Below are 88809 nucleotides of genomic sequence, written 5' to 3' on the forward strand. Positions count from 1 at the left end.
GTTGCTGGGATAACTCCTATCATAACTGCCAAAGATAACTTACCAAATCCTTGATATACTGGAATATTATCTCCAAACTTTCTGGCTTTCTTCTCTAAATAAAGTAGATTCCCAAAGCCTATGGCTAAAGTTGTTATTATCATTAAAAATAAAACTACTAATCTAGTAAAAGTATCAACATCATTTAGATAGTGTAAAAAGAAAAAGCCATCATAAACAATAGAAGCCCAATGTTTATCTAAAACTTTTTTCTCTTCTACTAAGCTTCCATCAACTCCATCTAGTAGAATATATGGTCTATTTGAAACACCATTTAAAAATGGCATATATGGATTGTAACCAGTAAGTTTTACTCTTACAGTTTCATCGCCATAATTTGTAATTTTTATAGATTGAAAAGATAAACTTGGATTTATCTCTTGAGCATTTTTTACAAGTTCATTTAAACTTAACATAGAAGCTTTTATTCCACTTACATTTATCTCTTCATCTTTTGGATTTATAGCTTCACCTCTTATTTTCCAAGTTTCACTTGTTTCACCTTTTGTAGCAATATATGTCATCAAACTAGAACCTTGATTTCCTATATTTAGTAAGGCTCCAGTTAAAACAATAGGGAAAAAAACAATCAAAGTCCAAATTAGAATTTTTCTATGCCAATTTGAAAACTTACTTGCTACACTTTTTGCACCATTTTGGTACTTTATAATCAATATTTGGATTAATCCACCAATCATTAAAAACAATCCAGCAACCGCCATAATCCCAAAACTATACCAACCTAAATCACCAAGAGGTCTTCCATAGTGCATAGAGTTTAAAAACCAAGCTAGTTCAGATAACTCATCTTCTCTTTGAATTTCTTCATTTGTATTTGGATTGAAAGTTTTTGTATCCATAAAATTTGTAGATACACTCAATGTAGGAATTTCAAAAGCTCCAGGAAGCCTTACAAAAATAGGATTTACTTTTGGATAGTTTTCATCATCTATAACCTTATTTACCATCTTGTCAAAATCAATATCTTTAATATCTGCTATTTTTATATGAGTTGATGGTTTCTCCCAATTTTCTATATATGGAAGTAATATCGCAAATACTCCAAAAAAAAGTGCAATATACATCAAAAATGAAAAACTCATCCCTATTGCAATATGTACTCTTTGGAGTCTTTGTTTGAAGAGTTTTTCATCTTCTTTTTTATCTAATTGTTTTACAGTCATTTTTATTCTTTATTTCCTTTCATCAACTCAAAGTTATTTTAATAATTGTTACATTCATATTAATATAAATTAACAAAAAAATGTTTCTCTATAGTATAAGACGAAAAAAGGGGTCAAAAGTGGACAAAAAATCTTAATTTTTTTCAAAATTCTTTTTTCAATGTTACTATTGGTTACAAAATGATGATATTTTTATAAATCAAGTTAAAAAAAGCATCTAATCATTTCATAAAAAATGTCTTTAAATCTTTTATAAAAATATTATTTTTCATACATTAATTTAATAAAATAAATTAAAAAAAGCTATCCTAACTTTTGTATTCTTTCTCTTATACTTTTAGTTATAAAGAGAGAAAAAGACTCTCTTTATTTTTAAAACTCCATTTTCATAGAAAATGCAATATTTGTAGGCTCGTATAGATAACCTGATCTTGCCCAAACTGTTTTATCAAAAATATTTGTACCATTTACTATAAATGTTGTAGGATATTTATCAATTTTTGTTTTATATCTAAGTCCTGCATCAAACATAGCATAACTTGGCATTTGTTTTGTATTTTCAATATTTCTTTGTCTTCTATCCATCCAATACGAACCACCAGTTAGTGTTAATCCGTCTATAAATGGAATATCATACTCTGCATATATTTTAAACTGTTTTCTTGCAACTTCATCAAGATATTTCCCATTTAAACTGTGATCATCAGCTTTTTTCATTTTTGCATCCATAAATGTTCCACCTGTCATAAGTGTAAAATTATCTGTAACTTTTCCTTGAAGCATTAGTTCTACTCCTTGATAAATATTTAGTCCATCTTGTACAATTTTCCCATCCCAAGTTCCATCTTCAGTTCTTTCCGTATCTTGTTCTATTTTATACAATGCTGTACTTAAAAATAAATCTGGTGCAATAGAGTATTTAACTCCAACTTCATACTGTTTTGATTTTAGTGGGTCTAAAACTTCATTTGGATTTACTCTATTCTCAGAAGATACAATAGTTGGACTACTCAAAGCTTCCATATATGTAGCATAAGTTGTTAATTCTTCAAAAGGTTTATATATAAGAGATAGTGTTGGAGTAGCAACTGATTTTTTAGCATAAGATTGTCTATCTCCATCTACTTTATAACTTTCTGCTTCAACTGTTGTATAGTTTACTCCTACTAAAGCACTCCAATTTTCATTAAAAGTAATATCATCTCCTATCATAATATTACTATTTTTAGATTCACCAGATTTATAATGTCTCCCGAATTTTGGTTCTTTATAAGAATTTGGTATTGGAAGATTCATAATATCATTTATAGAAGATAACCCATCTTTCCAACTATTAATATTTTTTTCATGGATTTTATTTTCTATAATATTCCCAGATACCCCAAAAGTTAGTTTATGATTGATACTTCCTGTATCAAACTTACTATCCAAATAAGCATAAACACCGTGATTTTGACTCTCACTTGGAGCAAGTTTAACAGTTCTAACAGCCCAACCATCAGAATATAAATCAACATATGAATTATAAGCACTTTTTAATTTTTGTTCACTATACTGATATTTTGTTCTAAGAGTGAAAATATCATTAATATTCCATTCTAAGTTTGTGCCTATTCTATTACTTTCATTTTTATTTTTCATCCATTTTGGACTATTTGTTTCATTATTTTTTACAGGAATCCCTGAAGTATAAAATCTAGCATTAACATTTGAAATTTCATTTGTATTATGAGATGCATCAACTTGAATTAATAAATTATCAGTTACATTCCAATCCAATGCTCCACTAATTAAACTTTTTGTCATATCTTGGTCTTTTTTTGAAGTTTCACCATCTTGATATGAAGCATTTAATCTATATGCAAACTTACCTTTTTCATCTATTTTATTTCCTGCATCAAGATGTCCAAACCATTGTTGGTTTCCATAATTTCCTAAAGTTAGATTTGTAACTCTTTCATAAGTAGGTCTTTTTAAAACATAATTTATCTTTCCACCTGGATTTCCAATACCATACATAAAACCAGAAGTTCCATTTAAAATTTCAACTCTTTCAACTTCAGATAAATTTGTACTTCCACTTCCATTTATACCATCTAATAAAGTATCAAGAGTAGTAATTCCCCTTATTATGGCTTCTATCTCATGAGTATATACTCCTGGTGCTCCAGCATTTTGAATTGTAGGATTTTTTATAAATAGTTGTGAACTATTAGTTGATACTGTATTTTCTATAAATTCACTTGGTATTGAAGTTATTTGATAGGGTGTATCCTGAAGTGATTTTTCTCCCCAAGGTCCAACTTGTTTGAGTTCTTTTACTATATAGCCATTTTCGCTGATTCCATTTTTATAATTTGTTCCAGAAACAGAAATTTCATCTAAAACAGTAGTATTACCAAAGTTTTGATATTTTGGTTTTTCTATTATGTAAATTATGCTATCTTCTTCGATAGCTTTGAGATTATGTTCTTCTAGTACGCTATTTAGATTACTTAATACCGTACCCCCCCCCGAAACTCACTTTTTGCGAATCTATACTTTTATCTTTCAGGTTATTAGCTTTTGAAATATATGTTACATTATATTTCTTTACTATATTCTCTACTGCTTCTTGCAAACTTATCTCTTTTGCATTTGCAAAAGAACTTCCTAACATCAACGATGTTACAACTGACATGAAAACTTTGTTTTTCATCTTAAATCCTTTGTATTAATTTTGAGAATTTGTTTCTCTATATAGTAAGACGATTTAAATGAAAAAAATGGACAAATTTTACAAAAGAATTTTCAAATTTGTAAGTCAGAGTTACTTTTTGTAACAAAAATGAGTAAAATTTAATCTTATAAATAATTAGAATTGCTATATAAATTAAATTTTTACTCTCCTACTTTATAAAATATTTAATATGTATTTGAGTTGGAATTAGGTAAAATCCTTACCCTATATAAATTACGGAGTGAAATATGTTTGGTATGGGTATCACAGAAATTTTACTTATTGCAATAGTTGCTGTAATTGCACTTGGACCAGATAAACTTCCAGATGCAATGGTTAAAATAGCAAAACTTTTTAATTCAGTAAAAAAAGGTCTAAATGATGCAAAAACAACTTTAGATAATGAATTGAATATTAGTGAATTAAAAAATGAAGCAAATAAATTTAAAGCACAAATAGAAGATACAAAAAACTCTTTGATGTCTGAAACAAAGCTAGATTTAGGCTTAGATGAAATTTTAAAAGATGATTTAGAAAGTTCAAAATCTACAAATGAAAAAGATTTTATTGAGAGAAAAAGAGAAATTGATGTTTCTAAACAAGAGAAAAAGAACTCTGTAAGTGAGGAAAAATAATAATGTTTGATGATTTAAAACCACATATTGCTGATTTAAGAAAAAGATTGGTTTTCTCAAGTATTTGTGTTGTGGCTATGTTTTTTGTATGCTTTGCATTTTATGAGCCTATTTTAGATTTTATGACACTTCCTGTAAAAGAAGCTTTACCAGATGGCACAAATATGATTGCAGTATCTATTGAAGAGACATTTTTTACAGCTATGAAAGTTGCATTTTTTGCTGGATTTATAGCTTCACTTCCAGTTATATTTTGGCAAATGTGGTTATTTTTAGCTCCTGGACTTTATGACCATGAAAAAAAGCTTGTAATTCCTTTTGTATTTTTTGCTACATTGATGTTTTTAACAGGAGCTGGATTTGCTTACTATGTTGTTGTTCCTTTAGGATTTCAATTTTTAATTGCTTTTGGTTCAACTGTTGTAACAGTAATGCCTAGTATTGGAACTTATGTAGGTTTTTTCACAAAAATCATGATTGGTTTTGGAGTGGCATTTGAATTGCCTGTTGTTACATTTTTTCTTGCAAAAATTGGAGTTGTTGATGACAAAATGCTAAAAGATTTTTTCAGATATGCAATAGTTCTTATTTTTATAGTTGCAGCTATTTTAACTCCACCAGATGTTATAAGTCAGCTTTTAATGGCTGCACCATTGATACTATTGTATGGTGTTTCGATATATATTGCAAAAGTATTCAATCCTGCACAAAAAGATGATGAAGAGGAAGAAGAATAAATTGAAAGATGTTTTAAAAACTTCAAGTTATGATTTTACTCTTCCACAAAATCAAATTGCAACCCATCCAGTAACTCCAGCTGATAGTGCAAAACTTTTAGTTTTTAATAGAGAGAAAAATGAAATTCTTCACTCTACTTTCAAAAATATTTTAGAGTTTTTACCACAAGATTTATCAATATTTTTAAATGATACAAAAGTTATAAAAGCTAGAATTTTTGGCAAAAAAGACACAGGTGCTAATGTAGAACTTCTTTTAAATAAACCTCTTTTTATGGATAGATATTTAGTAATGATTAGAGGAAAAGTAAAAGTTGGAACAAAAATCTATTTTGATGAAAATCTAAGTGCTGAAGTTTTAGAACTCAATGTTGATGGAAGTAGAATAGTGAAATTTTTTCAAGAAGATAAGAAACTAGATTTTATATCTTTGGTTGATATTTTAAATAAAATAGGACATATTCCTCTTCCTCCATATATGCAAAGAGATGATGAAAAAGAAGATGAAACAAACTATCAAACTTTATTTGCAAAAAATTATGGAGCAGTTGCAGCTCCAACTGCATCGCTTCACTTTACGGAAGAACTTTTACAAGATTTGGAAGAAAAATATGGATTAAACTATCTTACACTTCATGTAGGAGCAGGAACTTTTAAGCCTGTTGATGTGGAAGATATACTATCTCACCCAATGCACAGTGAATATTTCGAAATAGGAATTGATGCTAAAAAAAACTTAGATAAAGCAAATAAAGTTTTAGCAGTTGGAACGACGGTAACAAGAACCATAGAATACTATGCAAGAACAAATAAAATTCAAGGTGAATGTGATTTGTTTTTAAATCCAGCAAATAAACCTATAAAAGTTGATTATCTGCTTACAAATTTTCACTTACCAAAATCAACTTTGATTATGTTGGTTGCTTCGTTTATTGGACTTGAAAAGACTTTGGAACTTTATGAAATTGCTATAAAAGAAAATTATAGATTTTACTCTTATGGTGATGGAATGTTAATTATTTAAAGGATATTTATATTATGGCTTATTATGTATTATTTGACACAGAAACAACAGGAGCTTCACAAGAAGATAGAATCATTCAATTTGGTGCGATGATTGTTGATCAAAAAGGTCAAATTGAAACTTTTGATGAATTATGTTCAAGTGATATTGAAATAAAACTTGAAGCTATGGAAGTTCATAATATAACACCTGATTTACTAGAAAATAAACCAAAAGCAGTTGAAACAAACTTTTATAAAAGATTAATTGAGTTAAATACAAATGAAAACTATCTAATAGCTCACAATATAAATTTTGACTTAGAAATGGTAAAAAAAGAAGGCTTTGAAAACAGCTATAAATTAATAGATACTTTAAGATGTGCGAAACATCTATTTGATGATTTACCTTATCATCGACTTCAATATTTAAGATATGCTTTAGAACTATATAAAATGGAAATTAATGAAGCTTCAAAATATAATATAACTATAAAAGCACACGATGCAATCGGTGATGTACTTGTGATGAAGCTGTTTTTATCAAAACTCGTAGCAAAATGTAGAGAAATCTATCCAAATGAAAATCCTATGGAAAAACTTACAGAACTTACACAAACTCCAGTATTTATAAATACTTTTAAATTTGGAAAATATAAAGGGCAAAATATCCAAGAAGTTGCAAAAATAGATGCAAACTATCTAAACTGGATGAGAACTTCTATGAGTGATTTAGATGAAGATATGAAGTTTACTTTGGATAAGGTTTTACAATAAAATCACAAGAAATTCTTAAAAATATTTTTACTAATATAAATATAGTTAAAGTAGAAAATCAAAATGTTGATTACGAAGGAATGATTTTTGAAGATAATAAAACTGTAAGATATCATTCAAGATTAGCAAAGAAAACCCCAAAAAAAGGTGGTTATTTCGTAGCTTTTTATGAAAGAGAAAATAACAAAAATAAACCTTTTAATGAACTAATTTCGATGGATTTTTTAATTATTTTAGTAGATGATGAATCTAAAAAAGGTATTTTTATAATTCCAAAAACTGAATGTATAAAAAGAGGTATTATAAGTAGTAGCACTTCAAAAGGTAAAATGGCGATGAGATTTTATTCTAATTGGTGTAAAAATTTAAATTCTACTGCACTAAAAACACAAAAATGGCAATCTTTATATTTTAAAAATTTATAATAAATACATATAAATATTAAATCCTATCATTAAAATATTTAAAAGAAAAAAAGCCTTTTTACTCCAAATCGATAAAAATGAAACTAAAAGATATAAAATATAAAAATAAAGTGGAGTAAAAACTTCATAAACATTGATTTTATACTCTATAAATATTTTTAGATACTTATCAAAGTAACTCGATACTTCAAAAATATGAGCTACAATTTGTGCTGGATAGAAGATATTAAAAAATATTGTAATTGGTATTGAGTAAAACTGTTCATAAGAAGTTTGAGGAAAATAGTAGTGAACTATTGGGTTAAATATCAAAAACATCCAAACATTAAAAAAGAGAAATAAAAACCATTTATTATAATCTTTAAAATATTGTATAAACAAATAGATATAAAAAACTGCAAAAATAGAGAACCAAAAACCAATAGAAAAAATATATTGTGGAAAAAATGCAATTACAATCAAAAAAGTATAAAACAAAGTCATATATGAAAGAATTTTTATATTACTTCTAAGAAGATAAATTCCCAAACAATACATAACAAAAGCTCTTAATAAAGAAGGTACAATATCTGTTAAAATAAGATAATAAAACAATATTGCCAATGTTATCATCAAAATATCGAATTTTCTGTTACGGTATGGGAAATATCTGTCTTGAAAGAATTTATAAGGAAAATATAAAAGCCAATAAATCACAAAAGATAAAACAACCAAGTGAAACCCTGAAAGAGCAACAACGTGTGTTATAGCATAATTTACAAATACATCTCTTAACTCTTTTGATACATTTACAGCTAAAAAAAGAGCATTATATAACTCTATTATCCTTTCATCTTCATGATTTGCTTCAATATTTTTTATTATTTTATCTTTAAAAGTTATATATCTATCTTGTTTATCAAAATACAAAATAGAAGTATAAAATCCCTTTAAATAGTCTATGAAATCTATTTTTCTACTATCAATAAGTACATTTAAGATATCAAATTTTTTTAAATCTTCATCTTTATTTATATTTGCAAAAAACTCAAAATCTGGAGTTTTTAATTTTAAAATATCATAATTATCTTTTCTATAAATATTGCTAATCTCTGCTTTTGTTTCAAAGACATTTTCATATTTAAATTCTAAATATTTACTATATTGATAAGCCAAATTTGACAATAAAACAAAGATTAATATTGAAATAAATATTAGCTGTCTATTGTTTATATTTAGGCTTATCATAAAGCTACTCTAAAAATTTAATTTTATCTATTTTTGTATCTTTTATAAACTCTTCATAAATATTTTTTATCTGTTCATATTCACTTTTAGATAAGTTTAAAATACTATTTTCAAGTTTTAAAACGATATCTTTATAATCTAGTTTTAGTAAACTTTTTGCAATATAATTTTCAATTAAAACCATTCCTAATCTTTTTATAGATTTTGTTTCAGTTAAAATTCCTAAAGCTTCATTTGTTACTTCTAAAACTTGTTTACAAAGTATTTCATCATAAGATTTTGATATTTTATATAAAATATTTAAAGCAAAATTATGTAAAACAATAGGCATTTCATCTCTATCACCCACAGATTCTTTTAAAACTACTCCTAATTTTCCTAAACTTATAGCTTTATTTATAGTTTCATCATCTTTTTTTATTTCTAAAAGATACTTAAATCTATATGAAATTGCCATATTTACAAAGCTTGCTCCATATTCAAATGCACCTAGAGCTGGGATTGCTAAACATTTTTGATAAAAGATTATTGCTTCATCATAATTTTCTTCCCACTCACAAAGATTTGCTTTTAAGTTATAAAAATGCCATAACCACAAAGGATTATTATCTTCATTGTGAGAGAAAAGTAGTTCTTCTAGCTTTTTTAAAGAATTTATTGCTTCATCTTTTAAACTTTTATCTCTTTGAGATATTATTATAAAAGCTGCTTTCCTTTGATAATATCGTACCTCAATATCTGATGGTTTTTCAAACTTTCCTAAATTTAGTTCTTTTGGCAAAGTTGCATATGCAAGTTCAAATTGCCCTAATCTTTCATATAAAGAAGATATATTTAAAATGTATTTATTTGGGTTTATTTCATATAAATATTGATTTATTAGTATTGCTTGTTCGAAATATCCACTTCTTTCAAATAAAAATGCTAAGTCATTTAGAGCCAAAATTGAAATCTTTCTATAATAAGATTTTATTGAATTTTCAAAACTATTTATATCATGAGGATCAAACATAAATCCAGCAATATCAAACCAATAGTCATTTATTAACTCATATTGTTGTTTTTCTTTTATTGAACTTATAAATTTTTCCAAAATTTTAACAACTCTTTTTTCATCTAAAACTAAATCTTTTACATAATAATATAAAATCAAAAGAGAAATAGGATTTTCAAATTTCAAAACACAATCTTCAAGATGATTTCTCAAGTATTGAGACAACTCGTTTTTTTGAGTATTTAAACCTTTTAGTTTTATATTTTGTGTAAAGAATATTTGTAGAGATTTTTCTTGAGCTAAAAAATTAAAATCTTCAAAACTTCTATTTATAAAACTTTGAAAACCAAAACTTAACTTATTTTGTTCATCTGATTTTATAAAATTTTTTCCACAATACTCAAAAAGTTCTAAAGAAATGAAAACTTTTTTTTCTTTACTTTTTGCCATAAATGTTGAACAAAGTTGCATCAAAGAGTAGAAATTTTGCTCTTTTTGTGATAATAAAACTTCTAAATTTGAACTATTTTGTACTTTTGAATTTTTTACAATTTTTATATTTTCAACACCTAGGCTATTTAAATTTCTTTCTATACTTTCTATTTTATCATTTCTAGTATAGAAATAAATATTTGTAAATTTAGTTAAAACTATTTTTATAAAAATGCTCCAAAGCCAATGTCTTTCATCTTCTAAATCAAAATTATATAGATGAATTTCCATATTTTTATCAAAGTTAGAATATGCAAGTTTCAATCTTTTTGCTTTTCTAATATCTTTATTAAACCAAGAAGTAATAAGATTTTTCAAATCACTTCCTTGAGCATCTAAAATCTTTGGCATAAAAAGTAAAGACAAAAATAAAAATCCAACAAAAAAGAAAGATATATAATCTTTCAAATCAAAACTTGTTGGCAATTCAAGCACAACTTTTTTTAGAATATCTTCATAAATAGATATAGTCAAAAGTGCAACTAATATTACTAAAACAGAACAAATAGAGATAATCAAAGGAATAAATCTTTTATTTAAAAAATATAAAAAAGTTCTATTTTTACCTAAAGCTAAATTTATATCTTCTTCAAATTTATCTAAAGTATCACCTTCACAATATGTTATATGAAAAGTATTATTATCTTTAAAAAGTGAACTATTTTGCTTTTTATCTCTTTTTTTATTTGATAATTTTGAAGTATAAATACAACAATTAATTTGATTCATTGTGATTTTTTGCCTCTCTTGCAGCTTGATTTTGAATTGGGTCATTAAAACTATAATTTCCACTTTTCAAAGGAAATGGAAAATCTTTTAAAATATCATCAAAATCACTTTGAAACTCTTTTGAAAAATTCTTTATTCCTTCTTGTACAATTTCTATATATTTTGATGGAATAAAAGTATTAATATCCCCTACTTTTGCTATTTTCTCTTTATTTGTTGTCATAAAGGCAAATACATCATCTTCAAGTTGTAAATTCAAAATATCTTCTTTTTTTATTCTAATACAACTATAATTTTTTTCTCTTTTCTTTAAAACTTCAAACTCTTCATTGCTTACTTTTATCATAACTCCAAATATAGTAGAGTTTTCATCTTTTTGTATATTTAGAAATACTCCATTTACTTCTATATTCTCAAAATTTATAGATTCAAGTGCATTCCAAGCTCTTTTATAACCTTTTATTCTTATAGGTATTAAATCATCTTTTTTTAATTCTCTATTTTTAAATGAATTTTGAGCACTTTTTATATTTATTAAGGAACCAAAGCCAAATATATACATAAAAACTCCTATTTATAAGATAATAAATTCTATCCTTTTTTGCTTTAATATAGGACAAAATGCCAATTTAACAACTTTTAACTAAATTTTTTGTATATTAAATCTTTATTATAGATTTTATAAGGCTTTTTTTAAATGGAAAAATTTGACTATACGAAAATATCTGATGATTGTGTTAAATGTGGAAAATGTAAACCAGTTTGTACAATTTTTAATATAAATCAAGATGAAGCAACAAGCCCAAGAGGTTTTATAGATTTACTTGGAGCTTACAAAAGAGATGAATTAGAACTAGATGAAAATGCAAAAAATATATTTGAATCATGTTTTTTGTGTACAAACTGTGTGGAAGTATGCCCAAATGACTTACCAACAGATATGATAATAGAACAAGTAAGAAGTGATATTGCAAAAAAATATGGGATAGCTTGGTATAAAAGACTTTTTTTCTTTCTTTTAAGACATAGAAAAATTATGGATTTGATGTCAAAATTAGGATATATGTTTCAAACATGTGCTATTAAAATTGATGAAGCAAAAAAGAGTGCTGTTCCCCGATTTTCACTTCCAATAGTTAAAAAAAATCGTGCTTTACCTTATGCAGATAACGTAAGCTTTTTAAATAAATATCCAGAAAACATATCTTCAAAAGAGCAAAAAAAAGGTAAAGTTGCTATATTTATAGGCTGTATGAGTAACTATACATATACAAATACTGGTGATAGTTTAGTAAAAATATTAAAAAAATTAGAGCTTGACATTTTTATACCTAAAAAACAACTTTGCTGTGGAGCACCTGCATATTTTACGGGAGCATTTGATACTGTTGATTACCTAACCAAAAAAAATATTGAATATTTTGAAAGTTGGATAGATGATGTTGATGCTGTTATTATCCCTGAAGCTACATGTAGTGCAATGATAAATAAAGATTGGGAACATTATTTACATGACCAACCTGAGTGGCAAGAAAGAGCTATTAAACTATCTAAAAAAATATTTTTAGCTACAAAATGGCTAGAAAATAACACTGAATTAAAAGGGTTACTTGCAAAAAGTGGTAAAAAGTTTGACCAAATGGTAACATACCATGATCCATGTCATGCTAAAAAAATGCAAGGAGTTTGGAAAGAACCAAGAGAACTTTTAAAACAGAACTATGTTCTAAAAGAAATGAGTGATTCAAACAGATGCTGTGGTTTTGGTGGAGTTACTATGCAAACTGAAAAATATGAGTTTTCAAAAGCTGCTGGAGCTCCAAAAGCTGCTATGATTAGAGATACAAAAGCACAAATTGTAAGTGCAGAATGTAGTGCCTGTAGAATGCAAATTACAAACTCTTTGTATTTAGCAGATGTTGATGTGGTATTTAAAAACCCAATAGAATTAATAGCTGAAGCTTTGGAGGATTAAAATATGGAATTTTGGCAAAATATATACTCTCACTTTAATCCTGTAGCTTTTAATATTGGAGAAATTGCTGTTCATTGGTATGGGATTATGTATGCTCTGGCACTTTTAAGTGCTATATTTATAGCAAAGTGGTTTATAAAATATGATAATATCAATATTTCTGATGATATTTTTGATTCATATATCTGGTGGGCTGAAATTGGTGTAATTTTAGGAGCAAGAATTGGTTATGTATTATTTTATGATACTCAAACAATGTATTATCTTTCACATCCTTGGCAAATATTTAATCCTTATGTTAATGGTACTTATGTTGGAATATCTGGTATGAGTTATCATGGAGCATTCTTAGGATTTATTATAGCTTCATATGTATTCTCTATTAGAAAAAAAGTATCTTTTTGGTTTATAACTGATATTGCAGTTCTTGGGATTAGTGCTGCGTATATATTTGGAAGAATTGGAAACTTTTTCAATCAAGAATTAGTAGGTCGTGTTACTGATGTTTCTTGGGGAATTTATGTTGATGGAGTATTAAGACACCCTTCACAAATTTATGAAGCAATTTTAGAAGGTTTAGTAGTATTTGCCATACTAGTTTATCTTAGAAAAAGAAAGACTTTTGATGGACAATTAGCTTTAATGTATGGAATTTTATATGCAATTGCTAGAATTATTGCAGAGTTTTATAGACAGCCAGATTCTCAACTTGGATTTTTAGCTGGTAATTGGCTAACAATGGGAATTTTACAATCGTTAGTAATTTTAATAATTTGCTTAAGTTTATATTATTTAAGAAGAAAAAAACAAGTATTTTAAAACTACTTGTTAAATTTAAAAGGTTTATTTTTTTTTAAAATCTTATAAAGTTTTGCATTTGCAATATCTTGAAGAAATTTTGGTTCAATTTCGTGAAGAGCAATAAGATCAATAAAACCATTATCCATATACCAACCTTTACCAGTATCGACAATTCTTTCAGATTCAAATAGTTCTATTAACTCATCTTTTGAAACAATAATTTCTTCCAATTTACACACCTATTAAAAAATTAATTCTTTACAATATCTATAGTATAACCTCTACCAGAGTGGTTCTTTATAATCTCATAATACGTCTTTTGTCTAATTTTATTTACAATATTTCTCATAGTGTAAATACTCATTTCTTTACCTTTCCATACAACTTCTTTTATCATATAGTAATCAGTAACTTCGTCTTTTCTATCTATTAAAAGTTTTAAGAACGATTTTTCTAATCTTGTGAAATCAATAATAGCTCCACCTTTTTTGAAAAATTGATCTCTATATTCATCAAAATAGATTCCATTACTTAACTCTATTTTATCAGACCTTTTTGTCTGATTAACACACATAAGTATTGCCATTCTTAGATTTATTAAATCGAATGGTTTAAGTAAAAAAGTATATGCTTGAATATTAATTGCACTGAAAACTTTACTTTCAATATCATCTGAAGATATTACTATTTTTGGAACAAAAGAAGCCACACTTTGAATTTTTAAAGAAATATCTTCAAAAACACTCTCTTTAATGTCTAAATCAACTACAATAATATCTGCATTAGAGATGCTTTTTGTATTTATATCATCACTACTTGATATAATTTTAATATCTTTAAATTCAGTGCCAAAGTTCGTTTTAATTTGCTCTTTAGTACTTATATCATCACTAATAACAAATACTTTTATATTACTTACTTTTCTAATGTTTTTTATACTCTTTTCCATGTTCTCTCTTTATATAAATAATTTAATATGTAGAATAATAACAAAAAAATGACTATTTTGTCAAAGTATTTTATTATTTTTCTTTGTTACAATTAATTTCTCTGATACAATCTAAAGACTTAAAAACTTTAGTAGTATTAGCTTCTATACTATTTGAAAGTTCTAAAATCTTGTCATTTGAACTATTTTCAGAGTATAAATCAATAGTTTTTTGAACAAAACTATGTACATTATCATGAGCTATTTTCAAATCTTCCCACTCTTGTGTTTTTGCAAACTCATGATTTTCATGAGCATTTAACCATTTACCAAGATTACACTCTTTTGAATTTGTTACAGTAAAACTATGCCCCATTTTACACTGTGCAAAATTTTTATTTTTAAAATTTATATGGTCTGATTTTAATCTATTTATCTCAACAATCATACCAGTATCACAAATTCTTTTAATTGCTGATTTATCAAAACTTGTTTGATTTATAGCTTCATTTAATTCATCTGCAAGTTCCAAAGTTTTTGATGCCATTTCATTGATTGTTGAAGCTAAAGATGCATTTTTTTGGGTAGCTTGATCTAAACTATTTACAGTTGAACTTATTTGACTCATAGCTAATTGTTGTTCTTTTGAAGCATTTGAAACATCTTCAATTAGTTTTATTGTAATATCAATATTTTCATTTAATTCATTAAACCCTTCTATCATATTAGAAGTAATCTCTTTCCCTTCATTTGCTTTTTTTGTTGCATGTTCTACTAAATCTTTTATTTCCTTAGCAGCCTCTGCACTTCTACTTGCAAGATTTCTAACTTCTGCTGCAACAACAGCAAATCCTTTTCCAGCTTCACCTGCTGTTGCAGCTTCTACAGCAGCATTTAATGATAATATATTAGTTTGAAAAGCAATATTATCAATAACAGAAATAGCCTCATTAATAAGATTTACTTGATTATTTATTTCATCCATAGAAGTTGACGTTTTATACGCTAAATCTTTACCTATTTTTGTAGATTTTATAACATTTTGAGCATATTTTGACATATTTATAGCATTTTCTGTACTTCTAGTAATCGTTGCACTAATTTCTTCAATTGCAGCCGCTGTTTCTTCAAGACTTGCAGCTTGAATATTTGATGAGTTACTTAAATTTGATGAAGCTTGTGCCAACTCTTTCGAACTAGAAGTTAATTCTACACTTGATTTATCAATTAAACACATAATTTCATTAATTGTTGATTGAGTTACTAAAATTCCATTTAATAAAGATGCTATTAATCCTGTAATATTATCTATTTTAGGAGCTTCATAATCAAACTTTGCATTTGATAATGCAACTAAAGCTTCACTTACAATCAAAAGATTATTACCCATTCTATCTATCATACTGTTAATTTCTATAATCAAAGAATTCACACTATTTGAATTAGCTTTGAGTTTTATTTTATCGTTAAATAAACCAGCATTAACTTTTTCTATAATATCTTTCGCTTCTTGTATTACTAAGTTATCCTTTTGTAAACCAATTTCAATAGAATCTAAATATTTATTAAAACTTGTAACAACATCTCCTATTTCATCGTTTGATAAAACTTTTATTCTTTTATTTTGCCCACCAGAATTAACTTCTACTTCATCTATAGATTTTTTTAAATTGTAAATCGGCTTTATAATTCCATTTCGCATATTTAATAAAGATATAAACATAGTTATTAAAAGAGATGCAACTAGAATAAATAAAGCTACAAATATTATTTTTGAAGCTTGTTCTATTTCATTTGTAACATCTGATATTGGCTCTGCAATCAAAGAAATACCGATATTTTTACCAGAGAAATCTTTAACTTCTGAATATGTATAAAAATATTTTTCAGTTATAAGATATTTATCTTGTAAAAGTTTATTAAAATTTATTTTTTTAGTATCTGCTAAAAAATCTTCGTTTATAAATTTTTGTGATATTACATATCTGTCAAGTTTATTTTCATCTTTTATTTTAGATGTTGCCAAACTTGCATCCATCAAAAGTAGAAATGATTTATTCTCTTCATGAAAAGATTTTGCAACTGAATTTAGCCCTTGCATAAACTCCATAGAACCAACATGATTGTTTTGTTCATCAAAAATAGGTACAACTGAACGAATACTCAATCCATCATTTCCTATTTCAAATCCATTTATTGCTTTCTTTTGACTATTTACTTTTACAACACTTGCTCTAAAAGAGCTTAAATCATCACCAAAATCTGCTGGTTTCCATGATCGCAAGAAAGATTTATTATCTTTTGTATGAAGGTGAATCTGAATATTTTGAAATGGTGTTGATTCTTTCATTTTAGAAGATAGTTGAGCTAAAGTTTTTATAGCTTGCTCTCGATTATTCGTAGCTAAAGACTCTTTTATTGATGAATCATTTGCTATTGAAATTGCATTAGAAATACCAACATCTAATTTTGCTTCAATTTTTAAATCACTTAAAGAGTTTAAAGAAGTAGTAACTTTTTTGTAAACTTCTGAAGTCAAATCATTTTTGTATTTATTTAAAATTAAATATCCAAATACTAAAACCAATATAGTAACAGCTATATTGATAATAGTAAATTTCCAACTAATAGTTAAATTTTTCATTATGCCCCTTTTATCTAAATTGAAGCATTTTAGTTTATAATTATTTAAATATTAATAAAAATTATATTTTATTATCCCATGGGATATAAAATATCTCTTTGAATAGCCTCTATTTTACACAATAGTTCACTATCAATTTTAAAATCAAAAGCTTTTAAACTATCATCTAATTGTTCTATTTTTCTAGCTCCAATTATAGTTGAAGCTATAAAATCAAAGTGTTTAGAGTATGAAATTGCTAAAGTAACTGGACTAACTTCATAATCTTTTGCTAATTGTAAATATTTTTGTGTTGCTTCCAAAGTTTTGCTATTTACAAATCTATTTGCCATAGCCTGAACTCTTTTATTTTTTTCTTTTAAATATATAGAAAATCTTATATCAGGAGCTATAAAATCACTATTATATTTTCCACTTAAAACTCCACCAGCCATAGGAGAATATGGTAAAAGAGAGATATTTTCTCTTTTACAAACATTTGCTAATTCATCAAAAAATCTTGGATTTAATAGTGAGAAATTATTTTGAATAGATTCAAATCTAGCATATTCTTTGAATTTACTAGTTTCATTTGCTTTTGTAAGTCCGTAAGCACTATCATTTGAAGTTCCAAGATATCGAACTTTTCCCTCTTTTACTAAATCATCAAAAGCTTTTAAACTCTCTTCTATTGGAACAATAATATCAGGCCAATGCATTTGATATAAATCTATATAATCAGTTTGAAGTCTTTTTAAACTACCTTCAACAGCTCTTTTTATATGAAAACTATCAATGGCAGTAAATCCATGTCGTACTGGCGGTACAAACCAACCAGAAGCTGCTCCAGCTATTTTTGTAGCTAATATAACGCTATCTCTAGGCTTTGTTTGAAGCCATTCTCCAACAATAAGTTCTGTATTCCCAATAGTCTCTTTTGTAGGAGTTACTGGATAAAGTTCTGCTGTATCAAAAAAATTTATACCTTTATCATAAGCCTTATCCAAAATCTTAAATGCTTCATCTTTTGAGGTACTACTTCCAAAAGTCATAGTTCCTAAACAAATTGAACTAACTCTTAAACCACTTTTACCAATATATCGATATTCCATAATCTTACTCCATAATACAAATTTCTTTTTTTAATATATGCTCTATAGTTTTAAAAGTAACTAAAAGCACTATAATAGTTGTCATTGCACTTAATATATAAGCCAAAATTTCATAAAAAGAATTTCTTGTTAAATCATACATTAAAATAGTGCTTAAACTCACGGCTGCCATAGGAAAAGTAAATGCCCACCATGATATAAAAAACTTAATTTTTAAAAAATTCTTATACATAAAAAATAGCAAAATAACAAAAAATATAGCTAAACTAAATAGCATTTGCGAAAAAAAGTCTAAAGTTTGATTTAATTTTATATATGAAATAAAACCAATTGCTGGTGGTGCTATTAATATAAACATTGTTGGCATAAATTTTGCTGCAAAAGACTTATGAAAGATAACTCTATTTAAAATAATAGAAAACAGAATAATCCAAAAAAATATCCCTATTGAAAAATAAAAAATCAATATTTGACTATCTACAAAACCAATTCCAGATATAGGAACTATCAAATTTCCGACAATTGGAATAAACCAAGCTGGATTTGAGTGAACTATTTCAAAATCACTATTTATCCAAAACCTAATTGTATAAAAAGTAAAAAATATATGTAAAATGGCACCTACATAAAAAAACATTTCTGAAGCTTCCATGTAATAATCTCTATAAGTTGCTGATAATATAAGCATTGATATTGAACTTGCTGCAAAAAAGTTTATTCTTACTGGATGATTTAACTCTTTTATAACCTCTTCTTTATATTTTATAATTTTTAAAAGATATGTAAATACTAAAGTAAAAAATAAAATAGTTGTTATGCTTATTAAAGTTGTAGCAAAGATTTTTGGAAAATTAAAAGTTGCATATAATCTTTCAAAAACCAGTGTCAAACCACCAAGTCCCATAACTGTTGCAAACATCATAATTGGGAAAAACTGCAATCTATTTGAAGGAATTGCTTTTATACTCTCTTGTTGCATTTTAAATCCTATTTTTGTAAAATTATTTATATTAAATTTTGGAGTTAATTTGGCAAAAAGTAAAAAATTAGTAGATTTAAAATATGAAAATTTTACATTTACGCAAAAAAATGAGATTATAAAACTACTAAACTTTAATCAAAACTCTATGAATGTAGAAGTTGCTATTTTTAAAAATGATAAGTTTGTTAAAAATAGCAAAATGGCTTTTGCTCATTTACCCAAAAATCTAAAAATAAAATTAAATCCTAAGGCATAAGCTTAACATAAGTTAATATTATGCTATCTTAATTAGTTCTTTTTATATTCAACTTCTAGTTGTTCATATAAATGTACAAAACTTACATCTTCCATTTTTTCTAGTAAACTTACCATTACTACATTATCTTCATTACCATTCCAAACTTTTATATAAGTTCCTTCTTTATAGCCATTATCTTGTCTAAATTGATTTAAGCAATTTTTACCAATATATAATTTTTGAAGCCAAGTAAAAGACAATCCAGCTACTTTACAAGTTCTAAAAAACTGTTCTATAAATCTTTCTATTCCACTAAAAGATGGCATATTTTTTGTATCAATTGCTAAAGAAACATATGATAATTTTTCAGCTTCTTTCACAACAGCTTTTATATCTATTTCACTTGATGCTTCATATATACAATGAGTATTTACTAAAGATACTGCTTTTGGAACATTTGTTTCTTGTAAAATATAGCTCATTAAAAAATGCCAAATATCAACCAATTCAACATGAATATTGTTCATATCTGGACTTGAATTTATATTTTTCCAATGTTTCCATGGAGTTGAATCTATGAGTTCAGCAACCTCCATATGAATACATCTAAGCCAATTTATCTCTTTTCCAAATTTATTTATTCCTAACTCCCAATGATTCCCATTTGTTGAGTCATTTAACTGTTTTTGTAATAAAAACATCTCTTCAAGTTTTGATGGAAAAGATGAAGCTTCTTCTAGTAATGTTGCAAGAGGTAAGCACTCTTCAACAATATTTTCTAAAGATATACTAGCAGGTAAAACATCTTTATCACCTTTTAAAGTATGAATAAGTAATGATACCAAATATGGAACTTCATCATTTTCTATCCAAACTAAAACTTCATCTGAGCTTATTTTGGCATAAGTTATAAACTCATCTACAGAGTTAAAACCTACACTTTTTATTGCTTCTTTAAAATCTTTATATAACAAACTAACTCCTATTTTCAAATTTTTTTTCTATAAAAAGTTTACAATCTTCACCACTACTATTTTTAACAACAATAGAAGGAAGAGTTCTTGATTTAAATCCATAAGATTTACATCCATGAGGTTTATTTACTTCCCAAGTTACAAAATAGTGCATACATTTTTGGCATACAACTCTTTTTTGCATTTTAAACCTCTACTCTACTTTGAATGGCTTTTGATAAAGATAATAAATCAACATTTTCAAGACTTACTCCTGTTGGAACACCTTGGGCAATTTTTGTAAAAGTTATATCAAAATCTTTTAGTTTATCTTCAATAAACAATATAAAAGCATCATTTGCAATAGATGGAGTTATAGCAAAAAGTATATTTTTAACTTCATTATTTTTTATAAAATCTTGAAGCTTAATAATCTCATCAATAACTAACTCATCTATTACAAAATATCGTCCATCAAACTCTTTTGATTCTTCAATAATAAATATATCTTTTGCACTTTGAACAATACAAAGCTTTGTTTTATCTCTACTTTCATCTAAACAATATTCGCAAATCTCATTTTCACTCATAGAACCACATCTTTTACATTTTTTTATGCTTTTTAATGCATTTTCTATACTATGAGCTATTTTTATACCGCAATAGTTATCATTCATTACAATATGATAAGCAAGTCTTAAAGCTGATTTTTTACCAATAGTTGGTAGAGATTCAAAAGCTTCAACTAATTCATAAAATTTTTCTAATCCTCTATTCATTTTGGGATTATATCGAAATAAAAATTAATCAGCTTAATAAGAAATTATTTAGTTTTTAGTTAAAATGCACGCTTTATAAAATTTTATTATATTTTTGGAGATTTAAAATTGCTTGAAATTGATTATTACGAATTATTGGAAGTAAATAAAACTTCGGACAAATCTACTATTAAAAAAGCTTACAGAAAGTTAGCTATGCAGTATCATCCAGATAAAAATCCTGATGACAAAGAGGCTGAAGAAAAATTCAAAGCTATAAATGAAGCTTATCAAGTTCTAAGTGATGATGATAAAAGAGCTTTATATGATAGATATGGAAAGTCTGGACTTGAAGGACATTCAAATAGAGGTGGATTTAGTGGTTTCGATGATTTAGGTTCAATGTTTGAAGAGATGTTTGGATTTGGAACAAATTCAAGAAGAAAAGAGAGAAAAACATATAACTACAATCTTGATACAACTGTAGATGTAACTTTAGAGTTCAATGAAGCTGTTTTTGGGTGCAAAAAAGAGATAAATTACAAATACAAAACTGCTTGTAAACCTTGTAGTGGAACTGGTGCAAAAGATGGAAAACTTTCTACTTGTAAAACTTGTGGTGGAGTAGGACAAGTACATTCAAGACAAGGCTTTATGACTTTTGCACAAACATGTCCAAACTGTTCTGGAAGTGGGCAAGCAAAAGTAGATTCTTGTAGTTCTTGTAAAGGTTCTGGTTATGAAGAATTAAAAGATAACTTCAAAGTTGATATTCCAGAAGGTGTAAATGATGGAATGAGAATAAGAGTTTCAAATAAAGGGAATATTGCACCAAACGGACAAAGAGGAGATTTATACCTTCAAGTAAATGTAAAAGAAGATTCTCTTTTTGTAAGACATGATGATGATATTTATTTTGAAGCACCTATTTTCTTTACACAAGTTGCATTAGGAACAAAAATAAAAATACCAAGTTTAAGAGGTGAATTAGAACTTAATATTCCAAAAGGAGTACAAGATAAACAACAATTTACTTTTAGAAATGAAGGTGTAAAATCTGTTCAGGGATATGGTAAAGGTAACTTAATTGTTCAAATTAAGATAGAATATCCACAAAGTCTAAACAGTGAACAAAAAGAACTTTTAGAAAAACTTCAAGAAAGTTTTGGATTAGAAAGTACTCCTCATGAAGCAAAATTCGAAGGAGTATTTGACAAAGTTAAGAAATGGTTTTCTTAAAAATATAAATTGTAAAAAAGGGGAAATATAAAATGAAATTAGATTATGTAGGTTTTAGACCTATTATAAGCCAACATGGAATTGCATTTAAACAAGGAAAAGATGATAAATTTATCTATTTACCTTATGTATATGAAATCATAAATGCTTTAAAAAACAACTATGAATCACATAAGAATCACTCATATAATATAAAAATAAGTAAAGAAAATATTAGTAAACTACACAATAAAATGATAGATTTTTTTCCATCTTTGGACAAAGAAATTGAAAATAAAATAGATGCTTATAAAAAACATTTGGATTTAGAGCTTGAAGATATCGAAAAAAGAACTCACTTAAGTGACATAGAAAAAGATATTTATAAAACAAATCTAAGTTTAATGAAAGACTATAGAATTAAAAGAGCAAAAAATAAAATTTTTTATTACTACAGTGTACGAACTATTGCTGAAATTATAAAAGAAAATAGAATAAAAGAGATTAATATTCCTTTTAATGAAAAATTTTGGCATGTTTTTAAAACTTTACAAGGTGTTTTAGCATCAGAAAAAATTAATAGTAATATAAAAGTAGAATATATTGATTCTACTCTTAAACTAAAATTTTTAACTTCAATTTACTAAAATTACTTAAAATATCAAGATTATTAATACTATAAATCTTGATATTTTATACAATAATTTAAAAACAATCTTCTTGTTTTGATAATTTTTTTAGTTCACTGCAAGAAAAACCAGCTTCTTTTCTAGCACTAAAATTTAAGTCCATTTTTCTTTTTGAACTACCAGGAAAAACTTTTTCTATTAAATCTAAATATGTACTTTCTGGCTCTAAATTAAGTCTATTACACTCATATTTAAACCAAATATCACCTTTTCTTACATGATCAACTTCTTCTTTTAATATAACTTCCAAAGCTTTAATAAATTTTGTATTAAATTCATCTTTATTAGAATTTAATTTTTGCATAATTTTTGGATTTTGATCAAGACCATTTGCCTCCAAATATCTTGGAACACAGGCCATACGACTTAAAAAATCATTTGTTTGTTCCATAGCTTCAAAAAGATTTTTATGTACAGGAAAATCACCATATTTACCACCTAATTGATGCATCAAATCTTCAAGCATTAAAAAATGTCTTATTTCATCATTAGCAACTTCAAGCCAATCTTGATAATATTTTAAAGGCATATTTTTAAATCTCAAAGCAGCATCCAACGCCAAATCAACTGCACTATACTCAATATGCAAAATAGTATGCACTAGATATTTTTTTCCTTCAATAGTTCTAAAATTCTTTATTTCGGGTAAAGATATAGGTTTTACAATATTTAAGAATGTTGAATAAGAAGGTGATTGTATAATTGGTGGTATATAGTCATCATTAAAATATACACTATTAGTCAAAAATTTTTCATAAAAATATATAAATTTTTCAATCTTATCTTTTGGTAAATCAGTCAGTAAAATATCTTCTAGAACTTCATAATAATCCATATAAATTAACCTTTTTTTAGATATAATTGAGTAATTTTAGCTAATTAAGGTTTAAGATGCATATTAAAGTTCATCCTATGGGTGATTATCAAACAAATTGCTATATAGTAACTATAAATGATAAAGATATTATTATTGACCCAGGAGTAAATGCAACTGCTTGGATAAAACAAAATAGTACGAATCCTATTGCTTTATTGAATACACATGGACATTTTGATCATGTTTGGTCAAATCAAGAAGTAAAAGAACTCTTTAATATAAAATTATATACTCCAGTAGATGATGAATTTATGCTTACTTTAAATCCTTATAATCTTGGTATGCCACCATCTAGTGCAGACGTTTTAGTAAAACCAGATGAGGAAATTGAAATTGAAGGAATAAAAATAAAATTTCACCATTTTTCAGGTCATACTCCTGGTTGTAGTGTGATACAAATAGATGATACCTTATTTAGTGGAGATTTTATTTTTAAAGGAACAATAGGAAGATTTGATTTCCCAAATTCAAATGCACAAGATATGAAAAAAAGTTTAAAAAAGATTTTAAAATGGGATAAAAACTTTCATATCTATCCAGGGCATGGAGATAAAACAACACTTTATGATGAAGTTGATAATCTAAAACAATGGGAAAGACATATAAGATGAGTAATTTTTTTGAAAATTTAACAAAATTATCTCATAAATTAACTTTAACTGAACAAAATGAAATTTTTTTGGAAATTTTTGAATTCTTAAAAATAAATTTTCAAATCTCATATCTAAAAATATTTCTCAAAAAGAATGATATATCTAGCCTCATTTTTGATAATTCAATAGAAGATGAAGAATCCTTTTTTTATACATATAAACTAAAAGTATCAAAAAACCTTGAATTAACTTTTGGACTAATTTTTAATGATAAAAGCATACTTAATAACGTAAAACAAAATAATACAAATATTAATATATCTCTTGAAATTTTATCTATTAATATTTATGCTAAATATTTGGAAAATACTATATCAGATATTTTAATTATTGATACATTAACAGGGTGCTACAATAGAACTTATCTAAATCATTACATAAGATCAATATTTAGCCTAGCATTAAGAGAAAGAAAAAAAATAGCATTTTTAAAAGTTGGAATAGACCATTTCAAAGCTGTTTTAGATGAATTTAACTATGAAATTGGTGATAAAGTAATAAAAAGATTATCAAAGGTATTAAAAGAAGGTGTAAGAGATTCTGATTTAGTTGTAAGAGTATCTAATGATGCTTTTTTAGTACTTTTACAAAATATAAATGAAGAAGAAAATGCCTTACTTGTTGCAAATAAATTAATAGATTCTTTTAAAAAAGAAAAAATAGTTGTAGATAGCTATACTCAGCAGGTTTTAATGAAAACTATTTGTATTGGAATTGCGCTTTATCCAAAAGATGGTGAAGATTTAGATACAATTATAAAGAAAGCAGATATTGCAATAAGAGAAGCAAAAAATAGTGGTAGAAGTAAAGCGTTTATATTTAGTGAAGAAGAAACATCAAAAATAGAGCTTTTTTAGGTAGATTTATGAAAAATAGTATTTTATATTTGGTAAAGCAGTCAGCAAAAGATCAAAAAGCTTTTGAAGCAATAGAAAGTATTTTTAAATTATATGAACAATTGCAATATTCTTCAAACATAAATCAATTAGCTATTGATATTTTTGATTGGTTAGAACGAGAATTTAATGTAAAAAATATAGTATTTTCTTTATTTGATATAAATAACAATGATAAAACAAATATTTTATCAAGAGGAAAAGAGTTTTTTTTAGATGATGATTTATCACATTTTTTTATAGTAAATACACATACGAATATGAATGCTACAATATCTTTTTGTGCATCTTCAATTGAGCATTCCAATTTTTTAGAAGAAAATTACAATACTATTGATTCTGCATTTTTTATTATATCTACTATAGTTCAAAACTCTATTTTAAAGAAAAATTTTATAGAATCAGCTTCTTTAGACTCAGTTACTAATGTTTTAACTAGACATTATATTATTGATAATTTATCATCTTATTTAAAATTATCAAATAATAAACAAGATAAAATTTATTTATTAATGATAGGAATTGATAGATTTAAATCTGTTATTGATGAATTTGATTATGAAGTATCTGATAAAGTATTAGTTCAACTTGCAAGAGTTATACACTCAAATATAAATGAGTTTGATTTAGTTGGAAGATTAGAATCTGATACTTTTTTAGTTTCAATTTTAAGTAATGAAGATGAGCATCAAGCTTGTGAAATAGCAAAAAAGATAATCTCTGATTTCTCTGAAATTGAAGTTATTGTAGATGAAAAAAGTGGACAAACTTTGAAAAAAAGTGTAAGTATAGGTTTTGAAAGATTTGAACTTGATTCAAATAAATCAATAAACGATGCAATAAAAAATGCAGATATTGCTTTATATGAAGCAAAAAACAAAGGTAGAGGACAATTTTTTAAATACTCTCAAATCTCTACAATTGAGAGTATTGAACTTTTTTGACTATAAAATTTTTCTAGCTTTTACATATACTCTTTTAGGTGCAGGATAACCTTCAACTGTTTTACTATCATCATTTGGGTCTAAAAAATCTTCTAAGCTTTCATCAAAAGACCAAATTGTTTTTCTTTGTTCTTGAGAAGTTGTAATTGTTGTAGCTAGTATTTCTATATTTCCAAATCCAGCTCGTTCTAGCCAATTTTTAAGTGCAGGAATTGTAGGAATAAAATAAATATTTGGTATTTTAGAATATCTTTTATTTGGTGTTAAACAAAGTTCTTCTTTTCCATCTATCATAAAAGTATCAATTATTATTTCACCTTTACTATTCAAGCCTCGTGCTAATGATTTTAAAGTTCCAACAGGATCAGCTCTATGATATAAAACTCCAAGCATAAAAATAAAATCAAATTTATGATTATAATATTCCAAATGCTCAACTCCAAGCATCTCATAAACAATAGGTGATTTTACAAAATGATTTATAAATTCAAATTGATGTAAAGTAAGTGGACTTGGATCAAATCCAACTAATCTTTTGGGACCATCTTCTAGCATTCTAAACATATAATATCCGTTGTTACAGCCAATATCTGCAACAATCTTATCTTTTAAATTAAAATATGGACGTATTAGATTATATTTTATATTACTTTGCCATTCACTATCAATTTCTAAATCAAAGATTTTAAAAGGGCCTTTTCTCCAAGGAATAAGTTTTTGAGCGGTTTTTAAAATAATTTCATACTCTTCTTGGCTTAAATCTGTTCTATTTCCTATGCTAAACCAATCACCATAATCTATTTTTAGATTTAATTTTTCTATTTTACACGATTCTTGTAATTGTAGAAACCAAGGTTCAACATTCTTCCAATTTCTACAATCGTCTTTTTTCTTTTTAAGTTTTTCTAAATTCATAAGTGCAATTATAAGTAGTTTAGCTTAAATTTATTCAAAAATTTCAACTCTATCTCTTCCACTTTCTTTTGCTACATATAGTGCTTTATCTGCATTTGAAATTATCTCGTTATAAGTTAAAATTCCTTGCTTATATGAAGAACAACCTATACTCATAGTTACAATATTTGGATAAGTTCTAAATGAATACTCTTTTATAACTTTATTAAGTTTTAATGCAAGTTCTTTAGCACCACTTAAAGGTGTTTCTGGACAAATAATTAAAAACTCTTCTCCACCCCATCTTCCAAGTATATCAACATTTCTTATATTGTTTTTTAAAATTTCTGCACTCTCTTTTAAGACATCATCACCTACTTGATGCCCAAAATTATCATTTATATTTTTAAAAAAATCTATATCCATAATAATTACAGAAAATATAGTGTTATATCTTAAAAATCTATCCATATTTTCTTGTAAAACTTTGTCTAGCTTAACTCGATTATACAATCCAGTCAATTTATCTGTAATTGATAGTTTGAAAAGTTCTTCATTTTTCAAAGATAATTCTCTTGTTCTATCCTCAACTTTTTGTTCCAATGAGTCTTGATACTCATAAATAGATTTTGCCATACATAAAAAAGAGTTTGACAAAATAGAAACCTCTACAATAGAACTATCTACTTTAGAAATAGAATCATATTTTCTATTTTTAATTTTTATACTCTCTTTTACCAATTGGATGATTGGTTTAACAATCATTTTTGAAAAATATAATATCACTGGTATAATCAATAATCCAATTATTACCAAAGTCATCATAAGTTTTAGAGTTTGAATATGATATGGTTGAATAATCTTTTTATAATCAGCAAATAAAATAATATATTCATCTTGACTACTATTTTTTATAGGTGCAATTTGTACAATATAACTTTTATTTTTTATCTCAACTATTTTTATCTCTTTAAAATATAAAATATTTTCATAAGATTTAAAAAATTCTTCAAGTAAACTATCATCTTTTGTGATAGAAGATATAGATTGTTTATCACTATTTCTAAATAAAAACAAATCCATACTATCTTGATCAATATTATCTATAAATATATTTTTAAAGTCTTCCATTAAAAAATCAATAGAAACAACATTTTTAGTATCATCTAATTCTCTTGAGTATGTCATACCATAAGTGTCTATATGTGAGTACTTGTAAGGAGGTGTTTTTATAGACTTTCCTCTATTTTCTAAGGCTAGTTTATACCAAGGTCGTTTTGTAGGATTATAACTATTATCTAATTCAACCTTTTTTGATGTTTCATTTAAATTTTCATCATATAAAAGAAGTTCTCTTTTTGCTATATTTTCACCATCAATTTTTATAAGCAACCATTTATCTGTTTCTTTTGCATTATAAAGTTTTCTTAAATTTTCATCTATATCAAGACTTATGATTTCATAAAAGCTTCCATCTTCATATCCAGTATATACTGCATAAAAGTTTTTTTGTAATTTTAAAATCTCTATATAAGCTTTAAAGTTTTCATCTTGTTCATTTTTATATTTTTTATTTATAAGACTTAACATTTCAATTGTGCTGAAATTTATATGCTCTACACTTTTTATTGAAGATTCAACATTATAAGATAGGCTATTAAGCTTTGTATTTATACTTTTTTTTGCTAGTTGATTATCTATATAGAGTAGTTGTATTCCAAAAATAACTATTATTAAAAATATTACAAATCCAAAAAGAGATAGAACTGTTGTTTTTAGAGATTTTTCCCTATTAAAAAAATTCATATAGTTATCCTTGACTAATTAACTTAAAAGCAGTTAATATAGCTAAACTAACAGAATTATTTAATTAAATATGCTAAAGATTTATTTAAATTTATAAAAATCTTAAAATTCGTTTCTTATATAAACAGTTTTGTAAATGATATCCTATCATGTACATCTAATTTATTGTAAATATTTTTAATATGTTTTTTAACTGTATTAATAGAGATACTTAATTCATCTCCTATTTCTTGGTTTTTATACCCTACTTTTAAAAATTCAGCTACTTTTTTTTCAGATATTGTAAGCTTATTTAATACATTATCATCAATTTTTGAATATTTAATTTGTGCAATATCTCTTATCAAACTTTGAGTTATGTTTGGTAAAACCCAAATATAATTATTTTCTACAGATTCTATAGCAGATTTAAAAAATGATGAACTCATCAAAGAATTTCCATATCCATCTATACCTAAATCAAAATACCTTTTAGCATTTAATATATTTGGTTCTCTTTCTAAAATAATAATTTTATTATTGTTAGATTTTAATTTTTTAATTTTTTGTATTTTATTACTGATTTTTATGCAACTACTTAAAACTACAATTGAATTTTCTATATATAAAAGTTCTTCTTCACTATTTAAAATAGAAAATTCATAATCTTCTAAGAGTTTTTCCCATCTTGTAATAAGTGCAATATCACTACTAAAAAGTTTGATTTTCATACTATTTCCAACTATATCCTATATTTATAACTTAAAATATTATCTAAAAAATAATTAAAAAAGACATAAAAAGGGTTAATCCCTTTTTATAAAATTATTTGTTCTTGAATACTCTGTTCTACTTTTACTTTAACATCAGAATTCCCACTATTTGAGTAAATGTCAAATGTTTTACTATCTATAGTTTCAGTTCCATTTTTTGACCAAGTTTTATTAGCTTCATCTTTAAAACTAACAATATCAGATCCATCACCTTTTATAGTTAATTCACCTTTATCATTTGTCATTTTTAATATATCATCTAATTTTAAATTTTCAAGTTTATTTTCACCAGTGATACTTAAATCAATAGTATTAATACCTTTTAATGAATCTGTACTAAGATTAGAAAAATCAAGATTTACTTTTTCTTCCAAAGATAAAATTCCACCAACATCTTTTAAGTCAGCTTTAAAAGTTTTTTCGGCTGTCATATCAGATAAAATATCAGTTTCAAAAGACTTTCCATCTTTATCTATCTCTTGAGTCCAAGCTTTTACACTTACACTATCAACAGTTTTATCATTCATAAACTCAATTTTATTTATCTCATCATATTTGATACCTGATATAGTCCATTTACTAGAACTATCATCCCAAACAGCAGATGATGTTAAAACATCATTTCCAATCTTGAACATAGCTCCAGCACTAAGTCCACTTAGCTCCAAACTCATAGTTTCACTACCATCTACATCTTTCATATTTGCATTTAGTTTCAAATCAACCCACTCAAATGCTTTTCCAAATGTAAGTGTTGGATCAATAGTTACACCATCTGCGACTGGTATTATTTTTCCAGTTATATCTACTACTATTTTTTCTGTTGTAGTTAAATTTTGCTCTTTTAAAGTAAATTGTGCTTTAAAATCAAAATCTCCAGCCCAATTTTCTGGTGCATTTATATAAATTTCTGGCATTGCTCCACTATTTCCTACTACTGGAATTAACCATTTATTTCTATGAGTTGATGTATCTCCACTAACATTTGGAGTTAGATCAAAAGTTCCATTACCAGATTTTCCAATATTTGTAGCCATTACCAAAGTTCCGCTATCATTTTTATACCAAACTGTAAATCCATTTGGTACTTCATCTAATATAATACTCCCAAATTTTTCAGATTGATCTACAAAAGCTTCTGATTTTATTTCAAGTTTTACTGGATTACCTAAATTTATTCCATCTATCTTTTTATCTTCAATACCAGTTGCAATTACAGTTGTAGAATTTAACACCATATCTATTACTGGATTTACATTTATAGTTGTTTCACCTTTTGAGTTTAAAGTTATAGAACTTCCCTCTTTATTTTGTACACTTACTTCAAATTTTACATTTCCATCTCTATTTGTTGCAGGAATATATTCAAGTCCATTAATTAGCAATTTACCTTCACTATCTAATTCAAAGTTTCCATTATCTTTAGTAATAGTATATGTAGTTGTAACTTTATCTCCAACTATCGATGGAGTTCCTTTTACAACTCCTGTTCCTGTTAACTCTCCACCAACGGTTCCACTTGTTTGTGATTTATCGTTCCAATTTTCTGTTACAGTTATAGTTATAGTATTACCTAGTATTGTTTTTGTAGCATCACTTGGATTGGATAGATTTATACTAACATTAGTCTTTCCATCTTCATCTATATCACTAGCAGTTATAGAAATTGTCATCTTATCTGTAACAGGAATAATATCTCTATTTTCTATCTTAGACTCAGGACTCTGATATGAAGTTCCATCTTTTGTAGTTGAGATAGTTCCTGTAATGCTAAAACTCTCTTTCAAATCACCCACTTGTTGAGAGTTTTTATCTTTTGGCAAAATAATTTGAACTTTATTTAATTCAGTTTGAATATCACCAGAAGTTCCATTTGGTCCACCAGAAACTACATAATAAGTTTTTTCACCTTCTACATAACTATAAACACTTCTACCATCTAAACCTTTTACTTCTGAACCAGCTGGAATATCTGTAAATGTTACTGCCCAAGAATAATCTTGTGTAATATTAGTGTTTGTAGCATCTGTAACAGTAAATAAATCACCAACTTTTAAATTTTCCATATCTTCACTAATAGCAGTTTCTTTTGGAGTTAAAGTAAAGTCTGGTAAAACATCAGTTCCATTTCCATCTTTATAGGCTCTTGAGTCATTTAAAGTAATATTTACAAAAGCATTTTCTTCACTAGCTGTTCCATCTTTTGTAAATGTTTTGATAGTTACAGTTCTATTATTAAAATCAGCACCATTGTGAACTATAAATTTAATATCTGAAAATGCACCATTATCATCAATTTTTGTAGAATCATCTCCACTTGGAGTTATAATCCAAACTCCAGAACCATTTTTATAACCTTCAAATTTAGCACCAACAACTTCAACACCTTTTGGAACACCAGTTATTTCAATTCTCTGAACTATTTCGCTGTTATCTTTATCATCACTTGTTGTGTTTACGTTTACTGTAAATTCTGCACCATTGTCAGAAACTGTGATTGTTTTATTTTCATTACTTACACTAACTTTATCAGAAGTTGTAGTAGTCGTACTATTTACACCTATAGTTGGCTTATCTGTAACTGGATTAATAGTTAAAGTATGTATGTTTTCATTTGTTACTTCTTTTGTGATTTCATCTAAAGTATTATTTGTTTTATCTTTTATCACATACTTATAAATACCTATATTTACATCTCCACTAAAGTGTTCACTTACTTTTACATATACTTTGCCTAAATTTTCTTTTGCGATAGTGTTGTTTGAACTATCTATTTTAGTATAAGTTGTACCATCTACAATATAAAGCTCATAACCGCTAGTTGGAACTGTAAAAGTAACACTATCTATATATTCATCGTTATCACCATCATTGTCTATAACTCCTAAATCTAGTTTATAGAAGCTTTTACCAGTATGAGAGTCTATTCCAGCTATATAGTTGTCTCCAATATCTTCTGTTGCTGTTGATTGAGTTTGTAATTTTCCATCTACTTCTTGTTTTACAAAAATATTTATTTTATCAGTATGCCAAGTTTTACTATCATTTTCTCCTGCTTTTTCAGTAGTTACATAAGTCAAATCAAAACTCGTATTTCCACTAAAATTATGAGGGAATTTAATATTTACTTTATCATTTTGTATATCACTAACTTTTACAACATATTCGCCATCATCTATTTTGTATGGATTACCATTTTCATCCAATACAACTCCTGAACCATCTGCAAACTTGATTCTTACTGTTAATTCTTCACTATTATCAGAAGAAGCAAGTTTTGTTGAATCTGTATAAATAGATTTTAAATTAAGTGGAGTATCTTCTGTTGCATTTGTTGTAAGTGTATATTCGTTTGTTTTACCACCTACTAATGTACCAGCTATATCTGTTCCAATTGGTGCATCTGCAACATTTTTTACAATAACATCTATATCTTTTGTACCACTCCATTCACTTGTTTTTGTTTCTGTGCTATTATCATTATAAGTTACTGTATCAACAAACTGTACAGATACTTTTAGTTTATAATCACTATCATCATTAAATGGTGGAATAAATACTAATGATTTAGCATTATCAAATTCATTTATTATTATTGTACCAGCTGGAGATTGAGTAACAACTGCACCATCATAATATATAACTGCTCCTGTAGGAATATTTTCTATTTTTACATTTGCTTTTTCACTTCCATCTGTATCAGTTGAAGAAACTTTAATATTTAAAGGTATTCCATTTTGTGGTTGGTCTATACTACTATTTGGAGTAGCACTATTTCCATTGCTTCTTCCTGCATCTTCATATCCTATAGCTTGTGCTACTTGGAAAGTATTTAAATCAGCAGTTGTTTCCGTTGCAACTGGTTCTACATCTAAGTTTAGATAAACTATTTGAGTTTTTACAGCCCCTGCTATATCTGTACTATCTACACCTTTATCATATACACTAAGTGTAATTGTAGCTTTTACTCCTCCACCAAAATGCTCTGGGAATTTCATAGTAAATTCTGGGTCTAATAGTTTATTTTGGGCATCTTTAAATGTAAGTGTAGCTTTTCCATCTTTGTCTGTAACTGCTTCTGTATCTCCTATTTTTACAATAGTTCCCTCTGGAATTCCACTTATAGTATATGTTCGTTTTTCACTTCCATCTAAATCAGGAGTAGCTCCAATACCACCACTTGTATTTGAAAGAATAGATTTTAGGTTTATCTCTCCTGAACCCTCTTTTATTTTATCTGTAAATGTGAAAGTATCATTTTCTCTAGTTGTTTGTGAAATTGTTCCACCAGTTGCTGTATCAAAGATTAAATTAATATCATCTGTTACTGGATTTATTTTTACAATCATATCTGCTGTTGTTTCTTTTTCTACTTGATTTCCATAAGTTGTTTTATCTAATGGTATTCCACTATCATCAACTTCATAAGATGTTACTTTTATAGTGATTTTTATATCTGTATCATTATCTTCTGCATGTTGGATTTTTAAACTTTCATACTCTGATTTTGTAAGATATAAAACATTACCGCCTTTAGCAGGTAAAGTTCCACTATGATGATAAGTTGTATCTATATTTTCTTGTCCAGATGTTTTTACTATCACAACTTTTATCTCTTGATTTGCAGTTGTGATATTTGCAACTTCACTACTACCATTAAATATTTTTGCACCAGTTAATTTATCCCCATTTGTAAATGTAAGAGTAATTTCTCCATTTCTTTCAGGATTATCTCCTTTTCCACTATCTAAATCCGTTTGATCTTTTGATAAAGCTGGAACTTTTAATCCTAAATCTACTTTATGAGAACCCTCATTATTATTTTCATTGTCCTCTTTTGTAGTTACTAAAAATGTATTACCACTCATAGTTCCTTTTGTTGTATCAAATGTAATTGTTGGAGCATCAGCTACTGGTTTAACTTTGATTTCTACTTTTGCACCGGCTGTATCTCCATCAAAATCGCTAACTTTATAACTAAAGCTTGGGTTTTTCGTATAATCATAGTTACTATAATCAATCGATGGAGTAAATAATACTGTTCCATCTCCTTCAGTTGTAAGTTCTCCTACTTTTTTATTTAAATTATTTGGGTCAAAAATATCTACATTAGTTACTATATCTCCACTAGTAGTTTTTCCTAATTTATAATATACTAGTTCACCACCATTTATTGTTCCATTTGCTATTTCAATATAACCACCAGCAAATGACTCAGGAGAAATCACTATTTTTACACTTTCATCTTCATTTACTTCTTCTGTCCAACCAGATGTTTTTGGCAAAGAATCATTTACAGTTACTTTAAACTTCACAACATCACTTGTTGAACCTTGGTCTGTGATCTTAAATCCAAATTCAAAAGTTATATTATCATCATTTATAGAATCTGTTGAAGCTCCTGCAACTGGATGGTCAATATTTTTGTATTGAGTGTATGTGTAGTTATCTTTTGTTATTTTATTAGGATTAGCTCCTGTTTGTAATGAACTATCTTTGTTTAAAGTTATCTCAAATACTTTATTTGCTTGTGCTACTTCATTATTTCCTACATATGAACCAACATATCCGATAATTTTATTTCCAATAGTTTGATAATGTATAACTTGTCCACCTGATTGAAGAGATGTACCTCTACTATCTTCATAATTAAATGCTACTCCACTATCTTTATCACCTTTATAAACTGTTGGATTACCATCAAATATTAAAGAGTAATTATTATCTGTATTTGGTTTAATAATATTTAGATATTGTCCTTGATAAGTGTTTGTACCATCACTTGCATTTCCATCTTCGTTACTAATTTTTGAATTATGATTTGTAACATCAAATCTATCTTCATCAACTATTGCATTTTCAGGGTCAATATATGCACCATCTTTATATATAGTTACACCATCTTTTATAGTTCCTGTTGTTGATTTATAGTTACCATCTTTATCACCCATAACAACATTTTCAAAAGCTCCTGATTGAGTAACACTTGAGATAGTTACATTATAAACTTCATCTCCTTCATAAGTAAAATCATCTTTTGTTATATTTGTGAAGTTTTCAGAACTTTTTCCACCAGTTATTGTTACACTTTTTACTATTGTAGATAAATCATCTTCCGTAAAATCTCCACTCTTTGCACTATAAGTTAAATTTACAGTTACAGTTTGTCCAGCTGGTACTGTTACAAGATCTCCATTTTTATCAACTAAAGTTATAGTATGAACTAAATTCCCACCCTCAACAGTTGAAGGTGTTTTTGTAATTTTTACATAAACAGTATCTTCTTTTCCATAGCTTCCAGTTGTTGGATTATCTTCTCCAATACTTGTATCAGGTTGTTCTACTGTTGCTGGATTATCTGTAATAGTTGAAGTTACAGTATCTTGTGTAGTATCAATAGATGGTGATTCATAATTTGTGTTTATAGGATCTGTGATTTTAACTGTAAATGTTTCATCATTATCTCTTACATAGTCATCATTTGTTTTTACTTTAAATACTTCTCCAATATTTACAGATTGATTTACCAAAGATTTATAATCCTCACTTCCATTTAATGGAGGAGTTTGAGATGTTCCACCTATTGCTGTACCATTTGCAGTATTTACTGTAACTTTTCCACTTTGAACCAATACTTTATCTTCACTATCAACAGCAACTGCTATATATGATAATTCTCCACTTTCAGGAGTTGTATTTGTGTTTTTATAGATTAATTTTCCATCTGTATCTGTAATATCTGCTAATGTTTGCCCTTTTTCTAAAGCAACCAGTACGATTTTTACAGGGTCTATATCTGTTTCTGTTCCTGAGTTTGTATTATCTTTTATTTCTGTAACGATATCTTTTTTATTTCCATCTTTATCACCAATATTTGAAGCAGTATATCCGTGAGTATTTTCTATTTCTGTAATTGTTAGTTTATATTTTTCACCATCATCTTTATATACATCATCATTTGTTTGAACTGTAAATGGCTCTGACTTTGATTTTCCTGCTTTAATAGTAATTTCAAACTCATCATCATTGTTGTATTGAGTATCCTCATTTTGCGTTGGATTTGTATTATTATGATTAAATTTAACTTTTACTTTTGTATCTGCTTCTACTTCTACCTCATTTCCATATTTATCTATAAATTTTACTGTATATGAAGCTGTGTCACCCTCATTTACAATTATGTCTCCTTCGATAATTGCATATATAGTATCTACTTTATCATATATAGTTGTTGTAACTGGATTTGGGTCTATTTTAACACTTTCATAATCACCTTTATATGAATTTGAATCTATTGTAACTGTATAGTGTTCTTCTCCTTCTGGCATATCATCTTTAAAAATATCTGTACCAAAAGTAACTCCAAGTGAAATATTTGATTTAGAAGTATTATTAAAATCTTTATTTCCAGTTGTATCTGTATTATCACCAGTTTGACTTCCTGTTGCTGTTCCATTATGAAATTCAATATCTACTGTTCCAGTTTGAGTTTGTAATCTTGTATTATCATTAAAAACCGTTTCACCATCCTTAAATGCATATGCTATATATTTAGCCTCTGTTCCTTCTGCAAATCTATTTGCTAATACATAATTTCCATTTGTATCTTTTATAACATTTCCATCTTTATCAGCTGCAAAAAGTTTTATAAGAACAATATCTTTATCTGATTCTTGATTGTGATTTGTTGGATCATTTGGATTATGTGGAGTTCCATTATTTGGATTACTATTATCGTAAATAGTTGTTATTACTGGATTTGGGTCTATTTTTACATTTTCATATATTGGAGTACTTGGATGTGTGTATGAACTATCAATTATAGATACTTTATATTTTTCACCATTATCAGATATATAATCATCCAAAGTTTTTACTTCAAACACTTGCCCCAATGTTACAGTTTTTTGTGTTGATTCATAATCTAGTTTTGCATCATCTTTTGTGCCAGTTGTAAGTGCTGTATCATCAGCAGTTTTTATAGTCACTGTTCCTGATTGAAGTGAAGGAGATAAAACAGTTTGTGTTGTAAACTCTGTTGTATTTGGTTCAAATGCTAAAACCATATATTTTGCATTTGAACCTTCATTTACACTATTTACAAATGTATATTTATTTCCATCCATTATTGGGCTTCCAGTTTCATCGACTGCAACTATTTTTAATATTACTTGTTCTTGATTTTTCTCTATTTTTCCATCATTTGGTTTATTTGGATCTGGATAACTTGGAGTTGGATTGTTTGGATTTTCTGGATTATAATTTGTAGGTTTACTATCATCTAAAATAGTTGTTGTAATATCTTTTTGATTTCCATTTTTATCACCTATTACTATATTCTCAAACTCATTTGTTGTTTCCACTTGTGTTATTTCTAGCTTAAAATTTTCTCCATTATCAGCTAAATAATCATCTTTTGTTTCTACATCAAAAATTTCTGATTTTGAAGTTCCAGCTTTGATGATAATATCTTTTTTTATATATTCACCATCTTTATATTCTGTATCATCATTTGATGTTGAAATATTTTTATATACAACTGTTACTTTTGTATCTTTTGTTACAAATACAGGATTTCCATCTCTATCTATGATTTGAACTGTATAATTAGCTTTATCTCCCTCATTTACAGTTTTGTCTCCAGTGATTACTACAAATACTGTATCTTCTTCTCCATAAGTTCCAGTTTCACTATCAGATTTATTTGGATCTAGTGGATTATTATTTGCTGGTGGATTATCTAAAATCGTTCCTACACCTTCTGGTTTTGAAACTACTACATTTCCTATTGGATTTGAAATAGTGATTTTCATATTTTCACCATTGTCAGATAAATAATCATCTACTACTGGAACTTTTATTTGTACACTTGTACTTCCAGAAGGGATTGTTATATTTCCTTCAACATCACGATAATCTTTTCCATTTTCTGCTGTATTTTGTGAAGTTTTATAGTTAAATGATATATTTTCTCTTGTTGGTTGATCTATAGTCACTGTGAATATCAAGAAACCTTCACTTTCATAAACTGTTACATCATCTACGCCTAAAGTTACTAAAGGAAGTGGTTCTTCAGGAATTACAGGTACAACTGGAGTTGGAATTGGTGTTACTATTGGTGGAGTAACATTTTCTATTGGAGTTGAAGTTGGTCTATCTATTGGAATTGTAACGATTGGAGTTGTGTTACCTAAAGGTTTTGAGTTTAATTTATCATAATCATCACCTTTTTCTACCTCTTTATAAGTTTGAGTTTTTACCCATGATTTTTTTCTCAAATCACTTATAACATCTACAATATCTCCATTTCTAGAAGCAAAAGTACCTATACTTCCTTCAGTAACTTCTTCCTCTTCTTCCCCTGCTGTTGTTTCTTCTTCTGTAATATCTATAACATCATCAAAATCAGCATCTCTTAAATCACTCCATACATTAGCAATCTCATTGTGAGCGTCTAAAACTTGCTCCATTGATTCTCTTGTAAAAAATAGCTCCTCATTTCCAAATGCTGTTTCAATCAAAGAACTATCTATAAGTTGTTTTTGTCCTTGCATTAAAACAATTACATCATTTCCATCTAAAAGAATCTCTATTTTAGAAGAGTTTGAATTCAAAATATCACCATATACCGTGTCATTTTCAAAAACTACATCTCCCACTTTCAACTCTTTTATATTTCCATTGTGATCTTTTACTAAAAACTTTCCATTTTCTATTGATTGTACTTTTCCAGCTTGAGTTGCCATAAATATCCTTTTAATATTTAGATTTTTAAAGATATTATCTTATTTTATTTTCTAAAAATAGTACCCCTTCGGGTACTATTTAGTGTTTTTAAATTTCTAAACCTTTTATAATTAATATTTTATTAGATAATATTTCATTAACTAAGAGTTAAACTATTAGTTATAGAATCTCGTAAAAATCTAATAAAGGATACTTTTTGAATTTAAAAAATATTATGTTTTCTTTTAAAACCACCCTACTTTTATTCGCTATTTTGGGTATTGGTGCTGGAGTTGCAACATTTATAGAAAATGACTATGGTACTTCATCAGCTAGAGTTTTAGTATATAATAGTATTTGGTATGAAGTTATTATGGTTTTAACTACAGTAAACTTGTTAGGAATAATCTATAAATTTAAAATGTGGAAAAATCTTCCAAGATTTTTATTTCACTTCTCTTTTGTAGTTATTTTACTAGGTGCGATTATTACTAGATATATAGGCTATGAAGGTGTTATGCAAATACCTGAAGGTGCTACAACAAATCAAATGATCTCATTGGAACCATATCTTCAAGTAACAGTAAAAGAAGGTGAAAAAGTAGTAGCTTATGAAGAGTATCAAAAAGAGTTTACTTCACTTCTTCCTGAAATAAATAACTTTTCTCATACAATATCTTTTGAGAACAATAATTTAGTTTTAGATTATAAAAATTTTCAATTTGAAAAAAAAGAACAAGCTAGTATGGGATTATTGAGCCTTGAAGTTAGTTTAAATGATAAAAAAGAGTTAATAAGAGTTCCAGGGCAAAGAGGACAAATGGGAATGCCAAGAGAACTAACATTTGATAAATATAGTGTTACTTTAGAATATGGCTCAAAATTTATTGAACTACCTTTTGCTATAAGATTAAATGAGTTCCAATTAGACAGATATCCTGGAAGTATGGCTCCATCATCTTATGCTAGTGAAGTTACAGTTATAAAAGATGATAAAACTTATGATTATAGAATTTTTATGAATAGAACACTAAGTGAAGGTAATTTCTTATTCTTTCAAAGTTCATATTTCCCTGATGAAACAGGAACTGTTCTATCTGTAAACAATGACCCAGGTAAATGGCCAACATATTTTGGATATTTTCTACTTACATTGGGTCTTGCTTTAAACTTCTTTGATAAAAAATCAAGATTTAGAAAACTTATAAAATATGTTGGAGATAAAAATCTAGCTAGTTTTGTATTAGCACTCTGTATTAGCGTAGCGATCCCGCTACATGCCGTTGAGCCAAAAATTGAAAAAAGTACAGAAGAAACAATATCTATCACTGTTGATTATCTAAATAAACTAAAAGATGAATCTGCTATAACAGCTGACAAATTTGGACATTTAATAGTTCAAAGTAGTGGTGGAAGAATGAAACCATTGGCTACTTTAAATAGAGAAATAATTCAAAAATTAAGCGGAAGAGCAACTTTTTTAGGAATGGATGCAAACCAAATAATTCTAGGAATGTTATCGCGTCCAGATGTATGGAAAGATGTAAAAATCATAAAAATACAAACTCCAAAGCTAAAAAAATTTTTAGGTATTGATGAAAGTGAGAAATATATATCTTTTTCAGAAGCATTTAATGAAAAAGGTGAATATATATTAACACAAGAATCAGAAAAAGCATTTCAAACAAAGCCAATAGAAAGAGGAACTTATGAAAAGGATATCATAAAAGTTGAAGAAAAATTAAATATCATATATTCAGTTTTTAATGGTGCTTTATTAAACATATTTCCTAGAGTTTATGATGAACATAGCCCAGATGATAATTTCAAATGGTATTCTCCAATAGAAGCTATGCAAGAGTTTACAGGACAAAATCAAGCAGCAATAAACTCTGTTATTCGTGGATTAATGAACTCTTTAGTTGAAGAAGATTGGGAAAGTTCAAATAACTATATTGATATGATATCTTTATATCAAGATAAAGTTGGAGATGATATAAAACCATCAAAATCAAAAGTTAATGCAGAAATAATTTTTAACAAAATAGATATATTCTTTAATTTAACTTTTGCTTATATGATTTTAGGTTTTATTATGGTTGTATTAGCTTTTGTTATTATTTTTAAACCAGAATTTAAAGTACAAAAAACAACAAAAATAATATTTATAATACTATCTATTTTATTTGCAATTCAAACATTTGGTATGGGATACAGATGGTATTTATCAGGACATGCTCCATGGAGTGATATTTACGAAACATTAGTTTATATATCTTGGTCAGCTATTTTTGCTGGAGTAATCTTCTTTAGAAAATCATTACTAGCTTTAGGAGCAGCTGTTATAATTGCAGGAATTTTTATGTTTACTGCTCACTTAACGGATGTTGATCCACAAATTACAACTTTAGTTCCAGTTTTAAAATCTTACTGGCTAACTATTCACGTATCTATTTTAACTGCTTCTTATGGATTCTTTGGATTGAGTGCAATATTGGGGTTTCTAACTTTAATTATGTTTATTTTTAGAAAAAACAAACCTCACTTAGATGATATTATCAAACATATTAGTGCAATCAATGAAATCTCTTTAATTATTGGTTTAGCTTGTATAACAATAGGAAATTTCCTTGGTGGAGTTTGGGCAAATGAATCTTGGGGAAGATACTGGGGATGGGATCCAAAAGAGACTTGGGCTTATGTTTCAATCATAGTTTATGCATTTGTTATTCACTTAAGATTTGTAAAATCTCTAAATACTCCTTATGTTTTGGCTTCTGCATCACTTTTAGCATTTAGTTCAATTATGATGACATATTTAGGAGTAAATTTCTATCTTTCAGGAATGCACTCTTATGCAACAGGAGATCCTGTACCTATTCCAACTTGGGCTTATGTGACAGTTATAACAGCATTTTTAGCTATAATTTTAGCTTATAAGAATAGAAGCTTAAAAAGTATAGAATAAAAGTTAATAAATCAAAAATAAAAAGGGCTTAATTGCCCTTTTTTATTTTATACCATATAAAAAAGGAAAAATATGTCAAAAATAATAGATATATTTAAAGAAATTACTAGTATTCCTAGATGTTCAGGAACTCATCAGCCATTTATAAAATATATTCAAAAGTTAGCAAAAGAGTTTGATTATATTTGCTTAGTTGATGAAGAAAAAAATATTTTATGCAAAAAACTAAACTCAAAAGCTAAAATAGTTTTTCAATCTCACTATGATATTGTTTGTTTAAAAGAAAATTGTGTTCCACAAATAGTTGAAGAAAATGATATTTTGAAAGCAGCAGACTCCACTTTAGGAGCAGATAATGGAATTGGTTGTTCTTATATGATATCTTTAATGTCTGAAAACTTTGATGGAGAGTTTTTATTTACAAGTGATGAAGAGATAGGGCTAATAGGTGCAAATAGTTTAAATTTACCTATAAATGCACAATATATGCTAAATCTTGATAGTGAAGAAGAAGCTGAAATTTGCATAGGTTGTGCTGGTGGAGTTGATATTATTGCTAAGAATTCAAATAAAAAAATTGTTCCAAATAGCGAAAATCTTAAACTTTATGAAATAAGTATTTTCAATCTTCAAGGTGGTCATAGTGGAGTTGATATAGATAAAAATATACCAAATGCTATAAAACTTCTTGTACAAAGTATAAAAGGGTGTGAAGGAAAACTTCTTGATATAAATGGTGGGGAGAGAATAAACTCTATTCCTGCAAATGCAAAAGCAATTATTGCTTCAAAAAATATTCCACAAAAAACACATCAAAATATGAATATTATAGAAATAGATACAAAAAGTGAACATCTTAATATCTATGATGATAGAGTAATTGATTTTATTTATAACTTTTCAAATGGAGTTAGAGAGTTTAATAATGAACTAAATGTAGTTCAAGACTCTATAAATTTAGCTATTATAAATACTTCAATAGATGAGATTACTATTGAAATAAGTGCTAGATCAATGTCAAATGAAAACTTAGATAATCTAAAAAATAGAACAAAAGAAGAACTTGAAAATCTTGCATTTAGTGTAGAAACTTTTGGAAAATATCCAGCTTGGAAGCCAGATATAAATGACTTTACAAAAAAAGTTTTAGATATTTATCAAACATTTAATAAAAACTCTTCTTTAAGAGCAATCCATGCTGGTTTAGAGTGTGCTATTTTCAAAGATAAGCTACCAAATCTTAAAATTGCATCTATTGGTCCAACTATAAAATTTCCTCACTCAAAAAAAGAGTTTGTATATAAAAAATCTATTGAAAATGTTTATGAAGTAGTTAAAAAAATCTCTGCTAGTGTATAGTTTGAGAACTAGGAATAAATCCTAGTTCTTAAGTATATTTAATTTAGAAGCTTTCCCATTCGTTATCATCAGGTGATATCTCTTTTTGTATATCTTTTTTATTTTTATCAGTTCTTGTTTTTTTGGGAACTTGGCTATTATTCAAAACCATAGTTTTTGTTTCAAACTCTTTTGCTTTAGCACTATCTTTCCCTATAAAATCTTTTGAATTTGCCTCATTTACTATCTCTTTTGCTATATTATCTGTAACCATAGAGATATCATGTGTTTGTGAAGCAATCATAGCATTTTGTTGTGTTTGACGGTCAAGTTGATTAACTGCATCATTTATTTGTTCTATTCCAACTAACTGCTCTTTACTTGACATCTCTATATCTGATATTAAAGTTGTTGTTTGAGTTATTGAATCATTTAATCCTTTATAACCTTCAATCATAGTCGTTGCTATATTTTTACCTTCATTTGCTTTTAATGTTGCAAGTTCAACTATATCTTTTATCTCTTTAGCTGCTTCTGCGCTTCTACTTGCAAGGTTTCTTACTTCTTGAGCTACAACTGCAAACCCTTTTCCTGCTTCACCTGCCGTTGCTGCTTCCACTGCTGCATTTAAAGATAATATATTTGTTTGGAATGCTATATTATCTATTACACTTATTGCATCATTTACAAGATTTACTTGTGTATTTATTTCATCCATTGCTATTGTTGTTTTATTTGCCAATTCTTCACCAATTTTTGAAGAATTTGTTACTTCATTTGAAAGATTTGACATCTTTGCAATATTTTGTGTTGTATTTCTTATATTTGAAGTTATCTCTTCAAGTGCTGCTGCTGTTTCTTCCAAAGATGCTGCTGCTTCATTTGAACTTATATTTAAGTTATTTACATTAGATAGAAGAATTTTTGAACTCTCTTCAAGTGTAAGTCCATTCACTTTATTTTCTAAAAGAAGATGATTTATAGTTTCCGCTAACTCATTTATCTCTTTTGCTACTTCTCCAACTGGATTTTCAATTCTAGCTCTAAAATCCATTTTTTCATATTTTTTTAAAACTTCATCAATTACCACTAAGTCATTATTTACTTTTTTAGATATAAGTTCTAACATCTCGTTTAGAATATTTTTCAGTTCTTCTAAACTCTCATTTCCAGTAGTTTTTTCTATTCTATTTCTTAAATTTCCTTTGTTTATTTCGTTAATAACTTCTTTAACATTTTTAATTAAATCATCATCTTCTTTCAATAATCTACTTGTTTTGATAATATTTTCATTAACGACTTTTGCCATAACACCTATTTCATCTTCGGCTATTATATCTATTGATTGAACATCTTTATTTTCTTTATTTAAATATTTAAAGAACCCTAAAAGACCATTTTCAAATTTTTCTAATGGAGAAATAATATTTTTTGTAATAAGAAATGATATAAGTGCTATTAAAACAATAGAAACAATAGCAGCAATAATTACAATTCCAAAAATAATTGAAGCAATTTTTTGATTTGAATGTTCTTGCATAATTGCTACATTTTTATCAATATTATCAGTATAAATACCTGTTCCAATCATCCATTGCCACTCTTGTAAACCATCTGCGTATCCAATTTTATCATATAATTTTGGATCATCTTTAGTTTTTGTGAAATCAAATATAACTGTTCCTCCACCCTTTTTAGCAACTTCTATTAAATCTTTTATATAATAAATACCTTTTTGACTTTTATTATCTATTAGATTTTTACCAACTAAAGCAGGATTTATTGGATGCATTATATTTGTACCATCATAGTTATATACAAAGAAATAACCATCTTCTCCAAATCTAATTTTAGAAATATCTTCTAAAGCTTTTTTCTTTAACGCTTGTTCTTCATTGTCTATATAAACACCTGTTCCAACAACCCAACCATACGGAGCAAACAGTCTAACATTAGACAATTTTGCACGTGGTTGTTTTCCAGGGATTACTTGATCATAAGGTACAAATCCTTCCCCTTTTTCAAAAGCAGTTCTAATAAATTCTAAAATATGTTTTCCATTATTTTTAGTTCCTTCTCTTTCAGGTGTTAAAGGAAGCTTTAAAATAGTAGAATTTTTATCATATACAAAAAAATAATCATTTTCTTCACCATATCGTACAGAACCAATAGCATCTAAAATCAATTTTTTTAGTTCAGCTTCAGAAAGATGATTTTTTTGCTTCTCATATATTTCTGTAATCATTGCAAATAGAAAATCAGTTTGAGATTTTAAATAAGCCCCTTTTCTCTCTTTTACATTTTCTATTTTTGCTTTTTCATAAGCATCTTTTGCAATATTTAATGCAAATGCAGTATAGTTTTTCATCTCATCTATACCTGAATTTAATGCTCTATTTTTATATTCTTCAATATTTTGAGCAGTTAAATTATTAACTTCATAGATAGATTTTGTAGCTATTATAGTAGACACTAATATAATTGTAATAATTACAATTGCTAAAAGCTTAAATCTTATAGATAAGTTTTTCATATATACTCCTAATGTATTAATGTTTGGGTAATAATAATTTTACTAAAAGATTTATTAAGTCTTGGTTTAAGTTAGAATAAAAGGTAGATTATAAGCCGTGTTCTGTATTTGACAATAATTTATCTAGGTATTAAATTACTTTAGTACTCTTGCGAAGACGAAAAAAATGTGAAGCTTATACCATGTCTTCTTGCTACAAGTTGGGTTTACATAGCCAAAAAGATTACTCAATTTGCTGGTAGGCTCTTACTCTACCGTTTCACCATCACCAAAACTGGCTGTTTACTTTCTGTTGCACTATCCCTTAGATTACTCTAGCCATCCGTTAGATGGAACCTTGCTTCACTGTAGCACGGACTTTCCTCTTGAAACCAAGCTATCGTCTAATCTACCTTTACTGAAATTGTATCTATTTTCTTATTAAATCATAATTGCTAGGGATTGAGAATATAAAAATAGAGTCTGATATGTCTTCATCTTGGATAATATTTGAAAAATTTATTTCTACACTATTTTCTAAATTATCTTCATAACTAATTTTTTCTATTTTATTATTTTTTGTAAAAATCAGATATTGAACGCTATCTATTTTCGAAGAATATTTATTGTTATCTATTTTTTTAGCATCTTTCAAAAGTTGTATAATATTTATCTCATTTTCAAGTTTTGTAAAAATGGCTTGTTCAAGTTCAGGTTCATCGACTATTGCTGAATTATTATCTATATATACATTTTTTTCAACTGGTGTTTTATATTTCCACAAAATCTTTCCACTACTTTTTATAAAAACTTGTCCTTTATAGAGTATCACATCACTTGAATTTGATGTTATAGTTTGAGTGAATTGTGCTTGAAAAGTTTTTAGATTTTTAATATCACTTGCTGCAAAAGCAAAAATTGATAGCACAACCGTAGCAAATATATATTTATAAAACATTTTTTAACCTTTTTTTTTATATAATCTTTCTCATTATAACGAAAAGGAACTAATTTTATGTTAAATGTTTTTTCAAAAGTTTTTGGTACAAAAAATGATAGAGTTGTAAAAAAATATAGAAAACGAGCAAGTGAGATAACTGCATTAGAAAAAAATTATGAAAATTTAAGTGATGAAGAACTTAAAAATGAATTTAATAAATTAAAACAAATTATACAAAATGAAGAAAAATCATTAGATGATGTTTTAAAAGAAGCTTTTGCAATAACTAGAGAGGCTAGTAAAAGAGTTTTAGGTATGCGACCTTATGATGTTCAATTAATCGGTGCTATGGTTTTAAATGAGGGAAGAATAGCAGAAATGAAAACAGGAGAAGGAAAAACTCTAGTTGGAAGTATAGCTGTATGTTTAAATGCTTTAAGTGGAAAAGGTGTACATGTTGTAACAGTAAATGACTATTTGGCAAGTCGTGATGCAAATGAATTAAAACCACTTTATGAATTTTTAGGTTTTAGTGTTGGTGCTTTAACAGATGGTATAAAAGATGATGTAGAGAGAAGAAATCAATACAATTGCGATATTACTTATGCTACAAATAGCTCTTTAGGATTTGATTTTTTAAGAGACAATATGGTTTACGATATAAAAGATAAAGTTCAAAGAGGTCATAACTTTGTAATAGTTGATGAAGTAGATTCTATTTTAATTGATGAAGCTAGAACTCCTTTAATCATTTCTGGACCAACAAATCATAAAAATTCAAACTATGTAAAAGCAAATGAAATAGCATTAAAACTACAAAAAGGTGAACTGATAGAACCAAAAAGTGCTGCAGAAAAACCTACAACTACTGGAGATTTTGTAGTTGATGAAAAAAATAGAACTGTAAGTTTAACTGAACAAGGACATATAAAAGCTGAAGAACTTTTTGGAGTTGATAACCTATACTCTATTGAAAATGCTATGCTTTCACACTCTCTTGATCAAGCTTTAAAGGCAAATTATATTTTCCAAAAAGATGTTGATTATGTTGTAAAAGAAGAACAAATCATAATTGTTGATGAATTCACTGGAAGATTAAGCGAAGGAAGAAGATTTAGTGAAGGTTTACATCAAGCACTTGAAGCAAAGGAAAAAGTTGCTATTCAAGATGAAAGTCAAACTTTAGCTGATACAACTTACCAAAACTACTTTAGAATGTATAAAAAACTCGCTGGTATGACAGGAACTGCTCAAACAGAAGCAACAGAATTTGCACAAATTTATAAGCTTGATGTTGTATCTATCCCTACAAATGTTCCAATCAAAAGAGTTGATAAAAGTGATTTAATATATAAAAGTGAAAGAGAGAAATTTGAAGCAGTTTGCACAAAAATAAAAGATTATCATGAAAAAGGACAACCAGTACTTGTGGGGACTGCAAGTATTGAAAAAAGTGAAAAACTTCATAAGATCTTAGTTGATAAAAAAATACCTCACACTGTATTAAATGCAAAACAGCACGAAAAAGAAGGTAAAATTATCGCTGATGCTGGTCAAAAAGGAGCAGTTACTATTGCTACAAATATGGCTGGAAGAGGAGTTGATATTAAACTAACTCCTGAAATTTTAGCTTTAGGTGGATTAGCTATCATTGGTACAGAAAGACATGAAAGTAGAAGAATAGACAATCAGCTAAGAGGAAGAAGTGGAAGACAAGGAGATGTTGGAGAATCACAATTTTATCTAAGTTTAGAAGATAATCTTTTAAGAATTTTTGGAAGCGATAGAATAAAAAATATTATGGAAAGACTTGGTATTCAAGAAGGTGAATTTATAGAGTCAAAAATGGTAACAAGAGCTGTTGAAAATGCACAAAAGAAAGTTGAGTCTATGCACTTTGAAAGTAGAAAACACTTACTTGAATATGATGATGTTGCAAATGAACAAAGAAAAGTGATCTATAACTTTAGAAATGATTTATTGAGTGAAAATTTTGATATTACTTCAAAAATAGATGAAAATAGAGTTGAATATGTACTAAACTTATTATCGGATGCAAACATTACTCACTCAACTTCTCCTGAAGATTTTGACTATGAATTTATAATCGCAAAATTAAAAGAAGATTTACACTTTATAATTGAATCTGACGATATAAAAAGTGAGAATTATCAAGATTTAGAAGAAAAACTTATATCTATTTTAAAAGATACTTATGAAAATAAGATGAATGCTGTTGATTCAAAACAAAAAAATGAGATAGAAAAAGTTTTATATCTTCAAATTTTAGATAATGCTTATAGAGAACACTTATATGCTATGGATACTTTAAAAACTGGTATTGGATTAAGAGGTTACAATCAAAAAGATCCGCTTGTTGAATACAAAAAAGAGTCTTATAATATGTTTATTGAATTAATCTCAAATATAAAATTAGAGATTATAAAAATTTTATTTGCTGTACAACTTCAAAGTAAAGATGATAGACAAAAAGAGCAAGAAGCTTTACAAAGAATGAAAGAATCTATGGAAAAAGCAAATGAACATATAACTACAAACTTAGCCCAAGAAGCTGTAAAAAGTAGCGAAAAAAAAATAGCTAGAAATGAACCTTGTCCTTGTGGAAGCGGATTGAAATATAAACAATGTTGTGGAAAGAGTGGACCTAAAAAAGGTTTAGTTGCAGGAAACTAATTTGAATAAGCAATTAGTTAATTTTATAGTTAAAAAATACCTAAGATTTGATAAAAAAAATCCATTTATTTCAATAAGTGCTATTTTGGCATTTATTGGAGTTGCTATTGGAGTTATGGTACTTATCCTGTCTATGGCGATTATGAATGGAACTGCAAAAGAGTTTGAAAGAAAACTTTTTACTATGAATTATCCTCTTACAATTTATGCTAAAACATCAAATAGTGTAAATGAAAACCTTTTAGTTGAATTACAAAATGAATTTAAAGATTTAAAATTTTCTGCATTTATATCTACTCAAGCTATTATTCAAAATGGAAGTAATATGAGTGGAGGTATGATTTTTGGAGTAAATGCACAAAATGAATCAGAAATAAATCCTATTTTCAAAGAAGCCTTAAATGACTTTGAACTAAATAAATTTGATTTGATAACTGGTATAGGAATAAGTGATAAACTTCTTTTATCAAGTGATAGCAAAGTAACTTTGTATTTTACAGAGCTAAATCCAGCTGGTTTTTCTTTGATGCCAAAAATGAAAAGATTTAACTATCTTACATCTTTTTCTTCTGGACTTAGTGCTTATGATAAAGCTTATATGTACACTTCAATAGAAGCTCTACAAACTCTACTACAAAAAGATGAAAATATTTATGATGGTATACATATTCATTCAAACAATGCTTTTGAAGATATAGAAAAATTAAGAGTCTTTTTAAAAGATAAAAATGTTGGTGTTGTTGGTTGGTGGCAACAAAATGGAAACTTCTTTGCTGCTATGAAGATGGAAAAAACAGCTCTATTTATAGTTTTAATGCTTATTATATTAGTTGCTTCTTTAAATATAATCTCATCTTTACTTATGACAGTTATGAGTAGAAGAAAAGAAATAGCCCTACTTTTATCTATGGGAGCAACAACAAAAGAGATAAAATCAATATTTTTAAGAGTTGGTACGATCATTGGATTTAGTGGAATTATTACTGGGATTATTCTAGGATTTATTGGTTATTGGTTTTTAGATACTTTTGATATTGTATCTTTACCAGCTGATGTTTATGGAAGTGCAAAATTACCACTTGATTTAGCTATGAGTGATTTTATATCTATTGTTATTGGAGCAGTTGTTATAGTTCTTTTATCATCTTTTTATCCAGCAAGTCGTGCTACAAAAATAGATGTTATTGATGTATTAAGAAATGAATAAAATTTAAAATCATTAGATATTCCAAAACTTTTTTAGTTTTGGAATAAAGTAACTTAATTGTTTTTAATATTGAAATTATTTATAAAATTTGTTGGAGTATTAAATATTCTTTTAAATATATTTACTGGGGCATTGAATCCATCTTGTAATAGATTTGTATTAATAACTGGATTATTTAAATCTCCACTTATATTTATTTGTGTTTCAACTCTATTGTCTTCACCCAATAAAATATAGTTTACAAGTGGAATATACTCAACAATAGAACTATAACTTTTTAAAAATATGAGTTTTAATTTAGAATTAATCTGATTCGTATCAAGATTTACAATTCCACTACCTTCAAAATCTATTCCATTTCCAGCAGTGTGCAAACTTTTTATATCCAAGATATTACTCTTATTGTTGTACTCAAAATCTAAGACACCTTCTTTTATTTGATAAGCTCCTAGTTGATTTATTCCAAAAACAGATGGAATGGCTAAAAATGGATTTAGTAAAGCTGGAGAGCTTTCTAAAAAAAACATAATATTACTTAAAATTGATAAATTTTTTATATTACTTTGTCGTATTAACATCTTTCCTTTTAAACTATCAAGAGTTCCATTTGCGTAAAAATCTAGTTTTCCTCCACTCATAATATCTTGATTAAATAGTGCATTTATAAAATTTTCTTTTGCTTTTGCAATATATATATTTATATAATCACTATTTTGTGTAAAACTCATCTTACTATCTTCATATTCCAAATATGCAAATTTTCTATTTTTATCCAAATCTATTTCGTAAAAATCGGATAAAACTCTATTTTTATGGTTTAAAACTATTTTAGAATTTACTCCTATTATATTTATAGTCTCTAATTTACTATATTTATCACTATTTTTTGTATCATAATATATATCATATCCATCTAGTTTTATACTATAATTTTCATCTTGAATTGTCAAAAATAAATTTTTATCGTCTGAATGTAAATTTAAAACTCCATTTTCATATTTTCCAATAATTTTTATATTTTCTATATTTTTATCATCTTTTTTTATAGGTAAATCTAACTCTTTTATCATAGCTTCAAAAGATATTAAATCTTTTTTTACATCAATTTTTGCATCTTTGATTTTATAGATATCACTATCTACATTTAAATTTGTATTTTTTAAATATATATGTAAGTTTTGAGAAATATCCATATTTTGCTTATTATTCGTATCATAAAATATATCATACTCATCTAAATATATAGATATTTCATCTTTTATTTCAAGTTGTATAGAGTTGTCTTTTGAAGCTATAAAAACAGTATCATCTTTAATATTTCCTATAATATCCAACATCGTTACATCTTTTGTATTTTTCTTTATTGGTAAATCAAAACCTTTCAAAGAGCCTTCAAAATCTATTTCTTTATCATCAATGATTTTTAAACTCAAGTTTCCATTTTTTATAGAATTTGACTTTAAAGTATCTGAATAATTATAAATTTTAGAGATATCGTCAATTTTTATAGTAAGTAAGTCATCATAATTAACTGTCGTTTTTAAATCATCCAAATATATAAGTACATTTTTATTAAAATCCATAAAAATTTGTGTTGATTTATCTTTTATATTTAAAATTTCTTCATCTTTATTGCTTTTTATTAATAGTTTATTTATTTTTATATTGCCATTGGCTTTTAAACTATCTAAATCAAGATTTATATTTCCATTTACATCTATCATATTTTCATATAGAAAACTAGCATCATTTATATAAAGTTGATTATTATCTAAAATTACATTTGCACTATTTGTCTTAAAATGAAAATCATCTATAAAAATATCTGATCTAAGAACTTCAAAGTTACCTTTTGTCGTCATTGGTAAATGTTCCACATAAGGAATATCTAAAAGGAGTTTTGCATTTGTTTGCCCGTTTTTTTGTAAGATAGGTAAAGAGATATCATAAGCTTTTAAAATATCTAAAATATCTTTATCTAAAGCAGTTTTTGCTTCAATATTTACTAAAACTTTTCCATTATCTTCATTTGTTAAATTTTCTATTTTAACAAAACTATTTTCTAAGTTTTTGTTTTTATATTTTGCTTCAATCAAATCAAAACTCAAAGTATCATTTTTATAATTTACTTTTACATTATTTGTCATAATTTCTTCTAAAGTTGGCTCAAATTTTATCTTTGCATTTTTTATATGGGCATCACCTTTTAAAGTTTTAGATATTAACTCTTGTTTTTCTAAATCAAACTCTCCATATAACCAATCTACTTTAAAATCCCCTACTACATTATCATATATCCACTCATTTGCAACTTCATCTAAATCTAAAAAAGGTTTTAAAAAATGTAGATTTTCAAAATATTCACTTCTTGTAAAAAATGAAAGTTTTTTTCTTGTAATATCAATATTTGTTTTTGTAGCAATATTTTTATAAAAAACATCTCCAAAGTATTTTAATTCTTCATCAAAATAATTAACTATGGCTTTACCTTTAAATAAAACTTCATAATCTTTTAAATACAACGATGAAATATCAAAATTTACAGTTTTTGAGGAAATATCAATTTTAGAATTTAAGGTTATAAATTTATTGTCTATTTTAAACTCTTCATCATCAAACAATATTTTAAAACTATTTCCATTTATATTTAAGTTTTTTATATCTATTTTTTCAAAATATTTTAAGAAAGTTGGTAAAAGTTCAATATTATTTTTTATATCTTCAAAAGAAGAACTCACTTCACTTTTTTTTGATTTGTACTCTATATCTTCAACATTAACAATCAGTTTTTTATCCAATTTTATATAGAATTGCGAAACTTTAAAATTAAAAATATGAAAAGAGTTTATTTTGATACCAGAAAATAGAATAGAAAACATTAAAAATATTAAAAGAAAAAATGATACAAATATTAAGATTTTGATGTTTTTTAACACTATATATTTTTTCCTTATAGCTTTTATTATGGTACTTTATTATCTAACTTTGCCAGTTGTATCTACAAAAATCTTGTATATACCAAAAGGTAGCACTAGCAATATTATAACACACTTAAATAAAAATGGTTACGAAATGAATATAATTGATGAAATTATTTTAAAAACTGGTGGATTTATACAAAGTGGTTGGATTGATATTGAACAAAATAGATTAACAAAAATGGATTTTCTAATAAAATTACTAACTTCTAAAGCTGCTTTAAAAACTGTTACTTTAATTCCTGGAGAAACTTCTTATTTTTTCTTAAAAAAAATAGCAAATGAGTTTAATTTAGATGAAGAAAAATTAACAAAAATATACAATGAACATTCATATAAACTAGATGGAAATATACTTGCTGATACTTATTCTTTACCAGTTGGAATGAATGAAGAGTATATAATTTTCTACTTATTCTCACAAACAAACAGAAAATATGAAGAGTTCTCAAAAAAAATATTTGGAATTTATGATAAAGATAAATGGTTTAACTATATAACTTTAGCTTCAGTTATTCAAAAAGAAGCAGCAACAAGAAATGAAATGCCAATAGTTGCAAGTGTTATCCACAATCGTCTTAAAAGAGGAATGCCACTTCAAATGGACGGAACATTAAACTATGGGAAATATTCAAATAGTGTTGTAACGGCTGATAGAATAAGAAATGACAATAGTTCATACAATACCTATAAAAATAAAGGTTTACCTAAAAATCCAGTTTGTGCAGTAAGCCTTGATTCTATAAAAGCTGCTATTTTTCCTGTAAAAAGTAGCTACTTGTACTTTGTAAGAGATAATAAAACAGGTCTTCATAAATTTGCAAATAGTTATGAAGAACATCAAACAAATATTCAGGCAAATGTTGGTGTTGAAAAAACATATACAAAAGTTAATGATACTCCTAATGATATAGATAATGAAGCAATAGATATTATGAAAAATGATATAACAAATCAAAAAGCCCCATCAATAAAAGATTTATTCAACAGTGTAAATTAGATGTGAATATTTGAAACAATCAAATATTCACACTAAGAAATATAAGCAAATTCAATATTATTAAATATAAATATAGTTAAAATCACGACATATCAAATTTACAATTTAGGATAAAACATGGCACAAATCATTTACACAAAAGTTGATGAAGCACCAGCTTTAGCAACTTACTCTTTTTTACCAATTATTAAAGCTTTCACAAAAAGCTCTGGTATTGAAATGGTACAAAAAGATATTTCACTTGCAGGAAGAATTATCGCAACTTTCCCTGAAAAATTAAAACCTGAACAAAAAATTGGTGATGCATTAGCAGAACTTGGTGATATGACTCAAGATCCAAATGCAAATATTATAAAGTTACCAAATGTTTCAGCTTCAATTCCTCAATTAAAAGCTGCTATTGCTGAATTACAATCAAAAGGTTATAATATTCCAAATTATGACTCTAGTGAAGAAGTAAATGCAAAATATTCAAAAATTTTAGGAAGTGCTGTTAATCCAGTATTAAGAGAAGGAAATTCAGATAGAAGAGCTCCTGGTGCTGTTAAAAATTATGCTAAAAATAACCCTCATAAAATGGGTGAGTGGAAAAAAGATTCAAAAACTGATGTTGCTCATATGAATGCAAACGATTTTTTTGGAACAGAAGTTTCTACAACTTTAAATAAAGAAGATAACTTTAAAATTGCATTTATTGATAAATCTGGAAATGAAACAGTTTTAAAAGCATCTTTACCTTTAGAAAATGGTGAAGTTGTTGATGCTACTAAAATGTCTGCAAAAGCTTTACAAGAGTTCTATCAAAAAGGAATTGATGAAGCTAAAAAAAGAGATGTATTACTGTCTTTACACTTAAAAGCTACAATGATGAAAGTTTCTGATCCAATTATGTTTGGATTTGCTGTAAAAGTTTATTTCAAAGATTTAATTGCTAAACATGGTGAAACTTTTGATAAAATCGGTGTAAATTTCAACAATGGTTTAGGTGATTTATACTCAAAATTAGACAAAGTTGATGATGCAAAAAGAGCTGAAATTTTAGCTGATATTGATGCTGTTTATTCTGTTCAACCAAGACTTGCAATGGTAAACTCTGCAAAAGGTATCACAAATTTACATGTGCCTTCTGATGTAATTATAGATGCTTCTATGCCTGCTATGATTAGAGGTGGTGGAAAAATGTGGAATAAAGAAGATAAAGAAGAAGATACTTTAGCAATGATTCCAGATAGATGCTATGCTACAACTTATCAAGTTGTTATTGAAGATTGCAAAAAACATGGTGCATTAGATCCAAAAACTATGGGTTCAGTACCAAATGTTGGACTTATGGCTAAAAAAGCTGAAGAGTACGGAAGTCATGATAAAACTTTCCAAGCTAAAGCTGATGGGAAAATCGTAGTTACAAATGAAGAAGGTGTTACTGTATTTAGTTTTGATGTAGATAATGGTGATATTTTCAGAATGTGCCAAACTAAAGATGAACCAATTAAAGATTGGGTAAAACTTGCAGTTAATAGAGCAAAATTATCAAATACTCCTGCAGTATTTTGGCTAGATAAAGCTAGAGGTCATGATGCACAAATGATAGCTAAAGTTGAAAAATATTTAAAAGATTATGATTTAAGTGGTCTTGAAATATCTATTAAAGCTCCAGATGATGCTATTCAATACTCTTTAGATAGAATGAGAAAAGGTCTTGATACTATTTCTGTAACTGGAAATGTATTTAGAGATTATAATACTGACCTATTCCCTATTTTAGAGCTTGGAACATCTGCTAAAATGTTATCTATTGTTCCTTTAATGCAAGGTGGAGGATTATTTGAAACTGGTGCTGGTGGTTCTGCTCCTAAACACGTACAACAACTTCAAGAAGAAAACTACTTAAGATGGGATAGTTTAGGTGAATTTATGGCACTTGCTGCTTCTTTTGATCACTTAGCTAATACTCAAAATAATAAAAAAGCTGCTGTTTTAGCTAAAACTTTAGATGAGGCAACAGGAACTTTCCTTTTAAATGACAAATCTCCAGCGAGAAAAATTGGAAGTATCGATAATAGAGGAAGCCATTTCTATTTAGCAATGTATTGGGCAAATGAGTTAGCTTCACAAAATGATGATGCTGAACTTAAAGCTGAATTTACTCCAATTGCAAAAGCTATGAATGACAATGAAGCACAAATTTTAAAAGAGCTTACTGAAGTTCAAGGAAAAGCTGTTGATACTGGTGGATACTATCTATTTGATGATGAAAAAACATCAAATGTTATGAGACCATCTACTACATTAAACAAAATTATTGGTTAATAATTAAAAAGAGAAGCTAAATCTTCTCTTTTTAAATTTTCAAAACTCTCTTTTAACACTATAAATAAACTTAAAATATTATTTTATATCTCATATACTGCCTCTAAAATAGGATTTAAGGAAAATTATATAATAATGCTAGCCACTTCAAAAAGCATATAAGGAAATCATGAAAAAATTATTTATACTTTCATTTATACTACTTATAACTTTTTTTATATCTGCTTGTAATGAAAACAATATAAATAAAAAAAAAGAGTTAGTTTATGCAAGCACAAAAGATATTAGAATTATAAATCCTCATTTATATAGTGGTGAAATGTCTGCACAAAATATGGTATTTGAATCTTTAGTTATAAACACAACTGGAGATATAAAACCATGGTTAGCTTCAAGTTGGGAAATATTAGATGAAGGGAAAACTTATATTTTTCATTTAAGAGATGATGTAAAATTTAGTGATGGAACAAAATTTAATGCATATATTGTAAAACAAAATATCGATGCAATATTAGAAAATCGTTCAAGACATGCTTGGTTAGAACTTGTAAATCAAATATCAAAAAGTGAAGTTGTAGATGAATTTACATATAAATTATCACTAAAAAATCCATATTATCCAACATTAATAGAACTAGCTTTAACAAGACCATTTAGATTTATTGCTCCACAATATTTTATCAATAGTGGAACAAAAGATGGCGTTACAAAATATATAGGAACAGGTCCTTTTATATTAAGTGAACATAAAAAAAATGAATTTGCAATATTTAAGAAAAATGAAAATTACTGGGGAGAAAAAGCAAAATTAGATAGTGTAAAATGGAAAGTATTACCTGATCATCAAACAATTCTTTTAGCACTTCAAAAAGGCGAAATAGATTTAATTTTTGGAGCAGATGGAGATATGATAAATATTGATGCTTTTAATATTTTACAAAAACAAAATAAATTTAACACCATTTTAAGTAATCCAACTGCTTCACGAGCAATACTTTTAAATACAAAACAAGAGATATTAAATGACAATAAAATAAGACTTGCTTTACAATATGCAATAAATAAAGAAGATATTATTTCTGGTATTTTAAATAACTCTGAAACTATTGCACATACACTTTTTTCACCAACAGTTGAGTATTGTGATATACCTTTAGAATTAAAAACTTTTGATTTAGAAAAATCAAAAAAACTTTTAGATGAAAGTGGTTGGATTTTAGATAAAAAAAGTGCTTTAAGAAAAAAAGATGATAAAACTCTTACTTTAAAACTATATTTTAATATCAATAATGCTCAAGAAAAAATTATCAGTGAATATATTCAGAGTAATTTAAAAAATATTGGAATTGATTTAAAAATCATAGGAGAAGAGAAACAAGCATTTTTAGATAGACAAAAAAGTGGAGATTTTGATTTACAATACTCTCTTTCTTGGGGAGTACCCTCTGATCCACAATCATATATTTCATCTTTTAGACTACCAGCACATGGAGATTACCAAGCACAATTAGGATTAGATAAAAAATCTTGGCTAGATGAAAATATACAAAAAGTCTTAATAGAATCAAATATCGAAAAAAGAAAGTCTATCTATGAAGATATTTTCCAATATCTTCATAATAAAAATGTATATATTCCTTTAAGTTATTCAAGAACTAAAGCTGTATTTTCTAAAAATTTGAAAGGTGTAGGATTTAATATATCTCAATATGAAATTCCATTTGAAAAGATGTTTTTTGAATAAGGTAAATTGGTGAAATTCTATCTTTTAAAAAGACTTATTATCTTTATTCCTTTAATTTTTATAATATCTTTTGTCACTTTTTCATTGATGAATTTAAGTTCTAGTGATCCAGCTGAAGTAACACTTAGAATAAATAATGTATCAATAACGCAAGAGGCAATAGAAGAAGTTAGAATAGAATTAGGATTAGATAAACCTTTTTTACAAAGATATATAATATGGCTAGAAAATGCTGTTAAAGGAGATTTTGGAATAAGTTATAGTCTAAAATCTCCTGTTATAGATGAAATACTATATGCTCTACCTACAACTTTAACTTTAGCTTTTTTTACTCTACTGCTTATTTTGTTAGTAGGATTTGGCTTAGGAATAATTTGTGGTTTAAATGAAGGGAAATTATTAGATAAAATATTAAGATTTTTTCTGTTTTTTTCAACTGCAATGCCTAATTTTTGGTTAGGATTACTTCTTATATACTTATTTTCATTATACTTTAATCTACTCCCAACTAGTGGATTTGATAATTACAAAAGTATGATTTTACCTTCTATTACACTATCTTTTGCATATATTTCTACTTACGCTAGATTACTTAGAAATAGGATAATTCAGACAAAAGAAGAACCTTTTGTAATATTTGCAAAAGCTAGAGGTTTAAAAAATAGCACTATAAATTACCATATAATAAAAAATGCAATCATTCCTTGTATTATAGCCTTAGGAATGTCTATTCCAAAGCTTATAGCAGGAACAGTTGTAATAGAAAATATATTTGGATTACCTGGACTTGGAAGTCTTTGTTTACATGCTATTTTTGGCAGAGATTTACCAATAATTCAAGCTTATATTCTTTTTATGTCTTGTTTATTTATATTTTTCAACCTATTTGCAGATATTATAGCTAGATATATTGACCCTAGACTAAAAAAGGTCATTTGATGATAAAAAAACTTTTAAAAGATAAACTAGCTATCGTATCTTTAAGTATTATTTTTTTAGTAATCATTTTGGGAATTTTTGCTCCATTTGTTGCAATAAATGACCCTTTAGAACCAAATTTAACAAATAAATTTGCATCTTATAGCCTAGAATATCCTTTAGGAACAGACCACTTAGGAAGATGTGTATTTTCAAGGCTTATTTATGGTATTCATCCAACAATATTTCTAGCTTTTTTGACAATGTTTATAACAATCTTCTTGGGAGTTATATTTGGGCTAATTGCTGGTTATTTTGAAAAAATTGAAAATTTTATATTAAGAGTATGTGATATTATGTTATCTTTTCCAAATGAACTTTTAATAATAGCTATTGTTGGAATTTTGGGAGTTGGCATAGAAAATATAATAATAGCCACAATAATAGCTAAATTTGCTTGGTACACAAGAATGACTTACAGTTTTGTACTAGAATACAAAAATAAAAATTATGTTTTATTTTCAAAAACAATAGGTATTCCTTCAAATAAAATTTTAAGAAAACACCTTCTACCTTCAATATCTAGTGATATAGTTGTATTAGCTACAATTGATACTGGTTGGGTTATTTTGAGTATTTCTGCATTATCTTTTTTGGGATTAGGAATACAAGCCCCTACTCCTGAATGGGGAATGATGTTAAATGAAGCAAAAAATATGCTAAGCATAGAACCATCTTTAATGTTTCCTGCAGGGCTTTCTATCTTAATTGTAGTTGCATCTTTTAATTTTTTAGGAGATAGTTTAAGAGATGCTTTTGATACAAAACATAATAAAAGGTTTGATAAATGAATACTATTTTAGAAATTTCAAATCTTTGTATTTATAATAAAAAAGAGGAAAAAAATCTTTTAGAAAATATTAATTTAAAAATAACTCAAGGTGAAATGTTGGGGATAATTGGAGAAAGTGGAAGTGGAAAATCTATACTTTGTAAATCAATTTTAGACTTAAATCCAAACTATTTCAAAATTACTGGAAATATTTTTTTTGATGAACTAGATATTTTAAAAGCTTCACCAAAACAGATTCAACAAATATGTGGTAAAAAAATATCTATGATAATGCAAGATTCAGTGAATGCTTTTAATCCAATAGAAAAAATAAAAACTCAATTCATTGAGAGTTTGATTGATAAAAAAGATTTAAAAAATGCAAAAAATGATAGCTGTTTTTGGCTTGAGAAAGTTGGTTTAACTGATATAGAAAAAGTTTTAAACTCTTACCCTTTCGAGCTTAGTGGTGGAATGTTACAAAGAGTTATGATTGCTCTTGCTTTTGCTCAAGATTCAAAAATAATAATAGCAGATGAACCAACTTCATCTCTTGATATGATAAATCAAAAAGAAATTTTAAATATTTTTAAAAATCTTCAAGAAAAAGAGAAAAAAACAGTTATTTTTGTATCTCATGATTTAGGAATTATTTCACATTTAGCTAACAATATAGCTGTTATGAAAAAAGGTAAAATAGTTGAATACAACGATACAAAATCTATTTTATTAAATCCACAAAATGAATACTCAAAATATTTAATAGAAGCTCATAAAAAATTGTTCAATAGGTTCAATGAATGTTTAAAATAATCAATATATCAAAAACTTACAAAGATAAAAAAGTCTTAGACAATATAAATTTTGATATAAAAAAAGGTTCTTGTCTAGGGATAATTGGTGAAAGTGGAAGTGGCAAAAGTACACTAGCAAAAATTATTTTAGGAATAGAAAAAGCTAATTCTGGAGAGATTTTAAAAAACAATAAACCAACTGCATCTATTGTTTTTCAAGATTATAATAGTTCAGTAAATCCAAAATTTACAGTTTATGAAATACTTAATGAACCATTTTGGAATAGTTATAAAAAACTTGATATGAAAAATGCTATTTTACTTTTAAAAAGTGTTGAACTTGAAATCAATATTTTAAAAAAATATCCTCATGAACTTAGTGGTGGACAGTTACAAAGAGTTTGTATAGCAAGAGCCATAGCAAATAAACCAAATTTTTTAGTTTTAGATGAAATTTTAAGTTCACTTGATATTTTAAATCAAATAGAAATTATAAACTTACTAAAAAAAATAAAAGAACGAAATAATATAACTTATCTTTTTATAACACACAATTTAGAGTCTATTTTTAGTTTATGTGATAGATTTTTAGTCATAAAAGATGGAAAGATTTTAGATGATATTTTAGTAAATAATTTTTTACAAAAAGATGTAAGCCCCTATACAAAGCAACTTTTTAATGCTATTATTCCAATCAAATTTTAAAAAGGTATAAAATATTTGTGATTATTCAAAGAGTAAAAGAAAATACACAAAAAATTACAGAAGAATTTTTGTGGAAACAATACAAACTCCATTATGGTGATAAAATAGACCCAAAAAGATATGAAGAGTTAAAAGAAAAACTATTCAAAGAGTGTGAAAATCCACAAAATGCAATGTTTATAGCCTTGAATAAAGATAAAATAATAGCTTGTATATCTATTTTTAAATATGATTTTAGAATAAAAAACTTACAATACAAAGAAGATGAAAATATAGCAGAAGTTAGTCGTTGTTATGTAGAAGAAAAATACAGACGACAAGGAATAGGAACCAAACTATTTAAAGAAGCTATAAATTTTGCAAAAAAGCAAAAATATGAAATACTATATTTGCATACTCACTATTTTTTATCAGGTGGTTTTGATTTCTGGAAAAGAATGCAATTTAAAATAATTTTAGATGAAAAAGATAGTTGGCAAACAGTTCATATGGAAAAATATATAAATTAGATAAAGGTATTATTTTGAATAAAAAAATTGGAATTGTGGGTGTTGGAAATGTTGGTTCAAGTTTGGCTTATAGTATTGCTACAAATTCTCTTTGTGATGAAGTTTTATTAAAAGATATTAGAGATGATTTCATACAAGCTTTATCTTTGGATATTACACAAGCAAGTATAAATACAAATAGTAAAACAAAAGTAAAAGCTTGTATCAAAAATGAAGATTTCAACTCTTGTGATATAGTAGTAATTACTGCTGGAATAGCAAGAAAACCAAATATGAGTAGAGAAGATTTACTTTTTACAAATGCAAAAATTATGAACTCTATTTTAGATGATATCTTACCTATAAATCCAAATGCAATTTTTATAATAGTATCAAACCCATTGGATGCTATGGTTTATAGTGCTTTACAAAAATCAAAGCTTTCAAGAAACAGAGTTTTTGGGATGGCAGGAGCATTGGATAGTGCAAGATTTAAATATTATATTTCTCAAAAACTAAATTTTGATTATACAAAAATAGATGCTATTGTGATTGGTTCTCACTCAAATAGTATGCTTCCATTGATAAAAAGAGTAAAAGTTGATGATAAAAATCTAGTAGATATTTTAAATCAAAAAGAATTAGATGAAATTTTAGAAAATACAAAAAATGGTGGAGCAAAAATAGTAGAACTTTTAAAAACTGGTTCAGCATATTTTGCTCCAGCATTTAATACATATTTGATGTGTAAAGCTATATTAAATGATGAAAAAGAGATTTTCTCTTGTAGTGTAAAACTTGAAGGAGAATATGGATACAAAGATATTTCTATTGGTGTTCCAGTTATTTTAGGAAAGAATGGAATAGATAAAATATTAGAATTAACTTTGGACAATGAAGAAAAAGATTTATTTGAAAAATCTATCCAAACAGTAAAATCAAGTATAAATATTTTAAATAAATAAAGTTGATTAAAGTCAATTAAATTTAATCAATAATATATTAGAATGGTATCACTTCAATAAAAAGGGATATTTATGAAAAAAATCGTTTTAGCAACAACTGTTTTAACAGCATGTATTAGCTTTGCAAGTCCTTATGCAAAGTGTGTAGTTTGTCATGGAGCAAATGGAGAAAAAGTAGCTTTAGGAAAATCTAAAATTATAAAAGATATGTCTAAAGAGGATTTCATAGCATCATTAAAAGGTTATCAAAGTGGAACTTATGGTGGAGCACAAAAAGCTTTAATGCTTCCTCAAGTAAAAGGAATGGATGAAGCAACTATGAAAGAGATTGCTGATTTAATCATAAAATAAAAAATAGGTTTGAATTTCAAACCTATTTTAAATATAGCTTATTAAAAATCCATTTTCAAAGATATTGCAACACTTCTTGGATCACCCAAATAATCACCACTAGCCCAATAATCTTTTCCAGTTAAATTTGAAACATTTAATAAAAATGTTGTTGGATATTTATCTAATTTCGTTTTATATCTAAGTCCTGCATCATAAAGTGTATATGATGGCATTTTATCGTTATTAAATCTATCCCCATATTTTTCACCAGTATAATATGCTCCACCAGTTACAGTTAATCCTTCAATCATAGGAATATCATATTCTGCATAAAGTTTTGCCATTTTTGATGCTGCATTTGTTGGTTTTTTATTTTCTAATGCTTTATCATTTGATTTTACAACTTCTATATCCATCAAAGTTCCACCACCTAAAATAGTTAAATTATCTGTAACTTTTCCAGTAATTGTAAGTTCAATTCCTTGATGTACTTGTTCTCCATCTTGTACAAATTTTGGCATAGGAGTTGCATTATCTGAATATTGATTTGCTTTTTCTATTCTAAATAAAGCACTTGTTAATAATAATGATTCATCTAATAAACTATATTTTGCTCCAATTTCATACTGTTTACTTACAAGTGGGTCTAATACTTCTCCTGCATTTGAATAAATATTTCCTACAATAATACCTTGTTCTAAACTCTCTATATAAGTAACATAAGTAGTTAAATCTTCAAAAGGTTTATACATCAAAGATAAAGTTGGTGTTAATTCTGATTTATCGTATTTTGAACTTTTCACTCCACTACTATATGCTGTTTGAAGAGCTGTTGTATAATTAAATCCAACTAAAGCACTCCAATTATCATTAAATACTATATCATCACCTACTAAAACATTTTTATATTGTGTTTTTGAAGCAGGTAAAACTTGACCATTTGGCACTGTATTTTTTGGGATAGTTGTACTTTTTATCTGATCTAAAGGTCTAACAAAAATTTCAGTAACACTTCCTCTTGTAGTTGAGTATTTGTGATAATTTTCAGAATAACCAACAGTTAGAAGATGATTTATTCCAAAAGTTTCAAATTTACTATCTAAATAAACATTTCCAGCATAACTTTCAAATTTATCAGGTAAAGCTGAATATCTATAATTAAAAACATCATATAAACCATCTGTTCTTGTAAAAATTCTTTGAAAAGTAGGTGTTTTTCTATCAGAATCTTCATAAAGAAATGAACTCCTTACTGTAAAAATATCATTGATATCCCATTTTAAACTTGTCATAACTCTATCATTTTCTTCTTCTATTCTATTCCAATTTTCAGTATATCCTTTACTTACATCAAGTATAGGACGAACAGTATTTGTTCTTATATTAAAAGCTGGTTTTTGATTAGTTTTTATTAGTTTTCTATGAGCATAGTTTAAATCCATAGTAAAATTATCTGTTGGTTTAAAATCAAAAGAGATACTTGCAAACTTTTGCTCTTTTCCAACATCTGCTACACTATCACCATCTTGATATAAAGCATTTATCCTATATCCAAATACTTTTTTATCATCTATTTGTCCACTTAAATCTATATGTCCATAGTATTGCTCACCACCATAGTTTCCTAAAGTTATACTTCTTTTATCTTCTAAAGTTGGCTTTTTCATCACATAGTTTACTGCTCCACCAACTCTTCCCCCACCATATAAAAATCCAGTTGCTCCACTAATAGTTTCAACTCTTTCTAAATCTTCCATAGTTGTAAAACTATACCAAGATGCCAATGGCACACCATTTATAATAGCATTACTTGAGCCACCTGAATTACTAGAACTAAATCCTCTAATAGTCGTATAATAATTTCCACCAAGTGAATCTCCACTATCTTGAGTCAAAGGGTTCATTTTAAATATTTGTGCCATATCATTGGCTTGAGTGTTTTCTATAAGTTCTTGAGGTATTACATTCATAGAATAAGGAGTGTCTTGTAAACTTCTTTTTCCCCATAGTCCAACACCAGTTATATTTTCAGTTAAATATCCATCTTGTGCCATTCCCGTTTTATTTTCACTTTCATTAATAGAAATTGTTTCTAATATTGTTTTTTTATCTTTATTGTTATCAATTGTTGTTTCATTTGAAAAAAGCAGTGTACTTACAAATAAAGAAGCAAATATTTTCTTTTTAGCCATTTTTATTCCTTTTTTATCTTATTTTGCGACTAGGTTGCATAAATTATTTCGGATTTTAATATGTTAATTCTTATTTGCAACTTAGTTGCATTGTATATTTAGTAGGTATTTATTATTCATAATAATAAAAAGTTATAATATTTTAAAGTTATAAAATAAATAGTTTTAATAATATAAAGAGAGCAAACTCTCTTTATATTTTAAAACTTCAAAGTTACATTAAAAGCAACACTTTTAGGACTTTCTGATAACATATTACTAGCTGCCCAATAATCTTCACCAGTTATGTTTGTTGCATAAATTCTAAATGTTGTATCGTATCCATCTAGTTTTGTTTCATATCTAGCACCAAAATCAACTGTTGTATAAGCATCTAATTTTTCAGTATTTTCATCATCAACCCATTGAGTTCCAGTATAGTAAACTCCACCATTCAAAAAGATTTTTGGCTCTATTGGAAGTCTATACTCTGCATATATTTTTGCTTGAACTTTTGCAATATTTGTCGATTCTTTCCCTTCAAGTGCTTTATTTGTAGTTTTTTCTACTTTTGGACTTAGATAAGTAACACCACCCATCAAAGTTAAACTATCAGTTGGTTTTCCAGTGACTAAAACTTCAACTCCTTGATTTATTTGTTCACCATCTTCAGAAGTTTTTGTCATACCATTTGCAAGATTTTCAGTCATTCTATTCGCTTTTTCAATTCTAAAAAGTGCAGTACTTAGTAATAAATCAGGATTTATAGAGTATTTTGCTCCAATTTCATATTGTTTACTAACTCTTGGGTCAAAAACTTTTCCATTATTTACATCATTTGGATTCTTAACAACTGTACCATTTTCAAGTGATTCCATATAAGTAGCATAAGTTGTTAAATCTTTTATTGGTTTATATATAAGTGATAAAGTTGGAGTAAATTTAGACTCATCATAGCTTCCACCCCATTTTGTCCATTGATTTACAGTGGCATAATTAAATCCAACCAATGCACTCCAATTTTCATTAAAAGTAATATTATCTCCTAGAACAATATTCTTATTATTATATTTTTGACTTAAATCATTATCTGTGCTTAGTGAATTAGTTATATTCCAAGTCATTAAATCATTAATATTTGTATAAGTATTGATATCCCAAGTACCAACTACATCACCACCTTTAACCTTTGCTTTTCCTAAAGAACCACCAAAAGTTAAATTATGATGAATAGAACCTGTATCAAACTCTCCATCTAAATAAGTATAAGCACCATGATTTATAATTTTGTCTTTTCCCATATCCCAAAAATTTCTTGAGAAAGTTCCAGTATTAGAATCATATCTATTGATAAACCAATGTGCTACTCTATCGGCTTCTTTGTAGATATATGCAGATCTTAGTCTTAAATTATCACTAAAATTATAATTTGCTTTTAGTTCAATTTTATCTGAATCTACATTATTGTAACTCCAATCTGGAGAATAAGATTTACTTGTATCAAAAGCTTTTGGCATTTTTCCTGTAATAACCCATAAAGGAGTTACTCCATTCATATGAGATTCTCTATGTGAAGCATAAAGTTGTAGTTGTAAATCATCAGTTGGTTTATAATCAAATGATATACCTACTAATTTTTCTTCATTTGAATTATTATCTTTTGCTGTATCACTATCTGTATATGAAGCATTTACTCTAACTGAAAGTTTGTCTGTGATATTTTGAGAAGTATCTATACTTGTATAATAGTTTTCACCACCATTATTTCCAATAGATACATTTGTAAAAGGCTTTATAGTAGGGTATTTTAAAGCATAGTTTATAGTTCCACCTACATTTCCTACACCATATAAAAATCCATTCAATCCACTTATGATTTCAACTCTTTCTACTTCTTTTAATCCAACTCCAAAATTTGATGAAGGTATTGGAATACCGTCTATTAAAGCCGAACCAATGGCAAATCCTCTAATACTATTTCCTAATTCACCATTATATGAAGCATTTCCATTACTTTGTAAAACTGAAGTTTGTTTTGCAACTTGTCCCATATTATTTGTGATTGTATTTTCTATAAAGTCTTGTGGAATTATTGACATTGAATATGGAGTATCTTGAAGACTTAAATTCACCCAAACTCCTAAAGTTTTTACATCTTCTACCAGATATCCTGAATCAGCAGAACCATTTTTATAATTTGTTCCAGAAACAGAAATTTCATCTAAAACAGTAGTATTACCAAAGTTTTGATATTTTGGTTTTTCTATTATATATATTACACCATCTTCTTGAATAGCTTTGAGATTATGTTCTTCTAGTACACTATTTAGATTACTTAATACCGTACCCCCCCCCCGAAACCTAACTTTTGCGAATCTACTATTTTATTCTTCAAATCTTTTGATTTTGAAATATATGTTACATTATATTTCTTTACTATATTCTCTACTGCTTCTTGCAAACTTATCTCTTTTGCATTTGCAAAAGAACTTCCTAACATCAACGATGTTACAACTGACATGAAAACTTTGTTTTTCATCTTAAATCCTTTGTATTAATTTTGAGAATTTGTTTCTCTATATAGTAAGACGATTTAAATGAAAAAAATGGACAATTTTTACAAAAGAATTTTGAAATTTGTTAGTTCGAGTTACTTTTAGTAACAAAAATAGATGAAATTAGTTATTTTTATTTTATACTTTTTTTTAGATTTTCTAATATTTTGATTAATTCATTTTTATCATTTAATAACTCTTTTATCAAAATATCTTTTTCATCTTGAAAATCATCAATATTTTTTTGTTCTAAAATCTTTCCTAAATGAAATCTAAAGATGGATTTGTCTTTTATATATTCTATATTTAAACATTCAACTATGATTTTTGGTTTATCTTCACCTAAACCATTTACCAAAATCAAATTTTCACTCTTTTTGATATCAAAGAAAATAGAATCATCAATAATCTTTGGAATTAAAATTTCTTTTTTCCAATAATTTGTAGCTTCTTTTTCCAAAATAGTTATTTTTTTTAATAATATATCTTCAAATAACTCTTTTTTTATTGAAAATTTATACACAAATATTAACCTTTAATAAGAAATAGTTTAGAGATTCCAAAATTCAATTATAAAATGTTACAATCAAATAAAAAAGGAGAATTATGACTAATTATTTCAAAAATATTATCCTAATTTTAGCAACATCTTTGTTATTTATTGCTTGTAGTACAAAAGACAAAATACAACAACCAACTATCATAGAAGCAAAACAAGATGAAATATTACAACTATCAAATCTTGTAAATGACTTGCATTTTAATCAAGAAGAAAATACAAATGAGTTTTTTACAAAGTTCTTTAAACCTTGGAAACAAACAAAACTATCATATCCTAAAAATGAAGCTATGTGGGGTTTGTCTTATAGAAATAAACAAGTATATTTAGAAAATCATCGCCTTGCAACAAAAGAGTGGTTTGACAAACAAATAGATAATACAAATTTTGAACAATACAATTTAGAAGTAAAAAAAGCTATATCTTTAAAAAATACAAATGTAAGAGTAATACCTACAAACTCTCCAATGTTTTACAACCCTCTTCTTCCAGGTGAAGGTTTTCCATTTGATTACAATCAAAACTCTCTTTTAAAAATAAATACTCCTATAATAGTTTCTCATTTATCAAAAGATAGAGCTTGGGCTTACATAGAATCTCACTTTGTAGGTGGATGGGTAGAGATAAATAGTATTGCTTTTGTAGATGAAAACTTTATTCAAGAGTTTGAAAAATCAAACTTCTTTATAAGTATAAAAGAAAAATTTCCTATTTATGAAAATAGTTTTAGAGAATATATCAAAGTAGGCACAATATTCCCTAAAAAAGAGAATTCATTTATCATTGCAAAAGCTGATGAAAAACAAAATGCAGTAATATCTTATATAAATTTAAATCCAAATGAAGTAGAACAAATGCCTTTAAAATACACTTCAGAAAATAGAACTAGAATTTTAAAAGAGTTTTTAAATGAACCTTATGGTTGGGGTGGATTACTAAATAATAGAGATTGCTCTAGTTTTACTCAAGATTACTTTAGTGTGTTTGGAAAATATCTTAATAGAAACTCTAAAGCTCAAACAATAAATGGAAAATATCTTGATATGTCAAACCTTACTTTAGAAGAAAAAAAAGAGTTTATAAAACAAAATGGTGTTCCTTTTTCAACTTTGGTTTATCTCAAAGGACATATTATGTTGTATATTGGAATAAAAGACAATGAACCTTTAGTTGTGCATAATATTTGGAGTGTAAGAATGAAAGACAATAACAATAAAGAATTTAGACACATTATAGGAAAAGCAACTATTACAACACTAGAACCAGCAAAAGAGATAGAAGGATTTACAGAAGATAGCAATATCCTAAAAAGAGTGTTGGGTATAACTATTCTTTAATTAGAGCTTATTTTTGCTCTAATTGTATCAAAGGATTGAAAAGTAAAGAATCTATAACTTGATTTTTAAATTTCATATCCTCTAACTGTTTTGAAAGAAAAGTATTCTCTTCATTTAATGAAATATAGTGAGAGTATAGTCTGTTTATATCCTTACTTGTATAATAGATATTATTACTTACATAAATCTTTGGAATATACATAAAAAGCCCTACAAATAGTATTATTAAAACAAATGTTAATGAATTTTTTGCATTTAAACTAAACAAATCTAAAAATCCTTAATTTTGAACTTCTACTTCTTGGATTTTGTTTTATCTCAAAATCTGTTGCAATTATAGGTTTTTTTGTAATAATCTTTCCTAAAGCATGATTATTTCCGCACTCACATCTAAATACATTTGGTGGACAAATACAGCTTTGACTCCATTTTTTAAAGTAATTTTTCACAATTCTATCTTCAAGTGAGTGAAAAGATATTATAGCAACTATACAATCTTTAAATTTTGCTTCTTCAAGTGATTTAAAAAGTCTTTCTAAAACTCCTAATTCATCATTTACTTCTATTCTTATTGCTTGGAAAATCAAAGTTGCTGGATGTATCTTTCCTTTTGAAAGCTTTTTATAAAAAAATTCAGCTAACTCTTTTGAACTATAAAATGGACGATTTTCAACTATCAAAGAAGCAACTTTTTTATACTCTCTAACTTCTCCATACTCTTTTAATATTTTTTCTAATTCTATTTGAGAATAAGTATTTACCACTGTTGCAGCATCTAAACTTTTAGTTTGGTCCATTCTCATATCTAAAGTTTGACTATTAAAACCAAACCCTCTTTCTTCTTTATCGAGTTGCAAAGATGAAACTCCAATATCAGCTAAAATACCTTTTATAGGATAATCTTTGAATTTTTCAATAACATTTTCAAAATTTCCTTTATTAAAAACAACCCTATTTTCAAACTCTTTTAATCTATTTTGGGAAAAAGATAAAGCCTCATCATCTTGATCATTGCAAATTAGTCTAATATCTTTATTTTGTTTTAATAAACCACTACTATGCCCAGCAAATCCTGTTGTACAATCAATAATATAACCAGATTTTATATCTTTAAAACTATTCAAAACTTCATCATATAAAACTGGAATATGAGGGATTTGCATAAACTATCCTTTTATTTAAAGTCGTTATAATAGCGAAAATTTATTTAAGGCTTAAAATGATAAACCAAGATACAGTAAAACTACTTTCCGAACTGTCTTTATCTATGTTTACAAAAAACTTTTTTGGAATTTATCAAGGTGCAATTTCAGCAAAACTTGATCACGAACATTTTATGATAAATACAAGAGATGCGGTATTTGATAGGCTTGACGAACAATCATTTTCTACATTAAATATGAATAACCAAGATTATAGATGGAATATTGCAAGTGTAGATGCTCATATTCACTCTTCAATATATACAAATATTCACGAAGCAAAATATGTAGCTTTTGGAATGCCAATATATACAACTGCATATACATTGGTACATGAAAAAATAGTATTTGAAGATTATTTAGGAAAAACAAAATTTGGTGAAATTCCAATATATGATGCTGGTGATTTTTCTACTTGGGGGAAAAGAAGTGCCTTAGAGATAACAAAACATATAAAAAATACAGAACATAATCTTCTAATTATTAAAGGTGTTGGAACATATATTTACGATAGAGATATTCATCAACTTGTGAAGAAAATAGCAATTTTGGAGAATTCTTGTAGGCTTTTAAGTATAAAATCAACTTTTAAATAAGAAAATTATAAAATTTTTTGTTTTAGTTGTATATTTTTTAGCTAAATTAAAGTTTAATTAGATTAAAGTTTTCTCAATTTATTTTATATGAGGAGTTATCCATGAACAAGGCTGAATTTATTGATGCAGTTGCTGCAAAAGCAGGTTTATCTAAAAAAGATGCAAAAGGTGCAGTTGATGCTGTATTAGAAACTATTACTGAAGCTTTAGTTAAAAAAGATTCTGTAAGTTTTATAGGATTTGGTACATTTGCTACAGCTGAAAGAGCTGCTAGAGTTGCAAAAGTTCCAGGAACAGATAAAACTGTAAATGTACCTGCTACAACTGTTGCTAAATTCAAAGTTGGAAAAGCTTTAAAAGAAGCTGTTGCTAAATAATCTTAGTTTGATTTAATTAAAAGAGTTTATCTTAAGATAAACTCTTTTTTTGTGCCGCTGTGGTGAAATTGGTAGACACAAGGGATTCAAAATCTGATGTCTAAACACTTTAGAAGTTCGTTATTATTGGACTTTAAAAAAGTTAAGTACATATTTTAGGTACATAACTTAATTTTTATATTTTGTTAAAAAACAAATGGCTCTGTGGCGGAATTGGTAGACGCGTACGATTCAAAATCGTATTCCACTGGAGTGTCGGTTCGATTCCGACCAGGGCTACCACTTTTATAAAACTTTTCTTAAATTATATTTATCTCTTTTTCCAAGTTTTCTAAAATATAAATTATCTCGTTAAATGTAAGTTTTTTATCAAAAATCATATTTTGCATAGCCTTATAATCTTTTTCCAAAGTATCAAGTCTAAATTTTGGAGGTAAAAGTTTAAACGTTCCTTTTTTTGCTTCTTCATATTTCGCCCAATTTCTTGGATAAAATTTTTGTTTAAACTCAACAACATTTGTTAACAAATCTAAATCATTTAATGCTTCATCTTTAACTTTATTTTGAGCCATCATTGCTAAATCATAATAGTGTCTTGAATATCTTATAGGTATTGTAGAATCAACTGGTCTATTAGCTTCATGATGTAATATAGTTGCTTTTTCCCAAAATGTTCTTTTAGCAACTATTGTATTTATATTACAAGTTGGCTTTTCAAAAACTTGTGGAAATTTAATCGCAGCAAAAGATGATATTTCAAAACTATCACTTGGTAACCAAGAAGCTAAAGGTCCAATTTCAAGCAAGATTTCAGGTCTTAAATAAGTATCATCAAAAGCATTTGGGTAATTAACATTTATTGAAAATTCATCTTCAGATATATTACAACTACATAATGGAGATAAATTTTGTGAAATTATTGGTAACAATATATCTTTTATGTAAATTTTTGCATTTTCATTTATTTGTTCATTAAACCTAGTTTGTTTATTCTTTGATGCTTGTTCATCTAATGGATTTTCTTTTGATACTAATCTCCAATCTAAAATTAAATCTATATCTTCTGAAAATCTTCCTATCAGATTAAATACTTTTGAAAGGCTTGTTCCACCTTTGAACATTAATATTTTATTTAATCTATCATCACTAAATATTTTATCTAAAGTCCAAACAACCCAAAAATCTTTTTCAACAATAGCATTTGTTGTCTTCATCAAAGTTGCTGTTTCACTAAAAAGTTCAGCTCTTTTTTGTTTAGTTAAATTTGCTATATTATTCATTTTTTATTATCTTTACATATTTGTTTTATTGCTTCATATATCCAAACCGTTGAAGTTTTTGTATCATTTAAAATTTTATCATACATTTTAAAATCAATTTGATTTCTTATTTTTTCTATTATTTCATTTGTAATATGCTCTTTGCCTAAAGTTTTTAAAGCTTGAACAATCAAAGAACTTTCTTTATATTTAAAACCTATATCTTTTAAAGGAGCTTTTTTAAACTCTATTTCCATATTATTAAACAATTTATAACTTCTATTTGTACCATTACTAAGATATATATATTTTGCTTGAATTTGAGTAGATAAATCTAATATATTTAAAGCAGTATCTCCTGAAACTTCTATTTTCCAATTAAATTTTCTAGCATATGCACGAGCTACTTCATCTATATCAGGATTTAACTCTTTTTTTAAAAACTCACTATATTTGGGATAATCATATATTCCTCTTGCTACTCTTCTAATTTTTTTATCTTTTGTTAAATCTGATAAAATATTGTCTATTTGTTGTCTATCAAATCTTTTTATTAAATCAACAGATGAAAAAGCCCACCCCTTTCCATGTCCAGATATAAAATAAAATACCATATTATAGAGTTTCATTAAATCAAACCTTTTAAATATTTTCTAGAAAAAAGTATATCTTTTTCTAGATTTTAATTAGCTTTTAATTTTTCTAAGATCTTCACCATCGCCAAAGTATCAAGTTTACAATACTCTAAAAGTGAGTTTCTAAGTTTTTGTTTTTCTTTATTATCAAGTAAACTAAGTTTTGCAAATGCATTCATAGCTTGGCTTCCATTTTGAACACCATCGAGTTCTTTATATGCTTTTTCAAACTCTGGAACAAGTGCTGGTAAAACATACTTGATAGAATAACTTCCATTCATAGATGGAGTTACATACCATTTCTTTTGAAATGGAATCATTAAATCTTGCATATTTTCATTTATAGCTAATAGATGTTCACTAAACTCTTTAAATAGTGTTGCAAGTCTTGTTATTACACCTTTTTCAAAACTCATGTTATAAGCTAATACAGTTGCATCACTTGGAATATCTTTACAAAGTTTAAGTGCAAGTTCATATCTACTATCTACACTATCTTGTGCTAAATACTCTTTATGTTCAAGTCTTCCATCTTCATACTCAATATGAAGTGAGTATTGAAATGGTATTTGCTCAAATGGTTTTAAACCTTTATATTGAGGAATGGCTTGTTGATAGGTTTCAAAGTCTAAATGATATATCGGGTAAGTTAGATTTTGTAAAAATGATTTGATATTTTCTATATCTATATAGGTAATTTTTGATTTATAGTTTTCAACAGCTTGTGCTTGAATAGAAGTCATATCAAAGTCATGTGGAACATCATCTATATTTATAATACCTCTATTGTAAAGTTCTATTTGTTTTTTACTTCCAAGATTGAAAATATTAAATATAGAGTAATCAGGAATTTGTCTTTGAATTTTCCAACAATACTCTTTTGCATCACATTCATAAGGGGTATGACAATGTTTACCTATATCAATATTTGGTTCATTTTCTCTATCTTCTAAATATCTTTCAAATTCTTTTAAAATATTTGGAATATTTGATTGCATAGATATAACTTCATTTGTAACATCAACTATCTTAAAAAGTTGATTTACATCAAGTTCATCACCTCTTATGTATTCATTATTTATATGAATTACATTTGTACTTTTTATTTTGAAACCTAAGTTTTTAAGCACATAATACTGAATAGATACATCATGCAAATATATATCTTTTACTTCTGTTGAGCTTTTAACTTCATAAATAGATACTTCATCATTTTGAATAGTCAAAATATCCACCATAACCAAAATACCAGAGAAGTTAAATGTAGCTTCATAGATATTTTCTAATCCATCATCAAGACACTGTTTTGTTGTAGTTATCATTTCATCATAATTTTTAGAATATGGCACTTCTTTTCCATTAGGAAAAAGCTTACATGCAAAATCTCCTACTACATTTCCAGTATCAAATATAGCTTGGGCAGACTCATCAGGTGGTGTTAATACACTTGGCTTATACTTTTTAATCCAAAGTGCTTTGGAGCATTGGATACCTTTTGTGTAGAGGGATTTAGATAGGGTCATATTAAACTCCAAAAAACTCTTTTTGAACATTAATAACTTTTACAGATTTTTCATAAAAATTTTCAATTTTATATTTCATATAAATTGCATTCATGTCATTGTGAGTAGAGAATATCAATTGATAATCCTTTGCAAATTCATTTTTTATCAATTCTATAAAAGAATGAATATTTAATGCATCCATTTCTTGAATAGGATCGTCAATCGCAAGTATTTTTAAATTAGGAGAAATATTATATGTTTTATTTATTGCTAAACAAAATGCTAAAGAAACAACTGCTAATTGTCCCGAACTTAGATGATGCATTACATCATGGTCGGAATCCGTTGGTGTTAAAAATCTTATTGCAGATGTTTTAACATTTGTATCAATAAAAATCCCCATCCCTTGCTGATAATTTTGCAAAATTTTTGCAGTATAGATAAAAAATGGTATTTTTATCTTTTCTGTCATATCAACTTTATACGCTTTTATTTCATTAGAATATATATCTTTCAAATCTTTTAATTTATTAACAATTTTGTCAATTTTTTCTTTTCTTATTTCAAATAGTTTTGCAATTTCATTTTGTTTTATTTGAAGCTGAGTGTTAATATAAGATTTTTTATCAATGAAATCTTGTTTTTTATATTTTTCAAAAATATCTTTTGATAATTCAAAATATTTTTCAAAATAATTATTTATGTCTTCTGACTTTATTTCATCATACTTATATTCTAAAAGCTTATTATCTAAAAATTCAAATAAATCTTTCTGTTTTCTTTGCAATAAATCTTTTGTGATATTTTTATCATCAGACTTAATAATAAACTTTTTAAATTCATCATCTAACTTTAATTCATTTAATAAGTCAATTTGTGTTTGAAAAGATTTTATTTTTATTTTTTGTAATATTTCAAATATCTCATATGAAATGTTTGTTTGATTTTTAATTTCTTTTTTAAGAGAAGACAATGTTTTTTCTAACTCTTCAATAGACTTAATATTCTTCCATATATAATTATTTAAAGATGAAAAAATTGATAGATCAAATGAGACTTCATTATCCTTTAATTTATCAAGTAAACTTAAAAAATTTTCATCTACTTTTTGATTTTTCTTCTGATATTCTTCAATAAATTTATTTATTGGATTGATAAAATCATCATTGATTTTTTTGTCCATTTCTAATAACTCAGATGATTGCACATCTAATAATTCTTTTAATATGTTTTCTCTGTCTTTAAAGTTGTCATCTAAATCTTTAGCTGTCTTCCAGTCATAACCACAATAAGGACAATGGTTGTCTTTCTTTGGAGATTTTTCAAACTCTTTATTTAATGCATTTCTAGCTTTTATTATTTCGATTAATATTTTTTCTACTGTATCTACTCCAGAAATTAGACTTTCTCTATTTTTAATAGTCTGCTCATAAAAAGTAATTTGAGTTTTATCCCAAATAGCTACTATAGTTTTTAAACTTTCTAGTTTTTTATCATATTCTTTAATTTTGGCATAATTTTCAAATTTAATTAAGTTTTCATTTTTAGTTTTCATATCTAAATATTTTGGTAAAAATTGTTGAAGAATATAACAATAAAGTAAATTACTATTACTAAATATATCATATATATTTTTAGTCTTATCAAATTCCTCTTTTTCTAAAAAAGTATTTAATATCAGGTATTGTGTAAATGTTTCTTCTTTTAATTGATTGTTTATTTTTTCAGAAACTTTTCTTTTTTTATATTCTGTTGGAGAGAAATTTTCTATAAATTCAATTAAACTATCAATATCTTTTATATATTGCTCTTTTTTTTGTAATGCTTCTTCTTCACTAATATCTAAAAATAGTTTTTCTGAATCAAAATCTATTTCTTTATTTTCAAATAGATTCTTATAAGATATAGATAAATCATTCTTATTCTTTAATTGACTTATTTTAAGTTCTAATTCTCCTTGAATATTTTCAAATTTTTTATAATGATTCTTTATGTTTTCTAATTTTTCTTCTTGTTCATTTGTTTGAAATAAAAAACCTAGATTATCTTTTCTATCTTTTTCTTTTTGTTTCAAAAAATATGTAGTTTCTTCTTGTTGTAGGTAGTTAAATAACATATAAACATCATCTATTTTATATTCTTCACCCTTTTTACTTTTTTCAAACTTTAACTCAAAAAAATCTGTTATTTCATTTTGCTCCAATTGTGTATACTGAGATTCAACAAAATTTTCATCTTCAAAGTTTTCTATATTAATTTGTTTAAATTTCTCTAAACTATCAAAATCTGTAGGTTTATTTTTCTTTCCATCAACTGATGGTCGACTAGATTCATCAGCATTTAAATATCTAGTTATTATTAAATTTTTTTCACCATTTTGTAACCATAGTTTTATCAAAACCTCTTTAGATACATCATTTTGATAATAAGGTTTAACATAATCTTTTCTATCACTAGTTACATCTTTTTTAATATAGGTTCTGTGTATTTTCCCTGTTAAACATAATTCTATAACATCGTAAATCGTAGTTTTTCCGAATCCATTTGGACCTGTTAAAAAAGTAGTATGTTCACTAAAATCTACTATTTGCTTATTTTTAATACCTTTAAAGTTTTTAATATAAATCTTATTTATTTTCATTTTAATATCCCTTGATAAACCTTAAACAAATCATCATCTTTTGTATCTTGTGATAGAAAAAGCTTTTCTTCTTCATCATTCATTAAATCAAGATCATCAAATAATTGATTAACTTCTTTTAAACTATCATCTAATTTATTATCTAAAATACTTTGAATAGATTTAAAATTATTATATTTAGGTACGTATTTCAGAAAAGGTAATTTCACAAATAATTGTAATGCTAGAAAATATAGTTTATTTTGAAATTTTTCTACTCGGAAATTATCAATATTTCCATTAGTAACTACTTCATTAATAAAATTTCTAATATTTTCATTTGGTAGTTTTTCAATCATATCTTCTTTATAAGCTATTACATACTTTCTAAAAAAATATTCATCTTCTTCAATAGCTAAAATCTGATTCTCAATTAAGTCATATTCTGTTTCTAAGTTATCAAGTTTAACGAATATTATTAAAGATGAGTTTTTTTCTGCATTACTATATTCTATTTTTAATTTATCAAAATAGTCTATTAAACTTTTAGTTTTATCACATGAAAAAAAAGATTTAAAATCTTCTTGTGAATAATCTTTTACAAAAAGATATTCTCTTTCTTCTTTGGTAAAACATATTTCATTGCCAATATTTTTATCAATTTGTACATATTTATTTTCATTAAATAACAATTTTATTTTTTCAATCATTTAAAACCTTTTCTAAATTTTGTTCTTTCAAATCACTAATTTTAATTAATTTTATATCTTTAGGATGTAAAAAGAAATCCTTTTCAGTTACATACCTATCCATGGCTTCTTCTAAATCTTTCCAATTATTATCATTTTGATATTGAGTAAAGTTTTTTAATGTAGAAATTGTATCAAATAAGCTTTCTGATTTATGAAGATTAATAATGTAGTTGTTTTTAAATAAGCTTTCTGTTATATTATGATTATTAATAATATCTTTTGATAAACTTACTCTCGTACTGTTAATTGTTGTTAAAACAAAAATTAAATCTTCACTATTTTTAAAAGAAATTTTTCTTTTATCAAAATATTTATAATTAAATAAACAATGAAAAAATACTTCTTTTAATCCATCTTCATTGATGTTCATATTTATATTAAAATCATTTTTATCTATATGAATATTTTCCAAAAATTTTATAAACTTATCGTCATCCATAATATAAATTTCATGGATTAAGTTATCCATTTCTTTTTCATATTCATAAACTTCTATTTCTTCTTCATCTAATTCTATTTTATATTTTAAATATACATTATAAAAACTACTTCTTAATCTAAATATATCTGATTGTATAAATTCGTTATCTGAAGTAATATAATCATAAATCTTTTTAAAATTTAATTCTGGATAATTTCCACTACCTAATATATGCTTTTGTCTAATTTCTTCATCTAAAAGAAATTGAAGTCCATCATACATTCCAGAAAAGTAAGAATTATCTTCTTTTTTAACATGATTAATTTTTTCTAATATAATTTTAATTTCATTTTTACAAAATTCTTTTATTTTACTTTCTGTTCCACCAAGAGAACAAAATTTTTTATTATCAGGATATTCAAAAAGTTTTACATTATTTGGATTAGAAACATAGGTACAACCACTATATGTTCTTGTGAATTCATCTTCACTAAGATTAAGACCTAATATTTCAGTAATCACATGTAAATATCGGGACTCATCATCTACTTCAATATTTAAGGGATTACATAGATTATCAAAACTGCGTATTTGAAAGCCTTTAACTGTTAACTTTTTCTTTCCTTCAACAAGTTCATAATTTTGAATAGAGAGTACATCTTTTATATCATTGGGATACTTTGCATCTTTATATGCTTTCACTTGATGTCTAGAATCAACAGTACCATTATTTTGAATATCAAAATCTTCTGCATTTTCATAAATCACCTTCCATCCATCAAGACTTTTATCATCTGCAAATAATTGATTAATTTTTTGCAATGCTACGAAGATACCTAAACTACCTTGATGGGAATAACCACTCCAACTAGATGTTGCATTTCTATTATCTGACAATAAACATTCTCCTAATCTAAATTTAACAAACTCGTCCCATCTCCTTTAGGCATAACCCTAATCTGCAATGGGATTCGCTCTTTTAGTGCTTCCACATGGGAAATCACACCTACCATCTTTCCTGAACTTTGTAACTGATTTAGAGCATTTAGTGCTAATTCTAAACTATCACTATCAAGTGTTCCAAATCCTTCATCTAAAAAAAGTGAATCTATACTTATCTTTTGACTAGCAAGTACTGAAAGTCCAAGTGAAAGTGAAAGACTTACTATAAAACTTTCACCACCAGAAAGTGTACTTACAGGTCTTACTACATCACCTTGGAAACCATCTATTATCTCTATTTCTAATAGCTTACTTGAATCACTACTTCTTTGAAGTTCATATCTAGGACTTAGTATTTGTAAATGTTTATTTGCTAGATAGATGAGCTGATCTAGTGTGATACCTTGGGCAAATTTGGCAAATTTATCGCCATTTGCTGAACCTACCATTTCGTTTAGTTTTATCCATACTTTAAAGGCTTCTTTTTTCTTTTCTAACTCTTTTATCTTATCTTCATGTTTTTTCATATTTGAAGCATTTATTTCAAGCTCTTTTTCTAGGCTTCCTATAGACTTCTGGAGTTCATCAGTAGCTGTTTGTAACTCTTTTAACTCATCATTTAGAGTTTGAAGTTCTTTGTCTGTTAGGTTTAGTCCTTTTTGCTCGGATAGTTTTTTTGCTGTGTCTATTTTTAGAGTTTGGGTTTGAGTATATTTTTCTTCTAGTGTTTTACACTTCATAAATAACTCTTCTCTTAACTCTTTTGGTAAAAGTGCTTTTTCAAACTCTTCTTTTGAAGTAAAACTATTTTCTACAAGAGCTTTATTGAAATTTTGTTTTGTCTGTTGTAGTTTTGTATTGTCAATTGTTTGTTTTTGATTTAACTCTATTATTTGAGTATTTAGTGATTCATCTTTTGAATTTAGATTTACTAACTCTTTTGATAAAAAGTTATATTTTTCATTGATAGTGTTAAATTTAGCTGTTATCTCTTTTTCAAAGATATTTAAATCAGTTACATCCAAGATAGCTTTGCTTTGAGTTTGTAACTCCTTCGTTTCAGTAGAAATTTGAGAAAGTTGTTCAGCATCTGTTTTTAAACTTAATTCTATTGATATGATTTTTGTATCAAGCTCTTTTAGTTGTATTGTTAAATTTTGAAGTTTAGCATCAAGCTCTTTTTTTGATGTTTCATTTTTAATAAAGCTATCTTTTTTTGCGACTAAATTCCTAAAGTTTTCTTCAAACTTTTCGTCAAATATTAATTCATATTTGATATAAACTTTTGAAAGTTCCTCTTCTAAACTTTGCTTTTTAGATATGTTCTGAGTTTGTTCATTTTGTAATTGGTCTATTGAACTTTTTAGTTTATAAAGTTCTTGTTCATTTTGAGAAACTAAAGTTTGTTTAGTATTTAATTCTTTTTGAAGATTATCTCTTTGAGCTAAAACTTTCTCTTTTTTATCTCTAGTTTTTATTATATTTTTTAACTCTTCTTCTAAAAGTTGTTTTTCTTCTTCTAAGTTTATTTTTGAATCATCTGTTAAAATGAAATTTAATGAACTAAATACTTGTTCTATCTCTTTTTTATTTTTTAATAATTTGTTTAGTTCTAAAGTAGAACTCTCTATTTTAGTTTCAAGTTTTGATAAGTTTAATTCAATAGTTCGTAAAGCTTTATTCTCTTCATCAAATATCTGCTTCTTTTGAGCGATTATTGAAGTTGTTTCATCAACATTTACACTTATTTTATGATCTACAAATGGATGTTCTTTTGAACCACATAAGAAACACTCTTCACCTTCTTTTAGATTTACTCTGTCACTTTCGTATTTTGCTATTAAAAGTTCTGCTTCTCTTTTATCATTTAGAGTTTGAATATGTGTTTGTATTTCATTTATTAGTTTTGCTTTTTCTTCTATATTTGTTTTTATAGTTTTTGATTCATCTTTTGAAGAAGATATGATGTTTTCCTCTTTTAAAATAGATTCCAACAATCTTTTATATTCATCTATAGAAGTGATTAATTTTTCAATACTCTTTAATCTATCCCTATTATTTACTTCTTTTTGATTGAAATTTGAAGTTTGAATTTCTAACTCTTTATACTCTTTATCTTTTGTATCAAACATTACTTTTATTTCATCAAACTCTTTTTTTGCCTTAGTAAAACTATCTTGTAAAGTTTTTTCATGTAAACTATTATTTTGAATGTTTTCTTCTTTTTGTTTTAAAAGTATTAGTACATCTTTATAATCATTTACATTTTTTGAGATTAAAGATATCTCTTCTTTTAATGATTCATCATTTTTATTTTTAATTATATAATCATTTATAGTTTTTAAATCATTTTCAATTTTCTCTTGATTTGTTTTTAATACTTTCAAGTCTTCATTTAGTTTAGTTTTTTGTTCATTTTGAGAGCTTATTTTATTTTCCAACTCTTTTATATTTTGAAGTTTTGATTCTATTTTAATTTGTAACATTCTTACTTCTTGAAGTTTTTTAGAGTTTGAATCAAATGAGATTTTTTCTTTATCTAATTCATCTTTTGATTTTAATGATTCTGTAGTTCCTAACTCTAGTTGCTGTTTTAACTCTATTAGGTCTTTTTGAAGTTTTTCTAGCTTTTCTTTATCTTGATTTATTATTTGAGTTAAAGAGTTTTTTTCTTGATATATGGGCTGTACATTTAAAGCTTTATTTGCTAAATCTAATAAAATAAAATCTTCTTTTTTACTCTCTTTTTCAAGAGTAATTTGCTCAAACTCTTGTATATACTTAGTATTATCAGCTTCTAACTTTTGTAAATTTTCAAGCCAATTAATTACCTTTTTTAGCTCATTTCCTTTAGTGTCAAGTTCAAGTTTTTGAGTTTTTGAACTGTTTAAAATTAAACTCTTTTCAGAAATAACTTCATTTGATAATAGTTCAATATTACCTATTAAGCTTTCATCTAATTCAATCTCTTTTTTCTTTAAATCATAAGTTTGATATATTTCTTGAGAAATTTGTTTATAGATTTGTGTTCCCGTGATTTTTTCAAGTAAACTTGAACGCTCATTTTCCTTTGCTTTTAAAAAGGCATCAAAGCTTCCTTGAGCCAACATCATAGATTGAATAAATCTATCAAAATCAAGTCCAGATAAATCTTCTATATATTTTGGAACTTTTGAAAGATATGATTCTAAAATTTTTCCTGATTCAACTTCACTTAATTCCATTTTAGCAGTTTGAAAAGCTCCATCAGGACTTTTTCTAGCTCTTTTTTGACTCCAAGAGCTCAAATAAACTTTTCCTTTTACTTCAAACTCAACTTCACATAGACATTCTCCTGTATGTCTACTCATAAGTTCATTTGGATTTGTAAGCCTTGCTGTTCTTCCATATAAAGCACAAGTAATTACATCTAAAATAGTACTTTTACCTGCACCCGTTGGTCCCGTAATAGCAAATAATGATTCATCTTTTAAAAACTTTTCAAAGTCTATTTCAAACTCACCTTTTAGTGAGTTAATATTTAATGATTTTATTTTTAATATTTTCATAGGCTTTGCACCTTAGAAACTACTTCTTTAAAGTTTAAAAGTAATTCTTTTTCAAACTCTTTATCTTCTATGTTTTCAAGCTCTAATCTTTTTTCAAATACTTGTTCAACTGATAATTCATCTAAACTTATAACTTTTAATTCATTAGCTTTTAATTGTTTTTCACTTTTATCTATTTTTACAGCAAGTAGTGTTAGTTCAAGTTTTGAAGCAAGTTGTCTGATTTCATTATTTGCATACATCGCATTATCATCAGATATATGAACTTCTATCCAAGAGTTTTTATCTTCAATTTTAGTAAGTTCATTTTTTATAGTTTCATAATTACCTTTAATGACAAGTAGTTTTCTATAAAGCGGAACTTCTATTTCTTCTATACTCATTTCATTTTGAGTAAAAGATACAAGATTTACTTTTTGACTGTTTTTTGATTCAGAAAAACTAAGAGGTATTGGAGAACCTGAATATCTAACATGTTCATTATTTCCAACAACTTGATTTATATGAAGATGTCCTAAAGCAACATAATCAAACATAGAAGCTAAGTAATCTCCACCAATATCAATAGTTCCACCAATATAAATATCTCTTTCACTTTGAGAACTTCTACTTCCAACTGTTGTTAAGTGTCCCATTCCAATTATTGGTATATTCTTATCTTGTTTTAATTCAAGTGCTTTTTTGTAGCAGTTTTCATAATAAGCTTTAATTCCACTATTTGCTAGTTTCTCTTTTTCGCTTATTGTTATTCCACTTAAAGATTCTCTAATAACACTATCTCTTAAAAATGGAATAGCACAAACAATAGATATTAAATCATCATTTTTATTTATAGGAATAATTACATTTTCATCTTCATCACCAGTTGTTATAACATGAACATTTAAAACTTCTAAAAGTTGTTTTGGTGCTTTTAGAGTTGAAACTGAATCATGATTTCCAGCAGTTATAATAGTAGCAATCAGTATTTTTATACTTGATAATTCTTTTAAAAAATTATAATAAAGTTCTAATGCATAGTTTGGCGGAGTTCCTGTATCAAAAATATCTCCAGACACTAGCAATATTTCAATTTGTTTTTCTTCTATTATTTTTAAAAGCCAAGAGAGAAAAGCTTCATGCTCATCTACCCTACTTTTTCCCATAAAGTTTTGACCAAGATGCCAATCTGATGTATGTAAAATTTTCATATTTAAATTCTTGTGTAATTAATTATTTAATTATTGTACATAAATATAGTCACATTCTTGTCACATTTCGTTATTTTTTATTTATATTTACATATAAAGGAGTTAAATTTACACAATAAAAATTTAATAATATTATTTACTAATTAAATTTGCATATTTACCATTTCTCATTTTTTCACACATATTTTATTAAATTAAATATGAATTATCAATTATTCTGATGAGACACAATTAGGTACACAATTAACTATATTATCTTGTATATAGCTATATACATTTATATCTTAAATTTCATAATAAATATAATAAAATTGCTACAGATACATCTTTTATGTACTTTTATATCGTTTTACATGTTAAATTCAAAATCTTTATTTTTGTTATTCAAAACACCATTTTATGGGCTTTTTATGATGTTGAGTATGCAAAAAAGTACACAACTTACTTTTAAGATATTTTATTAAAAATAAATGGCTCTGTGACGGAATTGGTAGACGCGTATGATTCAAAATCCCTCGCTTTAGGGCATGTCGGTTCGAGTCCGACTAGCGGTACCATTCAATTATATTCTATAATCCCTATTTAATAGTATTTACATATTTTTTTAAGTTTAAAAGATTTTATAAATTTATACCCTATTTATACCTTATCAATAAATTTTAACTTTTTAATGATATATTGCATCTTAAAAGATACAATTTCAATATATACATATTAAAATGAAAATATAAATTTTATAAGGCTAAATAATGAGTAAATTAGAAATTACAAATTTTGATATAGTACAATATCTTGATGATAAAGAAATAATAGCAGAATATTTATCTCAAATATTAAGTGATGCAAATATGAATGAACTATTAGAAAGCTTTAGAAATATTGCACTAAAGCAAAAAGTATTAGACTCTTTTGATATGAAAAAGAAAGGGGGAGTATATTTCTCTTTGTATAAAAACAACCATATAAATTCAAAAATTTAATTTATCAGATTAATCTTTCTCGTCAATTAATTATTTTCAAATTATATGTTATTAAGTTAACTACATAATTCACAATTCCTAAATTATGAATATTATCAAATGCAATAAATATTCCTGAAATTATAATTGAAGATATTAAACTCAAAAAAGAACCTATTAAGAAATATTCAGCTTTCATTTTTTCATCAATTTCTTTATATCTAGCCACAGTTTTAAAAGCCATGACAATAGTAACCAATCCCATATTTTGAAACACAATACCTATAAAATATAAAATTCGTTCCAAAAAACCAATCATTTGAGAATTATAATCTATATTTGAAAAATTATTTAATTTAGTTTTGTCTTGCGAACAACTAATATAAATTTTGATATTAATTTCATTATTTTTATCAGTCTGATTATTTTCATCAGTCACACTATTTTCGATATCAGTACTTTGACTTTTAATACCACTAATTATATCTGCAATAAAATCATTCACAGAATGTAATAATACCACACTTGTAACACATATAAATATAATAGAAAAAAATTTATTTATTTCTATATTAAAACATTTTATAAAAATAGTAAATATAATAACTAATAAAATAGCACCTATAGAAATATATTTATTCAAAGTAAATTCCTTTATCTAATCTCAAATCTTTAAGATAAATATTTTCTAAGTTTTTACTATCATTCATAAATGAAAGCTCTATTTTTTCAAGAACATTCATTATTAAAAGATATTTTGATCTTTTATAATAATCATAAACTGCACGTTGTTTTACATCCATAATTTTTTCTATTTCATTCAAATCTTTATTCATAACTATTCTATGATATAAAAATTCTATTTGTTTTTTTGTTAAATTAGATAAACAATCCTCTAAAAGTAATCCTATAATGTTTAAAAGTATTGTTTTATAAATTTCATCTTCAATATAAAAACTATATTTTTTATATTTCTTATTTAATATTTCATTAACATTTGTTAATCCTGAGCCTATCATTTCTGAATGTCCATCTTTATTTATATTACCTGAAATTGTTCCATAACCTAATGCAAAACGACATTCTATATTGTTCTTTTTTAAATAAATATCCAAATATAATAGAATATTTAACAAAGAATTTATATCTTTCATAACAACTTGAAAATCATCACCAACTTTTATTTCTAATTTTGAAAGACGATCATTGTTAAATTTTTGTTCTGCATGACTAATTACTTCCATCATTATACTTGACAGTCTTTCAGAATTTTCTTTTCGACTATTCTTTATATCACCCATTAATATAAAATATTTATTCACTATAATCATCCTATTCTTTTAATAGTATAATACTACTATACAAATACTTATTGCATGTTTTAATATGCAATTTGTGTTTTTGCATGTTTTAATATGCAATTTGTGTTTTTGCATGTTTTAATATGCAATTTGTGTTTTTGCATGTTTTAATATGCAATTTGTGTTTTTGCATGTTTTAATATGCAATTTGTGTTTTTGCATGTTTTAATATGCAATTTGTATTTTTGCATGTTTTAATATGCAATTTGTGTTCTTGCATGTTTTAATATGCAATTTGTATTTTTGCATGTTTTAATATGCAATTTGTGTTCTTGCATGTTTTAATATGCAATTTGTATTTTTGCATGT

Annotated in this window: 69 protein-coding genes, 1 tRNA gene and 1 other RNA gene; 32 read left to right on the forward strand and 39 right to left on the reverse strand. The window is 26.3% G+C overall.

Translation table 11 applies throughout. From position 1 onward, the window contains the following. The 3 genes from CRU91_RS07580 to CRU91_RS07590 form a co-directional block, all read right to left on the reverse strand. The coding region (locus tag CRU91_RS07580) for a PepSY-associated TM helix domain-containing protein (protein ID WP_113894625.1) at positions 1–1223 on the reverse strand (1223 nt) is incomplete at its 3' end. Between the two features lie 372 nt (positions 1224–1595). Beyond that, positions 1596–3677 (reverse strand): TonB-dependent siderophore receptor, encoded by a 2082-nt coding sequence (locus CRU91_RS07585; RefSeq protein WP_113894626.1) that lies wholly within the window; start codon positions 3675–3677, stop codon positions 1596–1598. A gap of 37 nt (positions 3678–3714) precedes the next feature. Beyond that, entirely contained in the window at positions 3715–3921 is a 207-nt protein-coding gene (locus CRU91_RS07590; protein ID WP_113894627.1) for a hypothetical protein, read from the reverse strand. A 269-nt stretch (positions 3922–4190) separates the two neighbouring features. Between CRU91_RS07590 and tatB the strand changes: the two genes are divergently transcribed. Genes tatB through CRU91_RS07615 form a run of 5 tightly spaced genes read left to right on the forward strand, consistent with a single transcriptional unit; the run spans position 4191 to position 7518 of the window. Continuing rightward, on the forward strand, positions 4191–4577 hold the full coding sequence (gene tatB / locus CRU91_RS07595) for a Sec-independent protein translocase protein TatB (protein WP_113894628.1): 387 nt from the start codon (positions 4191–4193) through the stop codon (positions 4575–4577). Between the two features lie 2 nt (positions 4578–4579). Continuing rightward, positions 4580–5314 carry a twin-arginine translocase subunit TatC gene (gene tatC, locus CRU91_RS07600; RefSeq protein ID WP_113894629.1) on the forward strand — a complete coding sequence of 245 codons (735 nt, stop codon included), beginning with the start codon at positions 4580–4582 and terminating at the stop codon, positions 5312–5314. Position 5315: 1 nt separating this feature from the next. After that, complete coding sequence (queA, locus tag CRU91_RS07605; protein ID WP_113894630.1) at positions 5316–6338, forward strand: tRNA preQ1(34) S-adenosylmethionine ribosyltransferase-isomerase QueA; 1023 nt, start codon at positions 5316–5318, stop codon at positions 6336–6338. Between the two features lie 14 nt (positions 6339–6352). Continuing rightward, positions 6353–7093, forward strand: coding sequence for a 3'-5' exonuclease (locus CRU91_RS07610; RefSeq protein WP_113894631.1), 741 nt, complete (start codon positions 6353–6355; stop codon positions 7091–7093). Between the two features lie 41 nt (positions 7094–7134). Then, positions 7135–7518 (forward strand): MepB family protein, encoded by a 384-nt coding sequence (locus tag CRU91_RS07615; RefSeq protein ID WP_257118943.1) that lies wholly within the window; start codon positions 7135–7137, stop codon positions 7516–7518. Here the strand turns inward: CRU91_RS07615 and CRU91_RS07620 are convergent. From CRU91_RS07620 to CRU91_RS07630, 3 genes are read right to left on the reverse strand one after another with little or no spacing between them, the layout of a single operon-like run. Next, a complete protein-coding gene (locus tag CRU91_RS07620) occupies positions 7513–8745 on the reverse strand; it encodes a ComEC/Rec2 family competence protein (RefSeq protein ID WP_113894633.1) in 1233 nt (410 codons plus the stop codon). The two genes, CRU91_RS07615 and CRU91_RS07620, sit on opposite strands and share 6 nt — an antisense overlap. Before the next feature lie 4 nt (positions 8746–8749). Next, positions 8750–10960, reverse strand: a complete 2211-nt coding sequence (locus tag CRU91_RS07625) for a tetratricopeptide repeat protein (RefSeq protein WP_113894634.1) — start codon at positions 10958–10960, stop codon at positions 8750–8752. Then, complete coding sequence (locus CRU91_RS07630) at positions 10947–11522, reverse strand: gamma-glutamylcyclotransferase (protein WP_113894635.1); 576 nt, start codon at positions 11520–11522, stop codon at positions 10947–10949. Before CRU91_RS07630 ends, CRU91_RS07625 begins: the two co-directional genes overlap by 14 nt. A gap of 135 nt (positions 11523–11657) precedes the next feature. Between CRU91_RS07630 and CRU91_RS07635 the strand changes: the two genes are divergently transcribed. Together CRU91_RS07635 and lgt are read left to right on the forward strand one after the other, a co-directional pair. Further along, positions 11658–12935: a (Fe-S)-binding protein gene (locus CRU91_RS07635; RefSeq protein ID WP_113894636.1), complete on the forward strand. Its 1278-nt coding sequence runs from the start codon at positions 11658–11660 to the stop codon at positions 12933–12935. A gap of 3 nt (positions 12936–12938) precedes the next feature. Then, positions 12939–13754: a prolipoprotein diacylglyceryl transferase gene (lgt, locus tag CRU91_RS07640; protein ID WP_113894637.1), complete on the forward strand. Its 816-nt coding sequence runs from the start codon at positions 12939–12941 to the stop codon at positions 13752–13754. Between the two features lie 2 nt (positions 13755–13756). Here the strand turns inward: lgt and CRU91_RS07645 are convergent, their stop codons facing one another. From CRU91_RS07645 to CRU91_RS07665, 5 genes are all read right to left on the reverse strand, one after another. Further along, positions 13757–13966 carry a hypothetical protein gene (locus CRU91_RS07645; RefSeq protein ID WP_113894638.1) on the reverse strand — a complete coding sequence of 70 codons (210 nt, stop codon included), beginning with the start codon at positions 13964–13966 and terminating at the stop codon, positions 13757–13759. Between the two features lie 20 nt (positions 13967–13986). After that, positions 13987–14685, reverse strand: a complete 699-nt coding sequence (locus CRU91_RS07650; RefSeq protein ID WP_113894639.1) for a response regulator transcription factor — start codon at positions 14683–14685, stop codon at positions 13987–13989. Between the two features lie 73 nt (positions 14686–14758). Beyond that, entirely contained in the window at positions 14759–17308 is a 2550-nt protein-coding gene (locus CRU91_RS07655; RefSeq protein WP_113894640.1) for a methyl-accepting chemotaxis protein, read from the reverse strand. A gap of 71 nt (positions 17309–17379) precedes the next feature. Then, entirely contained in the window at positions 17380–18399 is a 1020-nt protein-coding gene (locus CRU91_RS07660; RefSeq protein ID WP_113894641.1) for an aldo/keto reductase, read from the reverse strand. Between the two features lie 4 nt (positions 18400–18403). Then, positions 18404–19378, reverse strand: a complete 975-nt coding sequence (locus tag CRU91_RS07665; RefSeq protein WP_113894642.1) for an SLAC1 anion channel family protein — start codon at positions 19376–19378, stop codon at positions 18404–18406. A gap of 49 nt (positions 19379–19427) precedes the next feature. Here CRU91_RS07665 and CRU91_RS07670 point away from each other — a divergent pair, with 49 nt between their 5' ends. Then, on the forward strand, positions 19428–19637 hold the full coding sequence (locus CRU91_RS07670) for a malate dehydrogenase (protein WP_113894643.1): 210 nt from the start codon (positions 19428–19430) through the stop codon (positions 19635–19637). Between the two features lie 32 nt (positions 19638–19669). Here the strand turns inward: CRU91_RS07670 and CRU91_RS07675 are convergent, their stop codons facing one another. From CRU91_RS07675 to recR, 3 genes are read right to left on the reverse strand one after another with little or no spacing between them, the layout of a single operon-like run. Next, positions 19670–20593: a dUTP diphosphatase gene (locus CRU91_RS07675; protein ID WP_113894644.1), complete on the reverse strand. Its 924-nt coding sequence runs from the start codon at positions 20591–20593 to the stop codon at positions 19670–19672. 1 nt (position 20594) lies between these two features. Continuing rightward, positions 20595–20777, reverse strand: a complete 183-nt coding sequence (locus CRU91_RS07680) for a uracil-DNA glycosylase (protein WP_113894645.1) — start codon at positions 20775–20777, stop codon at positions 20595–20597. A gap of 1 nt (position 20778) precedes the next feature. Then, the gene (gene recR, locus CRU91_RS07685) at positions 20779–21351 is read right to left on the reverse strand and encodes a recombination mediator RecR (protein WP_113894646.1); all 573 of its coding nucleotides are present in this window, start codon (positions 21349–21351) and stop codon (positions 20779–20781) included. Between the two features lie 108 nt (positions 21352–21459). Between recR and dnaJ the strand changes: the two genes are divergently transcribed. Both dnaJ and CRU91_RS07695 read left to right on the forward strand, forming a co-directional pair. Further along, positions 21460–22569: a molecular chaperone DnaJ gene (gene dnaJ / locus CRU91_RS07690; RefSeq protein ID WP_113894647.1), complete on the forward strand. Its 1110-nt coding sequence runs from the start codon at positions 21460–21462 to the stop codon at positions 22567–22569. Between the two features lie 32 nt (positions 22570–22601). Then, positions 22602–23195, forward strand: a complete 594-nt coding sequence (locus tag CRU91_RS07695; protein ID WP_113894648.1) for a hypothetical protein — start codon at positions 22602–22604, stop codon at positions 23193–23195. Positions 23196–23253: 58 nt separating this feature from the next. Here the strand turns inward: CRU91_RS07695 and CRU91_RS07700 are convergent, their stop codons facing one another. After that, entirely contained in the window at positions 23254–24072 is an 819-nt protein-coding gene (locus CRU91_RS07700) for a ferritin-like domain-containing protein (RefSeq protein ID WP_113894649.1), read from the reverse strand. A 56-nt stretch (positions 24073–24128) separates the two neighbouring features. Here CRU91_RS07700 and CRU91_RS07705 point away from each other — a divergent pair, with 56 nt between their 5' ends. From CRU91_RS07705 to CRU91_RS07715, 3 genes are read left to right on the forward strand one after another with little or no spacing between them, the layout of a single operon-like run. After that, a complete protein-coding gene (locus CRU91_RS07705; protein WP_113894650.1) occupies positions 24129–24725 on the forward strand; it encodes an MBL fold metallo-hydrolase in 597 nt (198 codons plus the stop codon). After that, on the forward strand, positions 24722–25624 hold the full coding sequence (locus tag CRU91_RS07710) for a GGDEF domain-containing protein (RefSeq protein ID WP_222718426.1): 903 nt from the start codon (positions 24722–24724) through the stop codon (positions 25622–25624). Before CRU91_RS07705 ends, CRU91_RS07710 begins: the two co-directional genes overlap by 4 nt. 8 nt (positions 25625–25632) lie before the next feature. Next, positions 25633–26607 (forward strand): GGDEF domain-containing protein, encoded by a 975-nt coding sequence (locus tag CRU91_RS07715; protein WP_113894652.1) that lies wholly within the window; start codon positions 25633–25635, stop codon positions 26605–26607. Here the strand turns inward: CRU91_RS07715 and cmoB are convergent, their stop codons facing one another. The 4 genes from cmoB to CRU91_RS07735 form a co-directional block, all read right to left on the reverse strand. Continuing rightward, complete coding sequence (gene cmoB, locus CRU91_RS07720) at positions 26608–27522, reverse strand: tRNA 5-methoxyuridine(34)/uridine 5-oxyacetic acid(34) synthase CmoB (protein WP_113894653.1); 915 nt, start codon at positions 27520–27522, stop codon at positions 26608–26610. A gap of 30 nt (positions 27523–27552) precedes the next feature. Continuing rightward, positions 27553–29307 carry a sensor domain-containing diguanylate cyclase gene (locus CRU91_RS07725; RefSeq protein WP_113894654.1) on the reverse strand — a complete coding sequence of 585 codons (1755 nt, stop codon included), beginning with the start codon at positions 29305–29307 and terminating at the stop codon, positions 27553–27555. A 116-nt stretch (positions 29308–29423) separates the two neighbouring features. Beyond that, positions 29424–30017, reverse strand: a complete 594-nt coding sequence (locus CRU91_RS12515) for a LuxR C-terminal-related transcriptional regulator (protein WP_113894655.1) — start codon at positions 30015–30017, stop codon at positions 29424–29426. 86 nt (positions 30018–30103) lie between these two features. Then, complete coding sequence (locus tag CRU91_RS07735; RefSeq protein WP_113894656.1) at positions 30104–39805, reverse strand: Calx-beta domain-containing protein; 9702 nt, start codon at positions 39803–39805, stop codon at positions 30104–30106. Between the two features lie 215 nt (positions 39806–40020). Here CRU91_RS07735 and ccsA point away from each other — a divergent pair, with 215 nt between their 5' ends. Beyond that, positions 40021–42753 carry a cytochrome c biogenesis protein CcsA gene (ccsA, locus tag CRU91_RS07740; protein WP_371317912.1) on the forward strand — a complete coding sequence of 911 codons (2733 nt, stop codon included), beginning with the start codon at positions 40021–40023 and terminating at the stop codon, positions 42751–42753. A gap of 72 nt (positions 42754–42825) precedes the next feature. Further along, positions 42826–44112, forward strand: coding sequence for a zinc-binding metallopeptidase family protein (locus CRU91_RS07745; protein WP_113894658.1), 1287 nt, complete (start codon positions 42826–42828; stop codon positions 44110–44112). Between the two features lie 43 nt (positions 44113–44155). Here the strand turns inward: CRU91_RS07745 and CRU91_RS07750 are convergent, their stop codons facing one another. The 3 genes from CRU91_RS07750 to lolA all read right to left on the reverse strand — a co-directional run bounded on the left by CRU91_RS07750 (position 44156) and on the right by lolA (position 47561). After that, positions 44156–46624 (reverse strand): methyl-accepting chemotaxis protein, encoded by a 2469-nt coding sequence (locus CRU91_RS07750; RefSeq protein ID WP_113894659.1) that lies wholly within the window; start codon positions 46622–46624, stop codon positions 44156–44158. A 76-nt stretch (positions 46625–46700) separates the two neighbouring features. Continuing rightward, an RNA gene (gene rnpB, locus CRU91_RS07755) (RNase P RNA component class A) lies at positions 46701–47019 on the reverse strand. A 14-nt stretch (positions 47020–47033) separates the two neighbouring features. Next, complete coding sequence (gene lolA / locus CRU91_RS07760) at positions 47034–47561, reverse strand: LolA-like outer membrane lipoprotein chaperone (RefSeq protein ID WP_113894660.1); 528 nt, start codon at positions 47559–47561, stop codon at positions 47034–47036. 57 nt (positions 47562–47618) lie between these two features. Here lolA and secA point away from each other — a divergent pair, with 57 nt between their 5' ends. Both secA and CRU91_RS07770 read left to right on the forward strand, forming a co-directional pair. After that, positions 47619–50237 (forward strand): preprotein translocase subunit SecA, encoded by a 2619-nt coding sequence (secA, locus tag CRU91_RS07765; RefSeq protein ID WP_113894661.1) that lies wholly within the window; start codon positions 47619–47621, stop codon positions 50235–50237. Between the two features lies 1 nt (position 50238). Beyond that, complete coding sequence (locus tag CRU91_RS07770; protein ID WP_113894662.1) at positions 50239–51444, forward strand: ABC transporter permease; 1206 nt, start codon at positions 50239–50241, stop codon at positions 51442–51444. Between the two features lie 53 nt (positions 51445–51497). On the opposite strand, the gene CRU91_RS07775 is transcribed toward CRU91_RS07770, so the two are convergent. Then, entirely contained in the window at positions 51498–54380 is a 2883-nt protein-coding gene (locus tag CRU91_RS07775; RefSeq protein WP_235826974.1) for a YhdP family protein, read from the reverse strand. Between the two features lie 28 nt (positions 54381–54408). Between CRU91_RS07775 and mltG the strand changes: the two genes are divergently transcribed. The 10 genes from mltG to CRU91_RS07825 all read left to right on the forward strand — a co-directional run bounded on the left by mltG (position 54409) and on the right by CRU91_RS07825 (position 64529). Beyond that, positions 54409–55422, forward strand: coding sequence for an endolytic transglycosylase MltG (mltG, locus tag CRU91_RS07780; RefSeq protein WP_235826975.1), 1014 nt, complete (start codon positions 54409–54411; stop codon positions 55420–55422). Between the two features lie 117 nt (positions 55423–55539). After that, positions 55540–57732, forward strand: a complete 2193-nt coding sequence (locus CRU91_RS07785) for an NADP-dependent isocitrate dehydrogenase (RefSeq protein ID WP_113894664.1) — start codon at positions 55540–55542, stop codon at positions 57730–57732. Positions 57733–57901: 169 nt separating this feature from the next. Further along, positions 57902–59476, forward strand: coding sequence for a nickel ABC transporter substrate-binding protein (gene nikA, locus CRU91_RS07790; RefSeq protein ID WP_113894665.1), 1575 nt, complete (start codon positions 57902–57904; stop codon positions 59474–59476). 9 nt (positions 59477–59485) lie between these two features. Continuing rightward, on the forward strand, positions 59486–60415 hold the full coding sequence (gene opp1B, locus CRU91_RS07795; RefSeq protein ID WP_113894666.1) for a nickel/cobalt ABC transporter permease: 930 nt from the start codon (positions 59486–59488) through the stop codon (positions 60413–60415). Then, the gene (opp1C, locus tag CRU91_RS07800; protein ID WP_113894667.1) at positions 60415–61245 is read left to right on the forward strand and encodes a nickel/cobalt ABC transporter permease; all 831 of its coding nucleotides are present in this window, start codon (positions 60415–60417) and stop codon (positions 61243–61245) included. The genes opp1B and opp1C overlap by 1 nt, the downstream gene beginning before the upstream one ends. Next, entirely contained in the window at positions 61242–62039 is a 798-nt protein-coding gene (locus CRU91_RS07805) for an ABC transporter ATP-binding protein (RefSeq protein WP_113894668.1), read from the forward strand. Before opp1C ends, CRU91_RS07805 begins: the two co-directional genes overlap by 4 nt. Beyond that, the gene (locus tag CRU91_RS07810; protein WP_113894669.1) at positions 62027–62725 is read left to right on the forward strand and encodes an ABC transporter ATP-binding protein; all 699 of its coding nucleotides are present in this window, start codon (positions 62027–62029) and stop codon (positions 62723–62725) included. Before CRU91_RS07805 ends, CRU91_RS07810 begins: the two co-directional genes overlap by 13 nt. Before the next feature lie 17 nt (positions 62726–62742). Continuing rightward, on the forward strand, positions 62743–63234 hold the full coding sequence (locus tag CRU91_RS07815; protein WP_235826976.1) for a GNAT family N-acetyltransferase: 492 nt from the start codon (positions 62743–62745) through the stop codon (positions 63232–63234). Positions 63235–63245: 11 nt separating this feature from the next. Further along, the gene (locus CRU91_RS07820) at positions 63246–64178 is read left to right on the forward strand and encodes a malate dehydrogenase (RefSeq protein WP_113894691.1); all 933 of its coding nucleotides are present in this window, start codon (positions 63246–63248) and stop codon (positions 64176–64178) included. A 72-nt stretch (positions 64179–64250) separates the two neighbouring features. Further along, positions 64251–64529, forward strand: coding sequence for a c-type cytochrome (locus CRU91_RS07825; RefSeq protein WP_113894671.1), 279 nt, complete (start codon positions 64251–64253; stop codon positions 64527–64529). A gap of 41 nt (positions 64530–64570) precedes the next feature. On the opposite strand, the gene CRU91_RS07830 is transcribed toward CRU91_RS07825, so the two are convergent. The 4 genes from CRU91_RS07830 to CRU91_RS07845 form a co-directional block, all read right to left on the reverse strand. Beyond that, the gene (locus CRU91_RS07830; RefSeq protein WP_113894672.1) at positions 64571–66703 is read right to left on the reverse strand and encodes a TonB-dependent siderophore receptor; all 2133 of its coding nucleotides are present in this window, start codon (positions 66701–66703) and stop codon (positions 64571–64573) included. 200 nt (positions 66704–66903) lie between these two features. Further along, entirely contained in the window at positions 66904–68814 is a 1911-nt protein-coding gene (locus CRU91_RS07835; protein WP_113894673.1) for a TonB-dependent receptor, read from the reverse strand. Between the two features lie 203 nt (positions 68815–69017). Next, positions 69018–69221, reverse strand: a complete 204-nt coding sequence (locus CRU91_RS07840; protein WP_113894674.1) for a hypothetical protein — start codon at positions 69219–69221, stop codon at positions 69018–69020. A gap of 149 nt (positions 69222–69370) precedes the next feature. Beyond that, positions 69371–69760 (reverse strand): hypothetical protein, encoded by a 390-nt coding sequence (locus CRU91_RS07845; protein WP_113894675.1) that lies wholly within the window; start codon positions 69758–69760, stop codon positions 69371–69373. Positions 69761–69843: 83 nt separating this feature from the next. On the opposite strand from CRU91_RS07845, the gene CRU91_RS07850 reads away from it, so the two are divergent. After that, positions 69844–71133, forward strand: coding sequence for a C40 family peptidase (locus CRU91_RS07850; RefSeq protein WP_113894676.1), 1290 nt, complete (start codon positions 69844–69846; stop codon positions 71131–71133). A 7-nt stretch (positions 71134–71140) separates the two neighbouring features. On the opposite strand, the gene CRU91_RS07855 is transcribed toward CRU91_RS07850, so the two are convergent. Together CRU91_RS07855 and rsmH are read right to left on the reverse strand one after the other, a co-directional pair. Next, the gene (locus CRU91_RS07855) at positions 71141–71401 is read right to left on the reverse strand and encodes a hypothetical protein (RefSeq protein WP_113894677.1); all 261 of its coding nucleotides are present in this window, start codon (positions 71399–71401) and stop codon (positions 71141–71143) included. Beyond that, entirely contained in the window at positions 71394–72296 is a 903-nt protein-coding gene (gene rsmH, locus CRU91_RS07860) for a 16S rRNA (cytosine(1402)-N(4))-methyltransferase RsmH (protein ID WP_113894678.1), read from the reverse strand. The genes CRU91_RS07855 and rsmH overlap by 8 nt, the downstream gene beginning before the upstream one ends. A 56-nt stretch (positions 72297–72352) precedes the next feature. Here rsmH and CRU91_RS07865 point away from each other — a divergent pair, with 56 nt between their 5' ends. From CRU91_RS07865 to CRU91_RS07875, 3 genes are all read left to right on the forward strand, one after another. Further along, a complete protein-coding gene (locus CRU91_RS07865; protein WP_113894679.1) occupies positions 72353–72931 on the forward strand; it encodes a class II aldolase and adducin N-terminal domain-containing protein in 579 nt (192 codons plus the stop codon). Positions 72932–73032: 101 nt separating this feature from the next. Next, positions 73033–73308: an HU family DNA-binding protein gene (locus tag CRU91_RS07870; RefSeq protein WP_113894680.1), complete on the forward strand. Its 276-nt coding sequence runs from the start codon at positions 73033–73035 to the stop codon at positions 73306–73308. Positions 73309–73506: 198 nt separating this feature from the next. Next, a tRNA-Leu gene (locus CRU91_RS07875) sits at positions 73507–73590 on the forward strand. A 17-nt stretch (positions 73591–73607) separates the two neighbouring features. On the opposite strand, the gene CRU91_RS07880 is transcribed toward CRU91_RS07875, so the two are convergent. From CRU91_RS07880 to CRU91_RS07915, 8 genes are read right to left on the reverse strand one after another with little or no spacing between them, the layout of a single operon-like run. Then, a complete protein-coding gene (locus tag CRU91_RS07880; RefSeq protein WP_113894681.1) occupies positions 73608–74588 on the reverse strand; it encodes a nucleotidyl transferase AbiEii/AbiGii toxin family protein in 981 nt (326 codons plus the stop codon). Continuing rightward, the gene (locus CRU91_RS07885) at positions 74585–75196 is read right to left on the reverse strand and encodes a DUF6088 family protein (RefSeq protein ID WP_113894682.1); all 612 of its coding nucleotides are present in this window, start codon (positions 75194–75196) and stop codon (positions 74585–74587) included. Before CRU91_RS07885 ends, CRU91_RS07880 begins: the two co-directional genes overlap by 4 nt. A gap of 53 nt (positions 75197–75249) precedes the next feature. Continuing rightward, positions 75250–76725, reverse strand: coding sequence for a DUF2779 domain-containing protein (locus CRU91_RS07890; protein WP_222718428.1), 1476 nt, complete (start codon positions 76723–76725; stop codon positions 75250–75252). A 1-nt stretch (position 76726) separates the two neighbouring features. Next, the gene (locus CRU91_RS07895; RefSeq protein ID WP_113894683.1) at positions 76727–79348 is read right to left on the reverse strand and encodes an AAA family ATPase; all 2622 of its coding nucleotides are present in this window, start codon (positions 79346–79348) and stop codon (positions 76727–76729) included. Then, positions 79345–80037 carry an ABC-three component system middle component 1 gene (locus CRU91_RS07900; RefSeq protein WP_113894684.1) on the reverse strand — a complete coding sequence of 231 codons (693 nt, stop codon included), beginning with the start codon at positions 80035–80037 and terminating at the stop codon, positions 79345–79347. Before CRU91_RS07900 ends, CRU91_RS07895 begins: the two co-directional genes overlap by 4 nt. Further along, positions 80030–81397, reverse strand: coding sequence for an ABC-three component system protein (locus tag CRU91_RS07905; RefSeq protein ID WP_113894685.1), 1368 nt, complete (start codon positions 81395–81397; stop codon positions 80030–80032). Before CRU91_RS07905 ends, CRU91_RS07900 begins: the two co-directional genes overlap by 8 nt. An 11-nt stretch (positions 81398–81408) precedes the next feature. Further along, positions 81409–84990 carry an AAA family ATPase gene (locus tag CRU91_RS12390; protein WP_113894686.1) on the reverse strand — a complete coding sequence of 1194 codons (3582 nt, stop codon included), beginning with the start codon at positions 84988–84990 and terminating at the stop codon, positions 81409–81411. Further along, positions 84987–86180: an exonuclease SbcCD subunit D C-terminal domain-containing protein gene (locus CRU91_RS07915; protein ID WP_113894687.1), complete on the reverse strand. Its 1194-nt coding sequence runs from the start codon at positions 86178–86180 to the stop codon at positions 84987–84989. The genes CRU91_RS12390 and CRU91_RS07915 overlap by 4 nt, the downstream gene beginning before the upstream one ends. 749 nt (positions 86181–86929) lie before the next feature. Between CRU91_RS07915 and CRU91_RS12250 the strand changes: the two genes are divergently transcribed. Continuing rightward, entirely contained in the window at positions 86930–87160 is a 231-nt protein-coding gene (locus CRU91_RS12250) for a helix-turn-helix domain-containing transcriptional regulator (RefSeq protein WP_222718429.1), read from the forward strand. A gap of 22 nt (positions 87161–87182) precedes the next feature. Here the strand turns inward: CRU91_RS12250 and CRU91_RS07925 are convergent, their stop codons facing one another. Together CRU91_RS07925 and CRU91_RS07930 are read right to left on the reverse strand one after the other, a co-directional pair. Further along, complete coding sequence (locus tag CRU91_RS07925; RefSeq protein WP_113894688.1) at positions 87183–87782, reverse strand: hypothetical protein; 600 nt, start codon at positions 87780–87782, stop codon at positions 87183–87185. Further along, on the reverse strand, positions 87775–88461 hold the full coding sequence (locus CRU91_RS07930) for a SatD family protein (protein WP_222718430.1): 687 nt from the start codon (positions 88459–88461) through the stop codon (positions 87775–87777). Before CRU91_RS07930 ends, CRU91_RS07925 begins: the two co-directional genes overlap by 8 nt. Positions 88462–88809: the final 348 nt, after the last annotated feature.

Origin of the sequence: Aliarcobacter vitoriensis (assembly GCF_003316695.1) — a bacterium.
GTDB lineage: Bacteria > Campylobacterota > Campylobacteria > Campylobacterales > Arcobacteraceae > Aliarcobacter > Aliarcobacter vitoriensis.

What these genes read in the sequence shown, in the direction of transcription:
- CRU91_RS07635 (WP_113894636.1), top strand. Translation starts at nt 11,658, where the DNA reads ATGGAAAAATTTGACTATACGAAAATATCTGATGATTGTGTTAAATGT.
- CRU91_RS07840 (WP_113894674.1), bottom strand. Translation starts at nt 69,221, where the DNA reads ATGAAAAACAAAGTTTTCATGTCAGTTGTAACATCGTTGATGTTAGGA.
- CRU91_RS12515 (WP_113894655.1), bottom strand. Translation starts at nt 30,017, where the DNA reads ATGAAAATCAAACTTTTTAGTAGTGATATTGCACTTATTACAAGATGG.
- CRU91_RS07735 (WP_113894656.1), bottom strand. Translation starts at nt 39,805, where the DNA reads ATGGCAACTCAAGCTGGAAAAGTACAATCAATAGAAAATGGAAAGTTT.
- CRU91_RS07750 (WP_113894659.1), bottom strand. Translation starts at nt 46,624, where the DNA reads ATGAAAAACTTATCTATAAGATTTAAGCTTTTAGCAATTGTAATTATT.
- tatB (WP_113894628.1), top strand. Translation starts at nt 4,191, where the DNA reads ATGTTTGGTATGGGTATCACAGAAATTTTACTTATTGCAATAGTTGCT.
- CRU91_RS07745 (WP_113894658.1), top strand. Translation starts at nt 42,826, where the DNA reads ATGTCAAAAATAATAGATATATTTAAAGAAATTACTAGTATTCCTAGA.
- CRU91_RS12390 (WP_113894686.1), bottom strand. Translation starts at nt 84,990, where the DNA reads ATGAAAATATTAAAAATAAAATCATTAAATATTAACTCACTAAAAGGT.
- CRU91_RS07870 (WP_113894680.1), top strand. Translation starts at nt 73,033, where the DNA reads ATGAACAAGGCTGAATTTATTGATGCAGTTGCTGCAAAAGCAGGTTTA.
- CRU91_RS07895 (WP_113894683.1), bottom strand. Translation starts at nt 79,348, where the DNA reads ATGAAAATAAATAAGATTTATATTAAAAACTTTAAAGGTATTAAAAAT.
- lolA (WP_113894660.1), bottom strand. Translation starts at nt 47,561, where the DNA reads ATGTTTTATAAATATATATTTGCTACGGTTGTGCTATCAATTTTTGCT.
- opp1C (WP_113894667.1), top strand. Translation starts at nt 60,415, where the DNA reads ATGATAAAAAAACTTTTAAAAGATAAACTAGCTATCGTATCTTTAAGT.
- CRU91_RS07830 (WP_113894672.1), bottom strand. Translation starts at nt 66,703, where the DNA reads ATGGCTAAAAAGAAAATATTTGCTTCTTTATTTGTAAGTACACTGCTT.
- CRU91_RS07610 (WP_113894631.1), top strand. Translation starts at nt 6,353, where the DNA reads ATGGCTTATTATGTATTATTTGACACAGAAACAACAGGAGCTTCACAA.
- CRU91_RS07885 (WP_113894682.1), bottom strand. Translation starts at nt 75,196, where the DNA reads ATGAAACTCTATAATATGGTATTTTATTTTATATCTGGACATGGAAAG.
- CRU91_RS07710 (WP_222718426.1), top strand. Translation starts at nt 24,722, where the DNA reads ATGAGTAATTTTTTTGAAAATTTAACAAAATTATCTCATAAATTAACT.
- CRU91_RS07705 (WP_113894650.1), top strand. Translation starts at nt 24,129, where the DNA reads ATGCATATTAAAGTTCATCCTATGGGTGATTATCAAACAAATTGCTAT.
- CRU91_RS07865 (WP_113894679.1), top strand. Translation starts at nt 72,353, where the DNA reads ATGATAAACCAAGATACAGTAAAACTACTTTCCGAACTGTCTTTATCT.
- CRU91_RS07625 (WP_113894634.1), bottom strand. Translation starts at nt 10,960, where the DNA reads ATGAATCAAATTAATTGTTGTATTTATACTTCAAAATTATCAAATAAA.
- CRU91_RS07695 (WP_113894648.1), top strand. Translation starts at nt 22,602, where the DNA reads ATGAAATTAGATTATGTAGGTTTTAGACCTATTATAAGCCAACATGGA.
- CRU91_RS07620 (WP_113894633.1), bottom strand. Translation starts at nt 8,745, where the DNA reads ATGATAAGCCTAAATATAAACAATAGACAGCTAATATTTATTTCAATA.
- rsmH (WP_113894678.1), bottom strand. Translation starts at nt 72,296, where the DNA reads ATGCAAATCCCTCATATTCCAGTTTTATATGATGAAGTTTTGAATAGT.
- CRU91_RS07665 (WP_113894642.1), bottom strand. Translation starts at nt 19,378, where the DNA reads ATGCAACAAGAGAGTATAAAAGCAATTCCTTCAAATAGATTGCAGTTT.
- recR (WP_113894646.1), bottom strand. Translation starts at nt 21,351, where the DNA reads ATGAATAGAGGATTAGAAAAATTTTATGAATTAGTTGAAGCTTTTGAA.
- CRU91_RS07785 (WP_113894664.1), top strand. Translation starts at nt 55,540, where the DNA reads ATGGCACAAATCATTTACACAAAAGTTGATGAAGCACCAGCTTTAGCA.
- CRU91_RS07900 (WP_113894684.1), bottom strand. Translation starts at nt 80,037, where the DNA reads ATGATTGAAAAAATAAAATTGTTATTTAATGAAAATAAATATGTACAA.
- CRU91_RS07700 (WP_113894649.1), bottom strand. Translation starts at nt 24,072, where the DNA reads ATGGATTATTATGAAGTTCTAGAAGATATTTTACTGACTGATTTACCA.
- secA (WP_113894661.1), top strand. Translation starts at nt 47,619, where the DNA reads ATGTTAAATGTTTTTTCAAAAGTTTTTGGTACAAAAAATGATAGAGTT.
- CRU91_RS07725 (WP_113894654.1), bottom strand. Translation starts at nt 29,307, where the DNA reads ATGAATTTTTTTAATAGGGAAAAATCTCTAAAAACAACAGTTCTATCT.
- mltG (WP_235826975.1), top strand. Translation starts at nt 54,409, where the DNA reads ATGGTACTTTATTATCTAACTTTGCCAGTTGTATCTACAAAAATCTTG.
- nikA (WP_113894665.1), top strand. Translation starts at nt 57,902, where the DNA reads ATGAAAAAATTATTTATACTTTCATTTATACTACTTATAACTTTTTTT.
- CRU91_RS07715 (WP_113894652.1), top strand. Translation starts at nt 25,633, where the DNA reads ATGAAAAATAGTATTTTATATTTGGTAAAGCAGTCAGCAAAAGATCAA.
- lgt (WP_113894637.1), top strand. Translation starts at nt 12,939, where the DNA reads ATGGAATTTTGGCAAAATATATACTCTCACTTTAATCCTGTAGCTTTT.
- CRU91_RS07890 (WP_222718428.1), bottom strand. Translation starts at nt 76,725, where the DNA reads ATGACCCTATCTAAATCCCTCTACACAAAAGGTATCCAATGCTCCAAA.
- CRU91_RS07655 (WP_113894640.1), bottom strand. Translation starts at nt 17,308, where the DNA reads ATGAAAAATTTAACTATTAGTTGGAAATTTACTATTATCAATATAGCT.
- CRU91_RS12250 (WP_222718429.1), top strand. Translation starts at nt 86,930, where the DNA reads ATGAGTAAATTAGAAATTACAAATTTTGATATAGTACAATATCTTGAT.
- CRU91_RS07850 (WP_113894676.1), top strand. Translation starts at nt 69,844, where the DNA reads ATGACTAATTATTTCAAAAATATTATCCTAATTTTAGCAACATCTTTG.
- CRU91_RS07650 (WP_113894639.1), bottom strand. Translation starts at nt 14,685, where the DNA reads ATGGAAAAGAGTATAAAAAACATTAGAAAAGTAAGTAATATAAAAGTA.
- CRU91_RS07825 (WP_113894671.1), top strand. Translation starts at nt 64,251, where the DNA reads ATGAAAAAAATCGTTTTAGCAACAACTGTTTTAACAGCATGTATTAGC.
- CRU91_RS07880 (WP_113894681.1), bottom strand. Translation starts at nt 74,588, where the DNA reads ATGAATAATATAGCAAATTTAACTAAACAAAAAAGAGCTGAACTTTTT.
- ccsA (WP_371317912.1), top strand. Translation starts at nt 40,021, where the DNA reads ATGTTTTCTTTTAAAACCACCCTACTTTTATTCGCTATTTTGGGTATT.
- CRU91_RS07630 (WP_113894635.1), bottom strand. Translation starts at nt 11,522, where the DNA reads ATGTATATATTTGGCTTTGGTTCCTTAATAAATATAAAAAGTGCTCAA.
- CRU91_RS07590 (WP_113894627.1), bottom strand. Translation starts at nt 3,921, where the DNA reads ATGAAAAACAAAGTTTTCATGTCAGTTGTAACATCGTTGATGTTAGGA.
- CRU91_RS07915 (WP_113894687.1), bottom strand. Translation starts at nt 86,180, where the DNA reads ATGAAAATTTTACATACATCAGATTGGCATCTTGGTCAAAACTTTATG.
- tatC (WP_113894629.1), top strand. Translation starts at nt 4,580, where the DNA reads ATGTTTGATGATTTAAAACCACATATTGCTGATTTAAGAAAAAGATTG.
- CRU91_RS07810 (WP_113894669.1), top strand. Translation starts at nt 62,027, where the DNA reads ATGTTTAAAATAATCAATATATCAAAAACTTACAAAGATAAAAAAGTC.
- CRU91_RS07805 (WP_113894668.1), top strand. Translation starts at nt 61,242, where the DNA reads ATGAATACTATTTTAGAAATTTCAAATCTTTGTATTTATAATAAAAAA.
- CRU91_RS07680 (WP_113894645.1), bottom strand. Translation starts at nt 20,777, where the DNA reads ATGCAAAAAAGAGTTGTATGCCAAAAATGTATGCACTATTTTGTAACT.
- CRU91_RS07660 (WP_113894641.1), bottom strand. Translation starts at nt 18,399, where the DNA reads ATGGAATATCGATATATTGGTAAAAGTGGTTTAAGAGTTAGTTCAATT.
- cmoB (WP_113894653.1), bottom strand. Translation starts at nt 27,522, where the DNA reads ATGAATTTAGAAAAACTTAAAAAGAAAAAAGACGATTGTAGAAATTGG.